Source organism: Streptomyces sp. NPDC096132, from assembly GCF_044763345.1.
Classification (GTDB): Bacteria; Actinomycetota; Actinomycetes; order Streptomycetales; family Streptomycetaceae; genus Streptomyces.
Window position 1 is genome coordinate 1 of record NZ_JBIWGA010000021.1, and the last position, 110,637, is coordinate 110,637.

Here is a 110,637-nt window from a genome sequence, read left to right on the forward strand (position 1 = left end):
GTGTTGGGTGTTTTGTGGTTTTTTTCTCTTTCACGCCCCCCCCCCCCGCCGGGGCCCCCCCCCCCCCCGCGCGCGGGGGGGGGGGGGGGCCCGCGCCCCCCCCCCCCCCCCCCCCGGGCCGGGCGTCAGCGGCCGGCGGGGACCTCGGTGGGCACGTCGAACCAGGAGCCGGAGAGCTCCTCCACCTGGCTGTCGTCGAGAGCGCCCTGGAAGATCCAGACGTCGTCGATCGCGCCGGGGAAGTACTCGGCACCGGTGCCGGCGACCTTGGTGCGGCCGATCTGCAGCGACTTGCCGGCCTTGGCGGTCAGCACGTTCTCGCCCCAGGCGAACAGGTCCTGGCAGGAGGAGTCGTCCGGCGCGCCGTCACCGTCGGTGTCGTCGCACGGGACCTCCTGGAGGACGCCGTTCACGTACAGCCGGGCCTGCTTGGCGAAGCCGTCGTAGACCAGGGCCAGATGGTTCCAGTCCTTCACGCTGCTGAACTCGGTGTTGGACGGCCGGGCCGTGGTGGCGTCCGTGCCGTCCTTGTTCGGCAGGGCGATCTCCCAGCTGCCGAGGCCCTCGGCGTCCGTGGCGTCGGGCACGAAGCGCACGGCGAAGGGGCTCTGGCTCGTGCCCTCGGCGCTGACCACCGCCGCGTTCTGGGTGGGCGTCGAGGCCGCCTGGGCCCAGGCGGTGACGGTGAAGCTGGCGCCGGTGTCGACGGGGACCGTCGGCGCGGTGGCGTAACCGGCCGTGCCGTCCAGTTCCAGGCCGCCCTCCATGAACCCGGCGCCGATCTTCGCTCCGCCCTGCAGGGACAGGGCCGAGGCCCGGCCCGCGTCGTCCGGCGACGAGGCGTTGGCCGCCGCGTCCAGCTTCCAGCGCGCGTTCAGCAGGGGGCGCTGCTTGAACAGCTGCTGCACCTCGCCGGCGGACACCGGCCGGTCGAACAGCCGTACGTCGTCGATCTGGCCGGCGAAGAACGAGGTGGGCGAACCCTCGAACGAGCTGGCGCCGATCTGCAGCCCGCCCCCGGCGTACCAGGTCGACGGCAGGGCGGTGGTGCCCGCCAGGGTGCCGTTGACGTACAGCGAGAGCGTGTCGGCCACGGTGTCCTGGACACCGACCAGGTGCGTCCACTCACCGCCGTAGGCGGTGGTGCCCTCGGGCTGCATGGCCCGCACCACCGTGGAGTCGGCGGTGTCGGCGCTGTGCTGGTTGAACACCCAACGGTCGTAGGAGCTGGAGTAGTACAGCTCCGGTCCCGTCACCTTGGTCCCGGTCTGTGAGGCGATGCTCGCGGCGTGGGTCGGCTTGGTCTTCGGCAGCTTGGCCCAGGCGGAGACGGCGAAGCTGCGCTGGGTGTCCAGCAGCGGCCGGCCGGTGCTCGCGTGGTCGTCGGTGCCGTCGAAGGTGAGCGCCTTGCCCGCGACTCCCGCGGCACCGGGGGTCAGACCGCCGGCGTAGGAGGCGTCCGGGACCTCCGCCCGGCCGGTGATCCGGGTGGCGTCGGCGGGTTCGTCCATCGGGAACACCGCCCGCGCCGGGCGGCCGGCGATCAGCGACTCCTTGCCGTACAGACGGGTCACCTCGCCGCTGGAGAGCGGCTTGTCGAAGAGCTGCACCTCGTCGATCGCGCCGGGGAAGAAGGAGCCGGGCTGTCCGCTGTACGAGCCCGCGCCGATCTGCAGGCCGCGTCGCGCGTCCCACGGCGCGTCGTAGGCCGCGGTGCCCGCGAGGGTCCCGTTGACGTACAGGCTGAGCTGGTCGCTGCCGGTGCTCAGGGTGCCCACCAGGTGCGTCCACTCACCGGCCTTGGCGCCGCCCGCGGCGGACTGCATGGCCCGGACGATGCCCGCGCCCGCGGCGTCGGACTTGTACTGGTTGAACACCCAGCGGTCGTAGGAGCTGGAGTAGTACAGCTCGAAGCCCGGGGCGTGGTTGCCGGGCTGTGCCGCGATGATGGCCGCGTGGTCCGGCAGCGTGGAGAGTTTCGCCCACGCGGAGACGGAGAAACCGGCCGAGGTGTCCACGGTGGGGATGTCGGTGACGGCGTAGTCGTCCACTCCGTCGAACGACACGGCGGTGCCCTTGGCGCCCTCCACGTGCGGGGTGGCGCCGCCGCGCAGTTCGGCGGTGCGCTCCGGGGCCGCGCCCTTGGCGGCGCTCGCGCCGGCGGGCTCGTCGAGCTGCCAGGCGGCGCGCTCCGGCTGGCCGGCCTTGACGCGGAACTGGTAGGTGCGGATCTCGCTGCCGTTGCCCGCCGCGTCGAACGCCCGGGCCGTGATGAAGTTCAGGCCCGGCTTGGCCGGCAGGACCTGCGCGGCCTTGACGGCGCCCCCCGACGTGGTGACGGTGTTCTTCGAGGTGGGGTCGCCGTTGACGCCGAACCAGTACTTGGTCACGTCCGTGTCGGCGGCCTTGATGTCGAACGAGCCGTACTTGCCCACGCCGTCGAACCACGGGTCGTCCGGGTTCTCCGGGTCGGAGGCCGGGTACTCGTCGGAGGTGACGGAGGGGGCCTTCGGGACCTTGGTGTCGTAGGTGAAGTAGCAGGCCGTCGGATCGCCCGCGTGGGACCAGGGCGAGTACTGCGCGCCGTCGTAACTGCGCACGTACCAGCTGACCTGCTTGCTGTCCGGTATCGAGGAGGGCAGGGTGATCGAGAAGTCGGAGCCGGACTTCTTGTAACCCGTGCGGGCCGGCTTCCAGCGCGGGACCACGCCCTTGCCGTCGCCGGTGTCCCAGGAGGCCTCGAACTGCAGGGCGATGTTGTCGCCGTCCGGGTCGGTGACGTTGTTGGCGTAGATCTTGCCCAGGGTGCGCACCCGCGGCGCGTCGGAGGGCCTCTTGCAGGTGCCGCCGTACTCCATGGTCAGCTGCGACATCTTGACCTGCGCCGGCGGGCGGTTGTACTTCACCCGCAGGTACCCCTTGTCGGAGAACCGCTTCCAGCCGTAGCCGTCGGTCTCACTGGCGGCCTGCATGCCGAAGGTCATGGTCGCCGACTTGGCGTTGGCCGCCGACTGCACGGCCGCCTTCACGTCGAACTCGGCGTCCTTGGCCGCGCAGCCCTCGTAGCCGTAGGCGAAGGAGTCCGTCTTCAGCTTGTCGATCCAGAAGCCGCTCGCCGTCTGGGAGTTCCAGGTGGTCGACGAGGAGATGTCCTTCGTCCGCCACAGCTCCACGCTGCGCGCGCTGCAGGACGCCGACCACACGTTCCGTACGACGAACTCGGCCTGCAGGATGGTCTTGCCCGCGAACCTCGACACCGGGACTCGGTAGAAGAGCCGCTTGGTGTCGTTCGGCTGGCAGTAGGACCAGTTGCAGTAGCCGAGGCCGGCGTTGTTCTCGCCGTTGAACTTCCACTGGGGCGACGAGGCCCAGTACTTCGACACCATCGTCCACGCGGAGGCGCGCGGCGAGTACCACTGGGGGTCGATGAAGACCGGGTACGTGGTGTCCCTGCCCTTCAGGACGTTCATGTCCGGGGTGAGGACGAGTTCCTTGCCGCCGGACGGGAGGTCGACGCCGACCGGGGCGAGCTTGGCGGACTCACCGGGCGCGGGCTCACCGGCCTCGGGGCCGGTGGCGCGGGGCTCGTCGGCCTTGGGCTGGTCGGCCTGGGACTGGTCGGCCTGGGACTGATCGGCCTGGGACTGATCGGCCTGGGACTGATCGGTCTTGGCCTGGTCGGCCGATGTGGCGGCCGCCAGGGACCTCTGCTTCGCCGAGGCGGTCTGCTTCGGTGCGGCCGTCTGCTTCGGCGCCGTGGTCGCGGCGGCGTCGCCGCCCTTGCCGGAGTCCCACATCACGGGCTTGGGCGCCTCGAAGACCGGGCTTCCGGCGCCCTGGTCGACGGCCTCCAGGCCGCCCTCCGCGGTCTCGCGGACGTCCATGCCGTCCGCGGACAGCTTCAGCCGCAGCTTGGCCAGGTCCGCACTGGCCGCCGCCTCGGCGGACTTGACGACCAGCAGCTGGGTGAAGCCGTCCTCCTGGGCGCCCATCCGCAGATCGACGTCCGGAAGCACGTTCCGGTAGGTCGCCGTGGCGCCGTCGAGGACCGGGGCGGGCAGCTCGTCCGGCCAGGACAGGGCCAGTTCACGGCCCGCCTTCGTCATCCGCACCAGCGGCGCGTCGCCGCCGGCGGAGAACTCCAGTCCGACGGTGGTCACCTCCGGGGCGACCGTACCCTGCGAGGTCTTCACCAGATCGGTGTCGACCGTCTTCCACTCTCCGTCCACCCGGGCCCGCACGGGGCGCAGATATTCACGCGCCTCCAGGTTCCCGTCGGGCGTGGCGTAGACGTCGCTGCTCTCGTTCCGCAGAGCTCCGACCTCGACGCTCCTGCCGGTGCTCTTCGCCTCGGCCAGCGCCTGCTCGGTGGTCGCCGCCGCGCCCGGACCGGCCGTGTCCCCTGTTGTCGTGCCCGCGCCGGCCGGTGCCGTGGGGGAGGCCGCGACCGCGGCGGTCGCAGGCATCACCCCCATCGCGGTCACCAGCGCCAGCGTCCAGGCCGTCGTTCTTCCACGTCTCCGCGTGTACACGCGCCCCCGCATTCACACTCCGCAACACAGCTCATGGCGAACCATGAGAAAAAAATGAGAAAGATGGTCAAGAACGGAGGCTATGTAAGAGGGAGATGAAGATCTACTCTCACTATTCGGACAACCATGACGAGGCACCCTTTGCGTATGTGACACCTGCCACGGTTGCGGCGAAACATGTGAAGATTTTGCGCAGACGGTGGACCGGGCCCCCGCCCAGCCGATCAATGCCTCCCACGGCTTGCTGCGCACCGACCTGCGGCAGGACCCTGATAGGGCGGCCACTGCCCGCCCTGCGACCGGAGTGAGGAGCTACCCGTTGTTCTATTACGTGCTCAAGTACGTCTTGCTGGGCCCCTTGTTGAAGCTGGCCTTCCGCCCGCGCATCGAGGGACTGGAGCACGTACCGGAGTCGGGGGCTGCGATCGTCGCCGGCAACCATCTGTCGTTCTCGGACCACTTCCTGATGCCGGCGGTCCTCAAGCGGCGCATCACCTTCCTCGCCAAGGCCGAGTACTTCACGGGGCCCGGCCTCAAGGGCAGACTCACGGCCACCTTCTTCCGCAGCGCGGGGCAGATCCCGGTGGACCGCTCGGGCAAGGAGGCGGGCCAGGCGGCGATCCGCGAGGGCCTCGGCGTCCTGAGCAAGGACGAGTTGCTGGGCATCTACCCGGAGGGCACCCGCTCGCACGACGGCCGCCTCTACAAGGGCAAGGTGGGCGTCGCGGTGATGGCCCTGAAGGCCGGGGTCCCGGTGATCCCCTGCGCGATGATCGGCACCTTCGAGGCCCAGCCGCCCGGCAAGATAGTCCCCAACCTCCACCCGGTGGTCATTCGCTTCGGCAAGCCCCTGGACTTCTCTCGCTACGCCGGGATGGAGAACGAGAAGGCGATCCTGCGCGCGATCACCGACGAGATCATGTACGCGATCCTGACGCTCTCCGAGCAGGAGTACGTCGACCAGTACGCGGCGGTCGTGAAGGCTGAGGAGACCGCGGCGAAGGCCGAGAAGCAGCGCAGGTTCCCGAAGATGCCGCTGAGCTGACGCGGGGTCGACATGACGAAGGGCGGCCGGAGTCGTTCCGGCCGCCCTTCACCTTCGTACCGCTCGTTACGGCTTCGGCGTGGCGTGCGGGGTGCAGGTCACGTCCTTGCCGTCCAGCTTGCCGGTGAGGAGGTAGGCGTCCACCCGGGTGTTGATGCAGGAGTTGGCGAGGCTCGTCACACCGTGGGAGCCGGCGTCCTTCTCGGTGATCAGACGGGAGCCCTTGAACCGCTTGTGCAGTTCGACGGCGCCCTCGTACGGGGTGGCCGCGTCACGCTCGGACTGCACGATCAGCACGCCCGGCAGGCCCTGGTGGGTCTTGACGTCCACCGGGGTCTGCTGCTTGACCGGCCAGAAGGCGCACGGCAGGTTCATCCAGGCGTTGGCCCAGGTCAGGAACGGGTAGTCCTTGTTGAGCCGCGTGTTGTCGCGGTTCCACTTGCTCCAGCTGGTGGGCCACTTGGCGTCGGTGCACTCGACGGCCGTGTAGACGGCGTTGCCGTTCTCCGAGGTGATGTTGCCGGCCGTGTCGGTGAGGTCCGGGGCGGCCGCGTCCACGAGCGCCTGGGTGTCACCGGCGAAGTACTTGCTGAAGACGGTGGCGACCGGGATCCACGACGAGTCGTAGTACGGGGCGCCCTGGAAGAAGGAGATCAGCTCGGCGGGGCCGACGACGCCGCCGATGGGGTTCTTCTTGGCGGTGGCGCGCAGCTCCAGCCACTTCGCCTGGACGGCGGCGCGGGTGGTGCCGAGGTGGAAGGTGGCGTCGTTGGCGGCGACCCAGTCCTGCCAGTCCTTCCAACGGCCCTCGAAGGCGACGTCCTGGTCGAGGTTGGCCTCGTACCAGATCTTCTCCCGGGACGGGTTGACCACGCTGTCCACGACCATCCGGCGGACGTGGCCCGGGAAGAGGGTGCCGTAGACGGCACCGATGTAGGTGCCGTAGGAGACGCCCAGGTAGTTGAGCTTCTTCTCACCGAGGGCGGCGCGGATGACGTCCAGGTCGCGCACGGTGTTCGGCGTGGTCATGTACGGCAGCATCTCGCCGCTGCGCTCGTAGCAGCCGTCCGCGTACTCGCGGGCGAGCTTGATCTGGGCGAGCTTGTCGGCCTCGTTGTCCGGGACCGGGTCGGCCTTGGGCGCCTTGACGAACTCCTGCGGGTCGGCGCAGGAGATGGGCGCGGAGTGGCCGACACCGCGCGGGTCGAAGCCCACGAAGTCGTAGGCCTTGGCCGCGTTCGCCCAGATGGCGTTCTTGGTGGTGACCCGGCGCGGGAAGCGCATCCCGGAGCCGCCGGGGCCACCCGGGTTGTAGACGAGCGCGCCCTGGCGCTCCTCCTTCGTGCCGGTGTTGCCGATGCGGTCCACGGCGATCTTGATCTGCTTGCCGTCGGGCCGTGCGTAGTCCAGCGGCACGGTGACCCAGCCGCACTGGATCGGCTTCTCCAGGCCCCAGTCGGCCGGACAGTCCTGCCAGTCGATACCGGCCTTGGCGGCGCGCTCCGCGGCGATCGCCGCGCCCCGCTGCTCCCTGTCCTGCCCCGAACGGCCGCTGGTCGCGCTCGCGGTCGGCGCCGCGACGGCACCGGCCAGCAGCGTGGCGGCGACGAGCGCTCCGGCCGAACCGAGCGCAGCGGTCCTTGTGTTCGGACGTATGTCCCTCAAGTGGGCTTCTCCCCTACCTTGTTTGGCGGTACGGCGAAACGGCGGTAGGGGGATCCTCTCGGCTGTGAGGTGCCTGAGAACAGGTGTGGTTGACCTTCTTTGCCAATCCGATAACCGGAGAGGAACGTACCGCTCACCGGATGTCGAACAGCTCCAGGGCCTCGTCCAGCACCCGCCGCAGCCTCAGCCCGTCCTGCGCGACGGCGGTCACCAGGGCGGCGGGCCCCGCGAGCGGTACGACGGAGGCGTGCTCGCCGAGCAGTTGGGCGTCCATCGGCTTGTCCTCGAACTCCGGCCGCACCACGAGGAGTTGTCCGACGGCCCGATGTCCCGCGAGCACGGCGGGCCCGTCCCAGCCGCCGGGCGCCCCCGGCCCGCAGCCCAGCTCCTGGTCGAGGACGACCCGGCCCGCGACCCGGAGGACGAGCCGGCTGCCGAGCCGCCCCGGCTCCTCCCCGACCCGGCCGAGGACCTGCTCCTCGCGCAGCACGAGCCGGGCGCCGGCGGCGAGGTCGGCACGGGTGCCGACGCGCAGGTCGCTCCCGCGCGCGGAGATCAACGGCTCGGGCAGCCAGCGCAGTTCGGCGCCCTCGGCGACCCTGAGCCGTACGTCGTAGTACGCGGCGTCCTTGATCTGCCCCGGCAGGGCGATCGTGGCGGCGGCGGAGCCGACGTGCAGCCGCGCTCCGCTCTCGACCTCCGCCTCGACGGCGAAGCGGTCCCCGCCGAGGGGCCCGCTCATCGCCCCCACGAGCATGACGCGGGCCTCGTCGCCGCTGCCGCGGGTGCGGCGCAGTGCGAGGGGTCCGTCGCTCTCCAGGACGGGCAGGGAGGTTCCGCCGCGCCCGTCCTCCGTCGCCCGGATCCTGGCGACGGCGTGCACACCGCTCATGTCACGCCGTCCAGCCGGCGAGCTGCGCGCGCACCCAGGCGGCGACGTCCGCGACGCCCGTCTCGCTCCGCAACGACTGGAACACGACCGGCAGTTCGGCGCGCTGCGCCTTGGCGTCGGCGGCCATCCGGGCGAGGTCGGACCCGACGTACGGGGCGAGGTCGGTCTTGTTGACGACGAGCAGGTCGGCGGTGGTGACGCCCGGGCCGCCCTTCCTCGGAATGTCGTCGCCACCCGCGACGTCGATGACGAAGATCTGCGCGTCGACGAGTCCCTTGGAGAAGGTGGCGGTGAGGTTGTCCCCACCGGACTCCACGAGGACGAGGTCGAGCGGTCCTACGGCGTCCTCCAGGTCCTCCACGGCTTCCAGGTTCGCGGAGATGTCGTCCCGGATCGCGGTGTGCGGGCAGGCCCCGGTCTCCACGGCCGTGATCCGCTCGGGCGGCAACACGGCCTCCCGCAAGAGGAACTCGGCGTCCTCGCGGGTGTAGATGTCGTTGGTCACGACGGCGAGCGACAACTCGTCACGCAGCGCCCGGCAGAGCGCGGCGACGGTGGCGGTCTTGCCCGAGCCGACGGGTCCGCCGAGCCCGATCCGCAGCGCCCGCCGCGAGCCGTCGACGCGATGAGCGTCGGCACTGATCGCGGCGGAACCGTCGTGGGAGTGGTCGAAGTGCATCAGGCGGCTCCTTCTCGGGGTGTTTCAGCAGGTCATGGGAGTCAGGAGGCGAACAGGCGGACCGGCCATGCGGCATGTGCCTCCGCCCCGATCTCCAGCAGCGGCGCCGACGCCGCCGGCAGGGCGTCGGCGCCGGTGGTCCGTACGGCGGTGCCCGCTGTCGCCGCCCGGTCGACGACCAGGTCCAGCTCCGGCGCCAGCCGGGCCAGTACCGCCGTGGCCTCGAAGGGGTCGAGGCTGAGCAGCCGCACCACGGCCGTCGCCGGGCCGCTCACGCTCTCGTACGCCGCGCAGTACGCCGCGTCCTCGGCGCCGAGACCCGCCGCGCGCGCCGTCAGCCCGAGCACCACCGGCTGATGGGCGCCCTTGGGGAACTCCCGGGCCAGGGCGTCCAGTTCGGCACTCGGCCAGGTGGCCCGTGCGGCCCGCATCAGCTGGCGCCCCAGCTTGCGCGCGACCAGCCGCAGCGCCGGGGACGGGGTGCGGGCGTCCGCCGCGGCGTCCAGCTCGGCCGGGTCCGCCCCGGCGGCGGCAGCGGCGGCGAGCGCCGCGGCCACCAGTCCGGCCGTGTGCAGCCGGCCCCGGCAGAAGGCCTCCAGGGTCGCCGCGCCGGTGATCCGCCCCGCCTTGACCGCCTCCTCCGCGCCGCCGGAGTGCGCGTGCCCTCCGGCGGGGAAGCGCCCGTCGGCGAGGACCAGCAGTGCCGCCCTGCCCATCACATCCCGCCCATCAGAACAGGAAGTAGCGCTGGGCCATGGGCAGCTCGGCGGCCGGAGTCGCCTCGACCAGTTCGCCGTCGATGTGCACGGCGAAGCTGTCGGGGTCGACCTGGACGCGCGGCCGGGCGTCGTTCTCCCGCATGTCCGCCTTGGTCAGGCCCCGGGTGGACTCGATGGCGACGAACCTCTTGCCCAGCTGCAGCCGCTCCGGCAGCCCGTCCTCGATCGCGAGCGGTGCGACGAAGTTGAACGAGTTCGAAGCCGGCGCCCGCCCGATCGCGCCGTACATCGGCCGCGGAAGGATCGGCTGCGGGGTCGGGATCGAGGCGTTCGCATCACCCATCTGGGCGTAGGCGATCTGACCCCCCTTGATGACGAGGTGCGGTTTGACACCGAAGAAGGCGGGCTCCCACAGGACGAGGTCGGCGAGCTTGCCCGTCTCGACGGAACCGATCTCGTGGGCCAGCCCCTGCGCCACCGCCGGGTTGATCGTGTACTTGGCGACATAGCGCCGTACCCGACGGTTGTCCGCGCGGCCGTCCCCGGGCAGGGCGCCCCGCCGCCGCTTCATGACGTGCGCGGTCTGCCAGGTCCGCAGGATCACCTCGCCGACCCGGCCCATGGCCTGCGCGTCGGAGGAGATGATCGAGATGGCGCCGAGGTCGTGCAGTATGTCCTCCGCGCCGATGGTGGACGGCCGGATCCGGGACTCCGCGAAGGCCAGGTCCTCCGGAACCGCCGGGTTGAGGTGGTGGCACACCATCAGCATGTCGAGGTGTTCCTCGGCGGTGTTCACCGTGTACGGACGGGTCGGGTTCGTGGAGCTCGGCAGGACGTACGGCTCGGAGACCACCGTCATGATGTCCGGCGCGTGCCCGCCGCCCGCACCCTCGGTGTGGTAGGCGTGGATGCCCCGTCCGGCGATCGCGGCGAGCGTGTCGCCGACGAAGCCGGCCTCGTTCAGGGTGTCCGTGTGGATGGCGACCTGGATGCCCGTACGGTCCGCGACGGTCAGGGACGCGTCGATGACGGCCGGGGTGGAACCCCAGTCCTCGTGCAGCTTCAGGCCCAGTGCCCCGCCCCGGATCTGGGAGAGCATCGCCTCGTGCGAGACGGTGTTGCCCTTGCCGAGGAAGCCGATGTTCAGCGGGTACTGCTCCATCGCCTCCAGCATGCGGGCGAGGTGCCAGGGGCCGGGTGTCACCGTGGTGGCCTTGGAGCCCTCGGCGGGACCGGTGCCGCCGCCGACCAGGGTGGTGACCCCGGCGGACAGTGCCTCGTCGGCGATCTGCGGGCAGATGAAGTGGACGTGCGCGTCGACCGCGCCGGCGGTCAGGATCCGTCCGTTGCCCGCGATGACCTCGGTCTCCGGGCCGAGGACCAGGTCCGGGTGGACGCCGTCCATGGTGTCGGGGTTGCCGGCCTTGCCGATCGCGGTGATGCGCCCGTCGCGGATACCGACGTCCGCCTTGACGATCCCCCAGTGGTCGACGACGACGGCACCGGTGATGACGGTGTCCGGCGTGCCGTCTGCGCGCGTAGCACGCGCCTGGCCCATGGACTCCCGGATGACCTTGCCGCCGCCGAAGACGGCCTCGTCACCGGCGAGCCCGGGGCCGCCGGAACGGTCCTCCTCGATCTCGATCAGCAGATCGGTGTCCGCCAGCCGGATCCGGTCCCCGGTGGTCGGGCCGAACAGGTCGGCGTAGGCGGCACGAGAGATCTCAGGCATCGAGGGCACCTCCGGTCTCCCCGCGCAGCCCCGGCACGATCCGGGCGCCCGTGAGCGGGACGAGTTCGACGTCGACGGGGATTCCGGGCTCGAAGCGCACGGCGGTGCCGGCGGCGACGTTCAGCCGCTTGCCGCGCGCCGCGGCGCGGTCGAACTCCAGACCGGGGTTGGCCTCGGCGAAGTGGTAGTGGGAACCGACCTGGACGGGCCGGTCGGCGGCGTTGAGGACGGTGAGCCGGGTGACCTCGCGTCCCTCGTTGTAGACGATCGGGTCCTCGGCGAACAGGATCTCTCCGGGAATCATCGCGGCCTCCCCCGTCAGACGATCGGGTCGTGGACGGTGACGAGCTTGGTGCCGTCGGGGAAGGTGGCCTCGACCTGGACGTCGTGGATCATCTCGGGGATGCCCTCCATGACGTCGTCCCGGGTGAGCAGCTTGCGGCCGGACGCCATGAGCTCGGCGACCGTACGTCCGTCCCGCGCACCCTCGAGGATGTGCGAGGTGATGAGGGCCACGGCCTCGGGATGGTTCAGCTTCAGCCCTCGGGCCCGGCGTTTCTCGGCGACGTCGGCCGCGACATGGATCAGCAGCCTCTCCTGCTCGTGCGGGGTCAGTTGCACGTCCCACCTCACATCCTCGCTCCGGACCGTGCGGGGCCCGGTTGCCGCAGCCACGAGGAAAAGCCCTGGTGGCGTGGAGGGGCAGGCTAGTTGGACCTGATTTCAAGCAAGTTAACCAACCCGTGATCCATCAGGCTTCCGGCTGCGGCTGCGGCATGCTCATCAACGCGCGTAGGCCGTCCCTCAGCACCTCGACCGGCGCGGGCCCGAACAGGGACTGCTGGGTGATGAAGCCGACCGCGGCCGCGATCATCGTGCGCGCGACATGGTCCGGGGGTACGTCCTTCCGCATCATCCCCGCCTCCTGGTAGGCCTCGACGATCCGCCCCCATGCCGCGCGCACCGAGCAGTACCCCTCCCGCAGGACGACCGCGAGTTCGTCGTTGCGCAGGGTCTCCGTCCAGACCTGGACGACGAGGCGCGGGAAGGCGGGCTCCCCGTCGACGGTCAGGGACTCGCGGGAGCCGAGGGTGCGTCCGAGGACCGAGGCGACCAGGACGTCGGGGGCCGGCGGCGGGTCGAGCTCGGCCGCCTCCTCGAAGGCCGTACGGACCTGGCCGAGCGTCTCGGAGACGATCGCGGCGATGAGTTCGTCCTTGCCGCGGAAGTAGCGGTACACCGCGCCGGCCGAGAGGTCGACCTCCTTCAGGACGTCGTGCATGGAGGTGGCGTGGAAACCGTTGCGGGCGAAGCAGACCGCTGCGCCGTCGAGGATCTGCCGGCGGCGGGCGTCGAGGTGGGCCTGGGATACGCGTGCCATGGCCGCAAAAGTAAAACGAACATTCCTTCTTGACAAGCGGCCGACATGCCCGCACGGTGAGAGGCGCAAGTAAAACGAACGATCCTTCTTTTTTATCCGACCCGCCCCTGGGGGAACCCATGTCCGCCACCCGGCGCCTGATCGCCGTCGTCCTGCTCGTCCCCACCCTCACCGCCGTCGCCCTGTGGGCCTTCGCCTGGCCCGCCGCCCGCACCGCGCCCCGCGACCTGCCGCTCGGCGTGGCGGGCCCGGCCGCCGCGACGGCACAGGTGGAGAAGCAGCTCGCCCAGCACGAGGGCGCCTTCGAGATCCACCGCTACGCCGACGAGGCCGCCGCCCGCGACGCCATCGAGGACCGGACCGTATACGGCGCCGTGGTCGTCACCGCCCAGGGCCCCGAACTGCTGACCGCCTCGGCCGCGAGCCCGGTCGTCGCCCAGCTCCTCCAGCAGGCGGTGGCGCAGCAGGCGGCCGCCGAGGGCACCCAGGTGAAGACGGTGGACGTGGTCCCGGCCCCGTCGGCCGACCCGCGCGGCGCGGCCCTGAACGCGAGCGTGCTGCCGCTGGCGCTGGCCGGGATCATCGCGGGCGCCGTGGTGACCTTCCTGGGGCTGCGCGGGTGGCGTGCGGTGGCCGCGCTGCTCGGCGCCGCCGCCCTGGTCGGCGTGGTCGCGGCGGCGCTGGCGCACAGCTGGCTGGAGGTGCTCACCGGTGACTGGTGGGCGGAGGCCGGGGTGCTGGGGCTGTCGACGCTGGCGGTGAGCGCGGCCGTGGCCGGCTGCGCCGCGCTGGTCGGCACCGCGGGGGTCGGTGTCGTGGCCTTCGTGGTGATGTTCCTCGGCAACCCGTTCTCCGGGGCGGCCTCGGCCCCCCGGATGCTGCCCGAGCCGGCCGGGGCGATCGGTCAGTGGCTGCCGCCGGGCGCGGGCACGACCCTGCTGCGCTCGGTCTCCTTCTTCGACGGCGCGGCGGCGACCGGCCCCGCCCTCACCCTGCTGTGGTGGGCCGCCTTCGGTCTCGGGGCGGTACTGCTGGGCGCGCAGCTGAAGGCACGGTCGGCCCGGACCGAGCCGGCCCCCGAGGAGCGGGAACCCGCGCTCGTCGGCTGACCACGCCTTTCGCGAAGGCCGTGCACCCCGGTGGTGCGCGGCCTTCGCCGTGACTACGACGGGTTCGGGCCCCGGTGTTCGGCCGCGATGCCGCCCCGGTGTTCCGCCGCGATCCCGAACCGGTGCGGTTCGCGCGGAGCGGAACGGACCTCGCGCACGGCGGAGACCGAGCTGATCACCTGCTCCTCCGCCGGCCGGTCCAGCTCGTCGAGTCGCTCCAGGTCGGCGGCGGAGACGAGGGCGACGAGGGGCTTGCCGTGCCGTGTCACCACGACGCGCTCGCCGCCGTACACCACCCGGTTGATCAGGTCGGCGAGTTCAGCCCTGGCTTGCGTCACCGGAATCTCGTAGGCCATACCCCCATTCTAACGGCACGTACATCCTGTACATTTTTTACAGATGAGCCAGCCGTCGAAGGAGGGGGTTGCCCATGACCCGGCCGTCCGCCCGTTATGTCCTGCCCGAGTTCACCGAGCGCACGAGCTTCGGGACGCGGACGATGGATCCGTACTCGAAGCTCCTGGAGGAACGGATCGTCTTCCTGGGCACGCCGATCGACGACACCTCGGCCAACGACGTGATGGCCCAGCTCATGTACCTGGAGCACAAGGACCCGGACCGGGACATCGCGCTCTACATCAACTCTCCCGGCGGCTCGTTCAGCGCGATGACCGCGCTCTACGACACGATCCGGTACGTCACCTGTGACGTGGAGACGACCTGCCTGGGCCAGGCCGGCTCGTCCGCGGCGGTGCTGCTGGCGGCGGGCGCCCCCGGCAAGCGGTTCGCGCTGCCGGGCGCCCGGATGGTGATCCAGCAGCCGGCGCTGCCCGAACCGGTCGAGGGGCAGGCCAGCGACCTGGCCATCCAGGCCGATGAGCTGGCCCGCACCCGGGACCTGCTGGAGGAGATGCTCGTACGGCACACCGGCCGCAGCCCCGGACAGGTGACCGCGGACATCGAGCGCGACCTGATCCTGACGGCGCCCGGGGCCGTGGAGTACGGCCTGATCGACGGGGTCGTCCCCAGCCGCCGGGACCTGTCCGGCGGACGCGGTGGGCGGTGAGCCGCCGATGCTGCCTCCCGAGCTGCCGCCGCTGCCCGCGCTCACCCGCGCCGAGGCCGAGCTGATCGACCGTTATCTGGACGTGGTGGACCTGCTCGGGCGGATCAACCCCGCGCATCACGGGGACACGTACCGCGGGCTGAGGGCCGCCCAGGCGCTGGTGGCGAGGGCGGCGGAGCTGCGCGACGCGCTGACGCTGATGCACCAGCGGGGCGAGAGCGAGCTGCACGCGCCGACCCTCGCGCGGGCGCTGCGCGTGCTGGACGGGGAGCGCCGTACGGCGCGCGTCACGGTGCCTCCGCTCTCCGACAGTTGACCCACGGTCGTCCGGCCCTGAGCGCCCGCGTCACGAACGCGACGTCCGGGCCGGAGTTGAAACGCACCAGACGGGTTACCCCCGTTCGGCGGAGCGGCGGCTCCTTTTGCGAGCGCGCGCATTGTGCCGAAGGCGCCGTTTCCCGGGGCGGCTCAAGGGGTAGCGGCGCAGGTCGGGGGGTCTTTGGCACCCTTGACTCCTGATCGCCCATCAGGGTGTCCACCCGAACGGGTGAGTGGTGAGTAACCCCACAAATCCCCGGTTGCGTTGGGATTTTTGGTCAACGGTGAGTCAAGATCCGTGTCTGACGACAAGTCCCCGCCACAAGCGGCGGGGCGGTCCGGGCGGACGCCGAGTCCTGCCGCTGCCCGGATTGACCGGTCGACAGAAGTGCATCGGCAGGAGTGGAGGACCCAAGCACGACGGGTCGCCGGAACGGTCACGCCATGACCGGGTCGAGCAGCCCTTGGGGTGAAGCCGCGCGAGCGGCCGGGCACCTTTGTCAGCCCGAATCCGACAGGTCATCCTTCACAGGCGGTTGACGAAGGGTTGCGCATGACTGCGCTCAATCGTGTCCCGTCGCTCATGGCCCGGGCCGGTACGGCCTCGGCCTTCGCCATCGCCGCCGTGGGCGGCTCGATCGTGATCCCCGGGGTCGCCTCCGACGCGGCGGCCGCCACCCCGGCGACGAAGGCACTTCAGGTCGCGGCCTCCAAGAAGGGCTCCCCGTACAAGTACGGGGCCACCGGACCGAAGAGGTTCGACTGCTCGGGTCTCACGCTGTACTCGTACAAGAAGGCGGGCAAGACCCTGCCGCGTACGGCGGCGCAGCAGTACAACAAGACCCGCCACATCTCGGCCTCCAACCGCAAGGCCGGCGACCTCGTGTTCTTCCACTCGGGGTCGTACGTGTACCACGTCGGGATCTACGCGGGTAAGGGCAAGATCTGGCACTCGCCGAAGACCGGTGACGTGGTGAAGCTGCAGAAGATCTGGACCAAGAGCGTCTGGTACGGCCGGGTCCGCTGACCCCCGTTGTCCTCCCGGGCGGTGACGGCGTCCCTGACGCGTCGTCACCGGCCCGGGAGCTCTCCCGCCGGTGGGGTGGTCAGGGCCCCGGCCACCGGCTCCGCCGGGACGGTCCACGGCAGCTCGACCGTGACCGTCTTGCCGCCCTCGCGCGTGGGGCGGACTCTGAGCTTGCCGCCGTACTCGGCGGTCAGCCAGCGAATGATCACCAGGCCTCGGCCGTTGTCCTGCTGGACGGCGGCCGGCAGTCGTTTGGGGAAGCGCGGGTGGCTGTCGGTGACGCCGATCAGCAGGCGTTCGTCACGGTCGAGGACCAGGGACACCGTGAAGGTGGGTGACTGCCCGAAGGTGTGCTGTACGGCGTTGGTGGCGAGTTCGGAAACGATCAGCCGGATGGTGTCGGCCGCCTCGCTGTCCGCCGGCAGACCCCATTCGACGAGGGTGCCGGCCACGAAGCCGCGGGCCGTGGAGACCGAGGCGGGATCGCTCGGCAGAGTGACGGATGCTTCCAGATGGTCTGCCATGGCGACCTCGTCCCTTTCCCACGGGACCGGAGTCCGACACGCTGCGGATGGTTCGAGTACGGTCCCGGACTGGTGCTTCTTCGCCAGACTGCCATTACCGCGCCGGTCACGGGTGGCGATCCACCAAGATATGCATATATCTGTCGCCCAATGCGGTGAACTCTGCCACGGCAGAGCGTTTTTGGACGGCCCCCGAGGAGTAAGGAGGAGCCCATGCAGCACGGTCCCGCGGTGCGCCGCCGGAAGCTGGGCGCCGAACTGCGCAGTCTGCGCGCCCGGGCGGGGCTCACCAGCGGTGAGGCGGCCCGGCTCGTCGGCTGGCACCAGTCCAAGGTGAGCCGCATCGAGACCGGCACCAGTGGTACGAAACCGGCCGATGTACGGTTACTTCTCGACGCCTACGGGGTGACCGACCCGCAACTGCGGGAGCTGATGCTGGCGTTGGCCGGCTCGGAGGAGAGCGGCGGCCGGGACCACTGGTGGCACGCCTACCGCGGGGTCCTGCCGGCCGCCTACCGGGACTTCATCAGCCTGGAGTCGCAGGCCGGAGCGATGCGCACGCTGGAGACGACCGTGGTCCCGGGACTGCTGCAGACGCCCGAGTACGCGCGCGCCGTGACCCGGGCGGCGGTGGAGGGCGCGGACGAGGACCAGCTGGACACGCTGGTGGAGGTGCGGATCGCCCGCCAGGACGTCCTGCGCAGGCAGCCGCCGCTGCGGCTGAGCGCGGTGCTGGACGAGGCGGTGCTGCGGCGGGAGGTGGGCGGCCCCGAGGTCATGGCCCGTCAGCTTCTTCGGCTGACGGAGGCGGCCCGGCTGCCCCAAGTGCGCTTGCAGGTCCTGCCGTTCGCGGCCGGCGCCCATATCGGAGTGACCGGCCCTTTCGTTATCTTCTCATTTTCGAGCGGTTCCGATCTGGACGTGGTTGTTCTCGACCACTTGACGAGTAGCCTCTATCTCGAACGGAAAGAAGACCTCGAGGCCTACACCGAGGCCTTCAACGCCCTTCGGGCCCATGCCCTTTCGCCCGAGGAAACACTGGAATACATCGCCGCGATAGCTGACGGCGCGTAGGGAGGCACCATGTCTGCACTGCCTCGGAACGTACCCCGCAGCACCGATCCCCACGCTCTCCCGGAGGTGCGGTGGCTGCGCAGCAGCTACAGCACGGGAGCGAACAACTGCGTGGAAACGGCCCGGCCGGCCTCCGGGCCCTGGGCCGGGCTGCTCGCCGTACGCGACTCCAAGGACCCGTCCGGGCCCGCCCTGCTCTTCTCCCCCGAGAGCTGGTCGGGATTCACGGCCGCGTTCCGCTGACCACGGCGTCGAACACCGTCGCCTGATCACCGTCATCCGCCATCAGGGGCGACCCACGGCCGTGTCACGCCGACTCATGGTCGTGTCTCCCCGATCACCCGTACAGCGCGTTCCAGCTCGGCCCCGGAGAGGTCCGCGCGGGCGGTCAGCCTGAGGCGCGAGATGCCGTCGGGCACGGAGGGAGGACGGAAGCAGCCCACGGCCAGCCCTGCCGACCGGCAGTCCGCCGCCCATCGCACGGCCCCCTCCGGGGACGGCGCACGCACGGAGACGACCGCGGCGTCCGGACGTACCGCTTCCAGGCCCTCGGCCGTCAGCCGGGAGTGCAGCTCGGCCGCCACCGCACGCGCGCGCGCCGCCCGCTGCGGCTCCCTGCGCAGCAGCCTCAGCGCGGCCAGTGCCGCGCCCGCCGCCGCCGGGGCCAGTCCGGTGTCGAAGATGAACGTCCGGGCCGCGTTGACCAGATGGTCGATCACGCGCGCGGGACCCAGCACGGCCCCGCCCTGGCTGCCGAGCGACTTCGACAGCGTCACCGTGACGACGACGTCCTCGGCGCCCGCGAGACCCGCCGCGTACGGGGCACCGCGCCCGCCGTCGCCGAGCACACCCAGCCCATGGGCGTCGTCCACCACGAGCCCGGCGCCGTGCTCCCGGCAGGCGGCCGCGAGTCCGGCCAGCGGGGCGGCGTCGCCGTCGACCGAGAAGACCGTGTCGGAGACCGCCACGGCCGGGCCGTCGTGCGTGCCGAGGGCCTTGCGCACGGCGTCCAGGTCGGCGTGCGCGACGACCTGGGTGGTGCCCCGGGCCAGCCGGCAGCCGTCGATGAGCGAGGCGTGGTTGCCCGCGTCGGAGACGATCAGGGAGCCGTGCGGGGCCAGCGCGGTGACCGCGGCGAGGTTGGCGGCGTACCCCGAGGAGAAGACCAGGGCCGCCTCCACCCCGCAGAAGTCGGCGAGCTCGCGCTCGAGCTCGGTGTGCAGTTCGGTGGTGCCGGTGACCAGCCGCGAGCCGGTCGCGCCGCCGCCCCAGGTCCGCGCGGCCGCCGCGGCGCCCTCCGTGATCTCCGGGTGCCGGGACAGGCCCAGGTAGTCGTTGCTCGCGAGATCGAGCAGCGGAGAGTCGGACGGGCGGGGGCGCAGCGTCCGTACGAGTCCGGCCCGGCGGCGCAGTTCCGCCTGTTCGTCGATCCAGCCGAACGCCATGGGTCCTCCGGTGCTTTTGTAGGTAGCGGACAGACACTAGCGGCAGCAATCGCTACCCACGGTGTGGCAATACCCACACGTCGAACCGGGTGTGTTGTGTGATCCCTACCTTGGCCCGAGGCGGGTCGGTAGGACAGGATCGGCTCTCATGGACCTGCTGAACACGCTGGTGGACAAGGGGCTTCGGCGCGAGCTGCCGACCCGCGAGGAAGCGCTGGCCGTCCTCGCCACTTCCGACGACGACGTGCTGGACGTGGTGGCCGCGGCCGGGAAGGTGCGCCGGCACTGGTTCGGCCGACGGGTGAAACTCAACTACCTCGTCAACCTCAAGTCGGGGCTGTGCCCCGAGGACTGCTCGTACTGCTCGCAGCGGCTCGGCTCCACCGCCGGGATCCTGAAGTACACCTGGCTCAAGCCCGACGAGGCGTCCGAGGCGGCCGCGGCCGGGCTCGCGGGCGGGGCCAAGCGGGTGTGTCTGGTGGCGTCCGGACGCGGTCCGACGGACCGTGACGTGGACCGGGTCTCCGAGACCATCAAGGCCATCAAGGACCAGAACGAGGGCGTCGAGGTGTGCGCCTGTCTGGGCCTGCTCTCCGACGGCCAGGCCGAACGGCTGCGCGAGGCGGGCGCGGACGCCTACAACCACAACCTCAACACGTCCGAGTCGACGTACGGGGACATCACGACCACCCACACGTACGCCGACCGGGTGGACACCGTCACCAAGGCGCACGCGGCGGGCCTGTCGGCCTGCTCGGGCCTGATCGCCGGCATGGGCGAGAGCGACGAGGACCTGGTCGACGTGGTCTACTCGCTGCGCGCGCTGGACCCGGACTCGGTGCCGGTCAACTTCCTCATCCCGGTCGAGGGCACGCCGCTGGCCAAGGAGTGGAACCTCACCCCGCAGCGCTGTCTGCGGATCCTGGCGATGGTCCGGTTCGTCTGCCCGGACGTCGAGGTGCGCATCGCCGGCGGCCGCGAGGTCCATCTGCGCACGATGCAGCCGCTCGCGCTGCACCTGGCCAACTCGATCTTCCTCGGCGACTACCTGACGACCGAGGGCCAGGCCGGCAAGGCCGACCTGGAGATGATCGCGGACGCGGGCTTCGAGGTGGAGGGCGCGGGCGAGGTCACGCTGCCGGAGCACCGGGTGGCCGTGGGCGGGGGCGGCTGCGGCTCGCACGCCGAGGCCGGCTGCGGTTCGGGCTGCGGGTCCCACGCCGAGGACGCCGGGGGCTGCGGGTCCCACGAGGGGGGCGGTGTGTGCGGTTCCGTCGCCACGGCGACCGCCGCCGAGCCCCGTACGGACCTGGTCGCCGTACGCCGCCGCGGCGCCGGCACCGACCTCGCGCCCAATGCCTGAGCTGCCCTCCCTGAGCGTGCCCGAGCTGCTGGAGCTGGACCGGCGGCACGTCTGGCATCCGTACGGTCCGATGCCCGGCCGCGTCGACCCGCTCGTCGTGGAGTCGGCGAGCGGGGTCAGGCTGCGCCTGGCCGACGGCTCGGGCGAGCTGGTCGACGGCATGTCGTCCTGGTGGTCGGCGATCCACGGCTACAACCATCCGGTGCTGAACGAGGCCGCGCGCGAGCAGCTCGGGCGGATGAGCCATGTGATGTTCGGCGGGCTCACGCACGAGCCCGCCGTGCGGCTGGCGAAGCTCCTTGTCGACATGTCGCCCGAGGGCCTCGATCACGTCTTCCTCGCCGACTCCGGTTCGGTGTCGGTCGAGGTCGCGGTGAAGATGTGTCTGCAGTACTGGCGCTCGCTGGGCCGTCCCGGCAAGCAGCGGCTGCTGACCTGGCGCGGTGGCTATCACGGCGACACCTGGCAGCCGATGTCCGTGTGCGACCCCGAGGGCGGGATGCACGAGCTGTGGAGCGGGGTGCTGCCCCGTCAGGTCTTCGTGGACCCGCCTCCGGTCGACTACGAGGAGGCGTACGCGGAGCAATTGCGCGCGGCGATCGAGCGGCACGCGGACGAACTGGCCGCGGTGATCGTGGAGCCGGTGGTGCAGGGCGCGGGCGGCATGCGCTTCCACTCCCCCGCCTATCTGCGGGTGCTGCGCGAGGCGTGCGACGCGCACGACGTGCTGCTGGTGTTCGACGAGATCGCGACCGGGTTCGGGCGCACGGGCGCGCTGTTCGCGGCGGGGCACGCGGCGGTGACGCCGGACGTGATGTGTGTGGGCAAGGCGCTGACCGGCGGTTACCTGACGATGGCCGCGACCCTGTGCACCGCCCGGGTGGCCGACGGCATCTCGCGCGGCGAAGTGCCGGTCCTCGCCCACGGACCGACGTTCATGGGCAACCCCCTCGCCGCCGCCGTGGCCTGTGCCTCGATCGGGCTGCTGCTCGGTCAGGACTGGCTCGCGGAGGTCAAGCGGATCGAGGCGGGACTGCGGGACGGGCTTGCGGCGGCGACGGAGATTCCCGGGGTGCGGGACGTCCGCGTCCTCGGCGCGATCGGCGTCGTACAGCTCGATCACGCGGTGGACATGAAGGCCGCCACGGCGGCGGCCGTCCGGGAGGGCGTCTGGCTGCGGCCGTTCCGCGACCTGGTCTACACGATGCCGCCGTACGTCACGGGCGACGCGGACGTGGCACGGATCGCGCGCGCGGTGTGCGCCGCGGCGCGGGAGGGATGAACATGCCGATCCTGGTGATCACGGGGACGGGTACGGAGGTCGGCAAGACCGTCACCACCGCGGCCGTCGCCGCCTCGGCGCTCGCGGCGGGCCGCTCGGTGGCCGTGCTGAAGGCCGCGCAGACCGGCGTACGGCCGGACGAGCGCGGGGACGCCGACGAGGTCGCGCGGCTCGCGGGCGCGGTGACGACGGCCGAGATCGCCCGCTATCCCGAACCGCTGGCCCCGGCGACGGCGGCCCGGCGGGCGGGCCTGCCGCCGGTGCGGCCGTACGACGTCGTGGAGGCCGCGCAGAAGCTGGCCGCCGCGCACGACCTGGTGCTCGTCGAGGGGGCCGGCGGGCTGCTCGTACGGTTCGACGAGGCGGGCGGGACGCTGGCCGACGCGGCCCAGGCGCTGCGGGCGCCGGTGCTGGTGGTGGCCTCGGCGGGCCTGGGCACGCTGAACACCACGGAACTCACGTCCCGTGAACTGCGCTCGCGTGGCGTGGAGTTGCTGGGCGTCGTGATCGGCGGCTGGCCCGACTCACCGGATCTGGCGATGCGCTGCAACGTCACGGACCTGCCGGACGTCGCCGGGGCCCCGCTGCTGGGGGCCCTGCCGATGGGGGTGGGTGCGCTCCCGCCCGCCGAGTTCCGTACGGCGGCGCCGGGTTGGCTGGCGCCGCGACTGGACGGAACGTGGGAGGCGGAGGCCTTCCGGGAGGGGGCGGCGTCCTAGTCGGCCTCCGCCAGCAGCCGTACCAGTTCGATGCGGGAGCGGATGCCGAGGCGGGTGAAGACGCCGCGCAGGTGGTGGTCGATGGTGCGGGGGCTGAGGGCGAGGCGGGCGGCGATCTCGCGGTTCGTGGCGCCCTCGGCGGCCATGCGGGCGACCATGAGCTGCTGGGCGGTCAGACGGGTGGTGGGGGTGTCGGTGCCGTGGGCCGGGGTGGCGGGGGCGCCCAGGGCGCGGAGTTCGGCGCGGGCCGCCTCGGCGCAGTGCGGGGCGCCGAAGGACTCGAAGGCCTCCCGGGCGCTGTGCAGCCGGTCGCGGGCCTCGGCGCGGTGGCGCAGCCTGCGCAGGGCGCTACCGAACAGCAGTTCGGTGCGGGCGCGTTCGAAGGCGCGGGTGCCGTCCGTGTGCAGGTCGAGGGCCGTGCGGTAGTGCTCGACGGCGTCGGCGCCGGGAGTGAGCAGGGCCCGGCAGCGGGCGCTGAGGGCGAGGTCGTCGGGGCTGCGGACGGCACGGGCCCAGCGGTCGTAGTCCGCGTGCGCGGCCCGGGCGATCCGGGTGTCGCCGGCCCGGACGGCGGCCTCGACGTAGTGCGGGGTGGCCAGGTGGCGGATGGCGCGGTGGCCGTGCCCGGGGCCGAAGGCGGCGAGGGCGCGCAGCCGGGCCGCGGCGGCGCCGAAGCGTCCGGCGCCCAGGTCGAGGAAGGCGAGCGCCCACTGGGCGAGGGCGGCGGGCAGGCCGAGGCCGTGCGCGAGGGCGTAGGAGCGGGCGGCGTCGGCGCGCTCGCGGCACAGGTCGCCGTCGCCGGTGAGCGCGGCGAACATCGCGAGGGCGGCCTGCAGATGGCAGGCGCCGTTGTCCTGTCCGGTGGCGTACGCCTGCCGTAGCGCGTCCAGGGCGGCCGTCTCGGCGGCGCGGGGGCGGCCGGTCCAGAAGTCGGCGTAGGCGCGGAACTCCATCGCCTGGGACACGGTCGCGGTGAGGCCGTGGGACCGGGCGGCGGCCGCTGCCCGGACGGTGGCGGTGGCGGCGCGGGTGTGGTCGCCGAGCATCAGGGCGGCGATGCCGGCGTGCAGCAGAAGGGTGGGGTCACCGCCCGGACCGCACCGCCCCGCGGTCGCCTCCAGCAGGTCACGGGCGTCCTCGTACCGCCCGTCGACGGCGGCGGCGATCCCCCCGAGCACTCCCGGCGCCGCGACCCCCGACCGCCGCGCCAGGACCATGGCTTCCCTACATCGACGCAGGTCGCCCGTGTAGACGGCGGCTTCGGTGGCACGGGCGAGGAGGTGCTCGACGAGCGGGAGGGACGGTGGGGTGGTGCGACTTTCCGTCGCTGTGTCCGTCGTACGTGCCGCCCCTGCCAGCAGGGCGTCGAACGCTTCCCCCGCCTGGCCGGTGCGCAGGGCGAGTACGCCGGTCAGGGCGTCGGCGTCGGTGTGGGCGGCGAGGGTGCGGGAGCGGTCGGAGTCGCCGGAGTTCCAGGCGTCGGCCGCCGCGCGGGCGAGGAGGCGGGACTGTTCGCGGGGGTCGGTGCCGAGTGCGGCGGCGCGTTCGGCGAGGGTGGCGGCCAGGGCGGGGTCGGCGGCGCGGCGGGCCCGGTCGGCCGCCGCCGTCAGCTCCGCCGCGAGCCGCCCGCTGGGGCCGAGCGCGGCCGCGCCCCGGTGCCAGGAGCGGCGGGGCAGTTCGGCGTCGTCGTGCAGGACGCGGGCCAGCAGCCGGTGGGCGTCACGCCGGTCGGCCGGTGCGGCCGTCTCGTACGCGGCGATCCGGGTCCAGGCGTCACGGAAGCCGACCCCGCCCGCCGTGGCGTACGCGATGCCGGCCGTCTCGGCGGTCTCCAGCGGCCGGGTGTCCAGTCGGGCCGCGGCGACGGCGCGCAGGAAGGCGTGGGTGGCCACCGGGTACTGGTCGGCGGCGGCGAGGAGCAGGAGCAGCCGGGTGTCGTCGGGCAGGGCGCGGATCTCCCGGCGGTAGCCGTGCAGGAGGCCGGGGGCGAGGTCGGTGGGGTCGGTCGGCAGCGGGTCGAGGCCGGCCGCCTGCCGGTCGGTGAGCCGCGCCGTGAGTTCGGCGGCGGCACGCTGGTCGCCGTATACGAGACGCAGCACCCGTACCCGGACGCCTTCCGGGAGGGAAAGGGCCGGGCGCTGCCACGCGTCCGGGAGCGGCGGTGGCGAAGTGCGGTCATGGCGTGGGGGGTTCACTCGAGTCACCACGCAACTGACGTTACTGGCGAGTTACTTGAACAGTAAAGACCGGCGATTTCACCGATGCGGCGCGCGTAGAACCGATCGGACACTCCTGGCAACCCCACCCGTTTCAGGAGGCATCATGCAGCGCTCCAGGCGTCGCATCGCCGCGGTCCTTACGGCCGTGGTCTCCACGCTCCTTCTGTCACTGTCGTTCTCCGCCCCCACCGCCCAGGCCGCGACCCACAATCCGGTCGTCTTCGTCCACGGCCTCAGCAGCGACTCCAGCAGCTGGGACGACTGGGTCGCCGACTTCAAGGCCGACGGCTACACGGCCACCGAGCTGGACGCGGCGTCGTACAGCTGGACCAAGTCGAACGTCACCATCGCCTCGCAGGTGGCCACCCAGGTCAAGAACGTGCTGGCGAGAACCGGCGCGAGCAAGGTCGACGTGGTCGTCCACTCCATGGGCGCGCTGAGCGCCCGCTACTACCTCAAGAACCTCGGCGGGACCGCCTACGTGGACGACTTCGTCTCCGTCGCCGGCGTCAACCACGGCACGTCGGTCGCCTCCTGGTGCAGCTGGCTCTACACCTCCTGCGCCGAGATGGTCACCGGCAGTTCGTTCCTCACCGCGCTCAACTCCGGTGACGAGACACCGGGCAGCGTGTCCTACGCGACCTACTGGTCCAACTGCGACGCCGCCATCGACCCGGACTCCTCGGCCCTGCTGAGCGGGGCCACCAACGTCGGCGTCGGATGCATCTCGCACAACGACATGAACAACGACTACGGCGTGTACGAACAGGTGCGCGACTTCATCCAGTGACCGGTGGGTGAGGGACAGCGGGGGTGCGACGGGTCCGTACGGGGGAGAATCCCCCGTAGGCCCGTCCTGTCCGGGAGGTCGCCATGCCGATACGGTCCGCCGGCTCCGGCCGGGTGCCCGGTGATCCCGTCCACCACCCGCTGTTCGCCCGCTGCTATGCCCTGCTGGGCACGGTCGCGGAGACCCGGGCCGGTCTCGCCGGTGTGCGGGACCGGCTGCTGGCCGGGCTCTCCGGCCGGGTCATCGAGATCGGCGCGGGCAACGGTCTGAACTTCGCCCACTATCCGGGGGCCGTCTCGGAGGTCGTCGCGATCGAACCGGAGCGCCGGATGCGCCGGCTGGCGCTGGAGGCGGCCCTGCGCGCCGAGGTGCCCGTCGATGTCGTGCCGGGTGCGGCGGAGGCGCTGCCGGTGAAGAGCGAGGCGTTCGACGCGGCGGTGGTCTCGCTGGTGCTGTGCAGTGTGCGGGACGTGCCGCGCACGCTCGGTGAGCTGCGGCGGGTGCTGCGGCCCGGCGGCGAGCTGCGGTTCTTCGAACACGGTCCCGGCGGCGGCCGGGCGATGCGCGCCACCCAGCGCGCGCTGGACCGCACGGTCTGGCCGTCCCTCGCCGGCGGCTGTCACCTCACGCGTGACGCGGTCGGCGCGATCCGGGACGCCGGGTTCGAACTCGGCCCGTACCGGCGGGTGCTGCTGCCGGAGAAGGGGCCGAGTTTCCCGTTCTCGTACTGCGTGCTCGGCAGCGCCCGGCGCCCCTCATAGGCTCCACTGGCGCAGTTCCCGGGCGATGTCGGACACCGACGCCTCACCGCTCTTGACCAACTGGGCCAGATCACGCACCTGTTCGGGCGAGGTGACGACCTTCAGGCCGCTCGCGACGAGGTAGGCGTACGCGACCGCGCAGGCGAAGAGTGCGTTGGAGCGCTCCAACGCGGGGACGTGGATGAGGAGTTGGAGCAGCGCGGCAGCGCGGGCCTGCGGGTCGTCGTAGACGGGGACGTCGAAGATCTCGGCCTGGTGGCGTGCGACGGCCGCGACGAGTGCTCCCCAGTCGGTGACCTGGGGGTCACCCGGGGTCTTCTGTTCGGCGAGCATGAGGAGCCAGGCGAGATCGATCCGGAGATTGCTCAAGGGATCAGCGGCGACCTTCGCGCGTGCCGCCTTCGCGCGTGCCGCCTTCGCGCACCCCGCCCTCGCGGTCCCCGCCGAACTCCTCGGCGAAGACGCTCTCGTACTGCTTCATGAAGTCGGCCGCGGCCTCCACGAAGGTGTGGCCCACTTCCCCGGCGTCCTGTCTGACCAGCTCCTCGATATAGCGGTTGACGCTCATGCCGCGGGCCGTGGCGCGCTCGCGGGCGGCCCGGGCCGTGCCCTCGTCGACGCGTACGTTCAGCTGGGTCTTCGCCATACCTCGACGCTAGCGCCGGTGCGCTAGCAGCGGCAAGGGCGCGCCGGAATCGAAAAGAGATACCGGCTGTGCGCCGGGTCACACTAGTCTCGGCACGTCGACGCGAGCGAGGAGGCAGCCTTGTCCACACCGGCCCTGTCCACACCCGACGGGATCGCGGCCCGCGCCCACGGCCTGACCAAGGCGTACGGCTCCGGCGAGACCACGGTGCTGGCCCTGGACTCGGTGGACGTGAACATCGCCCGGGGCCGCTTCACGGCGGTCATGGGGCCCTCGGGGTCCGGGAAGTCCACTCTGATGCACTGCCTGGCCGGTCTGGACACCGTCTCCGCCGGTCAGGTGTGGCTCGGCGACACGGAGATCACCGGGCTCAAGGAGCGCGAGCTGACCCGGCTCAGGAGGGACCGGATCGGGTTCATGTTCCAGTCGTTCAATCTGATTCCGACACTGAACGCGGCGGAGAACATCACCCTGCCCATGGACATCGCGGGCCGCAAACCCGACGAGAAGTGGCTGGACCAGGTCATCGACACGCTCGGTCTGCGGGAGCGGCTGAAGCACCGGCCCTCCCAGCTCTCCGGCGGTCAGCAGCAGCGGGTGGCCTGCGCCCGGGCGCTCGTCTCCCGCCCCGAGCTGATCTTCGCGGACGAGCCGACCGGCAACCTGGACTCACGGGCCGGCCTCGAGGTCCTCGCGTTCCTGCGCCAGGCGGTGGACGACCTCGGCCAGACGGTCGTCATGGTCACCCACGACCCGGGTGCCGCCGCCCACTCGGACCTGGTCCTCTTCCTGGCGGACGGCCGGATAGTGGACGAGATGGAGCGACCTACGGCGGACGCCGTACTGGAACGCATGAAGCGGTTCGACGTCGGTCGCGCCCAGGTCGACGGCACCGCTCCCGAGGAGGACTGACCCGGTGCTGAAGGCGACGCTCAGGAGTTTCCTCGCGCACAAGGGACGGCTGCTGCTGTCGGCCCTCGCCGTCGTGCTGTCCGTGGCGTTCGTCGCGGGCAGTCTGATCTTCTCGGACACGGTGACCCGTACCTTCGACCGGCTCTTCGCGTCCACCTCGGCGGACGTCACGGTCGAGCCCAGGGACGATCTCAACTCCCAGGTCCCGAGCGGGGCCGTCCAGACGGTGCCGGCCTCCCTCGCCGGCCGGGTCACCCAGGTCGACGGGGTCGCCTCCGCCCACGCGGACGTCAGCGTGGAGAACATCACGGTCGTCGACAGCGACCACAAGTCCGTCGGCCCGACCACGGGCGCCCCCACCATCGCCACCGACTGGTACGTCACCGACCGCAGCCCCGTGGAGCTGACCTCCGGCCACGCCCCGAGGGGCGCCGGCGAGGCCATGCTCGACGCCGACACCGCCGACAAGAAGCATGTGAAGATCGGCGACACGCTCACCGTGATGGCCCAGCCGGGCTCCTTCGAGGTGAAGATCGTCGGCATCGTCACCTTCACCACCACCAACCCCGGCGCGGCGCTGGTCTTCCTCGACCCCGAGGTGGCCGCGACCGAACTGCTGGGCTCGGCGGACAAGGCCACGAGCATCTCGATCGACGCGGCGCCGGGCGTCTCCGACACCGTGCTCAAGCGGCGCGTCACGGCCGCGCTCGGCTCCGGACCGTACGACGTGAAGACCGCCGACGAACAGGCGGAGTCCTCGGCGGAGTCCCTGGGGGGCTTCCTCGACGTCATCAAGTACGTGATGCTCGGGTTCGCCGGCATCGCCGTCCTGGTCGGCGTGTTCCTGATCGTCAACACCTTCTCGATGCTGATCGCGCAGCGCACGCGCGAGCTGGGACTGCTGCGCGCGCTCGGCGCCGACCGCCGTCAGGTGCGGCGCTCCGTGCTCACCGAGGCGGTGCTGCTCGGGCTGGTCGGCTCCACGCTGGGCCTCGCGGCCGGCATCGGTCTCGCGGCCGGGCTGATCAAGCTGATGAGCGCGTTCGGCATGAACCTCAAGACCACGGAGATGGTCGTCGGCTGGGCCACCCCGGTGGCCTCGTACGTCGTCGGCGTCGGCGTCACCTTCGTGGCCGCCTACCTCCCGGCGCGGCGCGCGGCCACGGTGTCGCCCATGGCGGCCCTCGCGGACGCGGACATCGCCGGGGTGGGCCGGCCGCTGAAGGTGCGCGCGATCGTCGGGTCGGTCGTCGGGGCGCTCGGCGCGGCCGCGCTGGTGGGCTGCGTGACCTCCTCGAAGACGGCGTCCGCGGCCTCCCTGCTGGGTCTGGGCGTGGTCCTGACGCTGATCGCGACCGTGATCGCGGGACCGCTGCTGGTGCGCCCGGTCATCCGGGTGCTCGGCGCGGCCTTCCCGGCGCTGTTCGGCTCCGTCGGCCGGATGAGCCAGCGCAACGCCCTGCGCAATCCGCGCCGCACCGGTGCCACCGCCGCCGCGCTGATGGTGGGCCTGGCCCTGGTCGGCGGCATGTCGGTGGCGAGCGCCTCGATGTCGAAGTCCTTCGACGAACAGATCGACAAGACGCTCGGCGCGGACTTCGTGATCCAGAACGCCAACTTCACGCCGTTCTCCCAGGAGGTGACGGACGCGGTCCGGGACACCGACGGCGTCGGCCTCGTCGTACGGCAGCGGTTCGCGCCCCTCGCCGTCCGGCTGCCCGACGGCAAGCGCGTCGAGACCACCGCCTCCGGATACGACGACCAGGTCGACGACGTCGCCCATGTCACGTACGCCGAGGGGAACTCGGCGGCGGCACTGGCGGACGGCGCGATCGGCATGGACGTGGACTTCGCCGAGGACCACGGGGTGCGGCTGGGCAGTGTGCTCCCGGTCGAGTTCCCCGGCGACCGCACGACCTCGCTGAAGGTGGGCGCGCTCACCGACCAGGAGGCCGCCGACGGGTTCGGCATGGAGGGCGGGCTGTTCCTCGGCCTGGGGACCGTCGAGAAGTACGTGCCGGACGGCCAGGACTCCGCGCTGTACGTGAACGCGGCCCCGGGCACGAGCGCCGACCAGCTGCGGCCCCGGCTGGAGCGGACGCTCGACCCGTATCCGCAGGTCCAGGTGCGCGACCAGGCCGACTACAAGAAGCTGGTCCACGACCAGATCGCGGTCCTGCTCTACCTCGTCTACGCGCTGCTCGGCCTCGCGATCGTCATCGCGGTGCTCGGTGTGGTCAACACCCTGGCGCTGTCGGTGGTGGAGCGGACCCGGGAGATCGGGCTGCTGCGGGCGATCGGCCTGGCCCGGCGGCAGCTGCGCCGGATGATCCGGCTGGAGTCGGTGGTGATCGCGGTGTTCGGCGCCGTCCTGGGCCTGGCGCTGGGGCTGGTGTGGGGCGTGTGCATACAGCAGGTGCTCGCCCTGCAGGGCATGAAGGCACTGGCGGTCCCGTGGGGCACGGTCGTCGCGGTCGTCGTCGGCTCAGCGGTGGTCGGCGTGGTGGCGGCGCTGCTGCCCGCGCTGCGGGCGTCCCGGATGAACGTGCTGGCGGCGATCGCGCACGAGTGAGGGAAGCGGCCGCAGGCGGCCACCCGCGCGTGAGGGAGGAGGCGGACCACACCCGCCTCCTCCCTCAGCCGTTCCAGGACCAGTAGTCGAGTAACCGTTTACTCGTGATCGGGTGAGAGCTTCCCGCTCGCAATATGGCTACAACCTGCCCAAACGCACCCCACCCTCCCCTCACGGCCGCTTCCCGCGAGCCGAACTCCAGGCATGCACGACCGTTGACCGCCCAAGAAGCAGCTCACTAGCGTGGAATACGTTTACTATGCCACCCGCCGGCTCGAGAGGAACGTTCGTCGTGTCCGAATCCCTTCAGCGCAGATCCCTTCTGAAGATGGCCGTGGGCACCGCCACCGCGGGCGTGCTGTGGCAGGGCGGCACCGCCCGGGCCGCGGAGTCGCCCGGTGCGCAAACAGCGGCCTGCCCCCTCGACACACTCGTCCTCGGCGACGCCGCCTCGGAGGCCGCGCACGGCCTGACCACCACCCTGTCCGACGTGGTCACCGGCGGACTCGGCCAGGCCGCCCGGGTGCTCAACGCCCCGGAGACCCCGGGCTTCTGGGGCGGCACCCTGTCCGCGACCCTGGCCTGCAGGCCCAAGGGCGCCACCTACGTCACCATCAAGCTGTGGGGCTCGGAGAGCGGCGCGGAACTCGGCCGGCTCCAGCTCTTCGCCGAGGGCAGGCAGATCGGGCACTACCATCTCGGCGCCGTCGACCCGCTGGACATCGCGAGCGACGACCCGCGCACGCCGGAACGATTCTTCTTCCACACCCTGCCGCTGCCCCTCGACCTCACGGCGGGCCGGACGTCGGTCTCCCTGGAGGTCCGCTCCATGGGGCGCATCGCCGGCTACGCGAGCACGGCCGACGCGTACTACAAGGACATGGAGGGTCCCAGCCGCACGATCTACCGCCTCTACACCCACGGCGAACCCTCCTTCGACCCCACCGACGACGACGTCACCGGCACCCTGCCCCCGCTCACCGCCCGCACCTCCCCCGGCGCCGGGATCGTCGACACGATCAACGAGCGGGTCCTGGCCAGGGCCGCGTCCGAGGCCTCCCGCACCAGCGCCCAGCTCGACCTGTGGTACCTGGACTTCCTCGCCCGCGCCTACGGCATGCCGGCGACCGCCGCCTACCGGAACATCGCCGTGCCGCCGCAGATCGCCCGGAGCCTGGACGGCGTCTACTGGAAGTACCTCGGCGACCCCACCGTGCTGACCGGCTCCAGCCAGCAGTGGATGGGCCTGGGCCGCGCCGGGCTGGTCATGCTGGCGCTCGCCGACGACCTGGAGCCACTGCTCGACGAGCCGGTGCTCGGGTCGCCGTACGGCCTGAGCAACCCGGGCTTCGAGTTCGGCACGACCGGCTGGAAGGCGTCCACCTGGTCCGGCAGCGGCACCGCCTCCCGCGACACCGCCGTCCACCGCACCGGCCATGCCTCCGCGAAGGTGATGATCCCGGGCTCCGGCACGGTCGGCTACACCACCTCGGCGAAACTCCCGGTGGACCAGGGCACGTACACCTACGGCGCCTGGATCAGGACCGAGGGCGTCGGGAGCGACGGCGCCTACCTGGACGTCCTGTTCCACGACGCGAACGGCACCCTGGTCGGCAAGGACAACAAGGTCCACGCCTCGTCCGGCACCCATGACTGGGAGCAGGTGACGGTCGCCCTCACCACCCCGGCCACGGCCACCCAGGTCACCCTGAGCGTCCGTCTGTCGGGAGCGGGCACCGCCTGGTTCGACGACCTGACCATGGCCGCGCCCAACGGCTCGGAGTACGCGCCCGTCGTGCGCCGGGACGCCTGGACGAAGATGCTGCTGGACAGCCGCGAGTACTGGCGGCAGCGCATCCCGCAGTACACCAACCAGGCCATCATCTGCTCCCTCGGCCTCTACCTCGCCGACCGCGGCCTCGCCTGGCTCGGCGCCGAGGAGGCCTGGGGCGAGGAGAAGGCCCGCGACCACCTCCACCAGGCCGTCGGTCTGGTCCCCTGGCTGGGCCCGGAGGACGAGGACGGCACCCCGACCAGGCCACTGGGCGGCTCGTACTACCAGGTCACGAAGAAGGGCATCTCCAAGGAACTCGGTTACGCGGGCAGCTACGGCGAGCTCCAGGAGTGGCTGTCGTTCGTGTACGACGCGGTGACGGGCATCGGCGGCGTCGAGGACGGCACGCTCCGCGACCACCTGGTCAAGATGGCCAAGGCGCGGATGGTCTTCCGCCACCCGGCGGTGGACCGGGACGGCTACCGGGCGATGCGCCTGGAGACCATGGTCGGATGGCGTGACACCGAGTACCCGGGCAAGGTCGCCTACGACGAGGACACCAAGTGGGACGGGCACGCGCTGAAGTTCGCCGCGCTGGTCAAGGACCCCGACCTCACCTCGTACGCGCGGCAGTCCCTCGCCGACGGCCAGGCGTTCCAGTCCCTCACGGACTCCCACGCGATGACGGTCTCCGCCCGGACCAACCTGAACCTGCTGAGCACCGCCGACGACTACGCGTACATCAGCGGCGCCACCGGCAGCGGCGCGCGGCTCCCCATGACGGCCGGACAGCCCGACTTCGTCTTCTCCGACGAGGAGAACGGCCTCGTCGCGGTCAAGCACGGCGAGGAGATCCTGTACGCCTCGCTGTACTGGCGGGCCCGCTGGGGCGTCAACCGGCTCGCCCGCGTCCACCTCATCGACGCGGCGGGCGTGGAGCGGTCGGGCACGGTCTGGCAGGACGTGAAGTACCTCGCGGACGGGCGGTCCTTCACCGAGCCCGACTGGGTCAACTGGGAGTTCTCGGCGGGCGATCTCGACATCCCGGCGGGCGGTTTCGCCCCGCCCGGTGACGCGCTGGAGCAGGCGTTCGCCGGTCAGGTCCTGCCGCTGGCCAAGGCCCCGGACGACGTGCCGCAGCGCGCCGCGGGCGTGGAGAGCCCGTACGCCGGACGCGCCTCCTTCTACCGGTGTGTGTACGGCCCGTACCTGATCGCCATGAACACCACCGGCGATCGCACCTTCACGTTCACCACCCAGGGCTTCGGCGCCTCCACGAACCTGGTGACCGGGGCGAAGGTGGGCGGGAACGCCGAGCTGCGCGTGCGGCCGGGGAGCACGGTGGTGCTGCGCAGGCGCTGAGCGTCCGCATCCTGGAATTCCGCATCCGGGCACTGCGGCCGTGATGGGATCACCGCATGTCTGATCTGCGGATACGGGCCGCGACGCCCGATGACCTGGACACCGTCCTCGCCTTCTGGAAGACCGCCGCCGAGGGCACGAGCATCAGCGACGACCGTGCCGGAGTGGAGCGGCTGGTCGGCCGGGACCCCGAGGCGCTGATCCTGGCCGAGCGGGGAGGTGAGCTGGTGGGCACGGTGATCGCCGGGTTCGACGGGTGGCGGTGCCATCTCTACCGGCTGGCGGTGCATCCGCGGCACCGCCGCCAGGGCATCGGGTCGGCCCTGCTCGCCGCCGCGGAGGAGAGGTTCGTACGGCTCGGCGGGCGGCGCGGGGACGCGATGGTGCTCACCCGGAACGAGACGGCGCATCATGCGTGGCGCGCCGCGGGGTACGCGCCGGAGGAGACGTGGCGGCGCTGGGTGAAGCCACTGGTCGGCTGATCGGCGCCCACCGCTCGGAGCAACTTTGCTGATCCTTTACCATTGGGGGACCGTGCGAGACCGTGCGGTCCCCCTGCGAGTCATTGAAAGGTGTGAGCGTCCGCCCATGGGCGAGCCTCCCAGTAGCCGTGCGCGACATCGCGCGATCCTCCCTGCCCTGCCGGACCATGGGACGGAGGTGAACCGATGACGGAAGTGCTCCTGCTGCTGGTGGCGATCCTGCTGTCGTTCGCCTGCGGTGCCTTCGTTGCCGCCGAGTTCTCGCTGACCACGGTCGAGCGCAGCGAGCTGGAGCGGGCGGTGGCGCGCGGCGAGCGGGGTGCGTCCGGCGCGCTCAAGGCCGTACGGAACCTCACCTTCCAGCTCTCCGGCGCCCAACTCGGCATCACCGTCACCAATCTGGTGGTCGGCATGCTCGCCGAGCCGTCGATCGCCAAGCTGATCGCGGGGCCGCTGGAGTCGATGGGGCTGTCGGACACCGCGTCGCATTCGGTCGCACTGGTGCTGGGTACGGCGCTGTCGACGGTCTTCCTGATGGTCGTCGGCGAGCTGGTGCCGAAGAACTGGGCGATCTCCTCGCCGCTGCCCGTGGCCAAGACCGTGGGCAACGCGCAGCGCTGGTTCAGCGCCGCCTTCCGGCCCTTCATCACGCATCTGAACAACACCGCGAACCGGGTGGTGCGCCGCCTGGGCGTGGAGCCGACGGAGGAGCTGGCCGCCGCGCGCGGCCCCCAGGAGCTCGCGGCCCTGGCCCGGCACTCGGCCCGGGAGGGCGCCCTGGAGGCGGACACCGCCGAGCTGTTCGTGCGCACCCTGAACCTCGCCGACCTGACCGCGGAGAACGTGATGACCCCGCGCGTCCAGGTCATCTCCCTCGACGCCCTTGCGACCTGCGAGGACGTGGCGAACGCGACCCGGGCGACCGGTCTGTCCCGCTTCCCCGTCCACCGCGGCACCCTGGACGCGGTCGTCGGCACCGCGCACATCAAGGACGCGCTGGCGGTACCCGCTGACCGACGCGCGCGCGTGCCCGTCTCGGAGATCATGCGTGAGCCGCTGCTCGTCCCCGAGTCGCTGACCGTGGACCGGCTGCTCGACCGGCTGGGCGGCAAGCGGACGATGGCCGTGGTCATCGACGAGTACGGCGGTACGGCGGGCGTGGCCACCCTGGAGGACATCGTCGAGGAGGTCGTCGGCGAGGTCCGCGACGAGCACGACCCCCACGAGACGCCCGACCTGGCCCCCGCGGGCACGGACGACGACGGACGCGCCCTGTACTCGGCCGACGGCGCCGCCCGTACGGACCAGCTCGCGCGCGTGGGCCTGCACGCCCCCGAGGGCCCGTACGAGACGCTCGCCGGCCTGGTCGCCACCGAGCTGGGCCGCATACCGGCCGTCGGTGACAGCGTCGACATCGCCGGCTGGCGGATGGACGTGGTCGACGCGTCCGGCCGCCGTGCCGCGCGCGTGCTGCTGCACGCGCCGCTCGCCGAGGACCACGTGGAAGGGGCGGACCAGTGACCGCTGTCCAGCTGCTGATCGCCCTGGCGACCCTCGTCGTCAACGCGTTCTTCGTCGGCGCGGAGTTCGCGCTGATCTCCGTACGCCGCGCCCAGATCGAGCCGTACGCCGAGCAGGGCGACCGGCGCGCCAAGAGCGTGCTGTGGGGCCTGCGGCACGTGTCCGCGCTGATGGCGGCCGCGCAGCTCGGCATCACCCTGTGCACGCTGGTCCTGGGTGTCGTCGCCGAACCGGCGATCGCGCACCTGCTGGAGCCGGTGTTCCACGCGATCGGTGTGCCCGAGGGCGCGGGCCACGCGGTGTCCTTCGTGATCGCGCTGGCGCTCGCCACCTACCTGCACATGCTGCTCGGCGAGATGGTCCCGAAGAACATCGCGCTCGCGGAACCGGTGCGCACCGCGCTGCTGCTCGGACCGCCGCTGGTCACGCTGTCGCGGGCGCTGCGCCCGGTGATCTTCGCGATCAACGCCTTCGCCAACGCTCTGCTGAAGCTGATGCGGATCGAGACCAAGGACGAGGTCGCGGCGGCCTTCTCGGACGCGCAGCTCGCCCAGATCGTGAGGGACGCCGGCGAGGCCGGGCTCATCGACGACCGCGCCCAGGAGCGGCTGCGCGACGCCTTGGAGCTGGGCCGCCGCCCGGTGCGGGACGTCGTCCTGCCGCTGGAACGCGTCGTCTACGCGCGCGTGGGCGTGACGCCGGAGGAACTGGAGGGGCTCGCGGCCGAGTCCGGGTTCTCCCGCTTCCCCGTGGTGGACGAGGGGCGCCGGATCGTCGGCTATCTGCACGTGAAGGACGCGCTGGACGCCTCACCGCGGGACGTGCCGTTCCGGCTGCGGGACATGCGGCCCATCGCGCGCGTGCGGGAGGCGACGCCGCTGGACGACGTCCTCACCGCGATGCGGGGCAGCCGTACCCACCTGGCGGCCGTACTCGGCTCCGACGGACGGCTGGCCGGGCTGGTGACGATGGAGGACGTGCTGCGGGAGCTGTTCGGGCAGCGGGCGTGAGGCCGCGTGCTGGGAGTCGCCCACCGGGGATCGCGACCGGAGGCCGCGTACCGGGCAGGGGGACCGACCGGTGGGTATGAGACTCGGGCTACCATCTATGTCGCCATGCAGACGAATCCCACACACACCAGCCTGGTCGCGGTCGGCGACTCCTTCACCGAGGGCATGTCGGACCTGCTGCCCGACGGCTCCTACCGGGGCTGGGCCGACCTCCTGGCGGGCCGGATGGCGGCCCGCGCGCCCGGCTTCCGGTACGCCAACCTGGCGGTGCGCGGCAAGCTGATCGGGCAGATCGTCGAGGAGCAGGTGGACGTGGCGGCCGCGATGGACGCCGATGTGATCACCCTGGTCGGCGGCCTGAACGACACGCTGCGCCCGAAGTGCGACATGGGCCGGGTCAAGGACCTGCTGACGGAGGCGGTGGAGCGGCTGGCCCCGTCCTGCAAGCAGCTCGTGCTGATGCGCAGCCCGGGCCGGCAGGGTCCGGTCCTGGAGCGGTTCCGGCCGCGCATGGAGGAGCTGTTCGTCTGCGTCGAGGAGCTGGCCGAGCGGCACGGCGCCCTCGTCGTCGACCTGTACGGCGCTCCGTCACTCTCCGACCCGCGCCTGTGGGACGTGGACCGGCTGCACCTGACGCCCGAGGGGCACCGCCGGGTCGCCGAGGCGGTCTGGCAGACCCTCGGATACGACCCGGAGGACACCGAGTGGCGTACGCCGATACCGGCGACCCTGCCGCCCGGCTGGGCCGCCCGTCGGGTCGCGGACGCCCGGTTCGCCAAGCAGCATCTGCTCCCGTGGATCGGCCGCCGCCTGACCGGCCGGTCGTCCGGCGACGGCCGTCCGGCCAAGCGCCCGGAACTGCTGCCGTACGAGGGCCCGGCCTAGGCAGTCGCCGTGACCACGCGGGTGATCAATCTCCGGGGCCGGATCCACGAGTTCGGCCCCCGGCTGGAGCTCGCCCCCGAGGACGTGGTCTATGTCGGCCGCCGCTGGACGCTCGGGGGCCGGGACCTCCCCCGGCACCCGCTGTACAACCCGTTCGCCTACGACACCCCGAAGAAGAAGCGGGACGGCATGCGCGCGGAGGTGATGGCGATGTACCGGGCGTATCTGCTGGAGCGGCCCGCGCTGCTGGAGCAGGTCGCGGAACTGCGCGGAAGGACCCTGGCCTGCTGGTGCGTGCCGGAGCCCTGCCGTGCGGAGGTGCCGGCGAAGCTCGCCGAGGCCACGGCGTGACGCGGGTCTCGTAGGTTCCGCCGAACGGGAGGGTGGCCCTGGCCTGCAGGAATCGCCAGTACACTCCGTACACGTGACTTCTGCGCCCGCCAAGCCCCGCATCCCCAACGTCCTCGCCGGACGGTACGCCTCCGCCGAGCTCGCCACGCTCTGGTCGCCCGAGCAGAAGGTGAGGCTGGAGCGTCAGCTCTGGCTCGCCGTGCTGCGGGCCCAGAAGGACCTCGGGATCGAGGTGCCCGAGCAGGCGCTCGCCGACTACGAGCGAGTCCTGGACACCGTCGACCTGGCCTCCATCGCCGAGCGCGAGAAGGTCACGCGGCACGACGTGAAGGCGCGGATCGAGGAGTTCAACGACCTCGCCGGGCACGAGCAGGTCCACAAGGGCATGACCTCCCGCGACCTGACGGAGAACGTCGAGCAGCTGCAGATCCGGCTCTCCCTGGAGCTGGTCCGCGACCGAACGGTGGCCGTCCTCGCCCGGCTGGGCAAGCTGAGCGCCGAGTACGGCGAGCTGGTCATGGCCGGCCGCTCGCACAACGTCGCCGCGCAGGCCACCACCCTCGGCAAGCGCTTCGCGACCGCCGCCGACGAGCTGCTCGTGGCGTACGGCCGGGTCGAGGAACTGCTCGGCCGCTACCCGCTGCGCGGCATCAAGGGCCCCGTCGGCACCGCGCAGGACATGCTCGACCTGCTGGGCGGCGACGCGGGCAAGCTGGCCGAGCTGGAGGACCGGATCGCGGCCCACCTGGGCTTCTCGCAGGCGTTCACCTCCGTCGGCCAGGTCTACCCGCGCTCGCTGGACTACGAGGTCGTGACGGCGCTGGTGCAGCTCGCGGCCGCCCCCTCCTCGCTGGCGAAGACGATCCGGCTGATGGCCGGGCACGAGCTGGTGACCGAGGGCTTCAAGCCCGGCCAGGTCGGTTCCTCGGCGATGCCGCACAAGATGAACACCCGCTCCTGCGAGCGCGTCAACGGCCTCATGGTCATCCTGCGCGGCTACGCGTCGATGACCGGCGAGCTGGCGGGCGACCAGTGGAACGAGGGTGACGTGTCCTGCTCGGTGGTGCGGCGGGTGGCCCTTCCCGACGCGTTCTTCGCGCTCGACGGCCTGCTGGAGACGTTCCTGACGGTCCTCGACGAGTTCGGCGCCTTCCCCGCCGTCGTCGCCCGGGAGCTGGACCGCTATCTGCCGTTCCTCGCCACCACCAAGGTCCTGATGGGCGCGGTGCGCGCGGGCGTGGGCCGTGAGCTCGCGCACGAGGCGATCAAGGAGAACGCCGTCGCCTCCGCGCTGGCCATGCGGGAGCAGGGTGCCGAGCGCAACGAACTGCTGGACAAGCTGGCCGCCGACGAGCGCCTTCCGCTGGACCGCGACCGGCTGGACGCGCTGATGGCCGACAAGCTGTCCTTCACGGGCGCGGCAGCCGCCCAGGTGGCCACGGTCGTCGCCCGGATCGAGGAGATCGTGAAGCAGCGCCCGGAGGCCGCCGGCTACGCCCCCGGAGCGATCCTCTGACACGCTCGCCCCGCTTCACCCAGGCGGAGCTGGAGGCCGCCCGCGACCGTCTCGTACCGGACGTCGTCGCGGGCGGCCTGCGCGTGCTGTTCTGCGGCATCAACCCGGGGCTGATGACGGCGGCGACCGGCCACCACTTCGCCCGCCCCGGCAACCGCTTCTGGCCGGTCCTGCACCTGTCCGGTTTCACGCCGAGGCTGATGAAGCCGGCGGAGCAGCGGGAGCTGCTGTCGTACGGGCTCGGCATCACCAACGTGGTGGCACGGGCGACCGCCCGGGCCGACGAGCTGAGCGCCGAGGAGTACCGCGAGGGCGGGCGGCTGCTGACGGACAAGGTGACGCGGCTGAAGCCCCGCTGGCTGGCGGTGGTCGGTGTGACCGCCTACCGGGCCGCCTTCGACGACCGGAAGGCCTCGGTGGGGCCGCAGGAGCGGGTGATCGGCGAGGCCCGGATATGGGTGCTGCCGAATCCCAGCGGCCTCAACGCCCACTGGACGGCGGCGACCATGGCGCAGGAGTTCGCCCGGCTGCGGGAGGCGGCGGAGGGCTGAGCCGCACGGTCTGGGCGGGTCGGTCAGGGCGGGTCGGTTTCCGTGACGACCAGGAGCAGCTCCATCTCGTCGTCCGGGTCCTGGTCGGCGACGCCCAGGGCCACCCAGCGGCCGTGCTCCGCGACCTTCCAGAGGTACACGCTTCCCACGCGCAGGCTCAACTCGGCCCAGGGCTCGGGTATCTCCTCGCTCGCGGTCCGCAGCCGTACCGTCTGCAGGCCGATGTGCTCCGGCTCGCCCCATCTCCGCGTCAGTTTCCCGACCATGTCCTCCTTGTCCTCGTGGAACCGCTCCGCCTCCGCGACGCGCACCGCGGCGTCCGCCGCCCTGAGACCGTGACTGGTCGCTAAGGCGGCGGTGCGGTCGCCGGGGCCGGCGAGCAGGCTCTCGATGTCCATGGGATCCAGTAAACCCGCCGCCACTGACAATTGGCGGCCCGTCAGCGGGCCCTTGTCCTCAGGCGTCCCGGCGGTGCAGCCGCCAGGCCCCCGCGGTGACCGCCGCCACCACCCAGAGCAGGGCGACCGCGAGCCCCGTCCAGGCGTTCAGGATGCCGTCCCACGTGCTGTGGAGCACCACTTGACCGGCCCGGTCCGGCAGGAAGTCCGCCGCGTTGCCGGACAGGTCGCCCACGACGAAGGACACGATCAGGAGCAAGGGGATCAGGATGCTCAGTGTGGCCACGCCGCTGCGCAGAACGGCCGTGAGACCGGCGGCGAGCAGGGCCATGAGCGTCAGGTAGACGGCACAGCCCAAGGCTCCGCGCACGCTCTCCGCCGCGCTCGGAGCGGTCGGCAGCAGGGCGCTGCCCATCGCCGCCGTCGCCAGTCCGGTCGCCAGTCCGACGAGGAGCACCGGCAGGGCGACCATGGCCAGTTTGGCGGCGAACCAGCGGCCCCGGCGGGGCACCGCGGACAGCGACACGCGCAGGGCACCGCCGTGGAACTCGCTCGAGAGGGCGGTCGTACCGAAGGCGATGGCCGCGATCTGCCCGAAGTTCACGCCGAAGAAAGCGGAGAAGAGCGGGTCGGCGTCGGCGCCCTCGGTGTCGAGGCCGGCCAGTGCGGAGAACGCGACGGTGGTGAGCGGGATCGCGCACAGGGCGCCGATCTGCGACCGGAGCGTGCGCGTCTTGATCCATTCGGCGTGGAGGGCGGTCACGGTCGGGCCTCCTGGTGCGGGTGGGCCGCGAACTCGGCGTCGGCGGCGGTGAGGTCGAGGTAGGCCTGCTCCAGCGTGCCTTCCTCCGTGGTCAGTTCGAGCAGGGGAACTCCGGCGGCGGAGACGAGCGGGCCGATGTCGTCCACACGCGCGTGGGACACGCTCCAGTGCCCCTCGGGATGCTCCACCGCGTCGTGGCCGTGCCGGGCCAGAGCGCCCTTGAGGGCGGTCGGGTCGGTCGTGCGGATACGGACACGGGGGTGCACACGCGCGTCGATGAAGTCCCGCATCGGGGTGTCGGCCAGCAGGCGGCCCCGGCCGAGGACGACGAGGTGGTCGGCGTAGGACGCCGTCTCGTTCATGAGGTGGCTGGAGACCAGCACGGTGCGGCCTTCCCCCGCGAGCCGGCGCAGCAACCCGCGGATCCAGACGATGCCTTCGGGGTCGAGACCGTTGGACGGCTCGTCGAGCAGGACCACTTCGGGGTCGCCGAGCAGGGCCGCGGCGATGCCGAGTCGCTGGCGCATGCCGAGGGAGTACGTCCTCACCCGGCGGCGGGCGGCGGGGGCGAGCCCGGTCTCCTCCAGCACCTCGTCGACCCGGCGGACGGGGACGCGGTTGCTCGCGGCGAGGGCGAGGAGGTGGTCGCGGCCCGTGCGGGAGCCGTGCGCGGCCTGGGCGTCCAGCAGGGCGCCGACATGGCGGAGCGGGTCGGGGAGGGTGACGTAGGGGCGGCCGCCGACGGTGGCGGTGCCGGAGGTCGGCCGGTCGAGGCCGAGGACGAGGCGCAGGGTGGTGGACTTGCCGGCGCCGTTGGGGCCCAGGAAGCCGGTGACACGGCCGGGCAGGACACGGAAGGTCAGGCGGTCCACGGCCCGCCGGGGGCCGTACTCCTTGGTCAGGTCGCGGACGTCGATGCTGGTCATGGCCACGACTCTCGCCCTTCGCAGGGGTGTGGGGCCTCCCCCGCCCGGGGATGCCGTCTCCCCCGCTCGGGGGAGGTCCGTTGTCAGTGGGGGCTGGCAGGCTTGTCGCCATGGGCCGCTTGCTGCGCCCGCTGCTGCGGGGGACGACGTACACACGACTCGTGCACCTCTGGGTGCCGGTACTGCTGCAGAGCGTGTGGATGTTCATCGACATGTCGAAACCGTGGGTGCCCGCGCTGCTCCTGCTGCCGGTCGGGCTGATCCCGGGGGTGCGCAGGGGAGAGGGTGTTCAGGCACGGCTGCTGCTCCTGCCCGCCGAAACCGATCCCGGGCTGTCGGTGGCGCCGTCGGCGAACTGGCGGGACCGGCTGCGGACCATGCTGTGGCTGGAGGCGCGGATGGTCCTGGGCGCGGTCACCGCGTTCAGCTGCGTGTGGCTGCCGATCATCGCGATCGTGCTGTTCGATCTCGCGCGCGGCCACGTACAGGACGACGTTCCGGTACTCGACACCGCGACACCGCACTGGTGGTACGCCCTGCTGGCGCCGCTCCCCCTCCTCGCGCTCTACGGCGTCGTCGTCGGCCTGGGCGAGGTGGTGACCGTCGTGGCGCGAGCCCTGCTCGGCCCGTCGGCGGCCGAGCAGCTCGCCGCCCTGGAAGAGAGGACCGAGCGACTGCTGGAGCGCAACCGGATCGCCCGGGAGCTGCACGACTCCATCGGGCACGCGCTGACGGTGGCGGTGGTGCAGGCGGGCGCGGCGCGGGCGGCGGGCGACCCTGGGTTCACGGATCGTGCGCTGGAGGCCATCGAGGACAGCGGCCGGGCGGCGCTCGCGGACCTGGAGCGGGTGCTCGGGGTGCTGCGGGAGTCGGACCGTCCGGTGAGCGCCCGGCCGACGCTCGCCGAGGCCGACGGGCTGCTGGAGTCGGCGCGGGCGTCCGGCGCGAAGGTCGACGCGGAGCTGACCGGCCCGCTGGAGACGGTGCCGGGGCCGGTGTCCCGGGAGGGCTACCGCATCCTCCAGGAGGCACTGACCAATGTCCTGCGCCATGCGGGAGCCGTGCCGGTCCGGATTCATATACGGGTCGCCGACGGGCTGCTGTGCCTGGAGGTCCGCAATCCGCTGCCGGCCGACATACCCGGCCCGGGGCGGGGCAGCGGGCTGCGCGGGATACGCGAGCGGGCGGCCCTGCTCGGGGGGCGGGCCCTGACCGGTCCGGACTCCGGCGACTGGCAGGTGCGTGCCGAGCTGCCGCTGAGTTGATCTACGCTGGCCGGATGCCGGTGACCGTACTTCTCGTCGACGACGAACCCCTGGTCCGTGCCGGGCTGCGAGCCGTGCTGGAGGCGCAGGGCGACATCGAGGTCGTCGGGGAGGCTGCGGACGGGGCGGCGGTGATCCCGCTGGTGCGTCAGCTGCGCCCGGACGTCGTCGCCATGGACGTACGCATGCCGCTGATGGACGGCATCGAGGCCACGCGCGCGGTGCTGCGGACGGTGGACGGGCCGCCGAAGATCCTGGTCGTGACGACCTTCGAGAACGACGAGTACGTCTACGAGGCGCTGCGGGCGGGCGCGGACGGGTTCCTGCTGAAGCGGGCCCGGCCCGCCGAGATCGTGCACGCGGTGCGGCTGGTGGCGGAGGGTGAGTCGCTGCTGTTCCCGGCGTCGGTGCGGCGGCTGGCCGCCGAGTACGGCGAGACGGGCGGCAACCGCGCGGCCCGGGACGTGCTGGACCGGGCCCGGCTGACCGACCGGGAGGCCGAGGTGCTGCGGCTGATGACGCGCGGGCTGTCCAACGCGGAGATCGCCGCGCGGCTCGTCGTCGGCACGGAGACGGTGAAGTCGCATGTGAGCGCGGTGCTGGCGAAGTTGGGGGCGCGGGACCGCACTCAGGCGGTGATCACGGCGTACGAGTCGGGGTTCGTGGCACCGGGTTGAGACGGTGTGTGACGGCATCGGTACGGATTCGGCACTCGCCCGGCTCCTCCCCGCCGAGTACGATCCGCCCAACACGCGCACGAGCTGGGAGGACGGACGTTGGGGCGGCTGACCGGCGGGGATCCCTCGCTGCTGCGAAGGATCAACTCCGCGGTGGTGCTGCACGCGCTGCGTGCCGCGGACTGCGCGACCCTCACGGAGATCACACGGGTGACCGGGCTGTCCCGGCCGACCGTCGAGGGGGTCGTCGAGGACCTCATCCAGGCGGGGCTCGTCGTGGAGAAGGCGGCCGACGAGAGCGTCGCCCGGCGACAGGGGCGACCGGCACGGCGGTTCCGGTTCCGTGCGGAGGCCGGGCATCTGCTGGGCCTGGAGATCGGCCCGCACCGGGTGGCGGCGCTGCTGGCCGATCTGGACGGGCGGCTGCTGGGCTCGCAGGCCAAGGACGTCGACCAGACGATGTCGGCCGACGAGCGGCTGGAGCGGCTGCGCTCGGCGGTCGCCGAACTGCTGCGCCGGGCGGGCGTGCCGCGCAACTCCTTGCGGGCGGTGGGCGTCGCCACACCCGGGATCGTCGAGGCGGACGGGACCGTACGGCTGGGCACGGCGCTGCCCGAGTGGACCGGGCTGCGGCTGGGCGAGCGACTGAGCCGTTCCTTCAAGTGCCCGGTGCTGGTGGAGAACGACGCCAACGCGGCGGCCGTGGCCGAGCACTGGAAGGGGTCGGCGACCGAGTCCGACGACGTCGTGTTCGTGCTGGCCGGGCTGAGTCCGGGCGCCGGGTCGCTGATCGGCGGGCGGTTGCACCGAGGGTACGGCGGGGCGGCCGGTGAGATCGGGGCGCTGCATCTGCTGGGGCGGGAGGTGACTCCGGAGACGCTGCTGTCGACGACCGACGTTCCGCTGCCCCCGCTGGACGAGCAGGCCGTGGCCAAGGTGTTCACCCGGGCCCGCGAGGGCGACCAGGGGGCGCGGGCCGCCGTGGACCGCTTCTTCCAGCGGCTCGTGCACGACGTGGCCGCCCTGGTGCTGGCCCTCGACCCGGAACTGGTCGTCGTGGGCGGCTGGGCGACCGGCATAGACGAGGTACTGGAGCCGCTGCGGCAGGAGTTGGCCCGCTACTGTCTGCGGCCGCCGAAGGTGGCGCTGTCGCTGCTCGGTGAGGCGGCGGTGGCGACCGGGGCGCTGCGGCTGGCCCTGGACCATGTGGAGGAGCAGTTGTTCGCGGTGGAGGGGACGGTGACGGCCCGTCGGTGACGGGTCCGGGTCATCAGCCGTCCGTCCGCGAACGCGTCGCGCCCCGGAGGGATTCCGGGGCGCGGGGGACGTCTACCGCGTCTACCGCCCGGCGTTCAGGACGCCTGGCGTTCCGGGCCGTGGTGTATCTCCACGCCGCCCGCGGCGCCGAAGGTCAGGCGGCACGTGTCAGCGCGATACGTGGCGACCGAGAGGGCGGCGGTGCGGCCCCCGGCGAAGAACCGGGTGGTGACGACGAGGACGGGGGCGCCGGGCAGCCGGTCGAGTTCCCTGGCGTCGTCCGCGCGGGCCGAGCCCAGCTCCACCGCGCGGTCCTCGCCCTGCAGCTCCAGGTGCTGCAGTTCGCGCAGCACGGCACGCGCGCGTGCCGCCTCGGACGGGGTGTCGATCGCGGTCAGGTCGGGCACCGACGACCGCGGGACGTAGAGGAGTTCCGCGGCGACCGGCTGTCCGTGGGAGACGCGTGAGCGGCGCACGATGTGCACGGCTTCCTCGCGCGGGGTCTCCAGGGCGGTGGCGACGGCCGCGGGCGGAGCCGCGAGCGCGCAGTCGACGCACTGCCAGGCGTCGTCGCCGCTCCCCGGCCAGACCTGCCCTTCCGTGCCGACGGCGACGCCCATCCGGGGCGGTGCGACGGTCGTGCCGACGCCGCGGCGGCGCTGCAGCCGGCCCTCGAGTTCGAGCTGCTCCAGGGCCTGCCGGAGTGTCGCGCGGGCGACGCCGAAGCGGGCGGCCAGCTCGCGTTCGTTCGGCAGGATCTCGCCGACGGTGAACTCGGAGTCGAGCGCCTCGCTGAGCACGGTCTTGAGATGCCAGTACTTCGGTTCCGGTACCGATTCCAGTTGCGTGGTCCCCACCCTGTCCTCCGCAATCCCCGTGGTCCGGCGGCGTTTTACGCGCCCTTGTTTATTAAAGGTTGTTGTACTTCTCTGCGACCATAGGGCGGCCCCCACCCTTGGTCAAGACCAATCCTCGATCCCTCGGCAGGCGAAACGGGCACCCGGCGGGAAAGCGTTCACTGGGCGTTCGTACAGGCCCGTTTTCGTGACACTCCGGCAAAGCCCCCGTCGTGAACGGGGGCCGGACACCGGAGTCACACGGTCAGCGTGCGCAGCTTGTCGGGGTTGCGGATGACGTAGACGGACTGGACGCGGCCGTCCGCCACGTCGAGCTGGAGGACGGAGTCCGGCTTGTCGCCGGACAGGACGAGCACCGCCGGGCCGCCGTTGATCTCCAGGAAGCGGAAGGACAGGTCCGGGGCACCCTTGCGGGCCACCCCGGCGAGGAAGCGGGCCACGTGGTCGGCGCTCTCCAGGACGCGCACGGGCGCCTTGGCCAGGCCTCCGCTGTCGCCGACGAGACGGGCGTCGGGGGCGAGCAGCGCCATCAGTCCCGCCAGGTCGCCGTCCGCGGCCGCGGCGAGGAACCGCTCGGTGAGTTCGCGGCGCTGGACGGGGTCGACCTCGTAGCGGGGCCGTCGCTCCTCGACATGCCGGCGGGCCCGGCCGGCCAGTTGGCGCACCGCGGCCTCGGTGCGGTCGAGGACGGTGGCGATCTCGGCGTACGGGTATCCGAAGGCCTCCCTGAGGACGAACACGGCGCGTTCCAGCGGGGAGAGCGACTCCAGGACGACCAGGACGGCGAGCGAGACGGAGTCGGCGAGGACGGCGCGTTCGGCGGTGTCCTGGACGGTGGCGCCGAAGTCGGTGACGTACGGCTCGGGGAGCCAGGGGCCGACGTAGGTCTCGCCGTGCGCCTTGATGCGGGCGAGGCGGTCGAGCGCGAGACGGGTGGTGACCCGGACGAGGTAGGCGCGCGGTATGCGGACGTCGTCGCGGTCGGCGGCCGACCAGCGCAGCCAGGCGTCCTGGACGACGTCCTCCGCGTCCGCCACCCGGCCCAGCATGCGGTAGGCGACGCCCAGGAGGAACGGGCGGTGCTCTTCGAAGGCGTCGGTCGCGGTGTCGGTGGTCACCGTGCCATCCCATCCGACCGCCTCCTGCACTGTCCAGGCGGAATCCACGCCTTCGGCACACAATGATCGAGTCGGAAGTCGTCCGCGGAACGGGAGGTCGCCATGCGGTACGCCGTGCTGGGCACGGGTCAGGTCGGTCGCACGCTGGGCGGGAAGCTGGTGGCGCTGGGGCACGAGGTGACCCTGGGCTCGCGCACCCAGGACAATCCGGTGGCCCTGGAGTGGGCCGCGAGCACCGGTGGGGGCGCCGGAACGTTCACGGAGGCGGCCTCCTCGGCCGAGGTCGTGGTGGTGGCCGTGGCCGGGCGCGTGGCGCTCACCGCGCTGGAGGCGGCCGGGGCGGACAACCTCGCCGGGAAGGTCGTGGTGGACGTCTCCAACCCGTTGGCGTTCGAGGACGGCGAGGCGCGGCTGTCACCCGTCGGGTCGGACAGCGTCGGCGAGCAGCTCCAGCGGGCGTTCCCGCAGGCGCGCGTGGTGAAGTCGCTGAACACGGTGAACTGCGAGGTGATGGTGGATCCCGCGCGCGTGCCGGGCGATCACCAGGTCTTCGTGTGCGGGGAGGACGCGGACGCCAAGGCCCGGGTCACGGAGATGCTGGGCGAGTTCGGCTGGCCGGCCGATCGGGTGATCGACCTGGGCGGCATCCAGGCGGCGCGGAGCGTGGAGATGTGGCTGCCGCTGTGGCTGAACCTCATGCGCCACTTCGGGCACGCGGACTTCAACCTGGAGTTGCGCACCCCTCGTTGACCCCGTACCCGGGTCACGCTCGTCGGCCCCGAGCGGGGGTCGCGACACCACGGGGCTACCCGTCGGTAGCAATTGCTGACAAGCTGTCTACGGCGTCCACCGGTCCGTCCAGACGAGGAGCTCCCCCATGCCCGCCACCGTCTCCTTCCCGGTCCCCACCCCGAGCGGCCCGCAGCCGGTCACCGTCTCCTACGAGCGGGTGGGCAGCGGCGACCCGCTCCTCCTGCTGCACGGGATCGGCCACCACCGGCAGGCCTGGGACCCGGTGGTGGACATCCTCGCCGCCGAGCGCGACGTCATCGCCGTGGACCTCCCCGGCTTCGGCGTCTCCCCGGCACTGCCGGACGGGCTCGCCTACGACCTGCCCACCACGACGTCCGTGTTCGCCGCGTTCTGCGAGGCGCTGGAACTCGAACGGCCCCATGTGGCGGGCAACTCCCTCGGCGGCCTGCTCGCCCTGGAACTCGGCCGCGAGAAGCTCGTACGGTCCGTCACCGCGTTGTCCCCCGCCGGGTTCTGGTCGGAGGCGGAGCGGCGGTACGCCTTCGGCGTCCTGCTGACGATGCGGCACATCTCCCGTCGGCTGCCGCTGCCCCTCGTCGCGCGGCTGTCCCGTACGGCGGCCGGCCGCACGGCCCTGACCAGCACGATCTACGCCCGCCCCGGCCGCCGTTCACCCGAGGCGGTGGTCGCCGAGACGCTCGCGCTGGCCCAGGCCACCGGGTTCGACCAGACACTGCGCGCGGGCACGACCGTCCAGTTCACCGACGACCTCCCCGGCATCCCGGTCACCGTCGGCTGGGGCACCCGGGACTGGCTGCTCGTACGCCGCCAGGGCATCCGCGCCAAGCAGATCATCCCCGCCGCCCGCCTGGTCCGTCTCCCCGGCTGCGGCCACTGCCCGATGAACGACGACCCGGCCCTGGTGGCCCGCGTGCTCCTCGACGGCAGCCGCTGAGCCGTCCGGGTGGGGCCGAGTCCGTCGGACTCCGCCGGGAGTACGGACAGTTGTTCACTTGGGGTTTCCGTGTGCGCTGCGGTGCACCAGTAGTTGTGAGGGTGCACATCGGCCGGATCCCGTCCCTGGAGGCCCCTCCATGTCACACCGTCCGCTCCCCGGGCGCCGCAGCGTCCTGCGCGGCTCGCTGGTCGCCTCGGTGGCCCTGACCCTGCCCGTCGCGGCCGGCGCGGCGCCGGCACTGGCCCTCTCGGGGCGGCCCCGGGCCGACTGGGGTGTGCAGACGGGGGACGTGACCGCCGACTCCGGGCTGGTGTGGGTGCGCGCGGACCGTCCGGCGCGGATGATCGTCGAGACCGCCGCCACCGAGTCGTTCCGGCACGTGCGCCGCTGGTACGGCCCGCTGCTCGGCGCGGGCACCGACTTCACCGGCACGACCCGGCTGCACGGGCTGCCCTCGGGCGAGCAGATCCACTACCGCGTACTGCTGGCCGACCCTGACGACCCCCGTCGCACCGGCGAGCCGGTGACCGGCACCTTCCGTACCGCCTCCGCGCGGCGGCGTGACGGCGTGCGCTTCGTGTGGTCCGGCGACCTGGCGGGGCAGGGCTGGGGCATCAACCCTGACTTCGGCGGCTACACCATCTACAACGCGATGGGCGCGCTGAACCCGGACTTCTTCCTGTGCAGCGGCGACAACATCTACGCCGACGGCCCGCTCACCCCGTCCGTCGCCCTGCCCGACGGCAGCACCTGGCGGAACATCACCACCGAGGAGAAGGCCAAGGTCGCCGAGACCCTGGCCGAGTTCCGCGGGAACTTCCGCTACAACCTGCTCGACGACAACCTCAGGCGGTTCAACGCCCAGGTGCCGTCGATCATCCAGTGGGACGACCACGAGGTGACCAACAACTGGTTCCCGGGCGAGATCTTCGCGGACACCCGTTACGCCGAGAAGAACGTCGACGTCCTGGCCGCGCGGGCCCGGCAGGCGTTCTCGGAGTACTTCCCGATCTCGACCCTGCGCCGGCCCGACGGCCGGGTGTACCGGGTGGTCCACCACGGGCCGCTCCTCGATGTGTTCGTGCTGGACATGCGGACCTACCGCAACGCCAACTCGGCCGACGACCAGACCACCGACCCGCAGGGCATCCTCGGCGCCGAGCAGTTGGCGTGGCTCAAGCGCGAGCTGGCCCGCTCCCGGGCGGTGTGGAAGGTGATCGCCTCGGACATGCCCATCGGCCTGGTGGTGCCGGACGCCACGGACGGCAGGCCGAACATCGAGGCGGTGGCGCAGGGCGACCCTGGCGCGCCGCTGGGGCGTGAGCTGCAGATCGCCGAGCTGCTGCGGTTCGTCAAGCACCGGCGGATCACCGGCACGGTGTGGCTGACCGCCGACGTGCACCACACCTCGGCCCAGCACTACCAGCCCTCGCGGGCCGCGTTCACCGACTTCGAGCCGTTCTGGGAGTTCGTCTCGGGACCGCTCAACGCGGGCGCCTTCCCGGCGAACGCGCTCGACAACACGTTCGGGCCGGAGCGGGTGTTCGTGAAGGCGCCGACCGTGGCCAACGTCTCCCCGGCCGGCGGCTACCAGTTCTTCGGCGAGGTCGACATCGACGGCGGCAGCGGCGAGCTGACGGTCCGGCTGCGCGAGCAGGACGGCACCGTGCTGTTCACTCAGGTGTTGCAGCCGGGGCGGGTGGGGCAGTGACGGCAGGGCAGCAGTCGTAGAAGAATTAACAAAACGGGCATTCGCGGCCTTTACCCGTCAGTCACAGATCGTTCGTGATCACGCAACACCGTTCCTCCACAGTGGTTGCATGAATCGAAACCTGACCGACCTGAAGATCGCCACACTTCTCAAGGCCCTGTGGGCACCACGACGCCACGAGGACCCGCCGCCCACGAGTGATACCGGTGCCCGGCCGCCCTCCCCGGAGGAGCAGGCCGGGCCCGCCGCCGTCGGCACGACGAGCACCCTCTGGCGCATGCGGACGACGGTCAGGGACACACCGGGATCACTGGCCGCGCTGTGCACGGCGCTGGCCGGACACCGGGTGGACATCCTGAGCCTGCAGACGCATCCGCTGGGCGAGGACACGGTGGACGAGTTTCTGCTGCGCGCCCCGGGGACGCTCGCGTCGGCCGACATCACCGGTGCCGTGGCCCGGGCGGGCGGTACGGGCACCTGGATCGAGCGGGCCGACGCCCACGACCTGGTGGACGCGCCGACCCGGGTCCTCGGCCTCGCCACCCGCACCGCCCTCGACGCGGCCGAACTGCCGCTCGCCCTACGGCAGTTGCTCGGCCGCTGCACGATACGATCACTTCCTGCCACGCCCGCGGGCGGCGGCCGGGGGCCGGCCGACGTGCCCGTCGAAGGGGTGCTGGAGGACACCGTGATGCGCCTGCGGGCGCCGGAAGGCGGAGCGATCACCGTGGAGCGGCCGTACCTGCCGTTCACCCCGACCGAGTTCGCACGCGCGCGTGCCCTGGTCGAACTGGACGCCCGGCTCGGCCCGCGCATCCCGCGCAGCCAGGACGTGCTGACGCTGCCCGAGGGCAACGACATCACCGTGCGCCGGGCCGACACCCGTGACCTGGAGGCGGCCAGGGCTATGCACGAGCGCTGCTCGGCACGCACGCTCGGCATGCGCTACCACGGGCCCGTCGGCGACGCCGACCGCTATCTCAACCACCTGCTCAGCCCGCGCTTCGGCCGCACGCTCGCGGTGCAGACGGCCTCCGGGCGCATCGTCGGGCTGGGACACCTCCTGTGGGACGGTGATGAGACCGAGGTCGCGCTGCTCGTCGAGGACGAGTGGCAGCGGCGCGGAATCGGCCGTGAACTGCTCGACCGGCTCGTCGCGCTGGCGGTCGAGGCGGGGTGCGAGAGCGTGTACGCGGTGACGCAGTCGTCCAACACCGGGATGGTTGCCGCGATGCGGGGTCTTGGGCTGCCCCTGGATTACCAGATCGAGGAGGGGACGCTGGTGATCACGGCTCGGCTGGAGGGTGCGGTCACGGGGCCGTTGTCGAGTGCGGGTGAGTTGGGGGCCGCCCAGGCGCCGTAGGGGTTGCGGAATGGCTGGCGGCTACCGGTTCGTTGTGGCTGGTCGCGCCCACGCGACGGAGCCGCATATGTCATCGCCCCGCGCCCCTTGGAGGGCGCATGCGCGCCTCCAAGGCCCCGTCCAGGTCCCGCCACAGGTCCTCTACGTCCTCCAACCCCACCGACAGCCGCAGCAACCGGTCGCTCACCCCTGCGCCCTTGCGGTCGTCCGCGTCCACGATCCGGTGGGAGATGGATGCCGGGTGCTGGATGAGGGTGTCGACGCTGCCCAGGCTGACCGCCGGGGTGATCAGGCCGACGCCCGCGATCACCTCGTGGGGATCGCCGTGGACCTCGAAGGCGATCATCGCGCCGCCGAGGCGCGGATAGTGGACGCGGGCGACGCGAGGGTCGGCCGCGAGGCGGCGGGCCAGTTCGGCGGCGGTGGCGGAGGCGGCACGGACCCGTACGGGCAGGGTGGACAGGCCGCGCAGCAGCAGATAGCCGGCGAGCGGGTGCAGGACACCGCCGGTGGCGAACCGTATCTGCCGCAGGCGTCCCGCGAACTCCTCGTCGCAGGCGACCACGCCCCCGAGCACGTCACCGTGCCCGCCGAGGTACTTGGTGGCGCTGTGCAGGACGAGTCGCGCCCCGTGTTCGGCGGGCCGTTGCAGCACGGGCGTCGCGAAGGTGTTGTCGGCGAGCAGCGGGACCGAGCCGCAGGCGTGGGCGACGGCCCGCAGGTCGACCTCGGCCAGGGTCGGGTTGGCGGGTGTCTCGACCATCACCAGCCCGGTGTCGGGGCGCAGCGCGTCCGCGATGCCGGCCGGGTCGGTCCAGGTGACCTCCGAGCCCAGCAGCCCGGCGGTGAGGAGATGGTCGCTGCAGCCGTACAGCGGGCGCACGGCCACGACGTGCCGCAGGCCCAGGGAGGCCCGCGCGAGCAGTACGGCGCTCAGCGCGGCCATCCCGCTGGCGAAGGCGACGGCGCTCTCGGTGCCCTCCAGGCGGGCCAGGGCCGTCTCGAAGCGGGCGACCGTCGGGTTGCCCAGCCGCCCGTAGACCGGCGGGCCCTGCGGGTCCGCGCCCGTCGCGGCGAACGCGTCGATGCGGGCGGCCTCGGCGCGGCTGTCGTGGGATGGGTAGGTGGTGGACAGGTCGATCGGCGGGGCGTGCAGTCCCTGCCGGGCCAGGTCGTCCCGCCCGGCGTGCACGGCCTCGGTGGCCAGTGCGCGGGGGGCCGAAGACGTGCGTACACCGTTGTACGCGTGCGCGTGCGTGCTCGCTGCGGCTGAGTCCATGGACCGCAGAGTGAACAATCGACGGGTCACAGAAATCGAACACCGTGCTACGTTCGGCCGATGGCCGAATCTGTCGTACTGGACCCGGTCGATCTCCAGCTGCTGCGGCTGCTGCAGAACGACGCCCGGACCACCTACCGCGACCTCGCGGCGCAGGTCGGGGTCGCGCCGTCGACGTGCCTGGACCGGGTGACGCGGCTGCGCCGTTCGGGGGTGATCCTCGGGCATCAGCTGCGGCTGGATCCGGCCAAGCTGGGGCGAGGGCTGCAGGCGTTGCTGTCGGTGCAGGTCAGACCGCATCGGCGGGAGCTGGTGGGGCCGTTCGTGGAGCGGATCCGGGCGCTGCCGGAGGCACTGACCGTGTTCCATCTCACCGGTCCCGACGACTACCTGGTGCATGTCGCGGTCGCCGACATGGCCGATCTCCAGCGGCTGGTCCTCGACGAGTTCACCGCCCGGCGGGAGGTGGCCCGGGTCGAGACCCGGCTGATCTTCCAGCAGTGGGACTGCGGGCCGCTGCTGCCTCCGCGGGAAGGCGCGGCTCAAACACCCTGACGGTGTCCTACGCCCTCAGCTCAAACGCCGTGCCGTGCGCGGACCCTCGTACGAGGATGGGGTGCATGTCACAGACCACCACTCCCCTTCCCCGTGCGGTCGCCGACGCCTACGTCGACGGCCTCGTCGCCCTCGACCCGATCACCGGTACCTATCTGGGCGTGGCGGAGAGCTCGAGCCGTCTGCCCGACCTCTCGCCAGCGGGCCAGGAAGAGCTCGCGCGGCTCATGCGGGACACCCTGGCGAAGCTCGACGAGGCGGAGCGGCAGCCGGGCGCGGACAGTGACATCGAGCGCCGGTGCGCGCGCCTGCTGCGCGAGCGCCTCAGCGCGGAGCTCGCGGTGCACGACGCCGACGAGGGCCTACGCGCGGTCGGCAACATGGGCACGCCCGCGCACCATGTCCGCGAGGTGTTCACCGTGACGCCCACGCAGACCGACGAGGACTGGGCGGCCGTCGCCGCACGGCTGCGCGCGGTACCGGCGGCCCTGGCCGGCTACCGGGAGTCCCTGGCGCTCGGTCTGGAGCGCAAGCTGTACGGGGCGCCGCGGCCGACCGCCACCTTCATCGAACAGCTCGCCGAGTGGTCGGACACGGACGGCACCGGCCGCGGCTGGTTCGAGGACTTCGTCACCCCCGGACCGGACGCGCTGCGGGCCGAGCTGGACGAGGCGGCCCGTGCGGCGACGGCGGCGCTCGTGAAGCTGCGGGACTGGATGCGCGAGGTGTACGCGCCGACCGTCGAGGGCGCGCCCGACACCGTGGGCCGGGAGCGGTACGCCCGCTGGTCGCGTTACTACAACGGCACCGACCTCGACCTGGACGAGGCGTACGCGTACGGCTGGGCGGAGTACCACCGGCTGCTCGGTGAGATGAAGACGGAGGCCGAGCGGATCCTGCCGGGCGCCGCGACGCCCTGGGTGGCGCTCGCGCACCTCGACGAGCACGGCAAGCACATCGAGGGCGTCGACGAGGTCCGCGACTGGCTGCAGGGCCTGATGGACCAGGCGATCGAGGCGCTGGACGGCACCCACTTCGAGCTCGCCGAGCGGGTCCGCAGGGTGGAGTCGCGGATCGCCCCGCCCGGCAGCGCGGCGGCCCCGTACTACACCTCCCCTTCGGAGGACTTCTCACGGCCGGGCCGCACCTGGCTGCCGACGATGGGCCTGACCCGCTTCCCGGTGTACGACCTCGTCTCGACCTGGTACCACGAGGGCGTCCCGGGCCACCACCTGCAGCTCGCGCAGTGGACGCACGTCGCCGGGGACCTCTCCCGCTACCAGGCCTCCGTCGGCATGGTCAGCGCCAACGCCGAGGGCTGGGCGCTGTACGCGGAGCGCCTGATGGACGAGCTGGGCTTCCTCACGGATCCGGAGCACCGGCTCGGCTACCTGGACGCGCAGATGATGCGGGCGGTGCGGGTCGTCGTCGACATCGGCATGCACCTGGAGCTGGCGATCCCGGCAGACTCGCCGTTCCACCCGGGCGAGCGGTGGACTCCCGAGCTGGCGCAGGAGTTCTTCGGGGCGCACAGCAGCCGGCCGGCGGACTTCGTGGAGAGCGAGCTGACCCGCTATCTGACCATCCCCGGCCAGGCGATCGGCTACAAGCTCGGCGAGCGGGCCTGGCTGCTGGGCCGGGAGAAGGCGCGGGAGCGCCACGGGGACGCCTTCGACCTCAAGTCCTGGCACATGGCGGCCCTTTCGCAGGGGTCGCTGGGTCTGGACGACCTGGTGGACGAGCTGGCGCGACTCTGACGTGGGGGGCGGGTCCTGGAAAACCGGTGTCTCCGGGGCCCGCTCGTACGGCAGTCTCCTCTCCCATGACGACCCCCCGGACCCTGTTCCTCTCCCCACGCGTCACCGCGACCGGCCACGCCCTCGCGGACGCGGCACGCCGGCGCGGGGCGCGTGTGGAGACGCTGCGCGACTGGCGGGTGCCTCAGGAGCGGCGGGCGATCCCGGGTGCCTCGCTGTACGCCGGCCCGCTGTTCGCGGACGCGGTCGCGCGGGAACTGGGAATCGGGCTGCTGGAGGCCCCGGAGGGCTGGCTGGCCCGGCTGCCGTACGAACTCACCCGGCGGGACGTGGAGTTCACCACGATCGGGGAGGCCTGGAAGCTGCGGCGTCCGGCCTTCGTGAAGCCGCCGAACGACAAGAGCTTCCCGGCCCGTGTCTACCCGGACGGCAGCGGGCTGCCCGGGCCGGACGCGGTCGACGGCACGGAACCGGTGCTGATCAGCGACATCGTGGCGTTCGCCGCGGAGTACCGGCTGTTCCTGCTGGACGGCGAGGTGGCCACGGGCAGCCGCTACGCGACCCGGGGCGCCCTGGACGTCGCCCCGCTGGCGGAGGACCCGCGCCACGGGGAGGTGCTCGCGTTCGCCGAACGGCTGGCCGGGACGGGACTGCCGAGTGCGATCGTCGTGGACGTCGGTCTGGTCGACGGCTCCGGGTGGGCGGTGGTGGAGGCCAACGCCGCCTGGGCCAGCGGACATTACGCGTGCGACGCGGACACCGCGCTGGACGTCGTCCTGCGGGCGGCCCGCCCCGAGGGGGACTTCGCGCCGGCGGACCACCGTTTCCTGCGACCGGTTCCGGAAGTGGTACGCGACTGAAGGTGGTACGCGACTGAAGTCCGAGTGGGCCGTCAGCAGCCGCAGTTCGCCGCGTCCACGGGGGCCGTGAGCGGGTCGGCGTCGCGCTGCTCGCGGCCCTCCCAGGTCTCGTAGGCGAAGCCCTCGCGTGCCCAGTACTCGAAGCCGCCGAGCATCTCCTTGACCTGGTAGCCGAGTTCGGCGAGTGCGAGGGCGGCGCGGGTGGCGCCGTTGCAGCCGGGGCCCCAGCAGTAGGTCACGACCGGCACGTTCCGGTCGAGGAGCTGCTCGGCCTGTTCGGGGATGAGCGCGGTGGGCAGGTGGACGGCGCCGGGGATGTGCCCCTGGTCCCAGGCCTCGGTGGAACGGGAGTCCAGGACGACGAACCCGGGGTCGCCGCCGGCCGCGAGCGCGGCGGCCACGTCGGAGACGTCGGCGTGGAAGACGAGGCTGGCCCGGAAGTAGGCGGCGGCCTCGGCGGGGGCGGCGGGGGCAACGCGCAGGACGGGGTTGACGGTGGCGGCGGTCATCGCAGGGCCTCTCTGTGCTGGTTCCCGGTGGTTTCCGATGCCCAGAAATCTACGGTCGATGATCATTACCCTGAAGTGGCATTCCCCGGCGTGAGGCTTGCTCCGCCGGGGATTCCCCTGCTATCCCTCGGTCATGACCGTGTATTCCCCGGACGCCACCGACTGGCGCATCCTCGAGGTCCTCCAGCGCGAGGGCCGGGCCAGCTTCGCCGATCTCGCGCGGGCCGTGTCGATGTCGCCGAGCGCCGTGACCGAGCGGGTGCGACGACTGGAGGAGGCGGGCGTCATCCAGGGGTACGCGGCCGTCGTGGACCCCGATCGGCTGGGGCTGCCGATCCTGGCGTTCGTGCGGCTGCGCTACCCCAACGGGAACTACAAGCCGTTCCACGACCTGGTGGCGGTGACGCCCGAGATCCTGGAGGCGCACCACGTCACGGGCGACGACTGCTTCGTCATCAAGGTCGCGGCGCGTTCGATGCGGCACCTGGAGGAGGTGTCGGGGAAGATCGGCGCGCTCGGGTCGGTCACGACGAGCGTGGTCTACTCCTCGCCGCTCCCCCGGCGCCCGCTCGGCCGGTAGTCCCGCCGGCGCACCACCGAACCGGATCTCCCCTTCACGACCTCCAGCTGCGCGTGGACGCGCCGCCGCAGATCGGCGACATGGCTGACGATGCCCACGCTGCGGTCGCGTTCGCGCAGGGAGTCCAGGACGTCGAGGACCTCGTCGAGGGTCTGGTCGTCGAGGCTGCCGAAGCCCTCGTCGATGAAGAGGGTGTCCAGACGGACCCCGCCCGCCTCGTCGGTGACCACGTCGGCGAGGCCGAGGGCGAGGGCGAGCGAGGCGAAGAAGGTCTCGCCGCCGGAGAGGGTCGCGGTGTCCCGCTCACGGCCGGTCCAGGCGTCGACGACGTGCAGCCCGAGCCCGCTGCGGCCGCGTCCGGACCGGTCGTCGGAGTGGACGAGGGTGTAGCGGCCGGACGACATCCGCTGCAGTCGTACGGTCGCGGCGGCGGCCACCTGTTCGAGGCGGGCCGCGAGGACGTACGCCTCCAGTCGCATCCTGCGCTCGTTGTCGGCCGAGGTACCCGCGGTGAGGCCGGCCAGCCGGGCCACCCGGTCGTACTCGTCCCGCAGGGGAGCGAGCCGCCGTACGCCTTCGGCGGTACGGGCGGAGAGCCGGTCCAGTTCGGCGCAGCGCCGGGCGGCCGCGTCGCGCGCGGAGGCGGCGTCGCGCAGCCGCCGGGACGCGGCGGCCGCCACGTCCTGCGCCGTCGCCAGGTCGGCGGGCGGCTGCTGGGCGGCGGCCGCGGTGTCGGCCTCGGCGAGCACCGCGCGGACCGCGGCCTCCTCCGAGTGCCAGGCGTCCAGGCGTCGTTGCAGCTCGCGGTGGGCGCCGGCGTCGAGGAGGGCGTCGGCGGCGGCCTGCGGTGTGTCGAAACCGGCCCGGAACGCGGCGTCCGCGAGCCGGGCGTCGGCGTCCTTGAGCCGCTGGGCGGTGTCCTCGGCGGCCCGCGCGGCGTCCGCGGCCTCGGTGAGCAGCGCGACCCGGCGCTCCAGCTGGGCGGCACGGGCGGCCACGCTGTCGGCCGCTCCCCGCGCCTGCGTCAACTCGGCTTCCAGAGTGGTCCGTTCACGGTCCAGGGCGTCCCGTCGAGCGACCCGCGAGGCGGCGCGTACGGCGGCCTCCTGCTGGGCGGAGACACGCCGGTCGCGTTCCTGCTCGGCCTGCCGCAGCCGCTCGTGCGCGGTGTGCAGGGTCGAGGCGCCGCTCCGGGCCCGGCCGTACTCCCGCTCCAACTCGTCTGTTAGCGCGGCGAGTTCCTCGGTGGGCGTGTCGCCCGCCTCGCCCTCGGCGGTGGCCAGCTCGCGCTGGACGAGGCCCAGGCTCCGCTCGGCCTCGGCGCGCTCCTCGTCGGCCCGCTGGAACGCGGCCAGCGCGAGTTCCTCGGTCTCCCGGCCGACGTGTCCGGCGTCCTTGCGCGCGGGTGCCGGATGGTCGACGGCACCGCAGACCGCGCAGGGCTCGCCGTCGGTGAGCCGTGCGGCGAGTTCGGCGGCGATGCCGTTCAGTCGCCGCTCCTTGACGTCCAGCCACTCGGCACGGGCCTGCTGGGCCCGCTCGCCGGCGGCGAGCACGTGCCGGCGCCCGTCGTCCGTGTTCCGGGCGAGCCGGTCCCGCTGACGGGCGGCGGCGAGCCGCTTGCGGGCGGGTTCTCGCTGCACGGCGAGCCGTTCGGCCCGGGTGGCGGCCTCCTGGGCGGCCTCGACGGCGCTCAGGAGGCCGGCGCGCGTCTCCTCCCAGCCCGCGAGCCAGGCCTCGGCCTCCTGGAGGACGTCGGCGTCGGCCCGCTCCTGCCGGTCCAGGCCGGCCCGCTCCGCGAGAAGTTCGGCCAGCCGCCGCTCGGCCCGGCGGGCCGACTCCAGACCACCGAGTTCCTCGGCCGCACGGCGGGCGGCGGCGGCGAGCCCGGCGCCGCCGGCGTCCGCGAGCCCGCCTTCTGGCGGGGCACCCTCGGAGCCGTTCCCCTCCCGAGCCCCCTCGTCGCCGCCGAAGGCCCCCCGCACCAGCGCCCGCGCCCGCGCCTCGGCCTGGGCGGCCCTGCGGTGTTCCGTCTCGGTGGCCTCCCGCAGCTCCAGCGCGGGCGCCACCCCCTCGGCCTTGCGGGACCGCTCCATGCGTGCCTGGTCCTCGCGGTGCGTGCCCGCCCGCTCCTCCAGCCGCCCGGCCCGCTCCCGTGCCTCGGCGAACCGCCGCTGCAGGCGGGCGAGTTCGCGTACGTCCGTCAGCGCGCGTTCGGCGCTCGCCTGCGCGGACTCGGCGGCCGCGAGGCGGCAGTGGGCGATCGTCAGCTGCTCGCGGGCGGTGCTGCGGGCCACGGCCGCGGCGGTGACGACGGCCTCGGCGAGGCCCGGCTCGCCCGGCTGGAGCTCCGGCAGCTCCATGGCGTCCCCGGCGGCCTGCTGCATGCGGTGGGCGTCGGCGAGCAGGGCGGCGTCGCCGTCCCGCACGCGTGCCTCGGTCGTACGGCGCCGCTCCGCGAGCCGCTTCTCCACGTCGGCGAACCGCTGGGTGTCGAAGAGGCGGCCCAGCAGTCGGCCGCGAGCCTCGGCGTCGGCGCGCAGGAAGCGCGCGAAGTCGCCCTGGGGAAGCAGCACGACCTGGCAGAACTGCTCCCGGCTCATGCCGAGCAGCTGGGTGATCTCCTCGCCGATCTCCTGGTGGGACCGGCTGAGGTCCTTCCAGGCGCCGGCGGCGGAGTCGTACTCGCGCAGCCAGCTCTGCGCCTTCTCGACGGTGGTGCCCGTGCCACGCTTCTTGGGGCGCTCCCACGGTGGCTGCCGGGTGATCTCCAACCGGCGTCCCGAGACGGTGAGTTCGAGGGTGACCTCGGTGCGGGTGCCGGGGGCAGCGTGGTCGCTGCGCAGGGTGAGCCCCTGGCCCTGGGCGGTCTGCCGGGCGCCCGGGACGGCGCCGTAGAGCGCGTAGCAGACGGCGTCGAGGACGGAGGTCTTGCCCGCGCCGGTCGGGCCGTGCAGCAGGAAGAGACCGGCGGCGGACAGGTCGTCGAAGTCGACGCTCTGGGAACCGCCGAAGGGACCGAAGGCCGTCAGACCGAGCCGGTGCAGCCTCACCGCGCGACCTCCTTCACGGCGTCGTCCGCGCGGACCGCGTCGAAGGCGTCCCGCAGCACGCCCCGCTCGCGCTCGTCGGGCCCCGCGCCGCGCACGTGGGCGACGAAGTCCTCGGCGATCTCCTGGTCGCTGCGGCCGGCGAGACGCCGGGCGTACGACACGTCCGGGTCGTCCGGAGCCCGCTCGGGGGCGAAGACGAGGCTCAGGGTGTGCGGGAAGCGTTCGGTGAGCCGGGCCATGGGGTCGGCGGGGCGGACGGCGTCGGTGAGCGTCGCCTCGACCCACGCCTCCTCGTGGCGGGCGAGCGCGGGATCGGCGAGCAGTTCCTCCAGGGTCCCGGAGATCCGGGCGAGTGCGCGCGGCACGGGGCAGTCGATCCGCTCGGCGGTGAGGGCCCCCTCGGCGTCGAGGTCGACGAGCCACATGGTCTTGCGGTGGTCGGTCTCGGAGAAGGAGTACGGCAGCGGGGAGCCGGAGTAGCGGACGCGCTCGGTGAGGGTCTGGGAGCCGTGCAGATGCCCCAGGGCCACGTAGTCGACGCCGTCGAAGACGCCCGCGGGCACGGAGGCGACCCCGCCGACGGTGATGTCCCGCTCGCTGTCGCTGGGTTCGCCGCCGGTGACGAAGGCGTGGGCGAGGACGACGGACCGGGTGCCCGGCGCGCGGGTCGCGAGGTCGGCGCGGACCCGGTCCATGGCGGCGGCGAGCACGGCCTCGTGACCGGCCTTCTCCACGCCGAACTCGTCCTTCACCAGGGCGGGTTCGAGGTAGGGCAGACCGTAGAAGGCGACATCGCCGTGGGAGTCGGGGAGCACCACCGGGGTCCCGGCGGCCGAGGGATCGGTGCGCAGATGGATGCCCGACCGTCCGATGAGTCCGGCGCCCACGCCGAGCCGGCGGGCCGAGTCGTGGTTGCCGGAGATCATCACCGTGGGCACGCCGAGGTCGGCGAGCCGGTGCAGGGCGTCGTCGAACAGCTCGACCGCGGCGAGCGGCGGCACGGCGCGGTCGTACACGTCACCGGAGACGACCACCGCGTCGACCTCGCGCTCGCGCACGGTCGCGACGAGATGGCCGATGAACCCGGCCTGGGCCTCCAGCATGTTCACGCGGTGGAACGACCGGCCGAGATGCCAGTCGGACGTGTGCAGCACTCTCAAGAAACCGCTCCGACCTGCAGGACCAACCGTGAACATCGACCACGCTAACGCCTTCGGCATCTGATCCCTCACCCAGCGCAACCTTTTGTCCGCATTAGTCACCGAATAACCGAAAATGACACACCGTGGCGTCGGGGCGCGACAAAACCGTTGGACAACTCCCGTACCCGCGGCCAGGGTTGGCGCCATGCGACAGGAGCAGATCTGGGACGCCGACGCCGCCGCTCGCTACGACTCCCCGGGCACCGGGATGTTCTCACCCGAGGTCCTGGAACCGACCGTGAACCGGCTCGCCGAGCTCGCGGACGGCGGGCCGGCGCTGGAGTTCGCCATCGGCACCGGGCGGGTGGCCGTTCCGCTGGCCGAGCGCGGGGTGCCCGTGACCGGTGTCGAGCTGTCGGTCCCGATGATCGAGCGGCTGAGGACGAAGGTGGACGAGACGACGATCCCGGTGGTCGTGGGAGACATGGCGACCGCCACCGCACCGGGGAAGTACTCCCTCGTCTACCTGGTCTACAACACGATCTCCAACCTGCTCACCCAGGCCGAGCAGGTGGAGTGCTTCCGCAACGCGGCGCGCCATCTCGCACCCGGCGGCCGGTTCGTGATCGAGCTCTGGGTCCCCGAACTGCGCAAGCTCCCGCCGGGCACACCGGCGACGGTCTGGCATGCCGAGCAGGGCTACATCGGCCTGGACACGTACGACGTCCTGCGGCAGCACGTCGTGTCCCACCACTTCCGGTTCGACGCCGAGGGCCGCGAGGCCCGGCTGGACCGCTCCCCGCACCGCTACATCTGGCCGGCCGAGCTCGACCTGATGGGGCAGCTGGCCGGGTTCGGCCTGGAGAGCAGGCACGCGGACTGGACGGGAGCCGAGTTCACCGCCGAGTCACGCTCCCATGTCTCCGTCTACCGGAAGCCGTAGCGGCACCGGGGCCCGTCAGGCGTCCCCGTACGCCTCGCCGCCCAGCTCGAGGAGGGCCGTCCCCGCCGTCGAGTCCGCGAGCCAGGCGCGGAAGGCGTCCACGTCGGCGTCGGGGAGGCCGATCTCGATGGTGACCTCCTCGCCGTAGTGGACGTCCCGTACCTCGCGGCCGGTGGCGCGCAGGTCGTTCTGGACCTTGCCGGCCCGCTGGTGGTCGACGGTGACGGTGGCGAGGCGGAAGCGGCGGCGGGTGAGGGTGCCGAGGGTGTCGAGTGCCTCGCCGACCGCGCCGCCGTAGGCCCGGATCAGGCCGCCGGCGCCGAGCTTGACGCCGCCGTAGTAGCGGGTGACGACGGCGACGACGTACCGCATGTCGCGGCGCAGCAGCATCTGGAGCATCGGGACGCCCGCGGTGCCGCCGGGTTCGCCGTCGTCGCCGGCCTTCTGGACGGCGGCGTCGGCGCCGATGACGTAGGCCCAGCAGTTGTGGGTGGCGTCGGCGTGCTCCTTGCGGACGGACGCGATGAAGTCCTGGGCCTCCTGTTCAGTGGCCGCCGGGGCGAGGGCGCACAGGAAACGGGAACGGTTGACCTCGGTCTCGTGCACGCCCGCCCGGGCGACTGTGCGGTACTCGTCCTGCATCCGGCCACCCTATGCGCTCCCCTCGGGGAGGCTCAGCCCGCCTTCTTCCCCCGGGGCACGATCATCGAGGTCAGCAGCGCGGTTCCCGGGCGCAGGGAGTGCCAGTCGGGTCCGTGCCAGGCCAGGACGGCGATCGCCGACGTGGGGAACTTCAGCCGTACCTCGTCCAGCGCGTCGTCGAGGGCGTCGCCGGCCAGCTCCAGGACCAGCTCCTCCAGGCCCGGGTTGTGGGCGACGAGGAGCAGCGTCCCGACCTCGGCGGGTGTCTCGCGCACGACGTCCAGCAGCTCGGGGACGTCGGCCGCGTACAGGCGCGGGTCGTGGCGGACCGGGGGCGGGGTGTCCCATGCGGCGGAGGCCAGTTCCCAGGTCTGGCGGGCGCGCACGGCGGTGGAGCACAGGGCGAGGTCGGGGATGCAGTCGGCCTCGGCGAGGGCGCGGCCCGCCGCCGGAGCGTCCCGGCGGCCGCGCGCTGCGAGGGGCCGCTCGTGGTCGGGGACGCCGTCCGGCCAGTCCGACTTGGCGTGCCGCAGCACCACCAGCCGGCGCAGTGGTCCGTCCTGCTCGCTCATGCGGGGGCTCCCAGATCGCGGGTGAGTTCGAGGCCGAGGAGGCGGTCGGCGTAGGCGTACGTCTCGAAGCGGGCGCCGTCCGGCAGCTCCGGTCCGGCGTCCTCCGCCCACCGCAGCACCCTCAGCACTTCGGGTACGTCCAGGTCGTCCTCCCAGGCGGTACGGAGCCGTCCGCGCACCTCGTCGGGGACGGGCCGCGAGGGCCGCCGCGCCCAGTCGGCGACGGCTCTCCGCCAGCGTACGAGGATGTCGTGGGCCTCGCTCAGTGTCGCCGGGTCGAGGTGGACGGGCTCGGTGCGGGGCCGGGACAGCAGTGCGAGGCGCAGTACGGCCGGGTCGGCCGGGACCGTCCCGTGCACCGGCGCCACGGCGATCCGCACCCCGTCGGGGGCCGGGCCGCCCTCCCCCACCACGTGCAGGACCTGCGCCTCCCCCACCCCCGCGCCGAGCTCCTGACCGTCCTCGAAGGGGCGGATCCCGAGGGCGGCGGCACCGGCCCGCAGCTCCGCCTGTTCACGTTCCCCGGCCAGCATGGCGAAGACGGGCGTCCCCCCGAGCTCCAGCGCCCGCACGAGCACGTCGGTGACGAGGAGGACCCGCAGCGAGCCCGCGCCGTACCCGGAGGCATGCGCCTGCACCCGGGTCAGCCCACGGCGGACAGGAGCGGCGAGGACGGCTTCGCCCGTTCGGACGTCGGTGATGCGCAGCACGAGGTGAGCCTAGGCGGCACGCGGGCGGCGCGCAGGCAGGGCTTGGAATCAGGGGGTGTCGTAGGGTGTTGACGCCCTGGACAGAGCCTGTCCGAATCCCCCGCAGGAGGCCGACGGTGTACGGCGACGAGGCAACGATCCGCAAGATCCTCACCGGGCTGGGTGACACCTGGGCCGTGGTGGGGCTGTCGACGAACCGGCGGCGGGCCGCGTACGGCGTCGCGGAGGTGCTGCAGCGGTACGGCAAGCGGGTCGTGCCGGTGCATCCGAAGGCGGAGTCGGTGCACGGGGAGCAGGGCTACGCCTCCCTCGCGGACATCCCCTTCGAGGTGGACGTCGTCGACGTCTTCGTCAACAGCGATCTCGCGGGTGCCGTCGCGGACGAGGCGGTCGCCAAGGGGGCGCGGGCGGTGTGGTTCCAGCTCGGCGTCGTCGACGAGGCGGCCTACGAGCGGACGCGCGCGGCGGGCCTGGAGATGGTCATGGACCGCTGCCCGGCGATCGAGATCCCGCGGCTGGGCTGAGCCGGGCCGGCCCCTCCGGGCACACAGGTTCGCCCGGCATGCTGAGCGGCCGTATGCCCGAGAACGAGTACGCCGCCCCGTCGCCCGCCCGCTGCTGCATGCCCTCCGGGGGCGGCGGTGCCGAGCCGCCCCCGCCGCCCGCCCCGTCGAGACGCGCCGGCGTCGGTGCCGACGGCATGGTGGAGCTGCCCGGCGGCGAGTTCCTGATGGGCGCGGAGGACGCGGAGGGTTTCCCGGCGGACGGGGAGGGCCCGGTGCGGGCAGTGCGGGTCGCGCCCTTCCGGATCGACGCGTACGCCGTCTCCAACGACCGGTTCGAGCGGTTCGTCGCGGACACCGGGCATGTGACGGACGCCGAGCGGCTCGGATGGTCGTACGTGTTCGCCGGGTTCCTGCCGGGCGCGCTGCGCCGGGACTCGCCGCGCCCCGAGCGGACGCCCTGGTGGTGCGCGGTGTCCGGGGCCGCCTGGAACCGGCCGGAGGGGCCCGGCAGCGCTCTGGACGGGCGCGGGGACCATCCGGTGGTGCACGTCTCCTGGTTCGACGCGGCCGCCTACGCGGCCTGGGCGGGCCGTCGGCTGCCCACGGAGGCCGAGTGGGAGTACGCCGCCCGGGGCGGTCTGGAGCAGCAGCGCTATCCGTGGGGCGACGAGCTGGATCCCGGCGGGGAATTCCGCTGCAACATCTGGCGGGGCACCTTCCCGACGAGGAACACCGCCGAGGACGGCCATCGCGGAACCGCTCCCGTCGACGCGTTCGCACCGAACGGATTCGGGCTGTACAACGTGTCGGGAAACGTCTGGGAGTGGTGTGCGGACGCCTGGTCGGAGCACGGTCCGGAGAAAGTGATCCGGGGCGGCTCGCACATGTGCCACGCCTCCTACTGCAACCGCTACCGCGTGGCCGCCCGCAGCGCCAACACCCCCGACAGCTCCAGCGGACACGCGGGTTTCCGCTGTGTCCAGGACATCCGAGGAGCGGCCGACGAACCTCCGCGGGACACGCCCCGATCTCTTTTCAAGGGCCGCCCATAATGTGCGGGTGACTACCAACTCCCCTGCCCCCCACCGCACTCCGGTCGTCATCGTCGGCGCGGGACCCGCGGGACTCACCGTCGGCAACATCCTGCGGGCCGCGTCCGTCGACTGCGTCGTCCTGGAGACGGAGAGCCGTGAGTTCGTCGAGAAGCGGCCGCGCGCCGGCGTCATCGAGGAGTGGGCCGTCCGCGGCCTCGAGCGACGCGGCCTGGCCGGCAACCTGCTGGCGCGGGCCCAGCGCCACACCGCCTGCGAGTTCCGCTTCGGCGGCGAGCGGTACCGCTTCTCCTACGGAGACCTGACGGGCCGTCACCACTGGGTGTACCCCCAGCCGTTGCTGGTGACGGACCTCGTCCACGAGTACGTCGACGTGCGCGCCGGAGACGCCCGGTTCTCCGTGCGCGACGTCGAGCTGCACGACCTGGAGTCGGCCCACCCCTCGGTGTCGTTCACCTGTCCCGAGACGGGTGAACGGCGGCTGCTGCACTGCGAGTTCGTCGTCGGCGCCGACGGGGCACGCGGGGTCAGCCGCGGCGCGCTGCCGCCGGAGCACCTGCGGATCGCGCGGCACGACTACGGCATCGGCTGGCTGGCGCTGCTGGCCGAGGCGCCGCCGTCCTCCGACTGCGTCCTGTTCGGCGTCCACCCGAACGGCTTCGCCGGGCACATGGCCCGCAGCCCCGAGGTGACCCGCTACTACCTCCAGTGCCCGCCCGGCGACGACCCGGACAACTGGTCCCACGACCGCGTCTGGTCCGAGTTGCACGCGCGCCTCTCGGGCGCGGGCGCACCGCCGCTCACCGAGGGGCCGCTGATCGAGAAGCGCGTGCTGGACATGCACGACTACGTGGTCGAGCCGATGACGTACGGCCGGCTCTTCCTGGCCGGTGACGCGGCCCATCTCGTCGCGCCGATCGCCGCCAAGGGCATGAACCTCGCGCTGCACGACGCGTTCGTGCTGGGCGACGCGCTGGCCGCGTATCTCGACGGCGGGGACGGCGCCGGCCTGGACGGCTACTCGGATCTGTGTCTGCGCCGGGTGTGGGACTACCAGGAGTTCTCGCAGTGGCTGTCGGAGGTCTACCACGGGACGGCCGCCGGGGACCCGTTCCGCGCGGGCACGACCTTCGCCCGGCTGCGCCGGCTGTTCACGTCCCCCGCCGCCGCGGCGGCCTTCGCGGAGCAGTACCTGGGGACCGCCGAGCACTACTGACCCGTCCACGGTGCGCGGCCGACAGGTGCATGCGTGCGCGCATACGCACATAATGGCGGAGTGGGCGTACGCGCGCCCGCCCCGCGCACCGGAAGGGACCGACGTGAGCGAGCAGCACGACCACCACCACGGTCACGAACACCACCACGGCCACGGCCACGAGCATCCGCACCCCCACCCTTCCACCGGCCTCGGTCACCGCGTGAAACACCTCCTCACCCCGCACTCCCACGAGAGCGCCGACAAGCTCGACCCGGCCCTGGAGTCCTCGGCCCGGGGCATGCGCGCGCTGTGGGTGTCGCTGGCGGTGCTGGGCGTGACGGCCGTCGCCCAGGCGGTCGTGGTGGCGGTCTCGGGGTCGGTGGCGCTGCTCGGCGACACGGTGCACAACGCGGCGGACGCGCTGACCGCCGTACCGCTCGGCATCGCCTTCGTCCTGGGCCGACGGGCGGCCACCCGCCGCTTCACCTACGGCTACGGGCGCGCGGAGGATCTGGCGGGCCTCGCGATCGTGCTGACCATCGCCGCGTCGGCCGCCTTCGCCGGGTGGACGGCCGTCGAGCGGCTGCTGAACCCCCGGCCGGTCGAGCATGTCGGCGCCGTCGCCGTGGCCGCGCTGGTCGGCTTCGCGGGCAACGAGTGGGTGGCCCGGTACCGGATCCGTGTCGGCCGTTCGATCGGCTCGGCGGCCCTGGTGGCGGACGGCCTGCACGCGCGCACGGACGGATTCACCTCCCTGGCCGTGCTGCTGGGCGCGGGCGGATCGGCACTGGGCTGGCAACTGGCCGACCCGGTCGTGGGGTTGGCGATCACCGCCGCGATCACGCTGGTCCTGCGGGACGCGGGGCGGGAGGTGTTCCGGCGGGTGCTGGACGCCGTCGACCCGGCCCTGGTCGACCGGGCCGAGCGGGCGCTGCGGGAGGTCGAGGGGGTACGCGCGGTGGGCGAGCTGCGGCTGCGCTGGATCGGGCACCGGCTGCGGGCCGAGGTGGCGGTCGTCGTGGACGGCGAGGCGACGGTACGTCAGGCGCACGCGATCGCCGTGAACGCGGAGCACGCGCTGCTGCACGCGGTCCCCCGGCTCACCGCGGCCCTGGTGCACGCGGACCCGGCGCCGGTGCCGGGCGAGGCGGATCCGCATCTGGCCCTCGCCCACCACACGGCGGCCTGAGCCCGGGATCAGGCGCCCAGGCCCTCCAGCACCACCGCGCCCGGCAGTTCGGCGAAGGCCTTGCCCGGGACGAGCAGCTTGCCGCGCCGGCGTCCGCTGCCGACCAGGACCCACGGCAGGTCGACGACGCGGGAGTCCACCAGTACCGGCCAGTCGGCGGGGAGTCCCACGGGGGTGATGCCGCCGTACTCCATGCCGGTCTCCCCGACCGCGGTGTCCATCGCGGCGAACGAGGCCTTGCGGGCGCCCAGTTGACGCCGGACGGCCCCGTTGACGTCGACCCGGGTGGTGGACAGGACGACACACGCGGCGAGGGTCGTCTCGCCACCCCGCTTGCCGGCCACGACGACACAGTTCGCGGACTGCTCCAGCAGTTCCCGCCCGTAGTGCTCGACGAACACGGCGGTGTCGGCCCACCGCGGGTCGGTGTCGACGTAGACGATCTGATCGGCGGGCACGCTGCCGCTCCAGTGGCGTACGGCGTCGGCGACCGGGCGGATCAGTTCGTCGAGGCGGTCGGGGGCGGGGGTGGCGGTGTCGAAGTGTCCGATGGGTGCGCGCATGCTCGCACGCTAACAAGATCCGGCCGCCCGCGGCGGCGGTGTCTCAGGGCACGGGCGGCACCGAGACGGCCAGCACCAGATGCGTGGGGATCTCGCCCTGATTGCCGTACGCGTGGGGCGCGTTGGCCTCGAACGTGACACTCGCACCGGCCGGGACGCGATACTCCACGCCCTCCACGGTGAGGGTCAGCTCACCGGCCGTGACATGCGCGATCTCGACGGTGCCGGCCGGGTGCGGTTCGGAGCTGCTGCTCTCGCCCGGCATCAGCCGCCAGTCCCACATCTCCAGCGGACCGGGCGCCTCCGTCCCCGCGAGGAGACGGCTGTAGCTGCCCGCGTCGGTGTGCCACAGCCGCACCACCTGCTCGGCCGGGACGACCCGGACCTTCGGACCCTGTTCGTAGTCGAGGAGCGTGGTGACGCTGATGCCGAGCGCGTCGCCGATCTTGACGACCGTGCCGATGCTCGGGTTGGTGCGGGCCTGCTCGATCTGGATGAGCATCCCGCGGCTGACACCGGCCCGGGCGGCGAGCACGTCCAGGGTGAAGCCGCGCACCGAGCGCCAGTGCTTGACGTTGCGCGCCAGGGACTGGGTCAGGAGTTCGAGGTCCGACACGTTCCGTCCACTTGAGGAGTCCAATATTCTGGATGCCGGGGTTCACTTCCCTGCACTACGGTGGGGTGCACCCGATCGTGCACCGAACTGTACTGCGAGGACCCCGTGACAGCATTCTTCGCCCTGGCCACCAGCCTCCTGTGGGGACTGGCCGACTTCGGCGGCGGGCTGCTGACGCGACGCGCCCCGGCGCTGACGGTGGTCGTGGTGTCGCAGTCGATCGCGGCGGTCGTCCTCGGCGCGATCGTCGTCGCCACCGGCGGCTGGAGCGAGGCCGGCCCGCGCCTGTGGTTCGCGGTCGCCGCCGGTCTGGTGGGTCCGGTCGCCCTGCTCTCCTTCTACCAGGCGCTGGCACTCGGCCCGATGGGCGTGGTCTCCCCGCTGGCCACCCTGAGCGTGGCCGTCCCGGTCTCGGTCGGCCTGTTCCTCGGCGAGCGCCCCGGCCCGACACAGGTCGCGGGCATCGCGGTCGCGGTACTGGGAGTCGTCCTGGCCGGCGGTCCGCAGCTGCGCGGGGCACCGGTGCAGCGGCGGGCCATCCTGCTCACCCTGGTCGCGGCGCTCGGCTTCGGCACGGTGTTCGTGCTGATCACCGAGGCGTCGACGACCGTCACCGGCCTGTTCCTCGCCCTCTTCGTGCAGCGCCTGACCAATGTGGCGGTGGGCGGCGCCGCCCTGTACGCCGCCGTCCGGCGCGGCACCCCCGCCCTCCCCGAGGCCGGCCTCCCGTGGGCCGCGCTCCCGACATACGCCTTCGTCGGACTCGCCGATGTCGCCGCCAACGGCACCTACGCCCTCGCCGCCCAGCGCGGCCCGGTCACGGTCGCCGCCGTACTCGCCTCCCTCTACCCGGTGGTCACCGCCCTCGCGGCGCGCGGATTCCTGCGGGAGCGCCTGAGGGCGGTCCAGGCGGCGGGCGCGGGCCTCGCCCTGGTCGGCACACTACTGCTGGCAACGGGCTGAGCGAACTGCGGACGCGAGCCTGACACTGCTCGGTACACGGCTGCCGCCTGACCCGGCTGCGGACGCCACGCCAAACGGGCCGCCACCGACCGGTCGGCCCAACCGACCACGGCGACGATCCGACCGGGCCCCTGCCGACCGACCGGCTGAGGCGACTACCGCCAGGCACACCAGGCGGGCGCGGGCCTGTCGGGCGGCACACCGACGATGGCTGAGCTGTTCGGGCGCCGCGCCAAACGGGCCACCGCTGGCCGGCCTGCTGAACCGACCACGGCAACCATCCGACCGGGCCCCTGCCGACCGACCGGCTGAGGCGACTACCGCCAGGCGCACCAGGCGGGCGCAGCCCTGTCGCCGGGCGGCACACGGCCGCTGGCTTAGCCGGCTGCGGACGCCACGCCAAACGGGCCGCCGCTGGCCGGCCTGCTGAACCGACCACGGCGACCATCCGACCGGGCCCCTGCCGACCGACCGGCTGAGGCGACTGCCGCCAGGCACACCAGGCGGGCGCGGCTCTGGCACTGCTCGGCACACCGACGATGGCCGGGCGCGCCGCCGACGGGTCGGCTGCGCGGCGACGAACCGATCCGGGCCTCTGCCGGCTCACCGCGACCGGCTGAGGCGACTGCCGTCGGCGCGTCGACCGGACGGGTCAGCCCTCGGGCTCCAGCTGGGCCAGTCTCTCCACCGACTCCTCGTCCAGCTCCGACAGTGCGACCAGCTGGTCCGAGGTGACGCCGTCGGGTATCGGTACGGGCGCCGGGGTGCGCAGTGGCGGCTGCCAGCCCTCACCGGGAGTCCACCGTCGTACGACCCTGGCGGGCGCGCCCGCGACGACGGCGTGGTCGGGGACGGTCCCGCGCACCACGGCGCCCGCCGCGACCACGACGTTCCGGCCGATCCGCGCCCCCGGCAGGATGACCGCTCCCGTGCCGATCCAGCACCCCGGACCGATCTCCACGGGCTCCATGCGCGGCCACTGCTTGCCGATGGGCTCGTGCGGGTCGTCGTAGGAATGGTTCGTGGACGTGACGTAGACGTACGGCCCGAAGTAGCAGTCGCTGCCGATGGTGACGGTCGTGTCGGCGATGACATGGCTGCCGCGGCCCAGGACGACACCGTCGCCGACGCGCAGGATCGGGTCGGGGCCCAGGTCGAGGTCGGGCATCAGACCGGCCGTCAGGGTGACCTGCTCGCCGACGATGCAGTGGGAGCCGAGATGGATCCAGGGCTCGCCGAAGACCGTGCCGAGCGGGAAGGCGAGCCGGGTCGCGGGCCCGATCGAGCCGAAGCGGAGGCGTCCGGGGCGCTCGGCGGTGACGGAGCCGGTGCGCTGCACCCAGGCCCAGCCCGCGTGGACGGCACGCTGCACGAGGCGGCCCCGCCAGGATGAGAACGTGTTCTTGCGCTTCGGCACCCGCTCACCGTACTCAGCACGCGCTCCCGGGATATGGCAGGAGACCTGTGATCTTCACCCCACCGGGTGACGTACGGTGCGACAGTACGACTGACGCGAGGAGACGGTGATGACGCACAAGGCGCTGATCGTGGGCATCGGCGGCAGGGAACCGAAGATCGACGAGCAGGCGTTCGTGGCGCCGACGGCCTCGGTCATCGGTGAGGTGACGCTGGAGGCGGGGGCGAGCGTCTGGTACGGCGCGGTCGCACGGGGTGACGTCGAGCGGATCACGGTCCGGCGCGACGCCAACATCCAGGACAACGTGACCCTGCACGCCGACCCCGGCTTCCCGGTGACGATCGGCGAGCGGGTGTCCGTCGGCCACAACGCGGTCGTCCACGGCGCGACCGTCGGCGACGACTGTCTGATCGGGATGGGCGCGACGGTCCTCAACGGCGCGGTGATCGGGGCGGGTTCACTCGTCGCCGCCCAGGCGCTGGTCCCGCAGGGGATGGAGGTGCCGCCGGGATCACTGGTGGCGGGGGTGCCGGCGAAGGTGAAGCGGGAGCTTACGGAGGAGGAGCGGCATGGGGTGACGCTCAACGGCACGCTCTACGCGGAGCTCGCGAAGGCTCACAGCGAGGTTCACGGCTAGGCCAGGGCAACCTCCCAGGGGCGCGGGGCCGTATCGATTTGCGGCTCCGCCGCGCGGGCGCGACCAGCCACCGACAACCCGCGCCCGAACTACTCAGCAGCCCCTACGGTCTCCACTTCGGCCTCTCCCGCGGCGCGCTTCGCCTTGCGCCTCACGACCAGGAACGACGCCAGTCCGATCAGTGCCGCCGCCACGAGCCCCAGATACGAGAACCGCTTCAGCCAGGACTCCGCGACGACACCCACGTAGTAGATGACGGCCGTCGTGCCGCCCGCCCACACGATCCCGCCCAGCACGTTGGCGATGAGGAACTTCCAGTACGGCATGTGCAGCACGCCCGCGAGCGGCCCGGCGAAGATCCGCAGCAGCGCGATGAAGCGGCCGAAGAAGACGGCCCACATGCCCCACTTCTCGAAGGACCGCTCGGCCGTCGCGATGTGCGCCTCGCCGAAGTGCTTCGGGAACTTCTTGCCGAGCCAGGCCAGCAGCGGGCGCCCGCCCTTGCGGCCGATGGCGTACCCGATGGAGTCGCCGATCACGGCGCCGGCGGAGGCGACCGCGCCGAGGACGACGGGGTTGATGCCGCCGTGCTGGGAGGACAGCAGCGCGGCCGAGACCAGGATGATCTCGCCGGGCAGCGGGATACCGAGGCTCTCCAGACCGATGACCAGGCCGACCACGGCGTAGACGGCCGCCGCGGGCACCGTGTCGAGCCACTCCTGGACGTGCACCGGCGGTCCCTCCCCTTTGACATTCCTTGAACATCGCGTGCTGCCGGGAAGCCTACCGGGTCGGCCGGACCCGCCCGGGATCCGTGGTGTAGCGGGCTACACCACGGATCCGGGGGCGCGGTCCCTCGTGACGGCGCCACGGGCACGTGATCGTGGTCGGTGAGGACAACAGCCGTCGAGAAGGGACCCCTTGAATGCGAGCGAACCGCCGCCGTACCGCCGTCATCGCCTCCGCCGCCGCAGCCCTCGCGCTGACGACCGGTCTGCTCACCGGCTGCGAGTTCGGTGACACGGTCGACTGTCTGTCGAACGCCGACGACATCACGGACAGCATCACGGCGATCGACAAGGCCGGGGCGGAGGCGATCGACGACCCCGCGAAGACCGAGGACTCCATCAACACGATCGAGAAGAACATCGACAAGATCAACGACAAGTCCGACGACGGCAAGGTCGACAAGGCGGTGAACAAGCTCGACCAGGCGATCGAGGACTACAACCGGGACGTCCTGAACGGCGACACCCCGGATGCGTCCGCGATCGACGAGGCGGCCGCCGAACTGAGGGACGTCTGCACGTCGTAGCGGCCGGTCAGCTCCGTACCCGTACGGTCGTCCGCAGCCGCAGGTCCCGTGCCGAGGCCCCCACCCACACGGCGCGCAGGCCGGTGCCCAGCACCCAGTCGTGCCGCCCGGTGTCCCAGGAGGACAGGGTGCGGGCGGCGATCCGCACGGTGACCCGGCGCCGCTCCCCCGCGCTCAGGGTGAGCCGCCGGTAGCCGGCCAGCACCCGTACCGGCTGGTCGAGCCGGAGGTCGGGGGAGCGCCCGAGATAGACCTGCGGCACGTCGATGCCGGCCCGGCGGCCCGTGTTGCGGACGGTGAAGGTGACGTCGAGTCCGTGTCCGGTCCGGCGCGCGGAGACGTCGTCGTAGGCGAAGGACGTGTACGACAGTCCGTGCCCGAACGGGAAGAGCGGGCGCACACCCTCCGCGTCGTACCAGCGGTAGCCGCAGTGGACGCCCTCCGAGTACTCCTCGACGCCGTCCACGCCCGGGTAGCGGCGCGGGTCGCCGGCCACGGGGTGGTGGGCGTCGTCGACCGGGAAGGACTGGGTGAGCCGACCGCCGGGGTCGCAGTCGCCGAACAGGACGGCGGCGGTGGCGCCCGCGCCCTCCTGGCCGGGGTAGTACATCTGGAGCACCGCGCCGGTCCGCCCGAGCCAGGGCATGGCCGTCGCGGAGGACGTGTTGAGGACGACGGTGGTGCGCGGGTTGGCCGCCGTCACGGCCTCGACGAGCGCGTTCTGGTGGCCGGGGAGCGCGAGGTCGGTGCGGTCGACCCCCTCGGTGGCGTCCTCGTAGGCGAACAGGACGACGTGCCGGGCCGAACGCGCGGCACGTACCGCGTCGGCGATGTCCTGGGCGCGGGTGACGGCCGTGATGCGGCGCAGCCGGAAGGTCTGTCCAGTGCTGCCGCCCTGCGCGGTGATCTTCAGGGTGTGGGCGCCGGCGGTGAGGGCGCGTGTGCCGCGGCGGACCGTCAGTCCGTCGGCGGCGGTGGTGACCAGGCCGCCCATGAAGTACTCGCCGTAGCCGGAGGCCAGCGGGAAGAGTTCCTTGCCGTCGAGCAGGACCTTGGGGCGGCCGGTGGGTGAGCCGGTGAAGTGCAGGACGAAGGTCCACTCCTCGGCGGCTGCGAGGGTGAGCGTGCCGTCGTACGTCCATGTCTCCCCGGCGGCGACCTGCCGGCCCTCGCCGTCGAAGGCGGGACTGAGCGCGGACGCGGGGATCGCCTTGCCGAAGAGGTCCTCGCCGAGGGAGTACGTCACCTTGTCCCCGGCCCTGGCCCTGATCGCGGTGAGGGGGCTGTCGGCGCGGTCGGGGACGACATGGGCGCTGCCGCCACCGCTGACGAAGGGGAGGGTGCCGCTGGGGCCGATCACCGCGATGGAGCCGCCGGTCAGGGGAAGGGTGTGGCGCTCGTTGCGCAGGAGGGTGGCGCCGGCCTTGGCGATCTCCAGGGCGACCGCGGCGCCCGCCTTCGCGTCGCGGCCGGGGCGGGGCGGTGCGCTGCCGTCGAGCAGGCCGAAGCGGTCCATGACGGAGAGCAGGCGGCGTACGGCCCGGTCGACGTAGGTCTCGGGGACGGTGCCGTTCTGGACGGCCGTCTTCAGCGCCGTACCGAAGTACGTGCCGTCGGGCATCTCCATGTCGAGTCCGGCGGTGAGGGCCTTCGCGGTGCTGTGGGCGGCGAACCAGTCGGTCATCACCCAGCCCGTGAAGCCCCAGCGGTCGCGCAGGATGCCGGTGAGGAGGGTTTCGTTCTCGCAGGAGTAGGTGCCGTCGACCTTGTTGTACGCGCCCATCACGGCACCCGTGCCGGCCTTGACCGCGGCTTCGAAACCGCGCAACTCGACCTCGTGCAGGGTTTGTTCGTCGACGCGGACGTCGATCGTGTTCCGGTCCTTCTCCTGGTTGTTCAGCGCGAAGTGCTTGACGGTCGCGACGAGGCCCTCGCCCTGGATGCCCTCGATCTCGGCGGCGACCATGTCCGAGGCGAGCAGCGGGTCCTCGCCGAAGGTCTCGAAGTTGCGGCCCGCGTACGGGGTACGGACGAGGTTCACCATCGGGGAGAGCAGGACGTCCTGGCCGAGGGCGCGGCCCTCGCGTCCGATGACCTGTCCGTAGCGGCGGGCGAGGCCGGGGTCGAACGTGGCGGCGAGCAGGACGGGGGCGGGCAGGGCGGTGGCGTGCGCGGTGAGGCGGACGCCGGCCGGGCCGTCGGCGAGGCGGAGCGGCGGGATGCCGAGGCGGGGGACGCCGGGGACGTAGCCGGCCTGGCCGAGTGGGGCGGGGTCGGTGGCGCCGTGCAGCAGGGAGGTCTTCTCGTCGAGGGTGAGCCGGGCAAGGAGTTCCTCCACCCTGGGGCCGGTCGCGGCGTGGGCGCGCGAGGACAGGGTGAATCCGCCGGTGGCCGCCGTGGCCACGGCGATGGCGCCGGTCACGAGGGTCAGGGCGGATCGTCGGGAGACGTCGGTCATGGGCCGTCACTCCTTCTTCACGCTCCGTGAGGAGCCGTCGACGCGTCGGAAGCTAGAGGCGCGAGTGACTCGTGTCAATGAGCTGAACGAAAAGGGGGCCACCCTGTCGGGCGGCCCCCTGGGGTGCGGGTGCTCTCAGCGGCCGAGCGCCGTCGTCACGTCCGCCACGGCGTCGGCGAGTTGCCGGGTCGCGGCGGGGAGGGAGTCCAGGACCTCGGCGGGTTCCGGCTCTCGCCGCCCGGGCGGCTCGGGCGCTCCACAGCAGTCCACCTGGGCGGCCTTGGTCTCGAACTCCGTCGCGGGTGGGGCGAGTCGAGGTGCCGCGGGCACGGCATCGCGGGGTGCCGGGCCGGTGTCACGGGAGAGCGGCGGGTCGAGGTGCGGCGCCGGCGGCTCTGCCGGGGTCTGCCCTTCGGGCGCTGGGGCCGACTTCACTGCGTCGGCCGTGTCGAACACCCAGCGCTGCCGCTCGGACCCGTCCCGTTCCGTGACGACGACCTTCGCCCGTGCCCTGCCGGTGCCCGGAGCGACGACCAGCTCTCCGTCGCGGCGCAGCAGGAGTTCGCCGCGGACGGTCAGGTCGAAGAAGGCCTCGCCGGAGTGCACCACGCAGCGGGCCAGCGCGGCCGACCCGCGGCCGGGGTCGGCGGCCAGGCAGAGGGTCGGGGCGGCGGCGCTGCGCAGCAGCCCGTCGTCCTGGTACGACCACTGCTGCGAGGCGGCCGACGAGCAGGCAGTCAGGACGGCCGCCGCACCGGACTCGGCCCTGCCGCCCGCGGCATCGAGGCAGCGCCCGGTCTCCGGGCTGCGCAGCCGGCCGTGGGCGACCACGGCGGAGCGGGCGGCGGAGGCGGCCGAGGGGGAGCCGGAGGGCGAGGGGTCGTCGGGGCCCGGGGTGCTGGTGCCGCCGGCGGGGGCGCCCCAGGTGGGGCGGGTGTCGGGGACACCGTTGTCGTCGGACCAGCTCTTGGCGACGAGGACGGTCGCGAGGAGGGCGAGGGAGGTCAGCCCGACGCCGACGAGCACCGCCTTGGGGCGCCGGCCCGGCAGGTCGAGCAGACCGGCCGACGTGGTGCGGTGACGGCCGGTCGGGCGCGTCGGACGGGGCCGGGACGGCCGGCTGCCGGACGTGGCGCGTCCGGGGCGGGAGTCGAGATAGCGGTGGGCGCCCCAGCCGAGCACGGTCTCGGCGAGCAGGACGTCCAGTCCGTCGTCGAAGTGGCTGAGCTGTTCGGCGGCGTGCCGGCAGAAGCGGCACTGCGCGAGATGCCGGCGGACGTCGGGCAGCAGGGTTCCGCCGCGGCGCAGAGGCACGTCGAGGAGGCGGTTGTAGAAGCGGCATTCGGCGGTGGGCGCGAGTTCGCGATGGGCACGGACGCAGCCCGCCCGGAATTGCTCCCGCGCCTGTACCAGTCCGGCCGCGGCGGTGATGTCGTCCACGCCCAGCAGACCGGCCGGTACGGATAGGGGTTCCGCCTCCACCTCGGTGTGCCACAACAGGCATTGGGAGGCGGCGGGAAGCAAGGAGAAAGCGCGCTCGGCCAGTTGCCGCCTTTCGGGTGTGACGGGCCGCGCGGCGCGCAGTCCGCGACCGCCGACGGTTTTGCGCAACTCCGGCAGGACGGAGGAAAGTCCTTCGGTGCCGGCCCATTCCCGGACCGTGTTCCGTACGGTGACGAGGAGTCGGGGCCGCAGGGCGCCGCCGTTGTGTCCGTCGGCGAGCCGGCCGAACACCGTGTGGAACGCGGCGGCGGCCACGAGCCGCGCCGAGTCCCCGGTGTCGGCCAGGCAGACGGCCGCGTAGTCATGGACGGCCCGCCAGTGCCGGGCGAGCAGCAGGCCGACCGCGCGACCGCTCTTGTCGCCCTCGGCCAGTCGGGCGGCCAGCTGGGGGTCGGAATCCCCGGGAGGCCATCCGGGGCGGGGCGGGTAAGGCGGTCGCGGGGGGTTCGGGGATTGCACGGAACCATTTCCTTCCAAGCCGACGGACCGCAGGCGAATTGCGCGTCCGCCGGAAAGCAGGTGCCTGATTGGTGCGTACCTTCGGCCGGCCAGGCGGGAGGGCTGATCCGGTCCGTCCGTAAGGGGAGGCTCACCTTCGCACACGCGCCTCACAGGAAACAAGGAGTTCGATCGACTCATGTTCAAAGCGAGGGAATTTCAAATAAGTTACCGGCGGTATCCGCACCCGCATTCGAAATCCGGCCGGAGTCCGCGACTCAACTTGTGGACGAGCAAAGCCGGTTGCCACACGAAATCTCCAACTTCCCAGGCGGGGCTTGCGGGCTCCACAGGAATCACAAATGCGGCTCTCGGGGTACTCCCATCCCCTTCGTCCAACATGATCGACATGAACACCCCCCACTCCGCACCCACGGTTCGCAAGGCGGTCGTCCCGGCGGCGGGCCTCGGCACCCGCTTCCTGCCCGCGACGAAGGCGACCCCGAAGGAAATGCTGCCGGTCGTCGACAAGCCCGCCATCCAGTACGTCGTCGAGGAGGCCGCCGCGGCCGGTCTGGACGACGTACTGATGGTCACCGGCCGGCACAAGCGGGCCATCGAGGACCACTTCGACCACGCCTTCGAGCTGGAGCAGGCGCTCGCCGCCAAGGGCGACACCGTTCGGCTGGACGCGGTGCGCGACCCGGCCCGGCTCGCCGACATCCACCACATCCGCCAGGGCGACCCGCTCGGCCTCGGCCACGCGGTGCTGTGCGCCCGCCACCACGTCGGCGACCAGCCCTTCGCCGTCCTCCTGGGCGACGACCTCATCGACCCGCGCGAGACCCTGCTCAGCAGGATGCTGGAGGTCCGCGACCGGTACGCCGGCAGCGTCGTCGCCCTGATGGAGGTCCCGCCGGAGCAGGTCCACCTCTACGGCTGCGCGGCGGTCGAACCGTCCGGCGAGGACGACGTCGTACGTGTCACGGGACTGGTGGAGAAGCCGGCCCGGGAGGACGCGCCGAGCCGGTACGCCGTCATCGGACGCTATGTCCTCGACCCGGCCGTCTTCGACGTCCTGGAGCGCACCGGGCCCGGGCGCGGCGGCGAGATCCAGCTCACCGACGCCCTGCAGGAACTGGCCGCGGACGGCACGGTCCACGGCGTGCTCTTCTCCGGCCGCCGCTACGACACCGGCGACAAGGCCGAGTACCTGCGCACGGTGGTCCGCCTGGCCTGCGACCGACCCGACCTGGGACCGGAGTTCGTGGCCTGGCTCAAGGAGTTCACGGCGAGCCTGAATTACGGCGACGGCGGGGCCGACCGGGAGCGACTGGCGGCCTGACGCCACGACATCCGCCCGCGGCGGCGACCTCCGCCCGCGGCGCGACGCCCGCCGACGTGCCGTCAAGCCCGACCACCTGACAACCGCCGGCCGACAGGGGGCCGGGTGGGCGGGGGCCAGGCCGGCCGCCGTACGCCAACGCCTGGGCCGGCGGCCCGGGGGGCCGGAGGCCCGGAGGCCCGGGGGCCGGGGGCCGGAGGCCCGGGGGCCGGAGGCCCGGGGGCCGGGGGCCGGAGGCCCGGAGGCCGGAGGCCCGGAGGCCCGGAGGCCCGGAGGCCCGGAGGCCCGGAGGCCCGGAGGCCCGGAGGCCGGGAGCCGGAGGCCGGAGGCCCGGAGGCCGGGAGCCGGAGGCCGGAGGCCCGGAGGCCCGGAAGCCGGGGGCCGGAGGCCCGGAAGCCGGGGGCCCGAGGCCGGAGGCCCGGAAGCCCAAGGCGCCCAAGAGCCGGAGGCCGGAGGCCCAGGAGCCGGGGGCCCGAGGCCGGAGGCCCGAAGCCCAAGGGCCGGAAGCCCGGAGGCCCGGGTGAAGGCGTGTGGCATGCGCCGCCGGCCGGGCCCCCGGCGCGTCACGCGTCGGCGTCGCTCAGCCGTTGGGGCGCAGTGTCCACACCACGGTCATCTCGCCGGTCACGGCGCCGTCGGCGCGGCGGATCTCGATCGTCACCGGGAACTCGGGGCGCTCCCCCGCGTCGAGCTCGGCGACGACCTCGGCGGCCGGGCGACCGAGGGTCGCGGTGGCGGTGACGGCACCCATCGCGAGCTTCTTGTACGCGATCTCGGCGCTGACGGCGAGCGGCACGGCGCGCGCGAGCTGGTCGCCGAACGCGGCCAGCACGATCGCGCCGCTGGCGGACTCGCCGAGCGTGAACATCGCACCGGCGTGCGGCCCGCCCACGTGGTTGTGGTACTCGCTCTGGTCCGGCAGGGCGACGACGGCCCGGTCCTGGCTGGTCTCCAGGAACTCGAGGTGGAGGGTCCGGGCCATGGGCACCGTGGCGGCGAGCATCTCGCCGATGGACATCTGGTCTGCGCTCATGCCGCGATGTTACCCACGAGTAGCGAGCGCTGACCAGGCCGTGCGAGGATCGCCGTATGGCGAGACGGCCCTGGCCGGCGTGGGCACCCGGGGCGCCGACCGCGCGACGAGCACCGAGGAGCTCGCGAAGGCCGACTCGGCCGTGTGGGTCTACGGCGCCCGCACCCAGCCCGACCGCGCCAAGGTCACGACCAGCCCGGTCACCTCCTGGTCGTTCTTCGGTGCGAAGGGGGTCGACGAGGAGGTTCCGGACACCACGATCCGGAAGATCACGGGCACAGTTCGCGTGTACGAGCCGCCGGTTCCTGAGTCGGTACAGCCCCGACGAGGCCCGGTGACCCCACCGTGTCCCGGACGGCACTAGGGTTTCAGGCCATGTGGCCAGGAAACCAGCCGCCCGGGGGAGAGCAGAACCCGCAGGCGCAGAACAATCCGTACCAGCAGCCGGGATACCAGCAGCCGAATCCCTATCAGCAGCCCGGCTATCAGCAGCCCAACCCCTATGCGCAGCAGCCGCAGTGGGGCGCTCCGACCGCCGCGGGCGCGGCCCAGCCGCAGCCCGGCGGGGGCGGGGGCGGGGGCAACCGCACGAAGGTGGTCGCGATCGTCGCGGCCACGGCCGTCGTCGTGGCCGCCGGTGTCACCGGGTTCCTGGTGCTGGGCAACGACGACGACAAGCCGTCCGACGTGGCCAAGGGCAGCACCAGCCCCTCGGCCTCCGCCTCGGAATCCGCCTCGACCGGCACGGACGACAACCCGCGCGACGACGAGGAGGAGCAGGCGACCGTCGCGGGCTGGAAGGTCGTGGTGAACCCCAAGTGGGGCATCGCCTTCGACGTTCCGGCGGACTGGGAGGTCGAGAAGCCGGGCGTCAGCAAGGGCTTCGAGTGGGAGGACAAGGAGGAGCCCAGCGGGTACGGCTCGATCCTGATGGGGGGTGTGGCCGAGTACAAGTCCGAGTGGTGCGGCGAGGACGACGACAAGGACGGCCGGACGGACTACACCCCGCTGGCGACGGCCGGCACCAAGGGCGCCGAAGGTGCCAAGAACACCGACCAGATCGCCCTCACCAACCCGGCGTGGTTCGTCTTCGGCGGCTACACCCAGCCGGACAAGAAGAGCATCACCATGGACGAGAAGGCCACCGCCTTCACCACCACCTCCGGCATCCAGGGCAGCTACGCCTGGGCCCAGTCGACCGACACGCCCCAGAAGGGCAAGTGCGACAGCGACGGCAAGGCCGTCACGTTCGGCTTCAAGAACTCCAAGGGCGACTACGTGGCGTGGAACTGGTACGGGGCCAAGGGCGTGAAGGGCGAGGTCCCGACGGCGACGATCATGAAGATCCTCGGCACCGTACGGCTGTCCGGGGAGCCCACGGCGAACTGAGCGGACCCTCCGGGTGCGCCTGACGGGTAATCCGTTTGGCACACCGGGGTGCGGGCGGGGATAGTCGGCCGGTGACCCCATCCGCCGATACCGCCGACACCCCCCGCCGCCTGCGCAAACCCGCCTGGGCGGGCCGCAACTACAGTCTGCTGACCGCCGCCGCGTTCGTGACGAACCTGGGCAGCCACGGGGCGCTCATCGCCGCCGCGTTCGCCGTCCTGGAGTCGGGCGGCGACGGCGGCGACGTGGGCCTGGTGGCCGCCGCCCGCACCCTGCCGCTCGTGCTGTTCCTGCTGATCGGCGGAGCGGTCGCCGACCGGCTGCCCCGGCACCGGGTGATGGTCGCCGCGAACGCCCTCAACTGTGTGTCGCAGGGCGCCTTCGCGGCCCTCGTCCTGCTCGGCGAGCCCCGGCTCTGGCAGATGATGCTGCTGACCGCGCTCGGCGGTACCGGCCAGGCGTTCTTCTCCCCCGCCGCCGAGGGCATGCTGTTGTCCTCCGTCCAGGGGGAGCAGGCCGGGCGGGCGTTCGCGGTGTTCCGGATGGCGATGCAGGGCGCGGGCCTGGGCGGCGCGGCCCTCGGCGGCGCGATGGTCGCCGTGATCGGCCCCGGGTGGGTGCTCGCGGCGGACGCGGCCGCCTTCGCCCTCGCGGGCTCGCTGCGCTCGTTCCTCGACGTACGGCACATTCCCCGGCGTGAACCGGGCGGCGGGATGCTCGCCGACCTCCGGGAGGGCTGGCACGAGTTCAGCAGCCGGCCCTGGCTGCGGGGCATCGTCCTGCAGTTCTCCCTCGCTAACGCCGTCGTGGCCGCGGCGGACGCCGTCTACGGCCCCCTCGTCGCCCGGGATCACCTGGGCGGTGCGGGCCCCTGGGGCCTCGCCCTGGGCTTCTTCGGCGCCGGCACGGTCGTCGGCGCGTTCTTGATGACCCGCTGGAAGCCCCGCCGCCTCCTCCTCGCCGGCACCCTGTGCGTCTTCCCGCTGGCCCTCCCCTCCGCCGCGCTCGCCGTCCCGGTACCGGTCGGCGTCCTGTGCGCGGTGATGTTCACGACCGGAGTCACTGTGGAGGTGTTCGGGGTGTCCTGGATGACCGCGCAACACCTCAGTGAACGTAACCGCAAGCGGCCTGGCCTGATCGCTCACCGTCCTCATGGGCTTGGCCACGGTTTGTTCCTCCCCGCTGTCTGGGAGCGGGACCGTATGGCGCGGTCAAGTAGCCAGGCTCGGGGCTGCTCCGGCATTCGGCACAAACCGTGGCTGCTTTTCTGGGCAACGTAACTGCTGCGTATCGAATTTCTTGGACTTTTCAACCCTCGGCTTCCTTTAGGAGCTGATCGATAGGAACTTCCTTGAATATATTCACCGTCTTCATGCCGTACGGCTCTTGTTCGGAGTCATTCAACCTCTCCTCGGCGTTCGGGTCGCGGGAAATGTGAACCTCCATGTACGGATTCGTTCCGCCTTTCTCGAAGTTACTCCCCTCTCGCCATTTCGGCAGAACCCACCACATAGAGACGTAATCCCGGTCGGACGTCAACTCCATGATCTTACTGCTGCGATAGATCCGTGACTCATAACGAAAGTAGTCGTCTCCTTTTTCGGCGAGCCACTCCGGCGCGTCCTTGATGTGCTCTTTCGATTGCGAGTCCGCGTCCCAAGAATATTCAACCGACTGGCTGTAGCTGTTGGCCAGCTTGCACCTGTCGGCCCTGATGTAGGAAACGATCGCGTAAATCTCAACTCTTCCTGGTGCAGATTTCAGTGATACCGGAATGACGGGATCGCTAGAGAAATCGTCGCCGGGATCAAGGCGGGATCCGGCGCCTGTAAACTCACCTGATCCGAGGATGCGGGAAGGTGCAGGGAAGGTCTCGTTGCCGTATATCCAGTAGCCCTCCTGCAATTCCCCCTTCCACTCGTTCATTCTTCCCCCGTCTTCCGTGTATTTGCTTGGCCACACCTTAGCCCTCCACAAGGTGCCCACGACGTATATGCTGACGTCGCCTTCGTTGCGGAACGTGATGTGGGCTGGGAGGTTGAGAACCGTGCGGTTGGCGTTTACTGTGGGCTTTCCGTACGAAATGCGAAAGGGTACCTTTACGGGGGCCGCGTACGGAACGTACATGGCGGAATAGGTAAGGCTGGCCGCTCCTATTATCGCAGAAAGGGCTACTCCGAGCGCGAAGCTCTTAGGGTATGGAATGCCCTGCCAAATCTTTTGCCGACTAAGTGCCCAAAGTGTCCAGATGGACCAGGCAGAAAGGCCTACCCAGCGCCACAGGTGGGTGCCGTGATCGCCGCCAAGCCATTGCAAGATAAGAAATACCAAACTGGTGGCAGTCAGCGTGACTGCGCCAATCAGTGTCGCTTCACCTGAGTATCGCACCCGTCGCTTGCCGAAGTAATCGAAGACTGCCATCACGGCAATGATTTCACTTAGGGCGGCGACTAGAAATACGACGCCCATGACTCGTCCGCCGAACGTTAGCGCCCGGAAGATGTCTGCCAAACCGACCCAAAGGAGCAATGCGGCTGACGCCAGAAGCGCAAGCGCTATGAGTATGGCCGAAGCATGTCTTCTCCAGGCGTGATCGGGCCATTCTTTAGTTTCTGACCAGCGGACGTGACCTGGATTATCGAGATCGATGTACGAAAAGCCGGATTTCCGCAGAATCCTTTTCAGGCCTCTGAGTGACCAGGTCTTTCCTATGGCTTGTCCGTCAACGCTCACAGTGCGCAGACCACGGCCGTCTGGTGCGTGGATGACAACGTGGACTTGTCTCCTCATGCCGTCAGGGTTACATGACCAACCCGCACTCGCATTCCTGAATCAGCATTCGAGTGAAGCCCTTGGAGAGACTTTGCGTCATGCCGTTACTTCAGAACGGAAGTTCGGGTGTGGCGGCGCCTCGCTTAATGGTCATGACCCGCTCGTGAAAATCACGCGTGGATGCCTCACGTGGGTACCTGGCGCGTAGTTCCTTGTCCAGCTCGTCGGCAACTAAAAGTAGAGACGGCAGTGACTTGCGATCGGCTTCGAGCGCGGCAGCCCCCATGCCGATTGCTTCTTCGATGTCGCCCGTGCGGGCGGCGGCAACTCCGAGAGTGAGGCGAGCTTCGGCTGCCCGCATGGGGGAGATCTCGGTGCCGTCGGGGCCTGTGCTGATGCGGATGACTGAGCGGGCGTGGGCGGCGGCGCGTTCGTCGTCTCCGAGGAGACGGTAGGCGTCCATCTCGTAGAAGTCCCACTTGTCGGGGTCGATGATGAAGTGGTGTTCGGGGTGGTCTGGGCGCGGTAGGCGGTCCAGACGGGCGCGGCCGGCATCGAGGGAGTCTCGGACCAGGCGGCCGTCTCCCATGCGGGCGGCGGCTCGTGCCTTGTGTGCGTAGAGCTGGACGCCGACGGAATGGGTCTGGTCGGCGACGTGGCCGGCCTCGACGGCTTCGAGCATGTCTTGCCAACGGCTCTGGGTGAGGGCGAACCACGCTTCGATCTCCCACGCCCACGCCATGATCTCGCCGTGCCCTGTCTCCTGGCCGATGCGGAGTGCTGCGGCCTTGCTGAGGTTTGCGGCCTCGCGCTGGCCTCGGTCGTACTGGACGCACGCGTTCAGCAGGAAGAGCCATCCGGTGTCGACGAGTAGTTCCCGGTGCTGGCGGAGGGTCATCCGGCCTTCGAGTTGCTTGGTGACGTACTGGAGGCCGTTGCGGGTGCGGTCGTGGAGGTAGTCGGCATTGGCGTACGGGTACGCGCGGGCGAGTTGGTCAATGCCCTGTTCGATCGACTCCAGGGCGGCACTGTTGATGCTGGACATCTCCGTGCGCCGGAGCATCTCGGCGATGTCCCATAGACCGGCTCCGCCCTGCGCGATCAGGGTGCTGGGGTCGTCGGTCGGGGATGTGGTCGCCGGTCGTTCCAACTCCCATGGCCGGGGGGCGAGTCCTGCGAGATGGCCGGGGATGCGCAGTCCATCGACGACTTCGAGGATCTTGAAGTACTGCGTGATCCGTGGGCGGACGCCCTTGCCGTCGGTCTCGGGGCGGGCCATCTTGCCGATGTGTTCGCGCTTGTAGCCGACGGCTTCGGAGATCTTGGCGTAGCTGATGTGGCCGTGGAGCTTGGCGAGTCTGAAGACTTCGCCGAAGTCGTGGTTGGCGATCGCTGACCGCACGTCCGCGCGTTCGAGCACGTGTGGCGGCAGAGCTGCCGGTGTCGGTGCTACCTCGGCCATCTCACTTCCCCATCGTGATTGACCTGACGCTCTTCGTCAGATCGGCTCTCTCGATCTGCACTCACGTCCTAACTCCGAGTGTACCGGTGAGGGGGGTCCCCAAGAGGGGGGAGCGGCAGGTGGGTTGAAGGGTGCACTCTCGTCACCCTGCCGGGACGGCCTCGGCAAACGTGACTTGAGACGGGACCCGTTCATGGACTCGAGAAGAGCGCGATCACACGCGCACTTAGCGAGTGAACTGGATGCGTATGCACACTGGTTCACCGCGCCGGATCCCTCGTCCGGCGGGCACTACCTGACGCTGACGCTCTTTGCGGATTGCGGCAACGCGGCGCGTGTCGCGCGTGACCAGACGACCGAGTTCCTCCGGGGCGTGGGCGCCGGCGCGATGGTGGACGACGCTCGGCTGATCGTGTCGGAGCTGGTCGGGAACGTGGTGAACCACGTGGTGCCGGAACGCTCCCTGACTCGCCCTGGCGGCTCCCGTCGTGTCGATGTGCACTTCAAGGTGTGGCCGAAGTGGCTGTTCATCGGGGTCGCGGATGAGGACGCGTCGCCGCCACTGTTGCCTCTGGGCGACACGTTCTGGCCGGGCCTGATGGAAGAGCTGTCGGAGGCGGTCCTGCCTGACAGCGGCCGAGGGCTGCTCATCGTGCAGCGCTTGGCGGCGGCGGTGTGGTGGACGCCGGAAGACCGGGGAGGCAAGACGGTGTGGTGCCGCCTCGATCTCGGCTCGGGGGCACGGGGGCTGCCCACTTGATGATCTCCGGCTGTCGTTGCGCGTCTCGCTCTCTGACGAGTACGCGGCGGCCGGGTGCCGGACGGTAGCTCGTCCGGCGAACGGGGCGTGGCTCCTGGGACGGTTCGCTGAGATCCCCACTCAGTGCTCAGGGGCCACGCTTCACAACCTAAGACCGAGACCGGGCCACCCCATCAGCCCTGGAAAGCGAAGGGTGGCCCGGTTGGGGAACACGAAGATCCCCGGTGCCTGATGGTACCGGGGTCTTCGTGCTGCGCATCTGCCCTGGACCAAAGAGAGTTGACGATCCGTTATCTAGATCAAGGTAGGGGTGGAACAGGTGAGCGGCTTGGGTGAGGGCTGGCCGGGTGAGGGACTGGACGACACGTCGGGCCTGGGGTCCGGTCTGTGGGTGCGTGGCGTCGACTACATGGCGGGTTGGCGCGTGGCGCGTGAGGCTGCCGATCAAGTGAACCTTGCTCTCCTCGCTGCGGAGTTTGAGCCGTCCGAGTTAAGGGCCGTCGCTGCGACCAACGACAACGGGGGCGGGCTGGTGCGGCTGGTGGGCCTGCCCAGTGCGGCGGTCCGGCTCGCGGGGCTCCTGGGGAGGCTCACTGATGGTGACGGTGGTGTGTTGTGAGGGGCGTTTCTGCCGGTGGGTCGTGCGCGTGGGCAGGTCGTCGGTCGGAGAGACTTTGGGCGGGAGCTGCCATGGGGCGAGTGAACAGGGGGCCTTACGCTCGCCCGGCGAATCGGGCAGGTGGTGCACCTGCCCGCGGTTGTGCCCGATTGGCCCCCTGTTCTTCGAGGCTCGCCCCATGGTGGCTGCCTAAAGTCTCTCCGGCCGGCGACCCCCGGCCCCGTGGGCTCCGGCCCTCGACTGCCGGTCGTCGTCTCGACTCCTCGGGCGTGCGGTCGTGTGGGGCGTCCGGCGCTCGGCCGGGACCGGCGGTCACGCCGCATGCCCGGCCGGGGCGGCCAGGCGTCCCGGCGCGCCGCAGGCGCGCCCTTGAGGAAGTGAAGAGTGTTTCGACCGATTGCCGTTGGCGATCACGCCGGGCGGCGCCGGGTGGGCTCTTTGTCGGCGGTGATCCGGTAGGTGAGTTCGGTGCGGTCGGCTCCGATGCGGAGTTCTTCGAGGATCAGGGCCTGGTCGTCGGTGCCACAGGTGACGCGGGAGACGTGCAGGACCGGGGTCGCGTCGGGCAGGCGCAGGGCGGTGCGCTCGTCGGGCAGCGGCATGCGGGCCCGTACGGTCTCGGACCACCACAGTTTGTGCCCGGCCTTCGTCAGCGTGGCGTAGAGCGTCGCGGGTTCGGCGTCCGGTGCTTCGGCGAGAGCGGGGACGGCTTCGGCCGTGGCGAAGGGGATCAGGGTGCGGTGCATCGCGCGTCCCCCTGTGGCCGGGTCGACGAGCAGCCGGTCACAGCCGAACAGTGCGTCTTCCACCTTGAGTTCCAGCTGGTGGGCTGTGGCTTCGTTGGCGTGTGTGCGGTAGGTACTCGGCTCCTCGGTCTGCTGCCATGCGGCCACCCCGTACAGCACGAAGTGCCCGGCCGACGTCTTACCGACGTAGCGGGAAACGCCGGTGACGGGTCCGCTGTCGGAGCGTACGAAGCTGCCCTTGCCGTGGCGGACGTCGATGAGCCCTTCGGCACGCAGGGCGGCGACGGCGTTGCGGACGGTCGGGCGCGATACCTGGTAGCGCTCCATGAGCTGTGCTTCGGAGGGGAGCGGGGCGCCGGGTTCGTACTCGCCCTTGAGGATCGCTTCGCGGATGGCGGCGGCCACCTGCTGGTAGAGGGCTCCGGGGCGCTGGATCTCCGACATCTGGGCATCTCCGACGGGTCGGGGTCATAGGCACGTCGCACGCGCGGCGTCACTCGTCAGCATAAGTAGTTGCACTCTCGCCGTACAGCACTCCACACTCATCACTCGTAAGGACAAGTGACGTCAGGAGAAGTCTGGCGTCGTGACTGGCCAGGGAGGCCGAAGAAATGCAGTCCATTCCCGTGGACACGGCGCGGCTGGGCGTACTGCGGTGCGCCATCGCGCCGGAAGTGAAGATCAGCAACTCCGAGACGCAGGAGGTGAAGAAAGACCGGGACGGCAACCCCGTCTACACGGTGGCGGTGACCGTGCGGCAGGACCGGCGGCGGATCTCCGTCATCGAGATCGCCGTGAGCGGTGAGCCGACCGGGATCGAGGAAGGACAGATCGTCAAGGTCACCGGGCTGGTGGCGTTCATGTGGTCGATGGGCGACCGGCACGGCGTCAGCTTCCGCGCCGACGCGATCACGCCCGTGCCCGCCACCCCGGCTGCGCAGCGCAAGGGCGGTGAGGCGTGATGGAGCCGTACATCATCGCCCTCGCCCTGGCCGTGCTCGCCTGGATGCTCGTGGCCGGTGACCTGGTGCGCCGGCACCGGCCGGTCTGGCACTGGTACCTCGTCGGCTACCCGCTCACCGCTTGTCGTGTGGTGTCCACCTGGCGGCGGGTCGCCGTGCTCAACGACCTGGCGGTGTCGCAGCTCCCGGCGCGCACGCTCGTCGGTCACCTCCTGGTCAAGGGGGATCCGGTGCGGCCGGTGGCTCCTCGCTGCTCCTTCCCGCACGTCACTCCCATGGGGCTGTCGGTGCTGGTGCGGCTGCATGCGGGACAGACCCCGGCGACGTATCTGAAGGCGGCGGATGCGTTCGTGCACGCGTGGAAGGTTCACGCGGTGCGGGTCACCTCGCCGGAACGCGGCCTCGTGCTGCTGACCGCGATGGCGAGCGATCCGCTGGAGCGGCCGGGCTTAGCCACGGCTCCGGCCGAACTCCTCTCGGCGCTGATCGGCGCGCTGGAGACGGGCGGGGCGTGGGTGATGAACCTGCGCCTGGTCCCGCACTGGCTGATCACCGGGGCCACCCGGTCCGGTAAGTCGACCCTGCTGGCGCGGCTCATCACCCAACTCGCCACGCAGCGGGTCGCCCTGGTCGGCATCGACTGCAAGGGCGGCATGGAACTCGGCCTCTTCGCAGGACGGCTGAGCGCGCTGGCCACGTGCAGGCGTGAAGCGGTGGCCGTGCTGTCCGCGTTGGTGGTCGACATGCAGGACCGGATGAGCGCGTGCCGGTCGGCTGGGGTCCGCTCCGTCTGGGAGCTCCCGGACAAGCTCCGGCCGGTGCCGGTCGTGGTCCTGGTCGACGAGATCGCGGAACTGTACCTGTCCGACGGCACCCGCGAGAGCAAGGCGGAAGCCGAACAGTGCTCCACGCTCCTGCTGCGGCTGGCCCAGCTCGGCGCCGCCCTCGGCATCCACCTGGTCGTGGCCGGCCAACGCGTCGGCTCCGACCTCGGCCCCGGCGTCACCGCCCTGCGTGCCCAGCTCGGCGGCCGGATCTGCCACCGGGTCAACGACCCCGGCACGGCAGAAATGACCCTCGGCGACCTCAACAAGGACGCCGTGGCCGTCGCCCAAGCGATCACACCGGAAGAGCGCGGGGTGGCCGTGTGTACCGGTCCGGACGGCGGCTGGAGCCGGGCCCGCTCCCATCTCACCCCCACCGATGAGGCCGTGGCCACGGCCCGCAAGTACGGCGCGATGACCCCGGACCTGCCCCTCGCCACCCGCGCCCTGGCGGCGCTGGAAGGAGAGTCGAAGTGATCAGCGAAGGTACGGCGTTCACGTTCGCGGTGATCTTCGGGATCATCACCGTCCTCCTCGTCCGCTCCCGCGATGTGCGCGCCTGGGAAGCGGTCTGCGTCGGCCTCTTCGGCATCTACCTCGGCCAGACCCCCGTGATCTTCACCATCCACGGACTCGTGACCTGGTTCATCAGCGGCTTCTCCCACACCTGAGCAGAAAGGACACCCCCGACATGCCCATGCCTCGCGTGAGGTGCCCCCACTGCAAGGGCGACGGCGCCCGCCGCACCTGGACCGGACGCATCCGGCGCTGCCGCATCTGCCGGGGCACCGGCACCATCCGCTGAACCCATCCCACCCGACCGATCTGCAAGGAGCAATTCCCATGGCCGACCCCGCGCCACCCACCCACATCCGTGCCGCTTCGGCGGCCCACCCTGGAAGGTCACCGCCATCACCCCGCAGTTCACCCCGGCTGACAGGCGCGCTGCCCTCGCCCGCGCGGCGCGCCTGCGTCAGCTTCCCGAGACCGACCGCGACGCCATCCGCCTCGCTCAAGACCCGAAATTCGCCCGTTGGCTGGAGCAGATCACCGCTACCGGCGGATGTGCCCACCCCGTCCACCTCACCGGCTCGACCACCACCCTGGACGGCACGACCGGCGAGATCCTCCACCACTACGACACCCGCAACGAACCCGGCGAACGCCTCCTCGTCCGCTGCCGCAACCGCCGCGCAACCATCTGCCCCGCCTGCTCCCGACTCCACGCCGGAGACACCTACCACCTCGTTCGCGCGGGCCTCCTCGGAGGCAAGAACGTCCCCGCCACCGTCCGCCACCGCCCCCGCCTCTTCGTCACCCTGACCGCTCCGTCCTTCGGACCGGTCCACCACGCTGGCGAACGGTGCCGCCCCCGCCGTGACGGCGGCACCTGCGAACACGGGCGGCCCCTCGGCTGCGGCCTGCTCCACGCCCCGGATGCCCCGGTCGTCGGCGAACCGCTCTGCCCCGACTGCTACGAATACACGGCGCACGTTCTCTGGCACGCGCACGCCTCCAAGCTGTGGGACCGGTTCGTCATCGGCGTGCGGCGGCGCCTCGCCTCCTTCGCCGGCCTTGTACAGTCCCGCTTCGCCGATCACGCCCGGCTCTCCTTCGCCCGCGTCGCCGAGTACCAGAAGCGGGCGGCCGTCCACGTCCATGCCGTCGTCCGCCTCGACGGCCCGAACGGACCCGACGACGAACCCCCGGCCTGGGCCACCACAGACCTCCTCACCCACGCCGTACGCGCCTCCGCTCGACGCATCCAAGTCCACACACCCCACACCCTGGCCGTGGGTGAGCTAACCCTGAGCTGGGGCGATCAGGTCGACGCCCGTCCGCTGCACACCAATGGCGACGGCCCGGACGACGACGCCGTAGCCGCTTACGTCGCCAAATACGTCACCAAGGGAGCCAGCGAGACCGGCGCCGGCCTCGACCACCCACTCACCACCTGGGCCGAGATCGCCACGGCACCCGTCGGCCCACACGTCCGCACCCTCATGCGCACCTGCTGGCGCCTCGGTGGCCTCCCCGAGTACGAACCCCTCCGCCTCCGCCCCTGGACCCACACCCTCGGCTACCGCGGCCACATCCTCACCAAATCCCGCGCGTACTCCACCACCTACGCAGCACTCCGTGCCGAACGCGCGCACCACATGGGCCAGGACGACACCCTTGACGCGATCACGGAACGCCACTGGCGCTACGTCGGCTCTGGCCACACCCCCGGCGCAGCCTTGCTGGCTGTCGGCGTTGCCGAGGACCTTGCCGCCAACCGCGAGATTGCGAGAGAGGAACTCGAGGCGGACAGACGGGGGTTGAGTGCCGGGCCAGCGTGACGCTGAAGAAGATCTGGACATGGCTTGGGCTCGGGCGCACGCGCGCAGGTCCCCCGGCTGGTCTGATGCCCAGTGGCGCCGGATGAACGCCACCATGGGCGTGGAGGTCTCCACGCGTGATGGGGTTCGCCAGCATCGCCGTGAGACGCGCCAGCCCCTGCCACGGCCAATCGGCCCCGCCGAGGATTGGTCATGTAAGTGCCAAGACCATTGCAATCACCATGAGCGTCAGCGACATGATCGTGACGTCGACAGATAGGCGCAGACCACGATATTTGCGCTTGGCCGCTTGCGAAAGCGCAATGATCAGTTCTGCGCGTCGATCGGTCGTCACGTCCTCTCGTACTTGCTGTTGAGTGCATTCAGCCCACAGCCTGTAGGTCCCGTAGGGCCTCCCGCTGAAGTGTGGTCGTACGACTAGGAGAACGACGAGCATGGCTGCGACGAGGCCTGTTCCGGCGATGCCTAGCAATACGGCAGGTGCTGTTCCGATCTTCTTACCCGGCACTGTGGTTACGAGCACGGCGAACGGAATACCCAGTCCGGTCAGCAGCGCGCCAGCAATGGTCTCGGCACGCCCGATCTCAGCACGTACGTCGGCAAGGGCTGCGTCAAGTGCGTTGTCTGTGTTGGTAGATGGAGGGCTCTGCGTCACGTTGACTCTCAGCGTCGGAGACTGGGGTCAGCTTGGCGCTGTAGCTCGTGACGCGGAAGGGCGCTTGGACGTGGTGAACGGCGCATGAGGCGCATAGTGCGACGTCGAGGATGCGTTCGCCGGCCGTACCTTGCCGAGATCGGCCTGCCTCGCGCTCCGCGGCAACTGCCGTGGAGCGCGACATCAGTTCTCTGCCCACACCGGAACTAGCCGATCACGCAACGGCACTCGGCGTCCGCTCCCCACGGGAAGCGCGACCAGGGCTGTCAGCGTCCGTGCGACGTACGACCGACGCTCAGCCAGCGTGATCCCTTCCCTGTGCCACTCCTCATCCATGTCCACGGGCTCGCCCTGGTCCGCGAGAGCTTGACGCTGCCACGCGTTGCGCTCCCGCTTGAGGCGCTGCTCCTCGGCCTCGTACTCGGCAAGATCGGAGTAGTAGCGCTCAGCGCTGATCTTCCTCTCCCGGCGGGCCTTCTTGAGGTCGTCGATGTCCTCGTGGACGATCTTCAGTTCGGCTTCCTTCGACCATTCCTGAGGCGCCTTGACCGCCTCCCTGTGGGCGGCCTCTTCCTCGTACTTCGCGATCACGAGTTTCCCGATCAGCTCGTCCGTCTCGGGCCCCGGGATCTTGACTCCACCGCACCCCTTGCCCGTGGTCTTAGCCGGGCAGACGTAGTAGAAGTACCCCTCAGGCTTGCGTCGGCTCGGTGCCGCCTTCATGGCACGTAGCGGTGCGCCGCAGTCGTCCTTGCCGCAGCGCAGAGTGCCGGATGCCAGGTACACGCGGGCGTTGTGGCCGCCTCCTCGCATGGGGCCGTCACCAATGATCTCTTGGATCGCTTCCCACTCGGACACTGCCAAGATGGACGTCCACTGACCCTCGACCGGGTTCCCCTTGTCGTCGTGAGCGATCCTCAGGTGTCTGATCTCCCGGCCCGACTCCGGGTCGAACTCGATCACGACATGCGACCGGTATCCGCACAGACGCGGGTTCCGCATCATGTCCCTGAGTCCGATCCATGTCCAAGCGTTGCCCTTCGAGGTGGTGACTCCCTGGCGGTTCCACTCGGCAACGACGGCATGCCACTCGACACCCAGGATGATGCGTTTGGCGGCGTTCCGTATGAGCTTGGCTTCGGCCGGGTTCAGAGTGCGCTTGTCCTCCTGCCACCCGAACGGGCGCGTGCCGCCTACGGGTATACCCCGGTCCCGCCTCGCCTTGTGATTGCGGCGCACTCGGCGTGCGGTGTCGGCGGACTGCTTGTTGGCCATGGCGACGACCACACGCGCCATGGCGCGCCCGTTGTCGGTCAACAGGTCCAGGGTGCCCGTGATGTCGATGATCGGCCGGTGGTAGTGCTCCACGGTCTCGATCGCGTCTTCAAGGTGCCGGGGGTCGCGGGTCAGACGGTCGATGTCGTAGACGATCAGTCCGTCAATGCGCTCGCCGTTCGGGGCCTTGGCCTGCTTCAGGTCCTCCAACGCGCCCTCGTACACAGGCCGTACAACGCGGTACCCGATGCTGCCGTCCGGCAGACGCACGCGCCGGCGCTTCCATGCCGACGTGTCCGGCTCCATGTACGTGTACACGTACCGTCCGCCTCGGCTCTCGACGAACTGTCGGCCGTCCCTCTCCTGCTCCTCGGTGCTCTTGATGTCCCTGCCGGTTATGAACCTGGGGCGGGACTGCCCTTCTAAGCTGTCGTCAGAAGAGAGTTCGCCCTCAGCCTCCTCGGTCGACAGACGGGCCAGACCGGCCCAGTTCTGCCCTTCGAGGTTCCCCCAGTGCGCTCGCTGTACCAAGTCGTCAGCCATACAAAGAGGTTACGTTCGCAGGGGTGCTGTGCCCTCCACCAGGAGATCCCCGAAGACAAGCTCTCCCGCGTCTCCGCCTACGACTGGTTCGGCTCGGTTGCGCTGGTTCCGGTCGCGACGGCGCTCGCCGGGCCGGCCGAGTCCGCCTTCGGGCGCACGGCCTCCCTGTGGGGCTGCGCCACGCTGGTCGTCCTGGTGACGGCCGCGGTCCTGTGCGTGCCGGACGTACGGAACCTGACGCGCCGTACGAAGCGGGTGACCCACGGCACGCCGGTCGCGGACGCTGAGCCCGATCCGGAGACCGACCGGGACCTGGTCCCGTAGGCCGGCCCCTCAGCCTCGGCCTCAGCCGATGCCGAACGCTCCGTCGGGCGGCTCGGGTGACGGTACGGCGTCCTCGTCCCGGACCGGACGGGCGTCACCGATGAACCGCCGCAGCCCGGGTCCGTACTCCACCCGGGCCGGGAAGGCGTCCGAGGCGGTACGGCGGGCCAGGGCGGTCACGTCGACGGTCCGGTGCGCGGCGACGAGGACCGCGTTGCCGAAGCGGCGGCCGCGCAGGACGGCCGGCTCGGCGATGAGCACGAGTTCCTCGAACACCGCGGCGAAGTTGGCCAGTTGGGACCGCAGGAAGGCGAAGGGCGCCGCGTCGGCGAGGTTGGCGAGGTAGACGCCGTCCGACTTCAGGACCCGCTCGGCCTCCCGGGCGTAGGTGAGGGACGTGAGGTGCGCGGGAACCCGGGAGCCGCCGAACACATCGGCCACGAGCACGTCGACGGAGTCCTCCGGGGCCCCCTCGAGCCAGGCCCGGGCGTCGGCGGCATGCAGCGCGACGCCCGAACCCTCGGGCAGCGGCAGATGCTCGGTGACCAGCTCCAGCAGCCCCCGGTCGGCATCGACGACGTCCTGCCGGGAACCCGGCCGGGTCACGGCCAGGTACCGGGGCAGGGTGAGCGCCCCGCCCCCGAGATGCAGCACGTCCAGGGGCCGCCCCGCCTCGGCGACGGTGTCCAGCACATGCCCGAGCCGCTGCGCGTACTCGAACTCCAGATGCGTGGGCGCGTCCAGGTCCACGTACGACTGCGGCGCCCCGTCGACCGTCAGCAGCCAGGCCCGCTCCCGATCGACATCGGGCATCAGCTTGGCGGTGCCGTGGTCGACGGCGCGGGTGACGGGTATGGACTCCACCTGTTCATTGTGCCTGGACCGCGGCACCCCGAGAGGCGCGCGGGGCACTGCGCGACCGGCCACGAACCGGCCGGCAGTCCCCCACGCACATCAGCCACCCACGTCAGCCGCCCACATCGGCCACCCTCACAGAACGGCCGTCACGGTCCCCGCCCCCACGGTCCGCCCGCCCTCACGGATCGCAAAGCCCAGTCCCGCCTCCAACGGCACGTCCCGCCCCAGCTCGACGGTCATCACCACCCGCTCCCCGGGCCGCGCCACCGCCGTCTCCCCCAGGTCCACGTCCCCGACGACGTCCGCCGTGCGGATGTAGAACTGCGGTCGGTACCCGGTGGAGATCGCGGTCGTACGACCGCCCTCGCGCGCCGACAGGACGTACACCTGCGCGGAGAACCGCCGTCGCGGCACGACGCTGCCGGGCGCCGCCACCACGTGCCCCCGCCGGACGGCGTCCCGTGGCACACCCCGCAGCAGCAGCGCGACGTTGTCCCCGGCCTGCGCCTCCTCCATCGGCTTCCCGAAGGTCTCCAGGCCGGTGACGACACTCTCCAGCCCGGCGCCGAGCACTTCGACCCGGTCGCCGACCCGTACCGTGCCCCGTTCCACGGCACCGGTGACGACGGTCCCGCGCCCGGTGATGGTGAGCACGTTCTCCACGGACAGCAGGAACGGCGCGTCCAGATACCGCTCCGGCATCGGCACGTACGTGTCCACCGCGTCGAGGAGCGCGTCGATCGACGCCGTCCAGCGCGGGTCGCCCTCCAGTGCCTTCAGCCCGGAGACCCGTACGACGGGCGCGGCGTCGCCGCCGTAGCCGTGCGTGGTGAGCAGGTCGCGGACCTCCAGTTCGACCAGGTCGGTGAGCTCCTCGTCGCCCGCGTCGGCCTTGTTGAGCGCGACCACGATGTGGTCGACGCCCACCTGCCGGGCGAGCAGCACGTGTTCGGCGGTCTGCGGCATGATCCCGTCGAGCGCGGAGACGACGAGGATCGCCCCGTCGAGCTGCGCGGCGCCGGTGACCATGTTCTTGACGTAGTCGGCGTGGCCCGGCATGTCGACGTGCGCGTAGTGCCGGGTGTCGGTCTCGTACTCGACGTGCGCGATGTTGATGGTGATGCCGCGCGCCGCCTCCTCGGGGGCGCGGTCGATGCGGTCGAAGGAAACGTATTCGGTGGTGCTGTCGGCGCCGCGGTCGGCGAGGACCTTGGTGATGGCGGCGGTCAGGGTGGTCTTGCCGTGGTCGACGTGCCCCATGGTGCCGATGTTCAGATGCGGCTTGGTGCGCACGTACGCGGTCTTGGGCATGGCTGTACCTCGAAGCGTGTCCGTAGGAAGTGGGGACCCCGGGAGACCGGGCCGACCCTCCCCCTGCGGGGTCCGCCGGACGATCCGGGGAGGGTCAGCTTCGGGCGCCGTCGACAGCGGCCGGGAACAGCGGGACGGCAGCCTTCGGAGCATCCGCGACGGCGGATGCTGCGAGGACGAAGGCGTACCGGAACATGGTTCCGATCATCGCCGACGGTTCGTTCGGCGTCGAATGGTTTTCGGGCGGGCGTAATTCGGTTGATCGGGCGCCGGTGGGCGCGGAGGCTTGCGTGGTGATCGTCGAGCTGGCCCCGCGCCATCTGAGCTGGGACGAGGTGGATCCCGCCCGTCATCCCTTCGACAGCGCCTCGGCGGCGGAGGTGGTGCGCTCGCTCGGGCCGGCCGCGCGGGTGCCCCGTCGACCGGACGTCTCGCCGGCCGACCGCGTGATGCACAACTGGGACTGGGACGTGGCCCGGCCGTGGGCCGACGCCATGTCGCACGCCCTGGTCGAACACTACGGACTCTGGGCCGTGGGCTGGCGCTGGGCGCTCGACGAAGGGGACTTCGACGGGGGCCCGGTGGGGAGTTGGTGCTGTCCGCCGCACTCGGTCACCACCCCGGAGGAGACACTCACCCGGGTCGTCTCGGCGCTGTGCGAGTGGCGTGGGTGGCTGGAGAGTCTCGCCGGACGGTTCGAGGCGTATCCGCTGGACCTGGCCACGGTCGACGACCAGCGCATCCTCTGGGAGTGCGCCGCCCGGAATCTGATCTTCCAGGTGACCGACCGCACCGGCTGCGGCAGTGGCTGGTACGGACACTGCCATCAGGTGCTCACCTGGTTCCTCAGCCGCTGGGGAATCGCACCCGACGCCGCACGGAAGCTGGTCGAACAAGCCGTCGGCGGACGGTTCGAGAGCTGGACCGGCCCCGACCGGGTGCTGGTCGACGACGTGGCGGAGCGGATGGCGGGGTCGCTGCGGCCGGACGACGACATGTGGTCCCCCGCGCCGGTGCCGGACCATCTGGAGAGCTGGCTCGCGGTGCGGGACGCCGTGCCGTGGCGGGAGGCGCCGGCCAGTGGTGAGGACGGGCCGGTCACTCCGGCCTGCGACGGCGCGGCGGACGACATCCGCGCCTTCGACGGCGCCCTGGACACCGCCCGCGCGGAGGGTCTCCTCGCCGCGCTGGAGCTGGTGCGGGCCGACGCGGCACGCGGCGCCGTACTCGATTTCGAGCTGCTGCGCGGCTGGCAGCGGCACGTCCTGGGCACACCGGGGCCGCCGGACTTCCGCAACCTGCCCGCCTTCGCCAAGAGGGGCCGGGAACGCTACGGCATCGGCCCGGACACCCGGGCCCGACTCGACGCCTGCCTGGCGGAGAGCGCCGCGCACGGCGACCGGCCGCTCCCCCTGACCGCCCGTGCCGCCCGCGCCTGTCTGGACGTCTGCTTCTTCCACCCGTTCGACGACGGCAACGCCCGGTCCGCCTTCCTGGCCCTCGTCTTCGTCCTCGCCCGCGAGGGCATCGCGCTCGACAAGATCTTCCTGCTCCGCCGGGTCTCCTTCCAGGCCGACGACCCGCAGGACGGGCTGATCCTCGCGCGTTACATCGACAGCCACCTCACGGTGACCCGCGAGGGAGCGGCGGAGGGGCCTCGGGCCGACTAGCCGACGGTGCCGATGTTCTTCAGCGCCTCACGCACTGTCAGCGGCGCGAACCGCCCCTGCTCGCGGGCGAGGAAGGCGCGGACGGCCTCCGGGTCGGTGTGGGCGTACTCACGCAGGCACCAGCCGATCGCCTTGCGGATGAAGAAGTCCGGGTGGTCGCACTGGCGCAGGCAGTAGGCGAAGAGGCGTCCGGTGTCGGTGCGGTCCTTGTAGCGGAGCTGGTGGAGCAGGGCGGTGCGGGCGACCCACAGGTCCTCGTCGGCGATCCAGGTGTCCATGGTGGTGGTGAGGCGGGGGTCGGCCGCGACGAGGGCGCCGACGACGTGCGCGGCCAGCAGGTCGACCGTGTCCCACCAGGAGGTCGTGGTGATCAGCCGGTGGACGACCGGGAGGAACGCGGACGAGCAGCGGCCGGCGTGGCGGCGCAGGTAGTCGACGGCGAAGTAGTGGTACTCGCGCTGCGGCAGGGCCCAGCAGCGCAGGGCGACGGCCGTGCAGTCGGCCTCGTCGGGGCGGCGCGTGCCGGCGAGGACGGTGCGGGACAGGGCGCGGCGTTCGGGGGTGGGGATGCCGAGGAAGGGAGCCACGTCCTTCATGTAGGCCCGCATGGCGGCCGCCCGGTCGGGGTCGGCCGCGCCCGCGTACGCGGCCGTGAGCCGCTCCAGCACGGTGTCGGCGAGAACGCTGTGCGGCACGTCGAGGGCGCCCGCGCCTGTGACGGTCATGAGACGAACCATACGGCGATCACACATGTCCGTCCGTTACTGTCGCGGGATGCTCGATGCCACCACCCGCTCTGGGGGCACCGCCACGGCCTCTCCCCGGGCCGCCGCCACGGAGCTCGTCGTTCCCGTGCCCCTCGTCACCACCGCGGCGCCCGCCCCTGCCCCGGCGCGCCTCGGCAGAGTGCTGCTGTCGCCCTGGTCCCGTTTCTCGCTGCTGGTCGCGCTGCTCGCGGCGGCCGGCACGAGCGTGCTGCTCTTCGAGCCGCAGAAGCTCCTCGCGGACGGCTGGCCACCGCAGTTGGGCGGTGCCACGGCGGCGCTCGTGTTCGCCGTGGCGTACGGTCTGTGCACCGTCGCGTTCGTGCCGCGGCCGCTGCTGAACCTGGCCGCGGGGGCGCTGTTCGGGTCGGCGGTGGGTCTGGGCACGGCGCTCGCGGGTACCGTCCTGGGCGCCGGGCTCGCCTTCGGTCTCGGCCGCGTGCTGGGGCAGGACGCGCTACGGCCCCTGCTGCGCGGGCGGCTGCTGAAGGCGGCGGACGGCCAGCTGAGCCGGCACGGCATGCGCTCGATGCTGGCGGCGCGGCTGTTCCCCGGGCTGCCGTTCTGGGGCGTGAACTACTGTGCGGCCGTCTCCCGGATGGGGTGGACGTCCTTCCTGGTGGCGACCGCGCTGGGTTCGATCCCGAACACGGCCGCCTATGTCGTGGCCGGGGCCCGCGCCTCGACCCCGACGTCGCCGGTCTTCCTGATCGCTCTGGCGTCCATCGCCCTGCCGACGGTCGCGGGCGCGGTGATGGCCTGGCGCAAGCGCCACCACCTGCGCGGACGGTGACCGCCGGCACCTGCTAGGGGGTGTGGTGAAAGTCCCGCACAGCACCCCCTAGACGGATTCGAGGATCATCGCGTTGGCCAGCCCGCCCGCCTCGCACATCGTCTGCAGGGCGTAGCGGGCGCCCCGCTCGCGCATCGCGTGGACGAGGGTCGTCGTCAGGCGGGTGCCGCTGGCGCCGAGGGGATGGCCGAGGGCGATCGCGCCGCCGTGCACATTGACCTTGGCGAGGTCGGCGCCGGTCTCCTGACGCCAGGCCAGGACGACGCTGGAGAAGGCCTCGTTGACCTCGAACAGGTCGATGTCGTCGAGGCGCAGACCGGCCCGGTGCAGCACCTTCTCGGTCGCCGGGATCACGCCGGTGAGCATCAGCAGCGGGTCCGAGCCGGTGACGGCGAAGCTGTGCAGCCGGGCGAGCGGGCGCAGCCCGAGCCGGGCCGCGGTCTCACCGGACGTGATCAGCACGGCCGAGGCGCCGTCGTTGACGGGGCTGGCGTTGCCGGCGGTGATGTTCCACTCGATCTGCGGGAAGCGTTCGGCGAACGCCGGGTCGTAGTAGGCCGGCTTGAGCCCGGCCAGGATCTCGGGGGTGCTGCCGGGTCGTACGCACTCGTCGCGCGAGATCCCGTCCAGGGGCGCGACCTCGGCGTCGAAGAGGCCCTTCTGCCACGCCTCGGCGGCCCTGTGGTGCGAGGACACGGCGAACGCGTCCAGCCGCTCCCGGGTGAGGGACCACTTGGCGGCGATGAGTTCGGCGCTGATGCCCTGCGGGACGAGGCCCTCGGGGTAGCGCTCGGCGACGCCGGGGCCGAAGGGGTCCTTGCCGGGCGGCACGTTCGACCACATCGGCACGCGGCTCATCGACTCGACCCCGCAGGCGACGACGAGGTCGTAGGCACCGGACATGACCCCCTGCGCGGCGAAGTGCACGGCCTGCTGGGAGGAGCCGCACTGCCGGTCCACGGTGGTCGCGGGGACCGTCTCCGGGAAGCCCGCCGACAGGAGGGCGTAGCGGGTGGTGTTCATGGCCTGCTCGCCGACCTGGTCGACGGTGCCGCCGATGACGTCGTCGATCAGCGCGGGGTCGACGCCGGAGCGCTCGACGAGGGTGCGCAGGGTGTGGGCGAGGAGTTCGACGGGGTGGACGTGCGCGAGGGAGCCGTTCGGCTTGCCCTTGCCGATCGGGGTGCGTACTGCTTCGACGATGACTGCGTCACGCATGTGCGGGCCTCCGCGACTACTGGGCGACTACTGGTGAGTAGGAAATCCGAACCCACCGTAGACCAGCGGGTTGGAAAATCCAACCCACTTGGGTTTGCTTTTCCAACCCTCCCCTAGACTGATCCGCATGGCCGCCTCCAAGGACTCCCGACAGCCGCGCCCCTGCTCGATCGCGGACGCCCTCGCCCTCGTCGGTGAGAAGTACTCCCTGCTCGTCCTGCGGGAGGTGTGCCTCGGCAACGGCCGCTTCGACCAGCTGGTGCGCAACATCGGCGCCCCGCGCGACATCCTGGCCACCCGGCTGCGCCGCCTCGTCGACGCCGGGATCCTCACCAAGCGCGCCTACAGCGAGCGCCCGCAGCGGTTCGAGTACCGGCCCAGCCAGGCGGGGCTGGAACTGGAACCGGTCCTGATGACCCTCATGGCCTGGGGCGACCGCCATCTCCACACGGACGACGACCGGCCCATGGTGATCGAGCACGTCTGCGGCAACGAACTGGTCCCGGTGGTCACCTGCTCCTCCTGCGCCGCCCCGGTCCGTCACGAGGACCTCAGCGCCCATCCGCAGGCACCGGGGTGGACGGTGGCAGGACCGACCGCGGGGGGCCCGACAGCCGCGTAGTCGGCGGCCCGGGCGACGGGCCGGATCACGCGTGCGCGTGGCAGAACTCGCGCACGGCCCGGTTGAACGTCTCCGGCGCCTCCAGGTTGCTGACGTGCCCCGCGCCCGGGATCACCACGAGATCGTTCTCGGGAATCGCCTCCCGGAAGGCGTAGGCGACCCCCAGGGGGGAGCGCACGTCGAGCTCGCCCCACAGGAGCAGCACCGGAACGGCGACGGCGGGCAGCAGGTCGCGCTCGTCGGCCTCGGCCATCATGAACAGTTGCGTCCCCAGCGTCTCCGGCCGGACGTCCCGCGCCATCGCGTCGAGCAGCGGTACGTAGGCGACGGGCGGGTCACCCGCGAACAGCCCCGGCAAGGTCGGATCGAACCGCTCCCTGGGCACCGCGAGCATCCGCCTGGTCCCCTCCACGCGGGCCGCCACCTCCTCCGGCGGCAGCGACCCCTTCCAGCCCGCGTAGGTGTCGGCCAGGATCAGCGTCCTGACCAGTTCCGGGTGGTGGCGGTACAACTCGAGCACGACGGTCCCGCCCCAGGACAGACCGGCGACCTGGGCCGGGCCGAGCGCCAGCTCCTCGATCACCGCGGCGAGGCAGTGGGCGAAGTCCGCGAGGCGGAAGCCCTGCGGCAGGTCCGAGGACCGCCCGGCTCCGGGCTCGTCCCAGGCCACGACCGTGAACTCGTCCGCCAGACCGGCGAGTTGCGGCAGCCACATACGCCCGTCGACCCCGGCCCCGTGCACGAACACCAGGGGCGGCCCGTGTCCCACGCGCTGATAGGCCACCTCGACGCCGCCGACCCGCACCGTCGCCATGACACCAGGCTAGGACTCAGGCCCTGGCGGCGCTCTCCGCCAGGTCGAACACCGTTTCGCACTCGGAGCAGGTCACCCCGCCGAAGAGGCGGAGCAGCCAGCGAGCCGCTTCGGTCTGGCCCGCCGCGAGGGACATCGCGTGCAGCCGGGCGCCGGTCCCGGTCAGCTCGGCGGGGTCGGCCGGATGCAGTTCGGCCCGGCAGTCGTCCACGTCCTCCCCCACGATGACGACGGTGTACGCCTCGCAGTGCGGGCACTCGGCCTCGAACTCCTCCAGCAGCCGCACCAGTTCCGATCCCCAGAAGGGCACGCCCTCGAAGGCCAGCAGGAACTGCGTGAGGTAGAGGAACTCCATCGGATCGTCGGCCGACAGCTTCGCCAGGCACTCCCGGCACACCGCGAGCAGTTCGGCGATCACGCCCTCGTACCGGGCCCGCTCCTCGGGACCGGCCTCGCCGACGATGAAGCCGGCCAGCGAGAGCGCGTCGTCCCGGTTGCCGGGCGCCCGTCCCGTGGCGATGTCCGTGAGCAGCGGCAGGGCGGCGAAGCTCGCCCCGTACACGCTGCCCTGGTGGTGGAGGACCCCCCAGATCTCGTCGAAGACCGCCTTGTCCCCCGGCCCTCCGTCGAGCCTGGCGAAGAGGACCGGGATGTCGTCCGCGGGCCCGAGGGCGTGCGTGAGCCGGGACCAGTCGGTCGAGGGGTGCGTCATGTTCCGCATTCTGCACCCGGGGTGTGACATCACCCCGGCGGCCGGTACACGTCCAATCGCCCGCACATCCCGAACTTCCCGTGCGCGGCGGGCTGTTCGGCCCGTACGACGGCTGCCGCGAGGTGGGAGACATCGCCCTCCGCCAGCCGGTCCAGTTGCTCCCCCGTCGTCTCCGCGGCCGCCCGCGCCCCGCGCCGCCAGCGTTCGCGCCACTCGGTGAGCCGGGGTCGTACGAGTGCGGCGGCGGCCCGGTGGAACGCGGCGAGCCCCTCGGGGGCCTCCCGCAGCGCGCGGTACCCCTCCAGGGCGAGGTCGCGCCGGGCGCGGGCGATCCGGGCCTGCTCCTCCTCCGGGGCGTCGGCCGGGATCGTGGTCGCGGCGGCGTACGTCTCCGGGTCGGCGAGGTACTCGGGGGGCAGCGTGAGGACCGCGTCGCCCGCCTCCGGGAGGCCGCCGTTCTGCATCAGGACGGTGATGCGCAGGTCGTCCTCGTTTACCAGCCGGTGGACGGTGCCCGGCGTGAACCAGGCGACCGTGCCCGGTGCCAGGGGCGTGACCTCGTACCCGGACGCGGTCAGGGTCTGGACCGCGCCCCGGCCGCCCGTGACGACGTACCCTTCCGAACAGGTCAGGTGCAGGTGCGGGGTTCCGCCCTGCAGGCCGTCGGGGCCGGGCCAGTCGTACACGCACAGGTGCGAGACGGCGACGCCGCCCGGCAGCCCCTCGTACGCGGTCACCACGGACGCGTCTCCAGGTACTTGGTGATCTCCTCCCGTTCCCAGACTCCGTCGGCCACGATCACGCGGTAGCGGCGGGTGAGCGTGTCGCCCGGGGCGAGCTCCAGCTCGTCGAAGAAGGCCCAGGAAGGGGCGATGCCGGCGAAGGGCTCGTTGCGGACGAACCAGTGCGCGGGGTGGGTGCCGTGCGCGCCGGAGTGGTCGTTCTCGGGGGCGTGCGCGAAGACGACGGTGGCGTGGCCGTCCGTGCCGTCGTGCTCGCCGGAGAGGGCGAGCCAGGCGCTCTGCGAGGCCATCAGGTCGGGGCCCTCGCCCTCGGGGCCGATGATCCGGCCGTCGCGGAAGGCGCGCGGGCCGCGCCAGAACAGGCCGGTGTAGCCGGCCAGCTCGCGTCCGGCGGTCGTCGGGCTGCCGAAGCGGAGGGGCTCGTCACGCCGGTTGGTGATGGCGCTGGTCCAGGTCAGCGCCCAGGAACCGGACTCCTGATCGACGTCGTGCACCTCGATCCGGCGCGCCTCCTCGGCCCACAGCTCGCCGCTGTGCGGGTGCCAGGTCAGTCGCTCGGCGATCACGGCGCGGCCGCCGTCGGCGGAGACCTCGTCGAAGCCGACGTGTGCCATCGAGCCGACGCGCTCGGGGAGGGCGAGATAGCCCTCGCCGTGGACGTACGAGTTGCCGCCCCACAGGTTCGCGCCCGAGAGGTGGGAGGCGGTCAGGGACAGGCCCTTGTGCCAGCGGTGGTCGTTGGGCCGGTAGTCGGTGACGACGTCGCCCGCGAGCGTGCGCAGCGGGTGGATGTACGGCCTCGTCGCCTCCCAGGCCGCCTCCGGCCGGTAGACGTAGGCGAGCAGCTCCACGCCGGTCGCCGGGTCGGTCAGCGTGATCCGGTCGCCGTGGGCGTGGACGAGCCGCAGATCGCCGGTCATGCCGGCACCTCCGCGCCCACCGTGACCGTGCCCGGCGCCCAGCCGGGGGCGCCGCCGTGCAGGGCCGTGTAGTACGGGTCGCCGGGGCCGATCTCGCCGCGCTTCACCGTCGAGTCGGTGAACGCCGACTTGTACAGCGAGGTGATCAGCTCCAGGCTGGTGCGCCCGTCGGCGCCGCTGCTGCGCGGCCGCTCACCGGCCCGCATGCTCGCGACCAGCTCCCGCAGCTGCGCCAGGTGCGAGCTGGGCACGTCCGCGCCGAAGTCCCGCCACGCGGCCACCTCGTCGCCGGGGACGTCGGGGGCCGGGGTGACGCGCCAGTCGGCGTTGGAGTGGCCGTAGAGGTGAGTGAGCTCGACGGTGGCGCGCTCGCAGTCGATGCGGATGCGGCTGACCTCGTCGGGGCTGAGGACGCTGTTGACGATCGTCGCCAGCGCCCCGTTCTCGAAGCGGAGCAGGGCGGTGGACACGTCCTCGGTCTCGACGTCGTGGACGAGCCGCCCGGCCATGCCGCGCACCTCGCTCCACGGCCCGAGAAGGTCCAGCAGCAGGTCCATCTGGTGAATCCCGTGGCCCATCGCCGGTCCACCGCCCTCGGTCTGCCAGCGGCCGCGCCAGGGCACGGCGTAGTAGGCGGTGTCGCGGTACCAGGTGGTCTGGCAGTGCACGACCAGCGGCCGGCCGAGCGCCCCCTCGGCGAGCAGCCGCCGCACATGCCGGGTTCCGGAGCCGAAGCGGTGCTGGAAGACGATCGAGGCGTACGGCCCGCTCTCCACCCCCTCCTCCGCCTCCACGGCGTCGTAGTCGGCGAGGGTCGGCACCGGCGGCTTCTCGCACCACACCCACGCACCGGCCCGCAGCGCGGCCACGCTCTGCTCGCGGTGCAGGGTCGGCGGGGTGCAGATGGTCACCAGGTCCGGGCGCTGCTCGGCGAGCATCCGCTCCAGGTCGGTGTAACCGTGCGGAACCCCGCCTTCCGCGCAGAACGCCTCGACCGCCGCGGCATCGATGTCAACGGCCGCGACCACCTCGGTCTCGCCCTCGGCGGCGAGCTGCTTGAGGGCGGGGAGATGGGAGCCGCGTCCGATGGCACCGGTGCCGATGACGGCGGCCCGGATGGGACGGCCGGCGAGCGGAGTGGTTGGGGGCATGGGGGTGATCAGCACTCCTCCGAGTACGGCCCGAAGGACCATGTGAGCGGCAACGGAGCAGCAAGCACACACAGCAAGCGCTTTCCGCTCGGCAGCAACGTATGCGGCCCGGCTGGGGCCGGTCAACCATGCGCGCACCTGCTCGTTCACGGGTCGGCGGGCCCTTGGCCCGGACGCCCGGGGAACGGCTGTGCCGATGGGGTGTGGAGGATGGTGGCGGCGGGGCGCAGCGGCAGGTACCGACGGGCTGCGGAGGTCCGTACCGATCGCCCGCGGAACCCCTCTCCCGACCGCCTGGGAAACCCCTGTGCCGGGCCTGTCGCGCGGGAACGCTACGCTTCCCTTCGCACACCTGTGATCACCGCGCGCGGGCGGGCCGTCGCCTCCGTCGCCTCTCTCCGATCGGCACTTGGACTCCTTAACCTCATGTCTTGGTTTGAATCCCTCATCCTCGGACTCGTCCAGGGGCTGACCGAGTTCCTCCCCGTCTCCTCCAGCGCGCACCTGCGGCTGACCGCGGCCTTCTCGGGCTGGAAGGACCCCGGCGCCGCCTTCACGGCGATCACCCAGATCGGCACGGAGGCCGCCGTGCTGATCTACTTCCGCAAGGACATCGGGCGGATCATCGCCGCATGGTCGAAGTCGCTGTTCGACAAGACGATGCGCAAGGACCACGACGCCCAGATGGGCTGGCTGGTGATCGTCGGCTCGATCCCGATCGGTGTGCTGGGACTCACGCTCAAGGACCAGATCGAGGGTCCGTTCCGTGATCTGCGGGTCACCGCGACCATGCTCGTGGTCATCGGCGTCGTCATCGGCGTCGCCGACCGGCTGGCGGCGCGCGACGAGACCGGCGGGAAGCACCGCGCGCCCAAGCAGCGCAAGACGCTGGAGAATCTGGGCGTCAGGGACGGTCTGATCTTCGGCCTCTGCCAGGCCTGCGCGCTCGTCCCGGGCGTCTCCCGCTCCGGCGCCACCATCAGCGGCGGCCTGTTCATGGGCTACAAGCGCGAGGCGGCGGCCCGTTACTCGTTCCTGCTCGCCATTCCCGCGGTCCTGGCCTCCGGGACCTTCGAGGTGAAGGACGCGCTGGAGACCGGCCATGTGGCGTGGGGGCCGACGCTGTTCGCGACGGTGATCGCGTTCGCGTCCGGATACGCCGTCATCGCGTGGTTCATGAAGTTCATCAGCACCAAGTCCTTCATGCCGTTCGTCTACTACCGCGTCGTCCTCGGCATCGTGATCATCGCCCTCGTCGCCACGGGCGCGCTCAGCCCGCACGCGGCCGAGTCGGCGGGCTGAGCCGCCGGGGCCTACGGGGCCGACGGCCGGGCGGGGGCGAACCCCCGGGCAGGACCGGCCAGTTGATCGATCAACCGTGACCAACCCCATAACGGTTCGCGTAGCGGTCCCATGGCGCAGGGTCAGGTGCGGCACCTACGCTTGCGCCATGTCCCCCGATTCTGATGCCCCTGGTTCCGTGCGGTCCGCTGCCGAGTTGAACGAGCGGATCCGGTCCCTGTGGCTGCGCGCCGGCGGGTCGCTGTCGACCCAGGAGCGGGCGGAGTACGAGCTGTTGGTGGTGGAGTGGGCCGCGGCGATACGCGGCGAGGTGGTCACGGCGGCCTGACGCGGGCTCGCGTCGCCGACGCCGACCGGCGTACCGCCCGTCCACCCCCGCCGCGGACCGCAGCAGCCTCAGCCCACGTGCGCGTGTACCGGTGACTCGTCGGGTTCCGGATCCTGCGGAGGGTCGCTCAGCTGCTCGCGTACGTAGTTCCAGACCACCGCGATCAGAGCGGCGAGCGGTACGGCGAGGAGGCTGCCGACGATCCCGGCCAGGCTGCCGCCCAGAGTCACCGCGAGGAGGATCACCGCGGCGTGCAGGCCGAGCCCACGGCTCTGGATCATGGGCTGGAACACATTGCCCTCCAGCTGCTGCACGACGACGATGATCGCCAGCACGATCAGCGCGTCCGTCGGACCGTTCGACACCAGCGCGATGAGCACCGCGACGAAGCCGGCGAACAACGCACCCACAATCGGCACGAACGCGGAGACGAAGGTCAGCACCGCCAGCGGAAGCACCAGCGGCACCTTCAGGATCCACAGGCCGAGACCGATGAAGACGGCGTCGAGCAGACCGACGAGCGCCTGGGAGCGCACGAAGGCGCCCAGGGTCTCCCAGCCACGCAGGGCCACGACCGGGACGTCGGTGGCGAGCCGGCCGGGCAACTGGCGGGTGAGCCAGGGCAGGAAGCGCGGCCCGTCCTTGAGGAAGAAGAACATCAGGAAGACCGCCAGGACGGCCGTGACCACGCCGTTGACGACGGTGCCCACTCCCGTGGCGACAGCGGTGACCATGCTGCCGACGCTGTTCTGGACGCGGTCGACCGCGGCGTCGAAGGCGCCGGAGATCTGGTCGTCGCCGATGTTCAGCGGCGGCCCCGCGGCCCACTCGCGCAGCCTCTGGATGCCGGCCACCACCCCGTCGGTCAGCTCACCGGACTGGGAGGCCACCGGCACCGCGATCAGGGCCAGGATGCCCACGACGACCAGGAGGAACAGCAGGGTCACCACGGACGCGGCCGGAGCCGGGCGCCAGCCGCGCCGCCGCAGGAAACGGGTGAGCGGCCAGGTCAGTGTCGTCAGGAACAGAGCCACGACGAGCGGCCACACGACCGACCACATCCGGCCCAGCACCCACAGAGCCACCGTGAGCATCACGAGGATCAGCAGCAACTCACCGGAAATGCGCGCCGAGACGCGAACCGCGGCCCGCGCTCTCGCGGGATTCAACGGGGCAGACATGTGATCACCCTATGGGCAGCCTCAGGAGCCGATGGACATGGGAGAGCCGTAGCGTGAGGCCCGGCCGCGCTCCTGTTGTTCGCGCAGCTGCTCATGCACCCCGCGCAGCTTGTTGCGCACCTCGTGGTGGAGGCTGGTGAACTCCGACTCGGTGATGGTGCCGCGCTTCGCGTCCATGATCTGCCGGTGCACCGTCCCGACCACGGACTCCGCCTCGTCCACCTGGGAACCCCCGGCACCGCGGCCGGGGTCCTCGACGATGTCGATCATGAAGCTGATCCAGTCCGCCTGGTGGTACGGGCCGCCCGGTACGGCAGGCGACGCGGCCTCGGTCCGTTCGAGGAGAGCCTCGACGGTCAGCCGGATCGCGTAGCCGAGCCCGAGGAAGCGGGTCCGATAGTCCCGCAGTGCCGTCTCCATGGCCAGCTGTTCCGTGTTGACCGCGTTGGTACCGACCACCAGGTTGCGGAAATCGGTGGGGCCGTTGTCGCCGTCGCCGATGAGGTGGCACCACTCGTGCGAGGCGCGCCGCCCCGCTCCTCCCCCGTGGCCGGTCAGCGGCATCAGGCCGTGCGCGGGCATGTTGCCCATCGCCGCCGCGGGGTTGCGCCCGGCGCTCGCCCGGTCCACCGTCGGCGGCCTGGACAGCCCGACCTGGCTGCGGAGCTTGCCCCGCCCCGCCTCCTCGGCCCGGTTCGCCTTGCGGTCGAAGCTCGGAACGCTCAGGAAACGGCGGCTGTTGTGGGAACTCCCGTCCGCGTAGGTGAAGCTC

At 71.8% G+C, this 110,637-nt stretch carries 106 protein-coding genes, 1 pseudogene and 1 riboswitch (1 of these 108 only partly in view); of the genes and pseudogenes, 57 read left to right on the forward strand and 50 right to left on the reverse strand.

Going from position 1 to position 110,637, the window contains the following annotated elements:
* Nucleotides 1-125: 125 nt before the first annotated feature.
* Complete coding sequence (locus tag ACIRF9_RS37340) at nt 126-4,466, reverse strand: LamG-like jellyroll fold domain-containing protein (protein ID WP_403831675.1); 4,341 nt, start codon at nt 4,464-4,466, stop codon at nt 126-128.
* Nucleotides 4,467-4,851: 385 nt separating this feature from the next.
* Between ACIRF9_RS37340 and ACIRF9_RS37345 the strand changes: the two genes are divergently transcribed.
* On the forward strand, nt 4,852-5,577 hold the full coding sequence (locus ACIRF9_RS37345; RefSeq protein WP_403831677.1) for a lysophospholipid acyltransferase family protein: 726 nt from the start codon (nt 4,852-4,854) through the stop codon (nt 5,575-5,577).
* Nucleotides 5,578-5,643: 66 nt separating this feature from the next.
* Here the strand turns inward: ACIRF9_RS37345 and ACIRF9_RS37350 are convergent, their stop codons facing one another.
* The 8 genes from ACIRF9_RS37350 to ACIRF9_RS37385 form a co-directional block, all read right to left on the reverse strand.
* A complete protein-coding gene (locus tag ACIRF9_RS37350; RefSeq protein WP_403831679.1) occupies nt 5,644-7,242 on the reverse strand; it encodes an alpha/beta hydrolase in 1,599 nt (532 codons plus the stop codon).
* Nucleotides 7,243-7,375: 133 nt separating this feature from the next.
* Entirely contained in the window at nt 7,376-8,134 is a 759-nt protein-coding gene (locus ACIRF9_RS37355; RefSeq protein WP_403831681.1) for an urease accessory protein UreD, read from the reverse strand.
* Nucleotide 8,135: 1 nt separating this feature from the next.
* Nucleotides 8,136-8,813, reverse strand: coding sequence for an urease accessory protein UreG (ureG, locus tag ACIRF9_RS37360; protein ID WP_403831684.1), 678 nt, complete (start codon nt 8,811-8,813; stop codon nt 8,136-8,138).
* 41 nt (nt 8,814-8,854) lie between these two features.
* Nucleotides 8,855-9,529, reverse strand: a complete 675-nt coding sequence (locus ACIRF9_RS37365; protein WP_403831686.1) for an urease accessory protein UreF — start codon at nt 9,527-9,529, stop codon at nt 8,855-8,857.
* A gap of 13 nt (nt 9,530-9,542) precedes the next feature.
* Nucleotides 9,543-11,264, reverse strand: coding sequence for an urease subunit alpha (locus ACIRF9_RS37370; RefSeq protein WP_403831689.1), 1,722 nt, complete (start codon nt 11,262-11,264; stop codon nt 9,543-9,545).
* Entirely contained in the window at nt 11,257-11,568 is a 312-nt protein-coding gene (locus ACIRF9_RS37375; RefSeq protein WP_403831691.1) for an urease subunit beta, read from the reverse strand. Before ACIRF9_RS37375 ends, ACIRF9_RS37370 begins: the two co-directional genes overlap by 8 nt.
* A gap of 14 nt (nt 11,569-11,582) precedes the next feature.
* Nucleotides 11,583-11,885, reverse strand: coding sequence for an urease subunit gamma (locus ACIRF9_RS37380; RefSeq protein ID WP_010355509.1), 303 nt, complete (start codon nt 11,883-11,885; stop codon nt 11,583-11,585).
* Between the two features lie 130 nt (nt 11,886-12,015).
* Nucleotides 12,016-12,645 (reverse strand): TetR/AcrR family transcriptional regulator, encoded by a 630-nt coding sequence (locus ACIRF9_RS37385; RefSeq protein ID WP_403831693.1) that lies wholly within the window; start codon nt 12,643-12,645, stop codon nt 12,016-12,018.
* 119 nt (nt 12,646-12,764) lie between these two features.
* Between ACIRF9_RS37385 and ACIRF9_RS37390 the strand changes: the two genes are divergently transcribed.
* Nucleotides 12,765-13,754 (forward strand): ABC transporter permease, encoded by a 990-nt coding sequence (locus ACIRF9_RS37390; protein ID WP_403831695.1) that lies wholly within the window; start codon nt 12,765-12,767, stop codon nt 13,752-13,754.
* A 53-nt stretch (nt 13,755-13,807) separates the two neighbouring features.
* Here ACIRF9_RS37390 and ACIRF9_RS37395 read toward each other — a convergent pair whose 3' ends face one another.
* Nucleotides 13,808-14,110, reverse strand: coding sequence for a type II toxin-antitoxin system Phd/YefM family antitoxin (locus ACIRF9_RS37395; protein ID WP_403831698.1), 303 nt, complete (start codon nt 14,108-14,110; stop codon nt 13,808-13,810).
* A 74-nt stretch (nt 14,111-14,184) separates the two neighbouring features.
* Between ACIRF9_RS37395 and ACIRF9_RS37400 the strand changes: the two genes are divergently transcribed.
* The 3 genes from ACIRF9_RS37400 (at nt 14,185) to ACIRF9_RS37410 (ending at nt 16,165) form a co-directional block, all read left to right on the forward strand.
* A complete protein-coding gene (locus ACIRF9_RS37400) occupies nt 14,185-14,820 on the forward strand; it encodes an ATP-dependent Clp protease proteolytic subunit (protein ID WP_403831701.1) in 636 nt (211 codons plus the stop codon).
* A 7-nt stretch (nt 14,821-14,827) separates the two neighbouring features.
* A complete protein-coding gene (locus ACIRF9_RS37405; protein WP_403831703.1) occupies nt 14,828-15,136 on the forward strand; it encodes a hypothetical protein in 309 nt (102 codons plus the stop codon).
* 349 nt (nt 15,137-15,485) lie between these two features.
* A riboswitch (cyclic di-AMP (ydaO/yuaA leader) is annotated at nt 15,486-15,688 on the forward strand.
* Nucleotides 15,689-15,691: 3 nt separating this feature from the next.
* Nucleotides 15,692-16,165 carry a C40 family peptidase gene (locus ACIRF9_RS37410; protein WP_403831706.1) on the forward strand — a complete coding sequence of 158 codons (474 nt, stop codon included), beginning with the start codon at nt 15,692-15,694 and terminating at the stop codon, nt 16,163-16,165.
* A gap of 44 nt (nt 16,166-16,209) precedes the next feature.
* Here ACIRF9_RS37410 and ACIRF9_RS37415 read toward each other — a convergent pair whose 3' ends face one another.
* Complete coding sequence (locus ACIRF9_RS37415; protein WP_403831709.1) at nt 16,210-16,689, reverse strand: ATP-binding protein; 480 nt, start codon at nt 16,687-16,689, stop codon at nt 16,210-16,212.
* 213 nt (nt 16,690-16,902) lie between these two features.
* Here ACIRF9_RS37415 and ACIRF9_RS37420 point away from each other — a divergent pair, with 213 nt between their 5' ends.
* Together ACIRF9_RS37420 and ACIRF9_RS37425 are read left to right on the forward strand one after the other, a co-directional pair.
* Nucleotides 16,903-17,763 carry a helix-turn-helix domain-containing protein gene (locus ACIRF9_RS37420; RefSeq protein WP_403831712.1) on the forward strand — a complete coding sequence of 287 codons (861 nt, stop codon included), beginning with the start codon at nt 16,903-16,905 and terminating at the stop codon, nt 17,761-17,763.
* 9 nt (nt 17,764-17,772) lie between these two features.
* On the forward strand, nt 17,773-18,006 hold the full coding sequence (locus tag ACIRF9_RS37425) for a DUF397 domain-containing protein (RefSeq protein ID WP_403831715.1): 234 nt from the start codon (nt 17,773-17,775) through the stop codon (nt 18,004-18,006).
* A gap of 74 nt (nt 18,007-18,080) precedes the next feature.
* Here the strand turns inward: ACIRF9_RS37425 and ACIRF9_RS37430 are convergent, their stop codons facing one another.
* Nucleotides 18,081-19,208, reverse strand: coding sequence for an 8-amino-7-oxononanoate synthase (locus ACIRF9_RS37430; RefSeq protein WP_403831718.1), 1,128 nt, complete (start codon nt 19,206-19,208; stop codon nt 18,081-18,083).
* A gap of 148 nt (nt 19,209-19,356) precedes the next feature.
* On the opposite strand from ACIRF9_RS37430, the gene bioB reads away from it, so the two are divergent.
* Genes bioB through bioD form a run of 3 tightly spaced genes read left to right on the forward strand, consistent with a single transcriptional unit; the run spans nt 19,357 to nt 22,572 of the window.
* A complete protein-coding gene (bioB, locus tag ACIRF9_RS37435; RefSeq protein WP_403831720.1) occupies nt 19,357-20,571 on the forward strand; it encodes a biotin synthase BioB in 1,215 nt (404 codons plus the stop codon).
* Entirely contained in the window at nt 20,564-21,853 is a 1,290-nt protein-coding gene (locus tag ACIRF9_RS37440; protein WP_403831722.1) for an adenosylmethionine--8-amino-7-oxononanoate transaminase, read from the forward strand. The genes bioB and ACIRF9_RS37440 overlap by 8 nt, the downstream gene beginning before the upstream one ends.
* Nucleotides 21,854-21,855: 2 nt before the next feature.
* On the forward strand, nt 21,856-22,572 hold the full coding sequence (gene bioD, locus ACIRF9_RS37445; RefSeq protein WP_403832049.1) for a dethiobiotin synthase: 717 nt from the start codon (nt 21,856-21,858) through the stop codon (nt 22,570-22,572).
* On the opposite strand, the gene ACIRF9_RS37450 is transcribed toward bioD, so the two are convergent.
* Nucleotides 22,569-24,779 carry a LuxR C-terminal-related transcriptional regulator gene (locus ACIRF9_RS37450; protein ID WP_403831725.1) on the reverse strand — a complete coding sequence of 737 codons (2,211 nt, stop codon included), beginning with the start codon at nt 24,777-24,779 and terminating at the stop codon, nt 22,569-22,571. The genes bioD and ACIRF9_RS37450 overlap by 4 nt on opposite strands.
* A 115-nt stretch (nt 24,780-24,894) precedes the next feature.
* Here ACIRF9_RS37450 and ACIRF9_RS37455 point away from each other — a divergent pair, with 115 nt between their 5' ends.
* Complete coding sequence (locus tag ACIRF9_RS37455; RefSeq protein ID WP_403831728.1) at nt 24,895-25,581, forward strand: esterase/lipase family protein; 687 nt, start codon at nt 24,895-24,897, stop codon at nt 25,579-25,581.
* An 83-nt stretch (nt 25,582-25,664) separates the two neighbouring features.
* Nucleotides 25,665-26,342 (forward strand): class I SAM-dependent methyltransferase, encoded by a 678-nt coding sequence (locus tag ACIRF9_RS37460; protein ID WP_403831730.1) that lies wholly within the window; start codon nt 25,665-25,667, stop codon nt 26,340-26,342.
* Here the strand turns inward: ACIRF9_RS37460 and ACIRF9_RS37465 are convergent.
* Nucleotides 26,337-26,711 carry a fic family toxin-antitoxin system, toxin component gene (locus ACIRF9_RS37465; RefSeq protein ID WP_403831732.1) on the reverse strand — a complete coding sequence of 125 codons (375 nt, stop codon included), beginning with the start codon at nt 26,709-26,711 and terminating at the stop codon, nt 26,337-26,339. The genes ACIRF9_RS37460 and ACIRF9_RS37465 overlap by 6 nt on opposite strands.
* A gap of 4 nt (nt 26,712-26,715) precedes the next feature.
* Entirely contained in the window at nt 26,716-26,988 is a 273-nt protein-coding gene (locus ACIRF9_RS37470) for a toxin-antitoxin system HicB family antitoxin (protein ID WP_403831734.1), read from the reverse strand.
* Between the two features lie 120 nt (nt 26,989-27,108).
* On the opposite strand from ACIRF9_RS37470, the gene ACIRF9_RS37475 reads away from it, so the two are divergent.
* The 10 genes from ACIRF9_RS37475 to mug all read left to right on the forward strand — a co-directional run bounded on the left by ACIRF9_RS37475 (nt 27,109) and on the right by mug (nt 39,924).
* Nucleotides 27,109-27,900 carry an ABC transporter ATP-binding protein gene (locus ACIRF9_RS37475; RefSeq protein WP_403831736.1) on the forward strand — a complete coding sequence of 264 codons (792 nt, stop codon included), beginning with the start codon at nt 27,109-27,111 and terminating at the stop codon, nt 27,898-27,900.
* Nucleotides 27,901-27,904: 4 nt separating this feature from the next.
* Nucleotides 27,905-30,472, forward strand: a complete 2,568-nt coding sequence (locus ACIRF9_RS37480; protein WP_403831739.1) for an ABC transporter permease — start codon at nt 27,905-27,907, stop codon at nt 30,470-30,472.
* Between the two features lie 292 nt (nt 30,473-30,764).
* Nucleotides 30,765-33,608: a Tat pathway signal protein gene (locus ACIRF9_RS37485; protein ID WP_403831740.1), complete on the forward strand. Its 2,844-nt coding sequence runs from the start codon at nt 30,765-30,767 to the stop codon at nt 33,606-33,608.
* A gap of 56 nt (nt 33,609-33,664) precedes the next feature.
* The gene (locus ACIRF9_RS37490; protein ID WP_403831743.1) at nt 33,665-34,090 is read left to right on the forward strand and encodes a GNAT family N-acetyltransferase; all 426 of its coding nucleotides are present in this window, start codon (nt 33,665-33,667) and stop codon (nt 34,088-34,090) included.
* A 186-nt stretch (nt 34,091-34,276) separates the two neighbouring features.
* Nucleotides 34,277-35,611, forward strand: a complete 1,335-nt coding sequence (locus ACIRF9_RS37495; protein WP_403831745.1) for a hemolysin family protein — start codon at nt 34,277-34,279, stop codon at nt 35,609-35,611.
* On the forward strand, nt 35,608-36,621 hold the full coding sequence (locus ACIRF9_RS37500) for a hemolysin family protein (RefSeq protein WP_403831748.1): 1,014 nt from the start codon (nt 35,608-35,610) through the stop codon (nt 36,619-36,621). The genes ACIRF9_RS37495 and ACIRF9_RS37500 overlap by 4 nt, the downstream gene beginning before the upstream one ends.
* A 105-nt stretch (nt 36,622-36,726) precedes the next feature.
* A complete protein-coding gene (locus ACIRF9_RS37505) occupies nt 36,727-37,506 on the forward strand; it encodes an SGNH/GDSL hydrolase family protein (protein ID WP_403831751.1) in 780 nt (259 codons plus the stop codon).
* A 9-nt stretch (nt 37,507-37,515) separates the two neighbouring features.
* Nucleotides 37,516-37,857: a DUF4326 domain-containing protein gene (locus tag ACIRF9_RS37510; RefSeq protein ID WP_403831753.1), complete on the forward strand. Its 342-nt coding sequence runs from the start codon at nt 37,516-37,518 to the stop codon at nt 37,855-37,857.
* A gap of 73 nt (nt 37,858-37,930) precedes the next feature.
* The gene (gene purB, locus ACIRF9_RS37515) at nt 37,931-39,373 is read left to right on the forward strand and encodes an adenylosuccinate lyase (RefSeq protein ID WP_403831756.1); all 1,443 of its coding nucleotides are present in this window, start codon (nt 37,931-37,933) and stop codon (nt 39,371-39,373) included.
* A gap of 29 nt (nt 39,374-39,402) precedes the next feature.
* On the forward strand, nt 39,403-39,924 hold the full coding sequence (gene mug, locus ACIRF9_RS37520) for a G/U mismatch-specific DNA glycosylase (RefSeq protein WP_403832051.1): 522 nt from the start codon (nt 39,403-39,405) through the stop codon (nt 39,922-39,924).
* 23 nt (nt 39,925-39,947) lie between these two features.
* On the opposite strand, the gene ACIRF9_RS37525 is transcribed toward mug, so the two are convergent.
* The 3 genes from ACIRF9_RS37525 to ACIRF9_RS37535 are packed head-to-tail and all read right to left on the reverse strand — an operon-like array spanning nt 39,948 to nt 42,011.
* Nucleotides 39,948-40,322, reverse strand: a complete 375-nt coding sequence (locus ACIRF9_RS37525; RefSeq protein ID WP_403831758.1) for a hypothetical protein — start codon at nt 40,320-40,322, stop codon at nt 39,948-39,950.
* Nucleotides 40,323-40,380: 58 nt separating this feature from the next.
* Nucleotides 40,381-41,085, reverse strand: a complete 705-nt coding sequence (locus ACIRF9_RS37530) for an ABC transporter permease (RefSeq protein ID WP_403831761.1) — start codon at nt 41,083-41,085, stop codon at nt 40,381-40,383.
* Nucleotides 41,082-42,011 carry an ABC transporter ATP-binding protein gene (locus tag ACIRF9_RS37535; RefSeq protein WP_403831763.1) on the reverse strand — a complete coding sequence of 310 codons (930 nt, stop codon included), beginning with the start codon at nt 42,009-42,011 and terminating at the stop codon, nt 41,082-41,084. The genes ACIRF9_RS37530 and ACIRF9_RS37535 overlap by 4 nt, the downstream gene beginning before the upstream one ends.
* Before the next feature lie 110 nt (nt 42,012-42,121).
* Here ACIRF9_RS37535 and ACIRF9_RS37540 point away from each other — a divergent pair, with 110 nt between their 5' ends.
* From ACIRF9_RS37540 to ACIRF9_RS37550, 3 genes are all read left to right on the forward strand, one after another.
* A complete protein-coding gene (locus tag ACIRF9_RS37540) occupies nt 42,122-43,276 on the forward strand; it encodes a sensor histidine kinase (RefSeq protein ID WP_403831766.1) in 1,155 nt (384 codons plus the stop codon).
* A gap of 14 nt (nt 43,277-43,290) precedes the next feature.
* Nucleotides 43,291-43,953, forward strand: coding sequence for a response regulator (locus tag ACIRF9_RS37545; RefSeq protein WP_403831768.1), 663 nt, complete (start codon nt 43,291-43,293; stop codon nt 43,951-43,953).
* A gap of 99 nt (nt 43,954-44,052) precedes the next feature.
* A complete protein-coding gene (locus tag ACIRF9_RS37550) occupies nt 44,053-45,210 on the forward strand; it encodes an ROK family transcriptional regulator (protein ID WP_403831770.1) in 1,158 nt (385 codons plus the stop codon).
* Nucleotides 45,211-45,305: 95 nt separating this feature from the next.
* Here the strand turns inward: ACIRF9_RS37550 and ACIRF9_RS37555 are convergent, their stop codons facing one another.
* Nucleotides 45,306-46,067 carry a GntR family transcriptional regulator gene (locus tag ACIRF9_RS37555; protein ID WP_403831772.1) on the reverse strand — a complete coding sequence of 254 codons (762 nt, stop codon included), beginning with the start codon at nt 46,065-46,067 and terminating at the stop codon, nt 45,306-45,308.
* A 236-nt stretch (nt 46,068-46,303) separates the two neighbouring features.
* Nucleotides 46,304-47,185 (reverse strand): RNA polymerase sigma-70 factor, encoded by an 882-nt coding sequence (locus ACIRF9_RS37560; RefSeq protein ID WP_403831774.1) that lies wholly within the window; start codon nt 47,183-47,185, stop codon nt 46,304-46,306.
* Nucleotides 47,186-47,287: 102 nt separating this feature from the next.
* Between ACIRF9_RS37560 and ACIRF9_RS37565 the strand changes: the two genes are divergently transcribed.
* The 4 genes from ACIRF9_RS37565 (at nt 47,288) to ACIRF9_RS37580 (ending at nt 51,970) form a co-directional block, all read left to right on the forward strand.
* Nucleotides 47,288-47,935: an NADPH-dependent F420 reductase gene (locus ACIRF9_RS37565; RefSeq protein ID WP_403831776.1), complete on the forward strand. Its 648-nt coding sequence runs from the start codon at nt 47,288-47,290 to the stop codon at nt 47,933-47,935.
* Nucleotides 47,936-48,062: 127 nt separating this feature from the next.
* On the forward strand, nt 48,063-48,893 hold the full coding sequence (locus ACIRF9_RS37570; RefSeq protein ID WP_403831778.1) for an alpha/beta fold hydrolase: 831 nt from the start codon (nt 48,063-48,065) through the stop codon (nt 48,891-48,893).
* 139 nt (nt 48,894-49,032) lie between these two features.
* Nucleotides 49,033-50,607, forward strand: a complete 1,575-nt coding sequence (locus ACIRF9_RS37575) for an alkaline phosphatase D family protein (protein WP_403831781.1) — start codon at nt 49,033-49,035, stop codon at nt 50,605-50,607.
* 109 nt (nt 50,608-50,716) lie between these two features.
* The gene (locus ACIRF9_RS37580) at nt 50,717-51,970 is read left to right on the forward strand and encodes a GNAT family N-acetyltransferase (protein WP_403831782.1); all 1,254 of its coding nucleotides are present in this window, start codon (nt 50,717-50,719) and stop codon (nt 51,968-51,970) included.
* Between the two features lie 70 nt (nt 51,971-52,040).
* Here the strand turns inward: ACIRF9_RS37580 and ACIRF9_RS37585 are convergent, their stop codons facing one another.
* The gene (locus tag ACIRF9_RS37585; RefSeq protein WP_403831784.1) at nt 52,041-53,249 is read right to left on the reverse strand and encodes a trans-sulfuration enzyme family protein; all 1,209 of its coding nucleotides are present in this window, start codon (nt 53,247-53,249) and stop codon (nt 52,041-52,043) included.
* Nucleotides 53,250-53,309: 60 nt separating this feature from the next.
* Between ACIRF9_RS37585 and ACIRF9_RS37590 the strand changes: the two genes are divergently transcribed.
* The 3 genes from ACIRF9_RS37590 (at nt 53,310) to ACIRF9_RS37600 (ending at nt 56,421) form a co-directional block, all read left to right on the forward strand.
* Nucleotides 53,310-53,804 (forward strand): Lrp/AsnC family transcriptional regulator, encoded by a 495-nt coding sequence (locus tag ACIRF9_RS37590; protein ID WP_403831786.1) that lies wholly within the window; start codon nt 53,310-53,312, stop codon nt 53,802-53,804.
* Nucleotides 53,805-53,869: 65 nt separating this feature from the next.
* Entirely contained in the window at nt 53,870-55,561 is a 1,692-nt protein-coding gene (locus ACIRF9_RS37595) for a DUF885 domain-containing protein (RefSeq protein ID WP_403831789.1), read from the forward strand.
* A 65-nt stretch (nt 55,562-55,626) separates the two neighbouring features.
* Nucleotides 55,627-56,421 carry an ATP-grasp domain-containing protein gene (locus ACIRF9_RS37600; protein ID WP_403831791.1) on the forward strand — a complete coding sequence of 265 codons (795 nt, stop codon included), beginning with the start codon at nt 55,627-55,629 and terminating at the stop codon, nt 56,419-56,421.
* Between the two features lie 32 nt (nt 56,422-56,453).
* Here the strand turns inward: ACIRF9_RS37600 and ACIRF9_RS37605 are convergent, their stop codons facing one another.
* Nucleotides 56,454-56,930, reverse strand: a complete 477-nt coding sequence (locus ACIRF9_RS37605) for a rhodanese-like domain-containing protein (protein ID WP_403831794.1) — start codon at nt 56,928-56,930, stop codon at nt 56,454-56,456.
* Between the two features lie 133 nt (nt 56,931-57,063).
* On the opposite strand from ACIRF9_RS37605, the gene ACIRF9_RS37610 reads away from it, so the two are divergent.
* Nucleotides 57,064-57,510 (forward strand): Lrp/AsnC family transcriptional regulator, encoded by a 447-nt coding sequence (locus tag ACIRF9_RS37610; protein WP_403831796.1) that lies wholly within the window; start codon nt 57,064-57,066, stop codon nt 57,508-57,510.
* On the opposite strand, the gene ACIRF9_RS37615 is transcribed toward ACIRF9_RS37610, so the two are convergent.
* Both ACIRF9_RS37615 and ACIRF9_RS37620 read right to left on the reverse strand, forming a co-directional pair.
* Nucleotides 57,471-60,563, reverse strand: a complete 3,093-nt coding sequence (locus ACIRF9_RS37615; protein ID WP_403831798.1) for an AAA family ATPase — start codon at nt 60,561-60,563, stop codon at nt 57,471-57,473. The genes ACIRF9_RS37610 and ACIRF9_RS37615 overlap by 40 nt on opposite strands.
* Nucleotides 60,560-61,723 carry an exonuclease SbcCD subunit D gene (locus ACIRF9_RS37620; RefSeq protein ID WP_403831801.1) on the reverse strand — a complete coding sequence of 388 codons (1,164 nt, stop codon included), beginning with the start codon at nt 61,721-61,723 and terminating at the stop codon, nt 60,560-60,562. Before ACIRF9_RS37620 ends, ACIRF9_RS37615 begins: the two co-directional genes overlap by 4 nt.
* A gap of 187 nt (nt 61,724-61,910) precedes the next feature.
* Here ACIRF9_RS37620 and ACIRF9_RS37625 point away from each other — a divergent pair, with 187 nt between their 5' ends.
* A complete protein-coding gene (locus ACIRF9_RS37625) occupies nt 61,911-62,648 on the forward strand; it encodes a class I SAM-dependent methyltransferase (protein ID WP_403831804.1) in 738 nt (245 codons plus the stop codon).
* Between the two features lie 15 nt (nt 62,649-62,663).
* Here the strand turns inward: ACIRF9_RS37625 and ACIRF9_RS37630 are convergent, their stop codons facing one another.
* The 3 genes from ACIRF9_RS37630 to ACIRF9_RS37640 are packed head-to-tail and all read right to left on the reverse strand — an operon-like array spanning nt 62,664 to nt 64,572.
* Nucleotides 62,664-63,290 (reverse strand): YigZ family protein, encoded by a 627-nt coding sequence (locus ACIRF9_RS37630; protein ID WP_403831806.1) that lies wholly within the window; start codon nt 63,288-63,290, stop codon nt 62,664-62,666.
* 32 nt (nt 63,291-63,322) lie between these two features.
* Nucleotides 63,323-63,862 (reverse strand): SixA phosphatase family protein, encoded by a 540-nt coding sequence (locus ACIRF9_RS37635; protein WP_403831808.1) that lies wholly within the window; start codon nt 63,860-63,862, stop codon nt 63,323-63,325.
* Complete coding sequence (locus tag ACIRF9_RS37640; RefSeq protein WP_403831810.1) at nt 63,859-64,572, reverse strand: hypothetical protein; 714 nt, start codon at nt 64,570-64,572, stop codon at nt 63,859-63,861. The genes ACIRF9_RS37635 and ACIRF9_RS37640 overlap by 4 nt, the downstream gene beginning before the upstream one ends.
* 116 nt (nt 64,573-64,688) lie before the next feature.
* Between ACIRF9_RS37640 and ACIRF9_RS37645 the strand changes: the two genes are divergently transcribed.
* The 4 genes from ACIRF9_RS37645 to ACIRF9_RS37660 all read left to right on the forward strand — a co-directional run bounded on the left by ACIRF9_RS37645 (nt 64,689) and on the right by ACIRF9_RS37660 (nt 68,517).
* On the forward strand, nt 64,689-65,096 hold the full coding sequence (locus ACIRF9_RS37645) for a CoA-binding protein (RefSeq protein ID WP_403831812.1): 408 nt from the start codon (nt 64,689-64,691) through the stop codon (nt 65,094-65,096).
* Nucleotides 65,097-65,149: 53 nt separating this feature from the next.
* Entirely contained in the window at nt 65,150-66,130 is a 981-nt protein-coding gene (locus ACIRF9_RS37650; protein WP_403831814.1) for a formylglycine-generating enzyme family protein, read from the forward strand.
* Nucleotides 66,131-66,137: 7 nt separating this feature from the next.
* A complete protein-coding gene (locus ACIRF9_RS37655) occupies nt 66,138-67,346 on the forward strand; it encodes a 4-hydroxybenzoate 3-monooxygenase (protein WP_403831816.1) in 1,209 nt (402 codons plus the stop codon).
* Nucleotides 67,347-67,449: 103 nt separating this feature from the next.
* Entirely contained in the window at nt 67,450-68,517 is a 1,068-nt protein-coding gene (locus tag ACIRF9_RS37660; protein WP_403831819.1) for a cation diffusion facilitator family transporter, read from the forward strand.
* 8 nt (nt 68,518-68,525) lie between these two features.
* Here the strand turns inward: ACIRF9_RS37660 and ACIRF9_RS37665 are convergent, their stop codons facing one another.
* Together ACIRF9_RS37665 and ACIRF9_RS37670 are read right to left on the reverse strand one after the other, a co-directional pair.
* Nucleotides 68,526-69,080, reverse strand: a complete 555-nt coding sequence (locus tag ACIRF9_RS37665; RefSeq protein ID WP_403831822.1) for a YbaK/EbsC family protein — start codon at nt 69,078-69,080, stop codon at nt 68,526-68,528.
* Between the two features lie 43 nt (nt 69,081-69,123).
* Complete coding sequence (locus ACIRF9_RS37670; RefSeq protein ID WP_403831824.1) at nt 69,124-69,696, reverse strand: helix-turn-helix domain-containing protein; 573 nt, start codon at nt 69,694-69,696, stop codon at nt 69,124-69,126.
* 105 nt (nt 69,697-69,801) lie between these two features.
* On the opposite strand from ACIRF9_RS37670, the gene ACIRF9_RS37675 reads away from it, so the two are divergent.
* Entirely contained in the window at nt 69,802-70,659 is an 858-nt protein-coding gene (locus ACIRF9_RS37675) for an EamA family transporter (RefSeq protein WP_403831827.1), read from the forward strand.
* Between the two features lie 652 nt (nt 70,660-71,311).
* On the opposite strand, the gene ACIRF9_RS37680 is transcribed toward ACIRF9_RS37675, so the two are convergent.
* Nucleotides 71,312-72,076: an acyltransferase gene (locus tag ACIRF9_RS37680; protein WP_403831830.1), complete on the reverse strand. Its 765-nt coding sequence runs from the start codon at nt 72,074-72,076 to the stop codon at nt 71,312-71,314.
* A gap of 109 nt (nt 72,077-72,185) precedes the next feature.
* Between ACIRF9_RS37680 and ACIRF9_RS37685 the strand changes: the two genes are divergently transcribed.
* Nucleotides 72,186-72,713 carry a gamma carbonic anhydrase family protein gene (locus tag ACIRF9_RS37685; RefSeq protein ID WP_403831833.1) on the forward strand — a complete coding sequence of 176 codons (528 nt, stop codon included), beginning with the start codon at nt 72,186-72,188 and terminating at the stop codon, nt 72,711-72,713.
* Between the two features lie 89 nt (nt 72,714-72,802).
* Here ACIRF9_RS37685 and ACIRF9_RS37690 read toward each other — a convergent pair whose 3' ends face one another.
* A complete protein-coding gene (locus ACIRF9_RS37690) occupies nt 72,803-73,444 on the reverse strand; it encodes a DedA family protein (RefSeq protein ID WP_403831835.1) in 642 nt (213 codons plus the stop codon).
* Between the two features lie 194 nt (nt 73,445-73,638).
* Between ACIRF9_RS37690 and ACIRF9_RS37695 the strand changes: the two genes are divergently transcribed.
* Entirely contained in the window at nt 73,639-74,028 is a 390-nt protein-coding gene (locus tag ACIRF9_RS37695; RefSeq protein ID WP_403831838.1) for a hypothetical protein, read from the forward strand.
* A 7-nt stretch (nt 74,029-74,035) separates the two neighbouring features.
* On the opposite strand, the gene ACIRF9_RS37700 is transcribed toward ACIRF9_RS37695, so the two are convergent.
* Together ACIRF9_RS37700 and ACIRF9_RS37705 are read right to left on the reverse strand one after the other, a co-directional pair.
* A complete protein-coding gene (locus ACIRF9_RS37700) occupies nt 74,036-76,486 on the reverse strand; it encodes a beta-glucosidase (RefSeq protein WP_403831840.1) in 2,451 nt (816 codons plus the stop codon).
* A gap of 135 nt (nt 76,487-76,621) precedes the next feature.
* Complete coding sequence (locus ACIRF9_RS37705; RefSeq protein WP_403831843.1) at nt 76,622-78,448, reverse strand: RICIN domain-containing protein; 1,827 nt, start codon at nt 78,446-78,448, stop codon at nt 76,622-76,624.
* Nucleotides 78,449-78,836: 388 nt separating this feature from the next.
* On the opposite strand from ACIRF9_RS37705, the gene galU reads away from it, so the two are divergent.
* Complete coding sequence (gene galU, locus ACIRF9_RS37710) at nt 78,837-79,772, forward strand: UTP--glucose-1-phosphate uridylyltransferase GalU (RefSeq protein ID WP_403831845.1); 936 nt, start codon at nt 78,837-78,839, stop codon at nt 79,770-79,772.
* Between the two features lie 580 nt (nt 79,773-80,352).
* On the opposite strand, the gene ACIRF9_RS37715 is transcribed toward galU, so the two are convergent.
* Nucleotides 80,353-80,790: a DUF4442 domain-containing protein gene (locus ACIRF9_RS37715; protein WP_403832054.1), complete on the reverse strand. Its 438-nt coding sequence runs from the start codon at nt 80,788-80,790 to the stop codon at nt 80,353-80,355.
* Nucleotides 80,791-80,845: 55 nt separating this feature from the next.
* On the opposite strand from ACIRF9_RS37715, the gene ACIRF9_RS37720 reads away from it, so the two are divergent.
* The 3 genes from ACIRF9_RS37720 to ACIRF9_RS37730 all read left to right on the forward strand — a co-directional run bounded on the left by ACIRF9_RS37720 (nt 80,846) and on the right by ACIRF9_RS37730 (nt 83,474).
* The gene (locus ACIRF9_RS37720; RefSeq protein ID WP_403831847.1) at nt 80,846-81,169 is read left to right on the forward strand and encodes a hypothetical protein; all 324 of its coding nucleotides are present in this window, start codon (nt 80,846-80,848) and stop codon (nt 81,167-81,169) included.
* Nucleotides 81,170-81,180: 11 nt separating this feature from the next.
* A complete protein-coding gene (locus tag ACIRF9_RS37725) occupies nt 81,181-82,194 on the forward strand; it encodes a hypothetical protein (protein ID WP_403831850.1) in 1,014 nt (337 codons plus the stop codon).
* Nucleotides 82,195-82,265: 71 nt separating this feature from the next.
* The gene (locus ACIRF9_RS37730; RefSeq protein WP_403831852.1) at nt 82,266-83,474 is read left to right on the forward strand and encodes an MFS transporter; all 1,209 of its coding nucleotides are present in this window, start codon (nt 82,266-82,268) and stop codon (nt 83,472-83,474) included.
* Between the two features lie 28 nt (nt 83,475-83,502).
* Here ACIRF9_RS37730 and ACIRF9_RS37735 read toward each other — a convergent pair whose 3' ends face one another.
* Nucleotides 83,503-84,984 (reverse strand): hypothetical protein, encoded by a 1,482-nt coding sequence (locus ACIRF9_RS37735; RefSeq protein WP_403831854.1) that lies wholly within the window; start codon nt 84,982-84,984, stop codon nt 83,503-83,505.
* A gap of 91 nt (nt 84,985-85,075) precedes the next feature.
* Nucleotides 85,076-86,428 (reverse strand): tetratricopeptide repeat protein, encoded by a 1,353-nt coding sequence (locus ACIRF9_RS37740; RefSeq protein ID WP_403831856.1) that lies wholly within the window; start codon nt 86,426-86,428, stop codon nt 85,076-85,078.
* 193 nt (nt 86,429-86,621) lie between these two features.
* Between ACIRF9_RS37740 and ACIRF9_RS37745 the strand changes: the two genes are divergently transcribed.
* Nucleotides 86,622-87,188: an ATP-binding protein gene (locus tag ACIRF9_RS37745; protein WP_403831859.1), complete on the forward strand. Its 567-nt coding sequence runs from the start codon at nt 86,622-86,624 to the stop codon at nt 87,186-87,188.
* 310 nt (nt 87,189-87,498) lie between these two features.
* A complete protein-coding gene (locus ACIRF9_RS37750; protein ID WP_403831861.1) occupies nt 87,499-87,807 on the forward strand; it encodes a hypothetical protein in 309 nt (102 codons plus the stop codon).
* Between the two features lie 410 nt (nt 87,808-88,217).
* Here the strand turns inward: ACIRF9_RS37750 and ACIRF9_RS37755 are convergent, their stop codons facing one another.
* A complete protein-coding gene (locus ACIRF9_RS37755; protein WP_403831864.1) occupies nt 88,218-88,997 on the reverse strand; it encodes a GntR family transcriptional regulator in 780 nt (259 codons plus the stop codon).
* A gap of 167 nt (nt 88,998-89,164) precedes the next feature.
* On the opposite strand from ACIRF9_RS37755, the gene ACIRF9_RS37760 reads away from it, so the two are divergent.
* From ACIRF9_RS37760 to ACIRF9_RS37775, 4 genes are all read left to right on the forward strand, one after another.
* Nucleotides 89,165-89,515, forward strand: coding sequence for a hypothetical protein (locus ACIRF9_RS37760; RefSeq protein ID WP_403831866.1), 351 nt, complete (start codon nt 89,165-89,167; stop codon nt 89,513-89,515).
* Nucleotides 89,515-90,816, forward strand: coding sequence for an FtsK/SpoIIIE domain-containing protein (locus tag ACIRF9_RS37765; RefSeq protein WP_403831869.1), 1,302 nt, complete (start codon nt 89,515-89,517; stop codon nt 90,814-90,816). The genes ACIRF9_RS37760 and ACIRF9_RS37765 overlap by 1 nt, the downstream gene beginning before the upstream one ends.
* The gene (locus ACIRF9_RS37770; protein WP_403831872.1) at nt 90,813-91,010 is read left to right on the forward strand and encodes a hypothetical protein; all 198 of its coding nucleotides are present in this window, start codon (nt 90,813-90,815) and stop codon (nt 91,008-91,010) included. Before ACIRF9_RS37765 ends, ACIRF9_RS37770 begins: the two co-directional genes overlap by 4 nt.
* Before the next feature lie 297 nt (nt 91,011-91,307).
* The gene (locus ACIRF9_RS37775; RefSeq protein ID WP_403832056.1) at nt 91,308-92,681 is read left to right on the forward strand and encodes a replication initiator; all 1,374 of its coding nucleotides are present in this window, start codon (nt 91,308-91,310) and stop codon (nt 92,679-92,681) included.
* A 190-nt stretch (nt 92,682-92,871) separates the two neighbouring features.
* On the opposite strand, the gene ACIRF9_RS37780 is transcribed toward ACIRF9_RS37775, so the two are convergent.
* Together ACIRF9_RS37780 and ACIRF9_RS37785 are read right to left on the reverse strand one after the other, a co-directional pair.
* Nucleotides 92,872-93,336, reverse strand: a complete 465-nt coding sequence (locus ACIRF9_RS37780; protein WP_403831875.1) for a Pycsar system effector family protein — start codon at nt 93,334-93,336, stop codon at nt 92,872-92,874.
* A 183-nt stretch (nt 93,337-93,519) separates the two neighbouring features.
* Nucleotides 93,520-95,154 (reverse strand): recombinase family protein, encoded by a 1,635-nt coding sequence (locus ACIRF9_RS37785; protein WP_403831877.1) that lies wholly within the window; start codon nt 95,152-95,154, stop codon nt 93,520-93,522.
* A gap of 30 nt (nt 95,155-95,184) precedes the next feature.
* Here ACIRF9_RS37785 and ACIRF9_RS37790 point away from each other — a divergent pair.
* A pseudogene (locus ACIRF9_RS37790) lies at nt 95,185-95,478 on the forward strand (MFS transporter); the annotation flags it as partial.
* Between the two features lie 21 nt (nt 95,479-95,499).
* Here ACIRF9_RS37790 and ACIRF9_RS37795 read toward each other — a convergent pair.
* Both ACIRF9_RS37795 and tuf read right to left on the reverse strand, forming a co-directional pair.
* On the reverse strand, nt 95,500-96,291 hold the full coding sequence (locus ACIRF9_RS37795) for a spermidine synthase (RefSeq protein ID WP_403832059.1): 792 nt from the start codon (nt 96,289-96,291) through the stop codon (nt 95,500-95,502).
* 177 nt (nt 96,292-96,468) lie between these two features.
* The gene (tuf, locus tag ACIRF9_RS37800) at nt 96,469-97,647 is read right to left on the reverse strand and encodes an elongation factor Tu (protein ID WP_403831880.1); all 1,179 of its coding nucleotides are present in this window, start codon (nt 97,645-97,647) and stop codon (nt 96,469-96,471) included.
* 290 nt (nt 97,648-97,937) lie between these two features.
* On the opposite strand from tuf, the gene ACIRF9_RS37805 reads away from it, so the two are divergent.
* The gene (locus ACIRF9_RS37805) at nt 97,938-99,317 is read left to right on the forward strand and encodes a Fic family protein (protein ID WP_403831883.1); all 1,380 of its coding nucleotides are present in this window, start codon (nt 97,938-97,940) and stop codon (nt 99,315-99,317) included.
* Here ACIRF9_RS37805 and ACIRF9_RS37810 read toward each other — a convergent pair.
* The gene (locus ACIRF9_RS37810; protein ID WP_403831885.1) at nt 99,314-100,042 is read right to left on the reverse strand and encodes a DNA alkylation repair protein; all 729 of its coding nucleotides are present in this window, start codon (nt 100,040-100,042) and stop codon (nt 99,314-99,316) included. The two genes, ACIRF9_RS37805 and ACIRF9_RS37810, sit on opposite strands and share 4 nt — an antisense overlap.
* 49 nt (nt 100,043-100,091) lie before the next feature.
* Here ACIRF9_RS37810 and ACIRF9_RS37815 point away from each other — a divergent pair, with 49 nt between their 5' ends.
* Nucleotides 100,092-100,874 carry a TVP38/TMEM64 family protein gene (locus tag ACIRF9_RS37815; RefSeq protein WP_403831888.1) on the forward strand — a complete coding sequence of 261 codons (783 nt, stop codon included), beginning with the start codon at nt 100,092-100,094 and terminating at the stop codon, nt 100,872-100,874.
* Nucleotides 100,875-100,922: 48 nt separating this feature from the next.
* Here ACIRF9_RS37815 and ACIRF9_RS37820 read toward each other — a convergent pair whose 3' ends face one another.
* Nucleotides 100,923-102,092, reverse strand: coding sequence for a thiolase family protein (locus ACIRF9_RS37820; RefSeq protein WP_403831890.1), 1,170 nt, complete (start codon nt 102,090-102,092; stop codon nt 100,923-100,925).
* 127 nt (nt 102,093-102,219) lie between these two features.
* Between ACIRF9_RS37820 and ACIRF9_RS37825 the strand changes: the two genes are divergently transcribed.
* On the forward strand, nt 102,220-102,714 hold the full coding sequence (locus ACIRF9_RS37825; RefSeq protein ID WP_403831893.1) for a winged helix-turn-helix transcriptional regulator: 495 nt from the start codon (nt 102,220-102,222) through the stop codon (nt 102,712-102,714).
* Between the two features lie 25 nt (nt 102,715-102,739).
* Here the strand turns inward: ACIRF9_RS37825 and ACIRF9_RS37830 are convergent, their stop codons facing one another.
* The 5 genes from ACIRF9_RS37830 to ACIRF9_RS37850 are packed head-to-tail and all read right to left on the reverse strand — an operon-like array spanning nt 102,740 to nt 107,054.
* On the reverse strand, nt 102,740-103,528 hold the full coding sequence (locus ACIRF9_RS37830) for an alpha/beta fold hydrolase (protein WP_403831896.1): 789 nt from the start codon (nt 103,526-103,528) through the stop codon (nt 102,740-102,742).
* A 16-nt stretch (nt 103,529-103,544) separates the two neighbouring features.
* Nucleotides 103,545-104,240, reverse strand: a complete 696-nt coding sequence (locus ACIRF9_RS37835) for a hypothetical protein (RefSeq protein WP_403831898.1) — start codon at nt 104,238-104,240, stop codon at nt 103,545-103,547.
* A gap of 29 nt (nt 104,241-104,269) precedes the next feature.
* Nucleotides 104,270-104,977, reverse strand: coding sequence for a cupin domain-containing protein (locus ACIRF9_RS37840; protein WP_403832061.1), 708 nt, complete (start codon nt 104,975-104,977; stop codon nt 104,270-104,272).
* Nucleotides 104,974-105,903, reverse strand: a complete 930-nt coding sequence (locus ACIRF9_RS37845) for a PmoA family protein (RefSeq protein ID WP_403831901.1) — start codon at nt 105,901-105,903, stop codon at nt 104,974-104,976. Before ACIRF9_RS37845 ends, ACIRF9_RS37840 begins: the two co-directional genes overlap by 4 nt.
* On the reverse strand, nt 105,900-107,054 hold the full coding sequence (locus tag ACIRF9_RS37850) for a Gfo/Idh/MocA family protein (RefSeq protein WP_403831904.1): 1,155 nt from the start codon (nt 107,052-107,054) through the stop codon (nt 105,900-105,902). The genes ACIRF9_RS37845 and ACIRF9_RS37850 overlap by 4 nt, the downstream gene beginning before the upstream one ends.
* 426 nt (nt 107,055-107,480) lie before the next feature.
* On the opposite strand from ACIRF9_RS37850, the gene ACIRF9_RS37855 reads away from it, so the two are divergent.
* On the forward strand, nt 107,481-108,356 hold the full coding sequence (locus tag ACIRF9_RS37855; RefSeq protein WP_403831906.1) for an undecaprenyl-diphosphate phosphatase: 876 nt from the start codon (nt 107,481-107,483) through the stop codon (nt 108,354-108,356).
* Nucleotides 108,357-108,504: 148 nt separating this feature from the next.
* Nucleotides 108,505-108,684: a hypothetical protein gene (locus ACIRF9_RS37860; protein WP_403831909.1), complete on the forward strand. Its 180-nt coding sequence runs from the start codon at nt 108,505-108,507 to the stop codon at nt 108,682-108,684.
* Between the two features lie 68 nt (nt 108,685-108,752).
* On the opposite strand, the gene ACIRF9_RS37865 is transcribed toward ACIRF9_RS37860, so the two are convergent.
* Complete coding sequence (locus ACIRF9_RS37865) at nt 108,753-109,865, reverse strand: AI-2E family transporter (RefSeq protein ID WP_403831911.1); 1,113 nt, start codon at nt 109,863-109,865, stop codon at nt 108,753-108,755.
* A 21-nt stretch (nt 109,866-109,886) separates the two neighbouring features.
* Nucleotides 109,887-110,637, reverse strand: the 3' end of a protein-coding gene (locus ACIRF9_RS37870) for a DUF4157 domain-containing protein (protein WP_403831914.1). Its footprint extends 1,247 nt past the window's final position; the window shows 751 of its 1,998 coding nt (coding positions 1,248-1,998); its start codon lies beyond the right edge, outside the window; the stop codon is at nt 109,887-109,889.

What these genes read in the sequence shown, in the direction of transcription:
- ACIRF9_RS37340 (WP_403831675.1), bottom strand. Translation starts at nt 4,466, where the DNA reads ATGCCTGCGACCGCCGCGGTCGCGGCCTCCCCCACGGCACCGGCCGGC.
- ACIRF9_RS37355 (WP_403831681.1), bottom strand. Translation starts at nt 8,134, where the DNA reads ATGAGCGGTGTGCACGCCGTCGCCAGGATCCGGGCGACGGAGGACGGG.
- ureG (WP_403831684.1), bottom strand. Translation starts at nt 8,813, where the DNA reads ATGCACTTCGACCACTCCCACGACGGTTCCGCCGCGATCAGTGCCGAC.
- ACIRF9_RS37365 (WP_403831686.1), bottom strand. Translation starts at nt 9,529, where the DNA reads ATGGGCAGGGCGGCACTGCTGGTCCTCGCCGACGGGCGCTTCCCCGCC.
- ACIRF9_RS37370 (WP_403831689.1), bottom strand. Translation starts at nt 11,264, where the DNA reads ATGCCTGAGATCTCTCGTGCCGCCTACGCCGACCTGTTCGGCCCGACC.
- ACIRF9_RS37375 (WP_403831691.1), bottom strand. Translation starts at nt 11,568, where the DNA reads ATGATTCCCGGAGAGATCCTGTTCGCCGAGGACCCGATCGTCTACAAC.
- ACIRF9_RS37385 (WP_403831693.1), bottom strand. Translation starts at nt 12,645, where the DNA reads ATGGCACGCGTATCCCAGGCCCACCTCGACGCCCGCCGCCGGCAGATC.
- ACIRF9_RS37390 (WP_403831695.1), top strand. Translation starts at nt 12,765, where the DNA reads ATGTCCGCCACCCGGCGCCTGATCGCCGTCGTCCTGCTCGTCCCCACC.
- ACIRF9_RS37395 (WP_403831698.1), bottom strand. Translation starts at nt 14,110, where the DNA reads ATGGCCTACGAGATTCCGGTGACGCAAGCCAGGGCTGAACTCGCCGAC.
- ACIRF9_RS37400 (WP_403831701.1), top strand. Translation starts at nt 14,185, where the DNA reads ATGACCCGGCCGTCCGCCCGTTATGTCCTGCCCGAGTTCACCGAGCGC.
- ACIRF9_RS37405 (WP_403831703.1), top strand. Translation starts at nt 14,828, where the DNA reads ATGCTGCCTCCCGAGCTGCCGCCGCTGCCCGCGCTCACCCGCGCCGAG.
- ACIRF9_RS37410 (WP_403831706.1), top strand. Translation starts at nt 15,692, where the DNA reads ATGACTGCGCTCAATCGTGTCCCGTCGCTCATGGCCCGGGCCGGTACG.
- ACIRF9_RS37415 (WP_403831709.1), bottom strand. Translation starts at nt 16,689, where the DNA reads ATGGCAGACCATCTGGAAGCATCCGTCACTCTGCCGAGCGATCCCGCC.
- ACIRF9_RS37420 (WP_403831712.1), top strand. Translation starts at nt 16,903, where the DNA reads ATGCAGCACGGTCCCGCGGTGCGCCGCCGGAAGCTGGGCGCCGAACTG.
- ACIRF9_RS37425 (WP_403831715.1), top strand. Translation starts at nt 17,773, where the DNA reads ATGTCTGCACTGCCTCGGAACGTACCCCGCAGCACCGATCCCCACGCT.
- ACIRF9_RS37430 (WP_403831718.1), bottom strand. Translation starts at nt 19,208, where the DNA reads ATGGCGTTCGGCTGGATCGACGAACAGGCGGAACTGCGCCGCCGGGCC.
- bioB (WP_403831720.1), top strand. Translation starts at nt 19,357, where the DNA reads ATGGACCTGCTGAACACGCTGGTGGACAAGGGGCTTCGGCGCGAGCTG.
- ACIRF9_RS37440 (WP_403831722.1), top strand. Translation starts at nt 20,564, where the DNA reads ATGCCTGAGCTGCCCTCCCTGAGCGTGCCCGAGCTGCTGGAGCTGGAC.
- bioD (WP_403832049.1), top strand. Translation starts at nt 21,856, where the DNA reads ATGCCGATCCTGGTGATCACGGGGACGGGTACGGAGGTCGGCAAGACC.
- ACIRF9_RS37455 (WP_403831728.1), top strand. Translation starts at nt 24,895, where the DNA reads ATGCAGCGCTCCAGGCGTCGCATCGCCGCGGTCCTTACGGCCGTGGTC.
- ACIRF9_RS37460 (WP_403831730.1), top strand. Translation starts at nt 25,665, where the DNA reads ATGCCGATACGGTCCGCCGGCTCCGGCCGGGTGCCCGGTGATCCCGTC.
- ACIRF9_RS37470 (WP_403831734.1), bottom strand. Translation starts at nt 26,988, where the DNA reads ATGGCGAAGACCCAGCTGAACGTACGCGTCGACGAGGGCACGGCCCGG.
- ACIRF9_RS37490 (WP_403831743.1), top strand. Translation starts at nt 33,665, where the DNA reads ATGTCTGATCTGCGGATACGGGCCGCGACGCCCGATGACCTGGACACC.
- ACIRF9_RS37495 (WP_403831745.1), top strand. Translation starts at nt 34,277, where the DNA reads ATGACGGAAGTGCTCCTGCTGCTGGTGGCGATCCTGCTGTCGTTCGCC.
- ACIRF9_RS37505 (WP_403831751.1), top strand. Translation starts at nt 36,727, where the DNA reads ATGCAGACGAATCCCACACACACCAGCCTGGTCGCGGTCGGCGACTCC.
- ACIRF9_RS37525 (WP_403831758.1), bottom strand. Translation starts at nt 40,322, where the DNA reads ATGGACATCGAGAGCCTGCTCGCCGGCCCCGGCGACCGCACCGCCGCC.
- ACIRF9_RS37535 (WP_403831763.1), bottom strand. Translation starts at nt 42,011, where the DNA reads ATGACCAGCATCGACGTCCGCGACCTGACCAAGGAGTACGGCCCCCGG.
- ACIRF9_RS37540 (WP_403831766.1), top strand. Translation starts at nt 42,122, where the DNA reads ATGGGCCGCTTGCTGCGCCCGCTGCTGCGGGGGACGACGTACACACGA.
- ACIRF9_RS37545 (WP_403831768.1), top strand. Translation starts at nt 43,291, where the DNA reads ATGCCGGTGACCGTACTTCTCGTCGACGACGAACCCCTGGTCCGTGCC.
- ACIRF9_RS37565 (WP_403831776.1), top strand. Translation starts at nt 47,288, where the DNA reads ATGCGGTACGCCGTGCTGGGCACGGGTCAGGTCGGTCGCACGCTGGGC.
- ACIRF9_RS37570 (WP_403831778.1), top strand. Translation starts at nt 48,063, where the DNA reads ATGCCCGCCACCGTCTCCTTCCCGGTCCCCACCCCGAGCGGCCCGCAG.
- ACIRF9_RS37575 (WP_403831781.1), top strand. Translation starts at nt 49,033, where the DNA reads ATGTCACACCGTCCGCTCCCCGGGCGCCGCAGCGTCCTGCGCGGCTCG.
- ACIRF9_RS37580 (WP_403831782.1), top strand. Translation starts at nt 50,717, where the DNA reads ATGAATCGAAACCTGACCGACCTGAAGATCGCCACACTTCTCAAGGCC.
- ACIRF9_RS37585 (WP_403831784.1), bottom strand. Translation starts at nt 53,249, where the DNA reads ATGGACTCAGCCGCAGCGAGCACGCACGCGCACGCGTACAACGGTGTA.
- ACIRF9_RS37590 (WP_403831786.1), top strand. Translation starts at nt 53,310, where the DNA reads ATGGCCGAATCTGTCGTACTGGACCCGGTCGATCTCCAGCTGCTGCGG.
- ACIRF9_RS37595 (WP_403831789.1), top strand. Translation starts at nt 53,870, where the DNA reads ATGTCACAGACCACCACTCCCCTTCCCCGTGCGGTCGCCGACGCCTAC.
- ACIRF9_RS37600 (WP_403831791.1), top strand. Translation starts at nt 55,627, where the DNA reads ATGACGACCCCCCGGACCCTGTTCCTCTCCCCACGCGTCACCGCGACC.
- ACIRF9_RS37605 (WP_403831794.1), bottom strand. Translation starts at nt 56,930, where the DNA reads ATGACCGCCGCCACCGTCAACCCCGTCCTGCGCGTTGCCCCCGCCGCC.
- ACIRF9_RS37610 (WP_403831796.1), top strand. Translation starts at nt 57,064, where the DNA reads ATGACCGTGTATTCCCCGGACGCCACCGACTGGCGCATCCTCGAGGTC.
- ACIRF9_RS37625 (WP_403831804.1), top strand. Translation starts at nt 61,911, where the DNA reads ATGCGACAGGAGCAGATCTGGGACGCCGACGCCGCCGCTCGCTACGAC.
- ACIRF9_RS37630 (WP_403831806.1), bottom strand. Translation starts at nt 63,290, where the DNA reads ATGCAGGACGAGTACCGCACAGTCGCCCGGGCGGGCGTGCACGAGACC.
- ACIRF9_RS37635 (WP_403831808.1), bottom strand. Translation starts at nt 63,862, where the DNA reads ATGAGCGAGCAGGACGGACCACTGCGCCGGCTGGTGGTGCTGCGGCAC.
- ACIRF9_RS37650 (WP_403831814.1), top strand. Translation starts at nt 65,150, where the DNA reads ATGCCCGAGAACGAGTACGCCGCCCCGTCGCCCGCCCGCTGCTGCATG.
- ACIRF9_RS37665 (WP_403831822.1), bottom strand. Translation starts at nt 69,080, where the DNA reads ATGCGCGCACCCATCGGACACTTCGACACCGCCACCCCCGCCCCCGAC.
- ACIRF9_RS37685 (WP_403831833.1), top strand. Translation starts at nt 72,186, where the DNA reads ATGACGCACAAGGCGCTGATCGTGGGCATCGGCGGCAGGGAACCGAAG.
- ACIRF9_RS37695 (WP_403831838.1), top strand. Translation starts at nt 73,639, where the DNA reads ATGCGAGCGAACCGCCGCCGTACCGCCGTCATCGCCTCCGCCGCCGCA.
- ACIRF9_RS37700 (WP_403831840.1), bottom strand. Translation starts at nt 76,486, where the DNA reads ATGACCGACGTCTCCCGACGATCCGCCCTGACCCTCGTGACCGGCGCC.
- galU (WP_403831845.1), top strand. Translation starts at nt 78,837, where the DNA reads ATGAACACCCCCCACTCCGCACCCACGGTTCGCAAGGCGGTCGTCCCG.
- ACIRF9_RS37715 (WP_403832054.1), bottom strand. Translation starts at nt 80,790, where the DNA reads ATGTCCATCGGCGAGATGCTCGCCGCCACGGTGCCCATGGCCCGGACC.
- ACIRF9_RS37725 (WP_403831850.1), top strand. Translation starts at nt 81,181, where the DNA reads ATGTGGCCAGGAAACCAGCCGCCCGGGGGAGAGCAGAACCCGCAGGCG.
- ACIRF9_RS37735 (WP_403831854.1), bottom strand. Translation starts at nt 84,984, where the DNA reads ATGAGGAGACAAGTCCACGTTGTCATCCACGCACCAGACGGCCGTGGT.
- ACIRF9_RS37740 (WP_403831856.1), bottom strand. Translation starts at nt 86,428, where the DNA reads ATGGCCGAGGTAGCACCGACACCGGCAGCTCTGCCGCCACACGTGCTC.
- ACIRF9_RS37745 (WP_403831859.1), top strand. Translation starts at nt 86,622, where the DNA reads ATGGACTCGAGAAGAGCGCGATCACACGCGCACTTAGCGAGTGAACTG.
- ACIRF9_RS37755 (WP_403831864.1), bottom strand. Translation starts at nt 88,997, where the DNA reads ATGTCGGAGATCCAGCGCCCCGGAGCCCTCTACCAGCAGGTGGCCGCC.
- ACIRF9_RS37760 (WP_403831866.1), top strand. Translation starts at nt 89,165, where the DNA reads ATGCAGTCCATTCCCGTGGACACGGCGCGGCTGGGCGTACTGCGGTGC.
- ACIRF9_RS37765 (WP_403831869.1), top strand. Translation starts at nt 89,515, where the DNA reads ATGGAGCCGTACATCATCGCCCTCGCCCTGGCCGTGCTCGCCTGGATG.
- ACIRF9_RS37785 (WP_403831877.1), bottom strand. Translation starts at nt 95,154, where the DNA reads ATGGCTGACGACTTGGTACAGCGAGCGCACTGGGGGAACCTCGAAGGG.
- ACIRF9_RS37795 (WP_403832059.1), bottom strand. Translation starts at nt 96,291, where the DNA reads ATGCCCGATGTCGATCGGGAGCGGGCCTGGCTGCTGACGGTCGACGGG.
- tuf (WP_403831880.1), bottom strand. Translation starts at nt 97,647, where the DNA reads ATGCCCAAGACCGCGTACGTGCGCACCAAGCCGCATCTGAACATCGGC.
- ACIRF9_RS37810 (WP_403831885.1), bottom strand. Translation starts at nt 100,042, where the DNA reads ATGACCGTCACAGGCGCGGGCGCCCTCGACGTGCCGCACAGCGTTCTC.
- ACIRF9_RS37815 (WP_403831888.1), top strand. Translation starts at nt 100,092, where the DNA reads ATGCTCGATGCCACCACCCGCTCTGGGGGCACCGCCACGGCCTCTCCC.
- ACIRF9_RS37820 (WP_403831890.1), bottom strand. Translation starts at nt 102,092, where the DNA reads ATGCGTGACGCAGTCATCGTCGAAGCAGTACGCACCCCGATCGGCAAG.
- ACIRF9_RS37825 (WP_403831893.1), top strand. Translation starts at nt 102,220, where the DNA reads ATGGCCGCCTCCAAGGACTCCCGACAGCCGCGCCCCTGCTCGATCGCG.
- ACIRF9_RS37830 (WP_403831896.1), bottom strand. Translation starts at nt 103,528, where the DNA reads ATGGCGACGGTGCGGGTCGGCGGCGTCGAGGTGGCCTATCAGCGCGTG.
- ACIRF9_RS37835 (WP_403831898.1), bottom strand. Translation starts at nt 104,240, where the DNA reads ATGACGCACCCCTCGACCGACTGGTCCCGGCTCACGCACGCCCTCGGG.
- ACIRF9_RS37845 (WP_403831901.1), bottom strand. Translation starts at nt 105,903, where the DNA reads ATGACCGGCGATCTGCGGCTCGTCCACGCCCACGGCGACCGGATCACG.
- ACIRF9_RS37850 (WP_403831904.1), bottom strand. Translation starts at nt 107,054, where the DNA reads ATGCCCCCAACCACTCCGCTCGCCGGCCGTCCCATCCGGGCCGCCGTC.
- ACIRF9_RS37855 (WP_403831906.1), top strand. Translation starts at nt 107,481, where the DNA reads ATGTCTTGGTTTGAATCCCTCATCCTCGGACTCGTCCAGGGGCTGACC.
- ACIRF9_RS37860 (WP_403831909.1), top strand. Translation starts at nt 108,505, where the DNA reads ATGTCCCCCGATTCTGATGCCCCTGGTTCCGTGCGGTCCGCTGCCGAG.
- ACIRF9_RS37865 (WP_403831911.1), bottom strand. Translation starts at nt 109,865, where the DNA reads ATGTCTGCCCCGTTGAATCCCGCGAGAGCGCGGGCCGCGGTTCGCGTC.